This is a genomic window from Paracidobacterium acidisoli, assembly GCF_003428625.2.
GTDB lineage: Bacteria > Acidobacteriota > Terriglobia > Terriglobales > Acidobacteriaceae > Paracidobacterium > Paracidobacterium acidisoli.
In genome coordinates this window covers 287,629-401,764 of record NZ_QVQT02000001.1, presented here as the reverse complement: position 1 = coordinate 401,764, position 114,136 = coordinate 287,629, and the positions used below count along the sequence as shown (strand labels likewise).

Annotated in this window: 103 protein-coding genes and 1 tRNA gene (2 of these 104 running past the window's edge); 46 read left to right on the top strand and 58 right to left on the bottom strand. The window is 58.1% G+C overall.

Annotation, left to right across the window (positions count from 1 at the left end):
* The 3 genes from dcd to D0Y96_RS01735 form a co-directional block, all read left to right on the top strand.
* Window positions 1-312, top strand: the 3' portion of a protein-coding gene (gene dcd / locus D0Y96_RS01745) for a dCTP deaminase (protein WP_117297610.1). Its footprint begins 240 nt before the window's first position; only the last 312 of its 552 coding nucleotides appear in the window; the start codon falls outside the window, past its left edge; its stop codon occupies window positions 310-312.
* A gap of 20 nt (window positions 313-332) precedes the next feature.
* Entirely contained in the window at window positions 333-998 is a 666-nt protein-coding gene (locus tag D0Y96_RS01740) for a response regulator transcription factor (protein ID WP_117297609.1), read from the top strand.
* A 745-nt stretch (window positions 999-1,743) separates the two neighbouring features.
* Window positions 1,744-2,433, top strand: a complete 690-nt coding sequence (locus D0Y96_RS01735; RefSeq protein WP_117297608.1) for a lipid-binding SYLF domain-containing protein — start codon at window positions 1,744-1,746, stop codon at window positions 2,431-2,433.
* A 107-nt stretch (window positions 2,434-2,540) separates the two neighbouring features.
* Here the strand turns inward: D0Y96_RS01735 and D0Y96_RS01730 are convergent, their stop codons facing one another.
* From D0Y96_RS01730 to D0Y96_RS01715, 4 genes are all read right to left on the bottom strand, one after another.
* On the bottom strand, window positions 2,541-4,169 hold the full coding sequence (locus D0Y96_RS01730; RefSeq protein WP_117297607.1) for a multicopper oxidase family protein: 1,629 nt from the start codon (window positions 4,167-4,169) through the stop codon (window positions 2,541-2,543).
* A 108-nt stretch (window positions 4,170-4,277) separates the two neighbouring features.
* Window positions 4,278-5,930 (bottom strand): phospholipase C, encoded by a 1,653-nt coding sequence (locus tag D0Y96_RS01725; RefSeq protein WP_117297606.1) that lies wholly within the window; start codon window positions 5,928-5,930, stop codon window positions 4,278-4,280.
* 708 nt (window positions 5,931-6,638) lie between these two features.
* Window positions 6,639-7,031 carry a nuclear transport factor 2 family protein gene (locus D0Y96_RS01720; protein WP_117297605.1) on the bottom strand — a complete coding sequence of 131 codons (393 nt, stop codon included), beginning with the start codon at window positions 7,029-7,031 and terminating at the stop codon, window positions 6,639-6,641.
* 86 nt (window positions 7,032-7,117) lie between these two features.
* The gene (locus D0Y96_RS01715) at window positions 7,118-7,999 is read right to left on the bottom strand and encodes an MBL fold metallo-hydrolase (RefSeq protein ID WP_158562130.1); all 882 of its coding nucleotides are present in this window, start codon (window positions 7,997-7,999) and stop codon (window positions 7,118-7,120) included.
* A 237-nt stretch (window positions 8,000-8,236) separates the two neighbouring features.
* On the opposite strand from D0Y96_RS01715, the gene D0Y96_RS01710 reads away from it, so the two are divergent.
* The 4 genes from D0Y96_RS01710 (at window position 8,237) to D0Y96_RS01695 (ending at window position 12,308) form a co-directional block, all read left to right on the top strand.
* Entirely contained in the window at window positions 8,237-9,136 is a 900-nt protein-coding gene (locus D0Y96_RS01710; protein ID WP_117297996.1) for a lysophospholipid acyltransferase family protein, read from the top strand.
* 792 nt (window positions 9,137-9,928) lie between these two features.
* The gene (gene lpxD, locus D0Y96_RS01705; RefSeq protein ID WP_117297603.1) at window positions 9,929-11,023 is read left to right on the top strand and encodes a UDP-3-O-(3-hydroxymyristoyl)glucosamine N-acyltransferase; all 1,095 of its coding nucleotides are present in this window, start codon (window positions 9,929-9,931) and stop codon (window positions 11,021-11,023) included.
* A 10-nt stretch (window positions 11,024-11,033) separates the two neighbouring features.
* Window positions 11,034-11,672 (top strand): hypothetical protein, encoded by a 639-nt coding sequence (locus D0Y96_RS01700; protein ID WP_117297602.1) that lies wholly within the window; start codon window positions 11,034-11,036, stop codon window positions 11,670-11,672.
* A gap of 72 nt (window positions 11,673-11,744) precedes the next feature.
* Window positions 11,745-12,308 (top strand): DUF3617 domain-containing protein, encoded by a 564-nt coding sequence (locus D0Y96_RS01695; RefSeq protein ID WP_158562129.1) that lies wholly within the window; start codon window positions 11,745-11,747, stop codon window positions 12,306-12,308.
* Between the two features lie 3 nt (window positions 12,309-12,311).
* On the opposite strand, the gene D0Y96_RS01690 is transcribed toward D0Y96_RS01695, so the two are convergent.
* Together D0Y96_RS01690 and D0Y96_RS01685 are read right to left on the bottom strand one after the other, a co-directional pair.
* Window positions 12,312-12,533 carry an exodeoxyribonuclease VII small subunit gene (locus D0Y96_RS01690; protein ID WP_117297600.1) on the bottom strand — a complete coding sequence of 74 codons (222 nt, stop codon included), beginning with the start codon at window positions 12,531-12,533 and terminating at the stop codon, window positions 12,312-12,314.
* Complete coding sequence (locus D0Y96_RS01685) at window positions 12,520-14,445, bottom strand: bifunctional homocysteine S-methyltransferase/methylenetetrahydrofolate reductase (protein WP_117297599.1); 1,926 nt, start codon at window positions 14,443-14,445, stop codon at window positions 12,520-12,522. The genes D0Y96_RS01690 and D0Y96_RS01685 overlap by 14 nt, the downstream gene beginning before the upstream one ends.
* Window positions 14,446-14,821: 376 nt before the next feature.
* Here D0Y96_RS01685 and D0Y96_RS01680 point away from each other — a divergent pair, with 376 nt between their 5' ends.
* From D0Y96_RS01680 to D0Y96_RS01670, 3 genes are read left to right on the top strand one after another with little or no spacing between them, the layout of a single operon-like run.
* Entirely contained in the window at window positions 14,822-16,144 is a 1,323-nt protein-coding gene (locus D0Y96_RS01680) for a YncE family protein (RefSeq protein ID WP_147324887.1), read from the top strand.
* Between the two features lie 37 nt (window positions 16,145-16,181).
* Complete coding sequence (gene bshB1, locus D0Y96_RS01675) at window positions 16,182-16,940, top strand: bacillithiol biosynthesis deacetylase BshB1 (RefSeq protein WP_117297597.1); 759 nt, start codon at window positions 16,182-16,184, stop codon at window positions 16,938-16,940.
* The gene (locus D0Y96_RS01670) at window positions 16,937-17,695 is read left to right on the top strand and encodes a class I SAM-dependent methyltransferase (RefSeq protein ID WP_117297596.1); all 759 of its coding nucleotides are present in this window, start codon (window positions 16,937-16,939) and stop codon (window positions 17,693-17,695) included. The genes bshB1 and D0Y96_RS01670 overlap by 4 nt, the downstream gene beginning before the upstream one ends.
* A 23-nt stretch (window positions 17,696-17,718) precedes the next feature.
* Here D0Y96_RS01670 and D0Y96_RS01665 read toward each other — a convergent pair whose 3' ends face one another.
* The 4 genes from D0Y96_RS01665 to D0Y96_RS01650 form a co-directional block, all read right to left on the bottom strand.
* A complete protein-coding gene (locus D0Y96_RS01665) occupies window positions 17,719-18,246 on the bottom strand; it encodes a DUF1697 domain-containing protein (protein WP_158562128.1) in 528 nt (175 codons plus the stop codon).
* A 98-nt stretch (window positions 18,247-18,344) separates the two neighbouring features.
* Window positions 18,345-20,135, bottom strand: coding sequence for a single-stranded-DNA-specific exonuclease RecJ (recJ, locus tag D0Y96_RS01660; RefSeq protein ID WP_350448944.1), 1,791 nt, complete (start codon window positions 20,133-20,135; stop codon window positions 18,345-18,347).
* Complete coding sequence (locus D0Y96_RS01655; protein WP_252263375.1) at window positions 20,135-20,620, bottom strand: hypothetical protein; 486 nt, start codon at window positions 20,618-20,620, stop codon at window positions 20,135-20,137. The genes recJ and D0Y96_RS01655 overlap by 1 nt, the downstream gene beginning before the upstream one ends.
* A gap of 122 nt (window positions 20,621-20,742) precedes the next feature.
* Window positions 20,743-21,081, bottom strand: coding sequence for a hypothetical protein (locus D0Y96_RS01650; protein ID WP_158562127.1), 339 nt, complete (start codon window positions 21,079-21,081; stop codon window positions 20,743-20,745).
* A gap of 110 nt (window positions 21,082-21,191) precedes the next feature.
* On the opposite strand from D0Y96_RS01650, the gene D0Y96_RS01645 reads away from it, so the two are divergent.
* The 4 genes from D0Y96_RS01645 to dinB all read left to right on the top strand — a co-directional run bounded on the left by D0Y96_RS01645 (window position 21,192) and on the right by dinB (window position 23,268).
* Window positions 21,192-21,470, top strand: coding sequence for a DUF507 family protein (locus D0Y96_RS01645; RefSeq protein ID WP_117297593.1), 279 nt, complete (start codon window positions 21,192-21,194; stop codon window positions 21,468-21,470).
* Window positions 21,467-21,742 (top strand): DUF507 family protein, encoded by a 276-nt coding sequence (locus tag D0Y96_RS01640; protein ID WP_117297592.1) that lies wholly within the window; start codon window positions 21,467-21,469, stop codon window positions 21,740-21,742. The genes D0Y96_RS01645 and D0Y96_RS01640 overlap by 4 nt, the downstream gene beginning before the upstream one ends.
* 151 nt (window positions 21,743-21,893) lie before the next feature.
* Window positions 21,894-21,970, top strand: a tRNA-Glu gene (locus D0Y96_RS01635).
* Window positions 21,971-22,191: 221 nt separating this feature from the next.
* Window positions 22,192-23,268: a DNA polymerase IV gene (gene dinB / locus D0Y96_RS01630; protein ID WP_117297993.1), complete on the top strand. Its 1,077-nt coding sequence runs from the start codon at window positions 22,192-22,194 to the stop codon at window positions 23,266-23,268.
* Between the two features lie 52 nt (window positions 23,269-23,320).
* On the opposite strand, the gene D0Y96_RS01625 is transcribed toward dinB, so the two are convergent.
* Window positions 23,321-24,571 (bottom strand): nucleoside permease, encoded by a 1,251-nt coding sequence (locus D0Y96_RS01625; protein ID WP_117297591.1) that lies wholly within the window; start codon window positions 24,569-24,571, stop codon window positions 23,321-23,323.
* Between the two features lie 103 nt (window positions 24,572-24,674).
* A complete protein-coding gene (locus D0Y96_RS01620) occupies window positions 24,675-26,873 on the bottom strand; it encodes an outer membrane protein assembly factor BamB family protein (protein ID WP_117297590.1) in 2,199 nt (732 codons plus the stop codon).
* A 249-nt stretch (window positions 26,874-27,122) separates the two neighbouring features.
* Here D0Y96_RS01620 and D0Y96_RS01615 point away from each other — a divergent pair, with 249 nt between their 5' ends.
* Window positions 27,123-27,890, top strand: coding sequence for an SGNH/GDSL hydrolase family protein (locus D0Y96_RS01615; RefSeq protein WP_252263374.1), 768 nt, complete (start codon window positions 27,123-27,125; stop codon window positions 27,888-27,890).
* 21 nt (window positions 27,891-27,911) lie between these two features.
* Here D0Y96_RS01615 and D0Y96_RS01610 read toward each other — a convergent pair whose 3' ends face one another.
* The 4 genes from D0Y96_RS01610 to D0Y96_RS01595 all read right to left on the bottom strand — a co-directional run bounded on the left by D0Y96_RS01610 (window position 27,912) and on the right by D0Y96_RS01595 (window position 33,985).
* The gene (locus D0Y96_RS01610) at window positions 27,912-31,292 is read right to left on the bottom strand and encodes a family 78 glycoside hydrolase catalytic domain (protein ID WP_117297589.1); all 3,381 of its coding nucleotides are present in this window, start codon (window positions 31,290-31,292) and stop codon (window positions 27,912-27,914) included.
* Window positions 31,293-31,572: 280 nt separating this feature from the next.
* Window positions 31,573-32,433, bottom strand: coding sequence for an inositol oxygenase family protein (locus D0Y96_RS01605; RefSeq protein ID WP_117297588.1), 861 nt, complete (start codon window positions 32,431-32,433; stop codon window positions 31,573-31,575).
* A 96-nt stretch (window positions 32,434-32,529) separates the two neighbouring features.
* On the bottom strand, window positions 32,530-33,822 hold the full coding sequence (locus D0Y96_RS01600; protein ID WP_117297587.1) for a GRP family sugar transporter: 1,293 nt from the start codon (window positions 33,820-33,822) through the stop codon (window positions 32,530-32,532).
* Window positions 33,823-33,880: 58 nt separating this feature from the next.
* On the bottom strand, window positions 33,881-33,985 hold the full coding sequence (locus D0Y96_RS01595) for a translocated intimin receptor Tir (RefSeq protein ID WP_199480146.1): 105 nt from the start codon (window positions 33,983-33,985) through the stop codon (window positions 33,881-33,883).
* A 284-nt stretch (window positions 33,986-34,269) separates the two neighbouring features.
* Between D0Y96_RS01595 and D0Y96_RS01590 the strand changes: the two genes are divergently transcribed.
* Window positions 34,270-35,328, top strand: coding sequence for a sensor histidine kinase (locus D0Y96_RS01590; RefSeq protein ID WP_158562126.1), 1,059 nt, complete (start codon window positions 34,270-34,272; stop codon window positions 35,326-35,328).
* On the top strand, window positions 35,294-36,106 hold the full coding sequence (locus D0Y96_RS01585) for a LytR/AlgR family response regulator transcription factor (RefSeq protein ID WP_117297585.1): 813 nt from the start codon (window positions 35,294-35,296) through the stop codon (window positions 36,104-36,106). The genes D0Y96_RS01590 and D0Y96_RS01585 overlap by 35 nt, the downstream gene beginning before the upstream one ends.
* Here D0Y96_RS01585 and D0Y96_RS01580 read toward each other — a convergent pair.
* Window positions 36,097-37,353, bottom strand: a complete 1,257-nt coding sequence (locus D0Y96_RS01580) for an energy transducer TonB (protein ID WP_117297584.1) — start codon at window positions 37,351-37,353, stop codon at window positions 36,097-36,099. The two genes, D0Y96_RS01585 and D0Y96_RS01580, sit on opposite strands and share 10 nt — an antisense overlap.
* Before the next feature lie 261 nt (window positions 37,354-37,614).
* Window positions 37,615-38,871, bottom strand: coding sequence for a DUF1501 domain-containing protein (locus tag D0Y96_RS01575; protein WP_117297583.1), 1,257 nt, complete (start codon window positions 38,869-38,871; stop codon window positions 37,615-37,617).
* 129 nt (window positions 38,872-39,000) lie between these two features.
* Here D0Y96_RS01575 and D0Y96_RS01570 point away from each other — a divergent pair, with 129 nt between their 5' ends.
* Complete coding sequence (locus tag D0Y96_RS01570; protein ID WP_117297582.1) at window positions 39,001-39,858, top strand: NAD(+)/NADH kinase; 858 nt, start codon at window positions 39,001-39,003, stop codon at window positions 39,856-39,858.
* 88 nt (window positions 39,859-39,946) lie between these two features.
* Window positions 39,947-40,978, top strand: coding sequence for an L-threonine 3-dehydrogenase (tdh, locus tag D0Y96_RS01565; protein WP_117297581.1), 1,032 nt, complete (start codon window positions 39,947-39,949; stop codon window positions 40,976-40,978).
* A 45-nt stretch (window positions 40,979-41,023) separates the two neighbouring features.
* Here the strand turns inward: tdh and D0Y96_RS01560 are convergent, their stop codons facing one another.
* From D0Y96_RS01560 to rfbB, 7 genes are all read right to left on the bottom strand, one after another.
* Window positions 41,024-41,443: a cupin domain-containing protein gene (locus D0Y96_RS01560; RefSeq protein WP_117297580.1), complete on the bottom strand. Its 420-nt coding sequence runs from the start codon at window positions 41,441-41,443 to the stop codon at window positions 41,024-41,026.
* A gap of 109 nt (window positions 41,444-41,552) precedes the next feature.
* A complete protein-coding gene (locus tag D0Y96_RS01555; RefSeq protein ID WP_158562125.1) occupies window positions 41,553-43,811 on the bottom strand; it encodes a TonB-dependent receptor in 2,259 nt (752 codons plus the stop codon).
* 616 nt (window positions 43,812-44,427) lie between these two features.
* A complete protein-coding gene (locus tag D0Y96_RS01550) occupies window positions 44,428-45,552 on the bottom strand; it encodes a VWA domain-containing protein (RefSeq protein ID WP_252263373.1) in 1,125 nt (374 codons plus the stop codon).
* 159 nt (window positions 45,553-45,711) lie between these two features.
* Entirely contained in the window at window positions 45,712-46,608 is an 897-nt protein-coding gene (gene rfbD / locus D0Y96_RS01545; RefSeq protein ID WP_117297576.1) for a dTDP-4-dehydrorhamnose reductase, read from the bottom strand.
* Window positions 46,605-47,150: a dTDP-4-dehydrorhamnose 3,5-epimerase gene (gene rfbC, locus D0Y96_RS01540; RefSeq protein WP_117297575.1), complete on the bottom strand. Its 546-nt coding sequence runs from the start codon at window positions 47,148-47,150 to the stop codon at window positions 46,605-46,607. Before rfbC ends, rfbD begins: the two co-directional genes overlap by 4 nt.
* A gap of 38 nt (window positions 47,151-47,188) precedes the next feature.
* On the bottom strand, window positions 47,189-48,079 hold the full coding sequence (gene rfbA / locus D0Y96_RS01535) for a glucose-1-phosphate thymidylyltransferase RfbA (protein WP_117297574.1): 891 nt from the start codon (window positions 48,077-48,079) through the stop codon (window positions 47,189-47,191).
* Window positions 48,076-49,185, bottom strand: a complete 1,110-nt coding sequence (gene rfbB / locus D0Y96_RS01530; RefSeq protein ID WP_117297573.1) for a dTDP-glucose 4,6-dehydratase — start codon at window positions 49,183-49,185, stop codon at window positions 48,076-48,078. Before rfbB ends, rfbA begins: the two co-directional genes overlap by 4 nt.
* A gap of 384 nt (window positions 49,186-49,569) precedes the next feature.
* Here rfbB and D0Y96_RS01525 point away from each other — a divergent pair, with 384 nt between their 5' ends.
* Together D0Y96_RS01525 and D0Y96_RS01520 are read left to right on the top strand one after the other, a co-directional pair.
* Entirely contained in the window at window positions 49,570-50,586 is a 1,017-nt protein-coding gene (locus D0Y96_RS01525) for a galactitol-1-phosphate 5-dehydrogenase (protein WP_252263372.1), read from the top strand.
* A complete protein-coding gene (locus D0Y96_RS01520) occupies window positions 50,583-51,386 on the top strand; it encodes an SDR family NAD(P)-dependent oxidoreductase (protein ID WP_117297571.1) in 804 nt (267 codons plus the stop codon). Before D0Y96_RS01525 ends, D0Y96_RS01520 begins: the two co-directional genes overlap by 4 nt.
* Before the next feature lie 35 nt (window positions 51,387-51,421).
* Here the strand turns inward: D0Y96_RS01520 and D0Y96_RS01515 are convergent, their stop codons facing one another.
* A complete protein-coding gene (locus D0Y96_RS01515; RefSeq protein WP_117297569.1) occupies window positions 51,422-52,675 on the bottom strand; it encodes an MFS transporter in 1,254 nt (417 codons plus the stop codon).
* Between the two features lie 191 nt (window positions 52,676-52,866).
* Here D0Y96_RS01515 and D0Y96_RS01510 point away from each other — a divergent pair, with 191 nt between their 5' ends.
* The gene (locus D0Y96_RS01510; protein WP_350448943.1) at window positions 52,867-53,787 is read left to right on the top strand and encodes a nucleoside hydrolase; all 921 of its coding nucleotides are present in this window, start codon (window positions 52,867-52,869) and stop codon (window positions 53,785-53,787) included.
* A 34-nt stretch (window positions 53,788-53,821) separates the two neighbouring features.
* Here D0Y96_RS01510 and D0Y96_RS01505 read toward each other — a convergent pair whose 3' ends face one another.
* Both D0Y96_RS01505 and D0Y96_RS01500 read right to left on the bottom strand, forming a co-directional pair.
* Complete coding sequence (locus D0Y96_RS01505) at window positions 53,822-54,529, bottom strand: RES family NAD+ phosphorylase (RefSeq protein WP_117297565.1); 708 nt, start codon at window positions 54,527-54,529, stop codon at window positions 53,822-53,824.
* A complete protein-coding gene (locus D0Y96_RS01500) occupies window positions 54,507-54,944 on the bottom strand; it encodes an antitoxin Xre-like helix-turn-helix domain-containing protein (protein WP_117297563.1) in 438 nt (145 codons plus the stop codon). Before D0Y96_RS01500 ends, D0Y96_RS01505 begins: the two co-directional genes overlap by 23 nt.
* 172 nt (window positions 54,945-55,116) lie before the next feature.
* Here D0Y96_RS01500 and D0Y96_RS01495 point away from each other — a divergent pair, with 172 nt between their 5' ends.
* Window positions 55,117-57,573 (top strand): serine/threonine-protein kinase, encoded by a 2,457-nt coding sequence (locus D0Y96_RS01495; protein ID WP_117297561.1) that lies wholly within the window; start codon window positions 55,117-55,119, stop codon window positions 57,571-57,573.
* Window positions 57,574-57,630: 57 nt separating this feature from the next.
* Here the strand turns inward: D0Y96_RS01495 and D0Y96_RS01490 are convergent, their stop codons facing one another.
* The 5 genes from D0Y96_RS01490 to D0Y96_RS01470 form a co-directional block, all read right to left on the bottom strand.
* The gene (locus tag D0Y96_RS01490; protein ID WP_117297559.1) at window positions 57,631-57,864 is read right to left on the bottom strand and encodes an anti-sigma factor family protein; all 234 of its coding nucleotides are present in this window, start codon (window positions 57,862-57,864) and stop codon (window positions 57,631-57,633) included.
* The gene (locus tag D0Y96_RS01485) at window positions 57,861-58,490 is read right to left on the bottom strand and encodes a sigma-70 family RNA polymerase sigma factor (RefSeq protein WP_117297991.1); all 630 of its coding nucleotides are present in this window, start codon (window positions 58,488-58,490) and stop codon (window positions 57,861-57,863) included. The genes D0Y96_RS01490 and D0Y96_RS01485 overlap by 4 nt, the downstream gene beginning before the upstream one ends.
* Window positions 58,491-58,658: 168 nt before the next feature.
* On the bottom strand, window positions 58,659-60,548 hold the full coding sequence (locus tag D0Y96_RS01480; protein ID WP_158562124.1) for a MutS-related protein: 1,890 nt from the start codon (window positions 60,546-60,548) through the stop codon (window positions 58,659-58,661).
* A gap of 59 nt (window positions 60,549-60,607) precedes the next feature.
* Window positions 60,608-61,462 (bottom strand): DUF6798 domain-containing protein, encoded by an 855-nt coding sequence (locus tag D0Y96_RS01475; protein WP_147324886.1) that lies wholly within the window; start codon window positions 61,460-61,462, stop codon window positions 60,608-60,610.
* 661 nt (window positions 61,463-62,123) lie between these two features.
* Complete coding sequence (locus tag D0Y96_RS01470; protein ID WP_117297553.1) at window positions 62,124-63,092, bottom strand: UbiA family prenyltransferase; 969 nt, start codon at window positions 63,090-63,092, stop codon at window positions 62,124-62,126.
* Between the two features lie 451 nt (window positions 63,093-63,543).
* On the opposite strand from D0Y96_RS01470, the gene D0Y96_RS01465 reads away from it, so the two are divergent.
* The 9 genes from D0Y96_RS01465 to uvrB all read left to right on the top strand — a co-directional run bounded on the left by D0Y96_RS01465 (window position 63,544) and on the right by uvrB (window position 75,854).
* Complete coding sequence (locus D0Y96_RS01465; RefSeq protein WP_117297551.1) at window positions 63,544-63,933, top strand: response regulator; 390 nt, start codon at window positions 63,544-63,546, stop codon at window positions 63,931-63,933.
* A 159-nt stretch (window positions 63,934-64,092) separates the two neighbouring features.
* Entirely contained in the window at window positions 64,093-66,171 is a 2,079-nt protein-coding gene (locus D0Y96_RS01460; protein WP_117297549.1) for a heme lyase CcmF/NrfE family subunit, read from the top strand.
* A complete protein-coding gene (locus D0Y96_RS01455; RefSeq protein ID WP_117297547.1) occupies window positions 66,171-66,635 on the top strand; it encodes a cytochrome c-type biogenesis protein in 465 nt (154 codons plus the stop codon). The genes D0Y96_RS01460 and D0Y96_RS01455 overlap by 1 nt, the downstream gene beginning before the upstream one ends.
* A gap of 2 nt (window positions 66,636-66,637) precedes the next feature.
* On the top strand, window positions 66,638-66,946 hold the full coding sequence (locus D0Y96_RS01450) for a hypothetical protein (RefSeq protein ID WP_117297545.1): 309 nt from the start codon (window positions 66,638-66,640) through the stop codon (window positions 66,944-66,946).
* A 45-nt stretch (window positions 66,947-66,991) separates the two neighbouring features.
* Entirely contained in the window at window positions 66,992-68,335 is a 1,344-nt protein-coding gene (locus tag D0Y96_RS01445) for a carboxypeptidase regulatory-like domain-containing protein (protein ID WP_252263371.1), read from the top strand.
* A 379-nt stretch (window positions 68,336-68,714) separates the two neighbouring features.
* On the top strand, window positions 68,715-70,136 hold the full coding sequence (locus tag D0Y96_RS01440) for an MATE family efflux transporter (RefSeq protein ID WP_117297543.1): 1,422 nt from the start codon (window positions 68,715-68,717) through the stop codon (window positions 70,134-70,136).
* Window positions 70,137-70,172: 36 nt separating this feature from the next.
* On the top strand, window positions 70,173-70,871 hold the full coding sequence (locus tag D0Y96_RS01435; protein ID WP_117297541.1) for an HAD family hydrolase: 699 nt from the start codon (window positions 70,173-70,175) through the stop codon (window positions 70,869-70,871).
* Between the two features lie 273 nt (window positions 70,872-71,144).
* The gene (locus D0Y96_RS01430; protein WP_158562123.1) at window positions 71,145-73,691 is read left to right on the top strand and encodes a TonB-dependent receptor; all 2,547 of its coding nucleotides are present in this window, start codon (window positions 71,145-71,147) and stop codon (window positions 73,689-73,691) included.
* Between the two features lie 174 nt (window positions 73,692-73,865).
* Window positions 73,866-75,854 carry an excinuclease ABC subunit UvrB gene (gene uvrB, locus D0Y96_RS01425; RefSeq protein ID WP_117297989.1) on the top strand — a complete coding sequence of 663 codons (1,989 nt, stop codon included), beginning with the start codon at window positions 73,866-73,868 and terminating at the stop codon, window positions 75,852-75,854.
* A gap of 381 nt (window positions 75,855-76,235) precedes the next feature.
* Here the strand turns inward: uvrB and D0Y96_RS01420 are convergent, their stop codons facing one another.
* The 3 genes from D0Y96_RS01420 to arsM all read right to left on the bottom strand — a co-directional run bounded on the left by D0Y96_RS01420 (window position 76,236) and on the right by arsM (window position 78,391).
* Complete coding sequence (locus D0Y96_RS01420) at window positions 76,236-76,781, bottom strand: GNAT family N-acetyltransferase (protein WP_117297537.1); 546 nt, start codon at window positions 76,779-76,781, stop codon at window positions 76,236-76,238.
* A gap of 303 nt (window positions 76,782-77,084) precedes the next feature.
* Entirely contained in the window at window positions 77,085-77,483 is a 399-nt protein-coding gene (locus D0Y96_RS01415) for an arsenate-mycothiol transferase ArsC (protein WP_117297535.1), read from the bottom strand.
* Between the two features lie 14 nt (window positions 77,484-77,497).
* Window positions 77,498-78,391 carry an arsenite methyltransferase gene (arsM, locus tag D0Y96_RS01410; protein ID WP_117297533.1) on the bottom strand — a complete coding sequence of 298 codons (894 nt, stop codon included), beginning with the start codon at window positions 78,389-78,391 and terminating at the stop codon, window positions 77,498-77,500.
* Window positions 78,392-78,466: 75 nt separating this feature from the next.
* Here arsM and D0Y96_RS01405 point away from each other — a divergent pair, with 75 nt between their 5' ends.
* The 3 genes from D0Y96_RS01405 (at window position 78,467) to D0Y96_RS01395 (ending at window position 81,588) form a co-directional block, all read left to right on the top strand.
* Window positions 78,467-78,877: an ArsR/SmtB family transcription factor gene (locus D0Y96_RS01405; protein WP_117297530.1), complete on the top strand. Its 411-nt coding sequence runs from the start codon at window positions 78,467-78,469 to the stop codon at window positions 78,875-78,877.
* Entirely contained in the window at window positions 78,859-79,962 is a 1,104-nt protein-coding gene (gene arsB / locus D0Y96_RS01400) for an ACR3 family arsenite efflux transporter (RefSeq protein ID WP_286676363.1), read from the top strand. Before D0Y96_RS01405 ends, arsB begins: the two co-directional genes overlap by 19 nt.
* A 225-nt stretch (window positions 79,963-80,187) precedes the next feature.
* The gene (locus D0Y96_RS01395) at window positions 80,188-81,588 is read left to right on the top strand and encodes an MBL fold metallo-hydrolase (RefSeq protein ID WP_117297528.1); all 1,401 of its coding nucleotides are present in this window, start codon (window positions 80,188-80,190) and stop codon (window positions 81,586-81,588) included.
* A gap of 117 nt (window positions 81,589-81,705) precedes the next feature.
* Here the strand turns inward: D0Y96_RS01395 and D0Y96_RS01390 are convergent, their stop codons facing one another.
* The 5 genes from D0Y96_RS01390 to D0Y96_RS01370 all read right to left on the bottom strand — a co-directional run bounded on the left by D0Y96_RS01390 (window position 81,706) and on the right by D0Y96_RS01370 (window position 87,412).
* On the bottom strand, window positions 81,706-83,976 hold the full coding sequence (locus tag D0Y96_RS01390) for an outer membrane protein assembly factor BamB family protein (protein WP_199480145.1): 2,271 nt from the start codon (window positions 83,974-83,976) through the stop codon (window positions 81,706-81,708).
* Between the two features lie 406 nt (window positions 83,977-84,382).
* The gene (locus D0Y96_RS01385) at window positions 84,383-85,153 is read right to left on the bottom strand and encodes an SDR family oxidoreductase (protein WP_117297523.1); all 771 of its coding nucleotides are present in this window, start codon (window positions 85,151-85,153) and stop codon (window positions 84,383-84,385) included.
* Between the two features lie 30 nt (window positions 85,154-85,183).
* Window positions 85,184-85,780, bottom strand: coding sequence for a TMEM175 family protein (locus D0Y96_RS01380; RefSeq protein WP_117297520.1), 597 nt, complete (start codon window positions 85,778-85,780; stop codon window positions 85,184-85,186).
* A gap of 26 nt (window positions 85,781-85,806) precedes the next feature.
* Window positions 85,807-86,502: an alpha/beta fold hydrolase gene (locus D0Y96_RS01375; RefSeq protein ID WP_117297517.1), complete on the bottom strand. Its 696-nt coding sequence runs from the start codon at window positions 86,500-86,502 to the stop codon at window positions 85,807-85,809.
* Window positions 86,503-86,563: 61 nt separating this feature from the next.
* A complete protein-coding gene (locus tag D0Y96_RS01370) occupies window positions 86,564-87,412 on the bottom strand; it encodes an alpha/beta fold hydrolase (RefSeq protein WP_117297514.1) in 849 nt (282 codons plus the stop codon).
* Between the two features lie 135 nt (window positions 87,413-87,547).
* On the opposite strand from D0Y96_RS01370, the gene D0Y96_RS01365 reads away from it, so the two are divergent.
* On the top strand, window positions 87,548-88,186 hold the full coding sequence (locus tag D0Y96_RS01365; RefSeq protein WP_117297512.1) for a CGNR zinc finger domain-containing protein: 639 nt from the start codon (window positions 87,548-87,550) through the stop codon (window positions 88,184-88,186).
* 86 nt (window positions 88,187-88,272) lie between these two features.
* Here D0Y96_RS01365 and D0Y96_RS01360 read toward each other — a convergent pair whose 3' ends face one another.
* The 3 genes from D0Y96_RS01360 to D0Y96_RS01350 all read right to left on the bottom strand — a co-directional run bounded on the left by D0Y96_RS01360 (window position 88,273) and on the right by D0Y96_RS01350 (window position 90,095).
* Window positions 88,273-89,076 (bottom strand): DUF899 domain-containing protein, encoded by an 804-nt coding sequence (locus D0Y96_RS01360; protein WP_117297510.1) that lies wholly within the window; start codon window positions 89,074-89,076, stop codon window positions 88,273-88,275.
* A 159-nt stretch (window positions 89,077-89,235) separates the two neighbouring features.
* Complete coding sequence (locus tag D0Y96_RS01355; RefSeq protein ID WP_117297508.1) at window positions 89,236-89,721, bottom strand: SRPBCC family protein; 486 nt, start codon at window positions 89,719-89,721, stop codon at window positions 89,236-89,238.
* Entirely contained in the window at window positions 89,718-90,095 is a 378-nt protein-coding gene (locus D0Y96_RS01350) for an ArsR/SmtB family transcription factor (RefSeq protein ID WP_117297506.1), read from the bottom strand. The genes D0Y96_RS01355 and D0Y96_RS01350 overlap by 4 nt, the downstream gene beginning before the upstream one ends.
* Before the next feature lie 465 nt (window positions 90,096-90,560).
* Here D0Y96_RS01350 and D0Y96_RS01345 point away from each other — a divergent pair, with 465 nt between their 5' ends.
* Window positions 90,561-92,816, top strand: coding sequence for a DUF6600 domain-containing protein (locus D0Y96_RS01345; protein ID WP_117297502.1), 2,256 nt, complete (start codon window positions 90,561-90,563; stop codon window positions 92,814-92,816).
* Between the two features lie 58 nt (window positions 92,817-92,874).
* Here D0Y96_RS01345 and D0Y96_RS01340 read toward each other — a convergent pair whose 3' ends face one another.
* From D0Y96_RS01340 to uvrC, 5 genes are all read right to left on the bottom strand, one after another.
* Window positions 92,875-94,239, bottom strand: coding sequence for an APC family permease (locus D0Y96_RS01340; protein WP_117297500.1), 1,365 nt, complete (start codon window positions 94,237-94,239; stop codon window positions 92,875-92,877).
* Between the two features lie 19 nt (window positions 94,240-94,258).
* On the bottom strand, window positions 94,259-95,875 hold the full coding sequence (locus D0Y96_RS01335; RefSeq protein ID WP_117297498.1) for an ArnT family glycosyltransferase: 1,617 nt from the start codon (window positions 95,873-95,875) through the stop codon (window positions 94,259-94,261).
* Between the two features lie 78 nt (window positions 95,876-95,953).
* Window positions 95,954-96,355 carry a PIN domain-containing protein gene (locus D0Y96_RS01330; protein WP_350448942.1) on the bottom strand — a complete coding sequence of 134 codons (402 nt, stop codon included), beginning with the start codon at window positions 96,353-96,355 and terminating at the stop codon, window positions 95,954-95,956.
* Between the two features lie 23 nt (window positions 96,356-96,378).
* A complete protein-coding gene (locus D0Y96_RS01325) occupies window positions 96,379-96,648 on the bottom strand; it encodes a type II toxin-antitoxin system Phd/YefM family antitoxin (protein ID WP_117297493.1) in 270 nt (89 codons plus the stop codon).
* Window positions 96,649-96,838: 190 nt separating this feature from the next.
* The gene (gene uvrC / locus D0Y96_RS01320; protein ID WP_117297491.1) at window positions 96,839-98,797 is read right to left on the bottom strand and encodes an excinuclease ABC subunit UvrC; all 1,959 of its coding nucleotides are present in this window, start codon (window positions 98,795-98,797) and stop codon (window positions 96,839-96,841) included.
* A 283-nt stretch (window positions 98,798-99,080) separates the two neighbouring features.
* On the opposite strand from uvrC, the gene D0Y96_RS01315 reads away from it, so the two are divergent.
* Window positions 99,081-99,839 (top strand): OmpA family protein, encoded by a 759-nt coding sequence (locus D0Y96_RS01315; RefSeq protein ID WP_117297987.1) that lies wholly within the window; start codon window positions 99,081-99,083, stop codon window positions 99,837-99,839.
* Between the two features lie 116 nt (window positions 99,840-99,955).
* Here D0Y96_RS01315 and pyrE read toward each other — a convergent pair whose 3' ends face one another.
* Both pyrE and D0Y96_RS01305 read right to left on the bottom strand, forming a co-directional pair.
* Window positions 99,956-100,558, bottom strand: a complete 603-nt coding sequence (gene pyrE / locus D0Y96_RS01310) for an orotate phosphoribosyltransferase (RefSeq protein WP_117297488.1) — start codon at window positions 100,556-100,558, stop codon at window positions 99,956-99,958.
* A gap of 158 nt (window positions 100,559-100,716) precedes the next feature.
* Entirely contained in the window at window positions 100,717-100,995 is a 279-nt protein-coding gene (locus D0Y96_RS01305; protein WP_147324885.1) for a hypothetical protein, read from the bottom strand.
* A 259-nt stretch (window positions 100,996-101,254) separates the two neighbouring features.
* Between D0Y96_RS01305 and D0Y96_RS01300 the strand changes: the two genes are divergently transcribed.
* Window positions 101,255-101,755, top strand: coding sequence for a DinB family protein (locus D0Y96_RS01300; RefSeq protein ID WP_117297484.1), 501 nt, complete (start codon window positions 101,255-101,257; stop codon window positions 101,753-101,755).
* 6 nt (window positions 101,756-101,761) lie between these two features.
* Here D0Y96_RS01300 and D0Y96_RS01295 read toward each other — a convergent pair whose 3' ends face one another.
* A complete protein-coding gene (locus D0Y96_RS01295) occupies window positions 101,762-102,685 on the bottom strand; it encodes a CPBP family intramembrane glutamic endopeptidase (RefSeq protein WP_117297481.1) in 924 nt (307 codons plus the stop codon).
* Window positions 102,682-105,612 (bottom strand): excinuclease ABC subunit UvrA, encoded by a 2,931-nt coding sequence (gene uvrA, locus D0Y96_RS01290; RefSeq protein WP_117297479.1) that lies wholly within the window; start codon window positions 105,610-105,612, stop codon window positions 102,682-102,684. Before uvrA ends, D0Y96_RS01295 begins: the two co-directional genes overlap by 4 nt.
* Window positions 105,613-105,863: 251 nt before the next feature.
* On the opposite strand from uvrA, the gene D0Y96_RS01285 reads away from it, so the two are divergent.
* On the top strand, window positions 105,864-106,043 hold the full coding sequence (locus D0Y96_RS01285; RefSeq protein WP_117297477.1) for a hypothetical protein: 180 nt from the start codon (window positions 105,864-105,866) through the stop codon (window positions 106,041-106,043).
* Window positions 106,044-106,181: 138 nt separating this feature from the next.
* Here the strand turns inward: D0Y96_RS01285 and D0Y96_RS01280 are convergent, their stop codons facing one another.
* On the bottom strand, window positions 106,182-106,886 hold the full coding sequence (locus D0Y96_RS01280) for a hypothetical protein (RefSeq protein ID WP_117297475.1): 705 nt from the start codon (window positions 106,884-106,886) through the stop codon (window positions 106,182-106,184).
* A 285-nt stretch (window positions 106,887-107,171) separates the two neighbouring features.
* Between D0Y96_RS01280 and D0Y96_RS01275 the strand changes: the two genes are divergently transcribed.
* The 4 genes from D0Y96_RS01275 to D0Y96_RS01260 all read left to right on the top strand — a co-directional run bounded on the left by D0Y96_RS01275 (window position 107,172) and on the right by D0Y96_RS01260 (window position 110,319).
* Window positions 107,172-108,086 carry a hypothetical protein gene (locus D0Y96_RS01275; RefSeq protein ID WP_117297473.1) on the top strand — a complete coding sequence of 305 codons (915 nt, stop codon included), beginning with the start codon at window positions 107,172-107,174 and terminating at the stop codon, window positions 108,084-108,086.
* An 89-nt stretch (window positions 108,087-108,175) separates the two neighbouring features.
* Window positions 108,176-108,826, top strand: a complete 651-nt coding sequence (locus tag D0Y96_RS01270) for a nitroreductase family protein (protein ID WP_117297471.1) — start codon at window positions 108,176-108,178, stop codon at window positions 108,824-108,826.
* Window positions 108,826-109,257, top strand: coding sequence for an NUDIX hydrolase (locus D0Y96_RS01265; RefSeq protein WP_117297469.1), 432 nt, complete (start codon window positions 108,826-108,828; stop codon window positions 109,255-109,257). The genes D0Y96_RS01270 and D0Y96_RS01265 overlap by 1 nt, the downstream gene beginning before the upstream one ends.
* Before the next feature lie 21 nt (window positions 109,258-109,278).
* Window positions 109,279-110,319 carry an alpha/beta fold hydrolase gene (locus D0Y96_RS01260; RefSeq protein ID WP_117297466.1) on the top strand — a complete coding sequence of 347 codons (1,041 nt, stop codon included), beginning with the start codon at window positions 109,279-109,281 and terminating at the stop codon, window positions 110,317-110,319.
* A gap of 25 nt (window positions 110,320-110,344) precedes the next feature.
* Here D0Y96_RS01260 and D0Y96_RS01255 read toward each other — a convergent pair whose 3' ends face one another.
* Window positions 110,345-110,962: a UbiX family flavin prenyltransferase gene (locus D0Y96_RS01255; RefSeq protein ID WP_117297464.1), complete on the bottom strand. Its 618-nt coding sequence runs from the start codon at window positions 110,960-110,962 to the stop codon at window positions 110,345-110,347.
* A 4-nt stretch (window positions 110,963-110,966) separates the two neighbouring features.
* On the bottom strand, window positions 110,967-112,286 hold the full coding sequence (purB, locus tag D0Y96_RS01250) for an adenylosuccinate lyase (protein ID WP_117297462.1): 1,320 nt from the start codon (window positions 112,284-112,286) through the stop codon (window positions 110,967-110,969).
* Between the two features lie 168 nt (window positions 112,287-112,454).
* On the opposite strand from purB, the gene D0Y96_RS01245 reads away from it, so the two are divergent.
* Both D0Y96_RS01245 and D0Y96_RS01240 read left to right on the top strand, forming a co-directional pair.
* Window positions 112,455-112,715: a putative signal transducing protein gene (locus D0Y96_RS01245; RefSeq protein WP_117297460.1), complete on the top strand. Its 261-nt coding sequence runs from the start codon at window positions 112,455-112,457 to the stop codon at window positions 112,713-112,715.
* Window positions 112,716-112,742: 27 nt separating this feature from the next.
* Window positions 112,743-113,300 carry a MarR family winged helix-turn-helix transcriptional regulator gene (locus tag D0Y96_RS01240; RefSeq protein WP_117297458.1) on the top strand — a complete coding sequence of 186 codons (558 nt, stop codon included), beginning with the start codon at window positions 112,743-112,745 and terminating at the stop codon, window positions 113,298-113,300.
* A 60-nt stretch (window positions 113,301-113,360) separates the two neighbouring features.
* On the opposite strand, the gene D0Y96_RS01235 is transcribed toward D0Y96_RS01240, so the two are convergent.
* Together D0Y96_RS01235 and D0Y96_RS01230 are read right to left on the bottom strand one after the other, a co-directional pair.
* Window positions 113,361-113,630, bottom strand: coding sequence for a glutaredoxin family protein (locus tag D0Y96_RS01235; protein ID WP_117297456.1), 270 nt, complete (start codon window positions 113,628-113,630; stop codon window positions 113,361-113,363).
* Between the two features lie 94 nt (window positions 113,631-113,724).
* Window positions 113,725-114,136: the 3' portion of an energy transducer TonB gene (locus D0Y96_RS01230; protein WP_117297454.1), read on the bottom strand. It continues 302 nt past the right edge of the window; 412 of the gene's 714 nt are visible here — the last part of the coding sequence; its start codon lies off the right edge, out of view; it ends in the stop codon at window positions 113,725-113,727.

Genomic DNA, 114,136 nt, shown 5'->3' with positions numbered 1-114,136 from the left:
CCCAACAGCTTCGCTCTGGCGCGCTCCATCGAGTACTTCCGCATCCCGCGCGACGTGCTGACCATCTGCGTCGGTAAATCCACATATGCTCGCTGCGGCATCATCGTGAACGTCACCCCGTTCGAGCCGGAATGGGAAGGCTTCGTCACCCTCGAGATCTCCAACACCACGCCCCTCCCCGCCCGTGTCTATGCAAATGAAGGACTTTGCCAGATCCTCTTTTTTCAGTCTGACGAAGTCTGTGAAATCAGTTACGCTGACAGGAAGGGTAAATATCAGAAACAGCAGGGGATTGTGCTGCCGAAGCTCTGAGATGTTCCCGGGCAGGGCCCATGCCAGTGAAAAGCGAGAACGAGGAATCGTCGATTCGGATCGGACTTCTGGACTTCGAGCCGATCCGTGTCGCCGGATTTCGATCTATCTTCGACGACGGATCACGGGTCGAGGTCGTAGCCACCGATCTTGACGGAGCCCTGGCCAACGGGACCCTGGATATGGTGCTCTTCGGGCTGCAGGAGCCGCTCGCGTCCTTCGAGCTCCTCGCAAAGATCAAATCCCAGCGTCCGCGCCTCAAGCTCATCGTCATGGGCGACAACCGCGACGACGAGACCATCATCAACGCCATCGCCGCCGGCGCCAAGGGGTATCTCGAAGAGACCGCTTCGCCCGAGCAGGTCATGCAGGCCATCGACGTCGTCGACAGCGGCTCCATCTGGGCGCCCCGCCGCGTCTTGTCCATCTTTGTCGACCGCATGCTCAACTCCTCCTCGCGCCCCGTGCGCAGGCACAACATGCGCTTCACCCTTCGCGAGCGCGAGGTGCTGAATCTGCTCATCGCCGCCCGCTCCAATCGCGAGATCGCTCAGACCCTCGGCATCGAGGAGCGCACCGTCAAGGCCTACATCGCCCGCCTCATGCGCAAAGTGGGCGTCGACAACCGCATCGCCCTCTCCATCCACGCCGCCAGCCGCGAGCTGATCGGCTCCGAAGAAAAATAGAGCGTTCAGTTCATCAGTTTTTCTCCCTTCTGAAGAATCTCCGGATACCAGGACCAGGTGCCGGGTACGGGTGCCCCTTTACGCTCCGAAGAATCGGGGTGCCCCATCTTCGCCGCCCGTTGTTGGCGGCTAAGGTGGGAAGGCCGGGTGCCCCATGTCCGTTTTTTCGGATATTGGGATTGAAAACTCTTTCCCCTGTCGCCCCGACACCCTGCCCTCTGTCATCCCGAGCGCAGTCGAGGGATCTGTGGTTCTCGTCTCGCGTCAGCGAGACCCGGTAGAAGCACCGGGCTTTAGCCCGGTGACAAAAGCGCCCAAACAGCGGGGCTTCAGCCCCGGCCGGAAGATTTCCCAAAACGATCCACCCCAGTCCGCACTCCTGTTCCGGTGGTGCCGGTCTGGTAACTTGCCAGATGGTTACCCTTCGATTACTTTGGGACAGTAGACTTCTGTGACTTGCAGGTAATTTGCAGAAGAGACTAAGAATAGTTTCACGCAGATCTGGGGAACGGGGCTGGTGGCGAAAACAGGCAACTGTCAAACCGCAGCCCCTATTTTTTCGGGTCCCGCCCTTTTCTTTTTTTCCGCCCTCCCTCAACCTCAGCTCAAGACTCTGCATCTATCTGCAGGAGCCTCCCTTGCCGCTCTGCCGTTTAATATCGGTAAGGAGACAGCGGAGGACTGCGCCGCAGCAGTATCATGGCGTCGCCGTGCCGACATCCTTTCGATGGAGAAAGCGAAGACTATGAAGAAGTGGATTGTGATTTTGTGCCTCGCCGGTTTGTCCATTCCCGCCTTTGCGGCGAGTGACAAAGCCAAGCTCGATCAGCGCATGGACAGCGCCCGAGACGTCATCAACGCCATTATGGCCGTGCCCGACAGGGCCATTCCCGACTCCATCCTGCGTCAGGCCACCTGCGTCGGCGTCATCCCCGGTCTCGTCAAAGGCGCGTTCATCGTCGGCGCTGAGTACGGACAGGGCGTCGTAACCTGCCACACGCCCCGTGGCTGGAGCGCTCCGGTCTTCATCCGTCTCGCCGGCGGCTCCTTCGGCTTCCAGATCGGCGGACAGGGAACCGACCTCGTCCTCGTCGCCGTCAACGACAAGGGCTTCCAGGATCTGCTCAAGAGCAAGTTCAAGATTGGCGGCGATGCCTCTGCCTCCGCCGGACCGGTTGGCCGCAACGCCCAGGCCTCCACCAACTGGAAGCTGCAGTCTGAGCTCCTTACCTGGTCGCGCAGCAAGGGTCTCTTCGCCGGCATCGACCTGAACGGAGCCACGGTCAGCGAGAACAGCGACGACACGGCCACGCTCTACGGCGCGCCGCACAGCTTCGAAGAGATCCTTCGCGGCAACGTGCTGCCCCCGGCCTCTTCGCTGCCCTTCCTCCGCACCGTAAGAAAGTACTTCCACGCTGCGAACGCGGCTCAGTAAAAACCGGGTACAAACGAGGACCGGTAAAACGGATACCCTCCCCGCTGAAAAAAGCGGCCTGCTCTGCGGGCCGCTTTTCTTTTGGAGCGTGAATCTCTCTGCCTGCCCTACGCCGGCTCCGGCGCCGCCAGCACTTCGTAGGGACGCATCATCTCGTTGTCTTCATGCTCGAGAATGTGGCAGTGCCACACGTAGCGGCCTGCGTAGCCCTCGAACGGTACCAGAATGCGCGTCACCATGCCGGGATCGGCGCGCACCGTGTCCTTCCATCCCGCCTCGAGCGCCGCCGGAGCCTCCACCGGCCCCATAAAGCGCAGCACGCCCTTCGACTGATAATCGAACGTATCGAAGCGCCGCCTGTCGAGAATGCGGAAGCGCACCAGGTGCAGGTGGATCGGATGCGTATCGTCCGTCAGATTCACCAGCTCCCATATCTCCGACGTGTGCAGCACCGGCTTCTCCGTCACCGGAGCATGCCACGGCGTGTTGTTCAGCAGCATCCCCATCGACCGCTGCACGTCATCCATGCGCTCGTCGAGCGTCAGCCGCCGCGTGCGCGCCGCGTTCGTCTCATCGAGCTGCACCGCCGGCGTGTGCAGCACCGCCGGCACACGGCTCGTGTCGGCCGCGCCCTTCTGCGCCACGCGAAACTGCAGAATGTCGAAGGAGTCGCTCACCATCGTCAGCGTCGCTCCCGCCATCGGCGCAAAATCCACCACAATATCGGCGCGCTCCGCCGGAGCCAGCGGCAGCCGCTTCACCGTCGCCGGAGCCTCCAGCAGCCCCTGGTCGTTGGCGATCACCTGAAACTCCGCATGGTTCGACAGCGAGAACCGGTAGAAGCGCCCGTTCGACCCGTTGAAGATCCGCAGCCGATACCGCCGCGGCTCCACCTCCAGATACGGCAGCAGCTTTCCGTTCACCAGAATCGCATTGCCGAAGACCTCCGGCACCCACGGCCGCTCCGGAAATTCCGACACCGGATACCGCAGCTGTCCCTCCGTATCGAGCAGCCGGTCTGCAACCAGCAGCGGAATATCGTACGCGCCTGACGGAAGCTCGAGCTCGTCCTCGCGCCGGTCGCGGATCAGGAACATCCCCTGCATGCCCGCGTAGATATTCAGCCGGTTAATGCCCATCGTGTGGTCGTGATAAAAAAGCTGCGCCGCGTGCTGCGCGCAGGGATAAAAGCACGTCTGCACCTGCCCCGGCGTCGTCCAGCTTTCGGGATAGCCGTCGCTCTCCGCCGGCGTGCGTCCGCCGTGCAGGTGCACCACGCTCCGCACCTCCGGCGCGCTGCGCTCCGCTCCGTGCAGCGTGTGATCGATCGGCAGAAAGTGCCGCTTCGGCAGCTCGTTCACCCAGTCGACGATCATTCCCTGGCCCGACTGCGTCTCGATCGTCGGCCCCGGAAACGAATCGCCGAAGCTCCACATCCGCGTCGGCTTCAGGTCGCGATGCACCTTCACGCGCACCTCGCGGGCCGCGATCCGGTAGTACGGAATCTTCTCCGCGCGATTTTCCGGATTCGCCCGCAGGCCCTCCGGCCGCGCCACCTTCGGTACCGGCAGCGGATCGACAAACGGCTTCAGCGTCGAAGGATCGAGAGCCGCCGCTTTGGCCGTCGATGCCTGAGCCTGCCCGGAGGCCGAAGCCCGTTCCAGCCCCATGCCGGCCAGGGCCAGTCCGCTGTGTTTCAGAAAAGCGCGTCGCGTGCTGCGCGAAAGAGAGGACATTGCTTCTTATTTTCGCCTGAGATCGTTCTGCGGCCGCAGCCGCCTTAAAAAGACTGCGCCCGCGCTCCTGGAGAGAGCGCAGGCGCATTACAGAGTGCAGCAGGGAACTTAACGGCCTCCGAAGCCTCCGAAGCCGCCATCGCCATGCCCGGAGCCGCCGTTCGTCAGCACCAGACCCGTCGAAGGATCGAGTACATACACGCCGCCGTTATCGCGCCGGTTGAAGTCGAACATGTTGTTCACCGATCCCGCGATCGCGTCGAACGAACCGTTGCCGATCCGCTGGCTCTTCAGCCAGTTGTCTTCGATAAAGCGGATGATCGAGCTCTGATCCGTCAGCGTGTGATCGACGTAGTTCTGCTTCGACCACGGCGAGATCAGCATCAGAGGCAGACGCGGACCATAGCCGCAGCGGCCCTGCGCATGCTGCACGTTGTTCGGACCCGGCAGAGCCGTCTCCGTGCCGTTGCCGCACTGTCCGGGAGCCGTCAGCGCGTCGGCGGCCGTCGTCGACTGGTTCACGATCTGGCCAAGCTGATGATCGTACCAGCCGTCCGAATCGTCATAGTTGATAAACACCGCCGTCGAAGACCACTCCGGCTGCGTCTCGAGGAAGTTGATCACCTGCACCACGAACGCCTGCTCGTCGATCGGGTCCGAGTAGCCGGCATGCGCGTCCTGATAGCCGGGAGCCTTCAGGAAGCTGACCGCCGGGAAGTTCCCCGCCTTGACAGCAGCGAAGAAGTCGCTCGTGTCGTACTGGTGGTTCGCACCGTCGCCCTGCTCGCCGATGCGGCGCACAGAGGAGGGACGCGTGTGCTTCGGGTTCGCCGTCGACGTGTAGTACTGGAACGGCTCGTGGTGAGGAATGTAGTCGGCCTTGTTCGTGTTCGTGATGGCCGAGGTGTGCGAGCGCGAGCAGTTGGTGGTGCCGTTGGGATTCTTCGCCGTCAGGTCGAAGCCGCCCTCGAACCAGCCCCAGCTGATGCCCTTCGCATTGAGCAGATCGCCGATGTTCTGGCCCGTCATCTGCACCACCGCGCCGGTCGTCGTCGAGCAGACGTCGCCGATCGGATCGGCATCGCTGATCAGCGTGTAGCCGCCGCTGCCGTCCTCGATCACGTCGCCCGTGGCGTTCATCTGGTCGCCCACGCCATTTGTCTGGCCGGAGATCAGATTGATCGCGCCCGGCGTCGAAGGACCGAAGTTCGTGTCGTAGGAGTTGTCGTTGATCGCGTAACGCTGCGCATAGTTCCACAGCGCCGTGACCGTGTTGCCGTCGTAGTAGCCCATCACCAGGCCGTTGGTCGCCTGTCCGGTCGGCGGAGGTCCGGGCGTTCCCGTGTACTGCGGGAAGGAGTCCATCAGACCGCCGTGGAAGGCTTCCTGTTCCGGCGTGTAATCGTGGTCCTGGTCGGCCGTCGCGGCCTGCGAGCGGTCCAGGCGGAAGGGATTCGTGGCGCCCGTGCCGTTGCCCGTCTTGTTCAGTGCGTTGGGATTGTTGTACAGCAGCGCGTCGGTATATCCGTTGACGCTCGGCGTGCCGGGAGCGGCAACGAACCGTGGTTCACCCTTCGGATTCAGCGCAGTCGGATAGGTGCCGAAGTAGTGGTCGAACGAGATATTCTCACCGAAAATAACGACGACGTGTTTGATGGGAGTTGCTGTGGGGCTGTCCACCTGGGCACTGGCCAGTGCGGGACCGCCCATCTGGCTGGCAACCAGAATGGCTGCCAGCGATGAAGCGAGAGACCTTTGCATCACTGCTCCTCCGCGCCGGATTGTTTTTCTCCGACCTGAAGTTTGTAACGTTCACCGGCACTCGCTGGGTTACAACGGGATTACGGAACGAACAATATTTCCCGGCTCTTCCATCCGATTACCAACGCACGCCGCTTCTGGTTACGACAGCGAATTCCGAAAGACACAAGCCCGAAAAAAAGCGCATGCAGCAGGCCGGTGCCTCATGTTCGCGCCTTCATACAGGAGCAGAAGTTTTCAGATTTTTTTAAGATTTCCAGTCTGGCCGCGGTGCCCCATCTCCGTGTGTTCGGACATGGGACTGAAAACTCTTTCCCCTGTCATCCCAAATCCCCCCAACATCATCCCGACTTTCCCTGTCATCCCAAATCCCTCCCTTGTCATCCCGAGGGAAGCCGAGGGATCTGCATTTGCTTTTTATGAGGCTGGGTATTCGCAGAATCCGGGTGCCCCATCTTCGCCGCCCGTTGTTGGCGGCTAAGGTGGGAGGGCTGTATCGCATTTCAGCCCCGTCATAAAATCCGGATGCCCATGTCCATCTCTTCAAACATGGAATCGATGCCTTCTTATCTCGCGTCAGCGAGACCCGGTAGAAACCCCCGGCTTTAGCCGGGGGAAAGAGACAAGGAGAAAAGAGGGGTTTCAGCCCCGGCCTTGCCAAAGCACGAAATCGCCCGGGTGCCTGTCCCTCACAAACCGGGCCGCCACTCAGGAGCGATGTGCGAAGGCCGCAGACGGACCCGTCGTATCGGCCTCATCCCCCAGGTGCATGGCTGCGATAAGACCGTTGTTCACCGTGAACACGTGGAGAACTTCGCTGTCCGACAGAACCTCTCCCTGAAGGCTCCTGACCAGCTGGTGTACCCTCACGCGGACCCTGCCGCCGTCTTCCACGCTGATCTCCAGCGGTTCGACACGGGGATCGAACTCGCCCCATTGCCGGGTCCAGTAGGCGCGGATCTCTTCCTTTCCCACAACCCTGCCGCCCTCTGAAGCTCTGGGCCAGCTCACGTCTTCCGTCATCAGCGCCAGTGCACCATCGATATCCCGCCTGTTGAATGCGGAGTACGCCTGCTCAATAAGGCTCCTGTTATCTGCCATTCATCCTCCTCCAACGCCTGCCGTGCACTTCGCTTCCTGTTATCCGCCAGTGCACGCTCAAAGAACGTGCGCACTGCGCCCGCAGGTCAGCGAATTTCGAACATGTCCCCGATCCTGAGCTGGTGATAGCGCTTTTGCAGATCCTGCGAGAGATTCATTTTCAGCTCTTCCGGATAACCGCGAGTCCAGAACGAAATATCCTCCCGCACCTGGTACGTGCCGAAGTGCTGGGGAAAAATGTAGGACGGCTGCAATCTGTTGATGAGAATCATCGAGCGGTCGGTATACATATTGTGAATCGTGGGCGAAACGAACAGGACATCGATGTTCTTCAGGTTCAGGTGCTCTTCGGTGAGCACCGAATCGCCGGGCTCGAGAATTCGCTTGCCCCCGATATTGAACACATAGCCGCAGTTGTGCGCGATATTGTCGACAAAGTCGGGTTCGCGAGTCAGCACCGTGAAATCCTGATTGCCGTGAATCGCATGGATCGGCTCCACGTGAATACCCTTGATGTCGAAGGGGTGCAAAGGCTCGGGAACGATGATCCGCTCCTTCGGAATATTCAGCGAAGCGACCTGCCTGAGACAGCTTTGTGGCAGCACAAACGTGGTCCGGCTTCCCTGCGCAAGCCCCCTGATGGTGGACACATTGCAGTGATCGCCATGCTGGTGCGTCACAAACTCGATGTCCAGTTCACCAGCCAGCTGCTGCGGCGTTAACGGCGGCGGATGGATCTTGGGATAGGATTTGTCACCGGCCTCCAGATCGAGGTCGGTACCGATCAGCAGGTCCCCCGACTTGACCAGCCAGCCTGAATTGCCCATCCACCACACGGCCATTCCCTGATGGTGCCCCTGGATTTCTTTCAGAATCACTTCGCTCGATCGATTCTGCTGCGCCCACAAGGGCATACAGGCAGCGGCAAGGAACAGGACCGACGACAGCGCCTTCGACATAGATCTCATTCTTCTCCTTTGGTCCGTACCGGCGCCGGCTTCTTTTCGATTCTGCATGAAATGGCCGCCGCGAATTGGCTTCAGAACAAAAACTTCACAGCCAACTGAATGTACCGCGGATGGTTGCCGGCCGCATTTCGTGTCGGTATCTGTAAACGCCCATTCCCGGAAGCTCCTGCCTCCGGCGGCATCTGCACTTTCTTTACCCGATCCCCGTCCATTTACACTGGAACTTTGTTCGAACTGATGCGGGAAGCCCTTGAATTTGCCGTTGTCTGGACGCTGGTAAAGCTGCTGGGGGCACTCCCTCGCCCTGTCGCCCGCCGCGCCGGTGCCGCAGTGGGAGCAGCCGCCTGGCGCATTCTTCCCCGTCTGCGCCGCGTCGGCATCCGCAACCTCGAGCTGGCCTTTCCGCAGATGCCCGCCGCCGAGCGCGAACAGGTTCTGCGCCGCCTCTACCGCAATCTCGGCTGGCTCCTCGCCGAGTTCTGCCGGATGCCGCGCTACACCCGCGAAAACACCTCCGGCTTTCTGTGCTGCGAGGGGCTCGACCACTACCTCTCTGCCCGCGACCGGGGCAAAGGCGTCCTCATTGTCACCGGCCACCTCGGCGCGTGGGAGCTCTCCAGCTTCTACCACTCCCTCATGGGCTACCCCATGAGCATGGTCATCCGCCGCCTCGACAACCCCCGCGTCGACGCCCTCGTCAACAGCATCCGCTGCCGCCACGGCAACCGCGTCCTCCACAAAGACGACTTCGCCCGTGGCCTGCTCGCCGCCATGCGCCAGGGCGAGACCGTCGGCATCCTTATGGACACCAACATGACCCCTCCCCAGGGTGTCTTCGTGCCTTTTTTTGATCACATGGCCTGTACCGCCTCCGGCCTCGCCCGCGTCGCCCTCAAAACCGGAGCCGCCGTCCTGCCCGGCTTCATGCTCTGGGAAGAGTCCGGGCAGAAATACGTCCTCCGCTTCGGTCCGGAGATCCCTCTGGTCTCGACCGGCGACAGCGAAAGCGACATCGTGGAAAATACCGCCCGCTTCACCTCTGCCATCGAGCAGGCCATCCGCACATACCCGGACCAGTGGCTCTGGGTCCATCGCCGCTGGAAGACCCGTCCCGAAGGGGAAAAGCCCGTCTACTGATCCCACGGTAGCCACCCGGTATCTGACCTGAGTCCTGTCAAGCATTCATTTCAAACAGACGTCGTAAGCTGCACAAAATAAACATGATTTTTCCTTGCCGGGATTGGCATGGAGTTTCGCGCCGCTCCTTACAATAGAGACGGCGGCAGAAAATCCATACGGCAGGTCATCTGTGAGCAGGCAGACAAAGATCGTGAGTCATCGGACCCTCTGGTCGATGCAGAGAGCGCGTACTCACGCGCCCGATCCTCATCCTTTTAGAATCAGCAGTTTAGCCGGGGATAACCGAGGTAATCCCCTCATAAATCGCTGATTCAGAAGGAGTTGCTGGACATACCCCCCACAATTAATTCCTTCTCTTGTCATCCCGACCGCAGTCTTCGCTTCGCAGAATCCGGGTGCCCCACCTTCGCGAACCGGGGTCCCCAGCGCACGCGGTGTTCGTGCGCTGGGGTGGAGAACCGGGGTCCCCGGCGAACAAAGTTCGCTGGGGCGGGAAGCTAAGGTGGGAAGCGAAAGATGGGAGGCGTCATCGCTTTGTATCAGGGCACGGCTTCAGCCGTGCCGAACCCATCCTCAAAAATCAAAGGGCTTCAGCCCCTGAGCGACGTAGCCACGGAACACATCCCGTCTCGCGCAGCGAGACCCGGTAGAAGCCCCCGGCTTTAGCCGGGGGAATAAGCAAGTCCAAAGGAAAGGGGGCTTCAGCCCCGGTCGGGTATCCATCTGTCCGTACCACCGCCAACTCCACAGACCGTCCCTTCCATCTACACTGAAGAGCGGACAAAACCCATGCGACTCATCCAGCTTGCCGAACTGATCGACGCCCAGCTCACAGCCGCCGGATCACCCCAGGCGTCGGAAGCGGAGATCACCCGCGTCTCCTCCATCGGCACTGCCGGAGCCGGCGCCATCGTCTTCGCCGAAGAGGAAGAGGCCTTCCGTCAGGCCGCAGACTCTCAGGCCGCCGCCGTCATCACCACCGCCCGGCTCGCCGGAGACGCAGCGCCCCCGAGGCCTCTGCTCCTGGTAAAGCATCCGAAGCTGGCCTTCGCTCGCGCGGCCAGGGTGCTGCGCGGCCATGAAGAGCACTCCGGCATCCATCCGGCCGCCTCCGTCGATCCCTCGGCACGGCTCGAGAAGCGTGTCTCCGTCGGCGCAAACGCCGTCATCGCCGCCGATGTCCGCATCGGAGAAGACGTAAGCATCGGCGCTGGCGCCGTCATCGGCCAGGGCGTCGCCATCGGCCGCGGCTGCCGGATCTACCCCCGCGCCGTCCTCTATCCGGGCACGGAGCTGGGCGAGCGCGTCGTCGTCCATGCCGGAGCCGTCCTCGGCTCAGACGGCTTCGGCTACGTCCGCGACGCCGCTACCGGCGAATACCTCCAGTTCCCGCAGCAGGGCCGTCTGGTCGTCGAGGATGATGTCGAGATCGGCGCGAACTCCACCGTCGACCGCGGAGCGCTCGAAGAGACGCGCCTCTCGCGCGGCGTCAAGATCGATAACCTGGTCCACGTCGGCCACAACGTCCGGGTCGGCCGCAACGTCGTCATTGCCGCGCAGACCGGCATCTCCGGATCGAGCGTGATCGAGGACAACGCCGTCGTCGGCGGCCAGGTCGGCATCGGCGATCACGCCGTCGTGGGCGAGCAGGTCATTCTCGGCTCCGGCTCCGGCGTGCTCACTCACAAGAAGGTAAAGGGAGCGGGCGTCGTCTTCTGGGGCCGCCCGGCGCGCCCGCTGCAGCAGTATCTGAAGGAGCTGGCCGCTCTCGGCCGCCTCGCAAAGTCGCGCGCATCCGCCAGGGCCGAGCCGCACAAGGCCGATCCCGCAAAGACCACGCCCAAGAAGCCGTCAAAGCGCGCAGGCAGCAAAAGGGCGGAGTAAGAGGAAGTCTATGGCGGTTGTCGTCGTCGGCGGTCACTCACGCAACATCGGCAAGACCTCGGTCGTCGCCGGCCTCATCGCCCGCCTGCCTGAATTCCACTGGACCGCCTTCAAGATCACGCAGTACGGTCACGGCTTCTGTACCGCCGACGGTGCTCCCTGCGACTGCCAGACCGACGACCACACCATCGCCATCAGTCAGGAGCGCGACCCCTTCACCGGAACCGACAGCGCCCGCTTCCTTGCTGCCGGAGCCGTCCGCTCCCTGTGGGTCAGAACACGCCAGGGCATGCTCGCCGAGGCCATGCCCCGCATCCGCAAAGAGATCGCCGCCTCGGAGAACGTCATCCTCGAATCGAACAGTATCCTGCAGTTTCTGCGCCCCGATCTCTATCTCACCGTGCTCGACCCCGCAACCGCCGACTTCAAGGACTCCGCCCGCCTCTTCCTCGATCGCGCCGGCGCAGTTCTGCTGCGCGATGCGGGCAGGAAACTGACGCCGCAGTGGAAGGGCGTCTCCGCCCGGCTCTTTTCCGGCAAACCGGTCTTCGCCATCGAGCCGCCGGAATACATGACCGCCGCGCTGGCGCACTTTGTCGGAGATCGCCTGCGGCATTTCATCGATTCCCGCACTGCCGGTGTGATATAACCGCTCTCCGGCCGACGTTTTGCGCGCCCCGCTCACGCGTGAAGAGAGCCGAAGGGACAGAACGCCATGAAAATGCACCTCTCAGTCCGGCTGGCGAGCACGCTGGCCGTCGCCGCTGGCTGCCTTGCGGGAGCCTCACTCTATGCACAGACACCGCCGCCCATCCGTATGGGCCTCTGGGAGTCCACCAACACCATCACCATGACCGGCCTGCAGCTGCCCCCGGACGTGATTGAGAAGCTGAAGGCGATGGGCCGTTCCATTCCCGGAAGCACGCCGCAGACCATGACCGCGCAATCCTGCTATACGCCGGAGGAGTGGCAGAAGAGCATGGCCGACGCGCGCCGCCACCGCGATGAGCAGTGCACGCAGAACAATCTCAGCTTTACCAGCAGCAAAATGGTCTTCGATGAGAGCTGCACCACATCACGCGGCGACACCACAACCGGTCACTTCGAGATGTACTTTGACGACGCCGAGCATGCTCACGGCAGCGGCCACTTCACCACCACCGGCGGGCAGGGCTCGCAGGCCGGCCATCCGCTCAATATCGATATGACTGTGAAAGGGCACTTCGTCAGCGCCGATTGCGGCGAAGTGAAGCCCGGTTCGCCGAAGATCATCAATCATCAGTAGGTTTCACGAGACCGGCGGAAAAGGCTCGCGCTTCATCGATCCGTCGCGCTGTTTGATCAGCATTTCGACTTTGCCCTCCGCCTCTTCGAGCTGCCGCCGGCAGTCTCCGGAGAGGCGGGTGCCATCTTCGAAAAGCTGAATGGACTCTTCCAGCGAAAGATCGCCGCGCTCGAGCTGCGCGACGATCTCATCGAGCTTCTTCAGCGATTCCTCAAAGCTGGCCAACGCTGGCTCCTTCGTTCGCCGCCACGGGAACCGGCTTTGCCTTCTGTGCCAGCACCTCGACCAGCACCTCCGCCGCCGCGGAATAGCGTCCGAAGGGCGCGCTGACCTGAACGCCCTGCACCATCGGCTTCGCAGCGGCGATCATCTCCTGAGCGATGCGCACGCCTTCGGCGCGGGCCTGCTCCGGCGACGATGCCTGCTGCATGCGCAGCAGGATGCTGTCGGGAACACTGACGCGCAGATCGTTCTTCATGAATTCGGCGTTGCGCAGGCTGGTGAGCGGCCAGATGCCCGCAACCACCGGTATGCGGAACTCTTCGATGCGCTTCAGGAAGACTTCGAGAATGCGCAGATCGAAGACCGGCTGCGTAATCGCGTATTCGGCGCCCGCTTCCACCTTGTAGGCAAAGCGGCGAATCTCGTTATCGATATCGGGAACACCCGGATTTGCGGCGACGGCAATGCTGAAGCCGGTCGACGCGCCGATCGGATTGCCGCCGATATCGAGCCCGTGGTTCAGGCGGTTAACGATATTCACCAGCCCGATCGCGTCCACGTCGAAGACCGCCGTGGCGTCGGGATAGTTGCCCAGCTTCGGCGGATCGCCGGTAAGGCACAGAATGTTCTTCAGCCCGATCGACGACGCGCCCAGCAGATCGCTCTGAATGCTGAGCACATTTCGGTCGCGGCAGGTGTAGTGCAGCACTGTCTCAATGCCCGCATGCTGCTGAATCTGAATGCACAGGCTCTGCGCGCTCATGCGCGCCGATGCCCGCGGAGAATCCGGAACGTTGATGGCGTGGACGCCGAGGGCGGCCAGCGAGGCAGCACCCTCCAGCTCCTTGCGCGTATCGATGCCGCGCGGAGGCACGATCTCCACCATGCTGACGAAGGTGCCTTCGTAAATCAGACGGCCGATCTTCGAGCGCTCCGCGAGAGGCGGAGGCGGCGTCTCGGTCACGATCGCTTCCTTGACCGTCGTCTGCACGCTGGTCTTCTGCGCCTCCAGAGCCCTTACCGCCGACTTCATGGCGCGAATATGGTTAGGCGTGGTGCCGCAGCAGCCTCCGATAAACTGCACCCCGGCCTTCAGGAACTTGCGCGCAAAACTAGCCATGTACTCCGGCGAGCACAGGTAGATATTGCGGCCATCGACGGCGCGCGGCATGCCGGCATTGGGCATCACGGCCAGAGGCAGGGTCGTGGCCTCTGACATGCGTTCGACAGCGGTCAGCACCGTGGCCGGCCCGACGCTGCAGTTGATACCGATGGCGTCCGGCTCGAGAGCACTCAGGCGGGCGGCGGCCAGCTCGGCCGTCGTGCCGTCCAGGCAGTTCGCCTCCTCATCCACCGTGACCATCACGATTACCGGCAGATCGGGAGCGGTGGCCTTTGCCGCCAGCAGCGCCTGCTCGGCTTCATTCAGTGCAGGCATGGTTTCAATGACCAGCAGATCGACTCCCACGCCGGGTCCGCCCGCCACCAGCCCGCGAATCTGTTCTGTGAACGCCGCCCGCGCCTCTTCGAGGCTGGTTTTACCCAGCGGTTCCAGATGAATACCCAGCGGCCCGATCGCTCCGGCGACGTATGCCGTCCCGGCCTGCTTGTCGGCCAGCTGCTCCACAGCCTGCCGTGCGACGCGGGCTCCGGCCCGGTTGATCGCTTCTACCTGATCCTGAAAACCGTAGCGTTTCAGGCGGAAAGCATTTGCGCCGAAAGTATTGGTTTCAATCACTTCCGCGCCGGCCTGCAGATATTCCTCGTGAATCGAGCGAACCAGTTCCGGTTGTGACAGATTCAGCTCGTCGAAACACTTGTTGATGAAAATGCCGCGGGCGTACAGGCTGGTGCCCATCGCCCCGTCGCAAAGAACGGGACGGCTGCCGAAGACTTCGTGGAGACGATTTGCCATCCTGACACCTTCCATACATTAGACATTAGGCAACAGGCGGCGGGCAGGAGGCAACCTGGAAGAGGACGGCTGCCGCAGAGCGCAGGGAACGGATGAAAACGTACAGGGAACTGTTTGCCGGCCCCGCGGAAAGACATCGTTGACTCTCGATGCCGGGGCTGCCGCCATCTCTCGCTCCTTTGTTATACTTGGGCTTTCCAGGAATGGAACAAACCGTGCGAAGAGTAGAGGTCCAAAGCTTTTGAAGAAAAGAAGTTCTCTGTACCATTGCGTTGTTCTGGGCATTGTTTTCGCGGTTTGTCTCGCACTGGAATCCTGCGGCCAGAACTTCTATTTTGCTGGCCGGACCCTTCCGCCCAGCGGTCTTCTCAATCGCGTGCTGATCACCGAACAGGATGCGAGCGCAATCGGAAGCGGTGCGCTGCCGTTCGTCGATGCTTTTTACGACATCCGGCATGCATATAACGCGACTACTGGCTCATTCTCGATCTCCGGTTACTCAGGCAAGCTTCCGGTCACCATTCAGAACATGCCGGAGCAGCAGACAGGCGGGGTGTATGATGCCGCGGCGGGCAGCTTTACCCTGATCAACTATGCCGGGGAAAAGGTCGCCGGTACTGTAGCCATTCCCGGTGGACTGTCCAGCAGCATTTTCATCAGTCGTGATGAGAATTACGTCTATGCTGCAAACAACAGCACTCATGTAATTTCTGTCGTGGACCGGGTTACGGGCGGCTCTTATGCACTCAACCTGCCCAATGTGAACGGCATCTCGGTCAATCCGGGCGGAACAATTGTGCTGGCATTCCTGGCAAACTCCGACGATATATACAGCGTGGTGCACCTGACGACGGCCCAGCAAACCGCGGCAGCCAATAACCCGCATTACCAGGGCGCCGAGGATTGCGAGCCGCAGAATCTGCCGCAGTTCTGTGTATTCCCGGTCAGCACCGGTACCGCAAAGTTTGATCGCCCGCTCAAGGCGGTGTTTTCTTCCGACGGATCGTCGGCGTATGTCATCGACTGCGGTCCTGAGTGCGGAGGTTCGACTGCCGGGGTAACGGTCATTCCGATCACAGGTTCTGTTTTGAACCAGGGCAGCGAAGGAGCTTCCGGTATCTCGCTGGCGGCAACCAGCTTTACGGCAATTCCCGGAGGCGCCACGAACGGCCTCTTCAGCGGAAATACTCTTTACATCGCAGGTCAGCAGTTTCAGGGCGGCAGTCCGTGCAGTACCACCCCGGGCGCTCCTGGATCAGGTGTTCTGATGGAGGGATGCCTGACGGTCCTGAATACGCCTTCGAACACCATCGGCGGGGTGTATTCCATCAGCGATGGCACGCACAACAAAATGGTCATGGGCGACGAGAGCACGCTGTGGATCGGCGCGGCTCAGTGCCAGGCAGGAGTGCGCTATCAGCAGGTGCAGGCCGGTGTGAGCGGTATTCAGTATGGATGCCTCACCATGTTCAATACCTCGACAAATACTGTGACTGTGGACGCTTATAAAGGCGATGCAACCGGCATTGCCGCCGTGCTGGGCCTGAACAAGATCTACAGTGCCGAGGGCGGTCAGGTATACATCTACAACACATCGTCTATGACGGAGCTCGATAACTCCAACGTGTCAGTGACCGGTACCGCGGTTGACGTAGCCTATATGGACGCCGCCACGGACAGCGACAACACCACTTACTGACGGCAGGAAGCAGAGAGTCAAAGGCACGGCGCTCATCATGAGTTCCGTGCCTTTGACTTTGAAGGAGGCTGAGCTGGGACAGGATTCCATTACCGAAGTTCTTGCCATCGCCGCTCATCGCGATGATGTGGAACAAACCTGCGGTGGCACACTTCTTCGCATGAAATCCATTGGCGTGCGCACCGCCATCCTCGATCTGACGCAGGGAGAGGCTGGCACGCGTGGTTCCGCACAGGATCGTGCCGCGGAAGCCGCCGCCGCCGCCCGCATTCTGGGAGTCGAATGGCGCGAGGCCCTCGACATCCCCGATGGCCGGGTTGAAAATACCTGGGAGAACCGGCTGAAGGTCGTCGGAGTTCTGCGCCACATTCGCCCGCGTGTGGTGATTCTTCCGTACTGGACAGGACGGCATCCCGACCACTACACAAGCTCGGCTCTGGGCTACGAAGCCTGCTTTCTCTCCGGCCTGGCAAAGATCGATACAGGTACGCAGCCGCACCGGCCCTTCAAGATTGTCTATGCCAGTCTTTATGCCGATGTTCGCCCCAGCTTCGTTGTCGACATCACGTCTTTTATCGAAGATCGGCACCGCGCGCTGATGGCATACCAGTCCCAGTATGCGAGCCAGGATGCCGGTCGCGGTCTCTTTGTCCCCGAAGAGGAGATTCGAGAACGTACCTTCGCCGAAGCTCGCCACTATGGTCTGCTCGGCGGAGTGCGTTACGCCGAGCCTTTTGTGCAGAAAGAAATCGGATTGATCGACGACCTCACTCTGCTTCCGGTGCAATCCTTATGACACAGACACAAACATGGAATGCAGCACAGTACGCGCAGACTGGCCGTTTTGTCGCAGACCTCGCCGGCGGAGTTTTTGATCTGCTTGACCCGCAGCCGGGAGAACATATTCTCGACCTTGGCTGCGGCGACGGCGCGCTGACAGAGAAAATCGCGGCTACCGGCGCAAGCGTTGCCGGAGTCGATGCGTCTCCCAGTATGATCGCAGCGGCGCAGGCTCGCGGACTCACCGCGCGAGTGCTGAGCGCGGAATCGCTGGATTATAAAGAAGAGTTTGACGCGGTCTTCTCGAACGCGGCGCTGCACTGGATGCGCGATCAGGATGCCGTTCTGCGCGGGGTGCGTCAGGCGCTGAGGCCTGGAGGGCGTTTCGTCGCCGAGTTCGGCGGTCATGGAAACATTGCTGCTGTTCGCGTCGCACTGCGTGCGGCTTTGGGGCATCAGGAGCTGAATGCCGAAGAGGCCGAGCATAACTACTTTCCAACCGCAGAAAGCTACGCTGCGCGCCTCGAACGGAATGGCTTCCGGGTGGAGAGCATTGGCCTGATTGCCCGGCCGACGCTGCTGCCCGTCAGCGGCATGCGCGGATGGCTCGAAACATTTCGCCGTGGTGTGCTCGATCGGTTGCCGGAGCAGGAGAGGGAAAGGGTTCTCCTCGAGTCCGTTGAACTGCTTCGTCCGGTACTCTGCGATGATCGTGGCCAGTGGACTGCTGATTATGTCCGCCTGCGCTTCAAAGCCATCGCTGCCGGCTGAAACCGGACAGACTCAGCTCGGATTTATGCCTGCATCAATGCCAGCAGCTTATTCACAGTGGCCCAGCTACGAGCCGTGCTGACGGTCTTTAGTTTCGAATCGAACCAGGCATTGGTTAGTTTTGTGCGGGCCATTCCGTTCGGGAGATACAGAAATATCTCCTGGTGAATGACGCGAAATTCATCAGGCGTGGAACGAGCCGCGTCGAGTCCATTCACCGCGTCAGTGCCGGGCTTGTCTGCCAGAAAGTAAACGTGCAGCGTGGCTTCCGCCTTCCCCATTTTGAGGAAGGGATTCGCTCGAAGAGTATCCGCAAGCTGTTCTGATGAGCGGATGACTATGGGGACCTGTATTCCGAACCGGGTCGCGATCCGATCCTGCACGAGCTTTGCGATTTTCTTCAACAAGGTCGAGGGCGCGCTGAAGAGAACATTTCCGCTCTGGATATACGTACTTACGTGGCAACAGCCGATATCCGCGAAAATAGCCGCAAGATCTGCCATCGGCAGTTTATTTTTGCCGCCCACATTAACGCCGCGCAGAAGGGCCACGTGTGTTGGATGTCCTGTCTTTGCGGAGCTCATGGATATTTACCCGTTGGAGAATACTCTATCCCGGCAAACGAGCGACGGGTTGCTTTCCCCTGCCGCTATTCGTCATTGCGCTGCAAATCGACGATTTCCAGCTCGATGCCGCCGTACTCTGGATGCTCATTTTCACGAAGCCGATACGCTACGTGGAGAATCTGCCCTTCAGCCAGTTCCATAGCTCGTATCTGCTCTGCCTGGTTCCAGCCCAGAGCAGAAAAAGTGTTAGCGCGAGGCCCATGGGCCAGCTGCAGCCGGACGTGCTTTTCCTTCATGTACCTTGGAGCGGCGGCAAGGCGGACATTACGGGCAATGAAGACCGGCTCCTCGTTACCGATGCCGAACGGTTCCAGACGCCTTAGCCAGGAAAAGAGAGCGGGAGTAATACGATCGAGTGGAAGCTCTGCATGGCAGGTCAATGGAGAACCCAGATCTTCTTCAGTAAGGTGTTCTGCAGCCCATGCGGTAAGCCGGGATCTGAGTTCGTCGACGCGCTCCGCAGGGAGTGAGAAGCCGACAGCATGGGCATGACCACCAAAGCGCGTGAAAAGATCCTGACAGTTTTCGATGGCCTCAAGCAGATGAAATCCTGCGATTGAGCGTCCGGAACCGTAGGCCGTTCCCTCTTCTCGAGTGATTACAATCGCTGGCTTGCCGGTGCGATCAACGATACGTGAAGCCAGGATGCCGATGATACCGCGGTGCCAGTCCTCACCGTCCATGACGATACACCGGGTGTCGCGAAAAACAGGATCGGCAAGTCGCTGTGTGATCTCGTCGAGTACGGCCGCTTCAGTTTCGCGGCGTTCCCGGTTCAGTTTCTCCAGCTTTGCCGCGAGATCCTTCGCACGCTGCTGATCGCGCGTGGTGAAGAGCTCAACAACATCCGATGCCACGTCCATGCGTCCGGCAGCGTTGATGCGAGGCCCGAGACGAAAGCCGATATCGGTGGAGGTAAGCCGGCGGCGTGCGGGATCGAGCTGAGCTTCCTGCATAAGAGCCCGAAGACCAGCGCTGACAGGGCGGCGCAGTTCTTCGAGTCCCGATGCGACAAAGGTACGATTTTCACCCAGCAGAGGTACCGCATCGGCAACTGTGGCGATAGCCACCATCTTGAGGAACGAGGGCAGAATTTTGGTCCGCACACGTTCGGGGTCCCAGTCCGGGGCAATGTGTGATTCGAGGAGCGCCTGAGACAGTTTGAACGCAACACCGGCGCCACAAAGATGCCTGCACCGATAAGCACAGCCTGCCTGATTGGGATTGAGAACAGCGAGCGCCTTCGGCAGGCCCATCGTTGCTTCCGGCAGATGGTGATCCGTAACAATCAGATCCAGACCAAGCGCCTCCGCGGCTTCGGCAGCTGCAAAGGCGCGGATTCCGGTATCGACGCTGACGACGAGGCAGACACCCTCGCCGGCGGCCGTCTCCAGAATCTCGCGCTGCATGCCATAGCCCTCGCGCAGGCGATGTGGCACATGGAAGCGAACTTCGCCGTGGAGCATCTCAATGGCCGTCTTTAGCAGAACAATTGCTGTCGTGCCATCAACGTCGTAATCGCCGTAAATCAGGATGGGTTCGCGTGCGGCGATGGCTCGTTGCATGCGCTCGACAGCCGTGCGCATGCCAAGCATGGTGAAAGGATCGAGAAGATGGTTTATCTGCGGGTGCAGGAAGCGTTCAGCCTCTGCGGCACTGCGCACGCCGCGCGCTGTCAGCAGTTCGGCCACCAGAAGCGGCAGTCCGGCATCGTGGGCCAGAGCTGACGCCACGCCCGCATCGGCCGAAGAGAGCATCCAGTTTCTTCGCCGTGCGAGCCGGCTGAGAGCGGGCGCGAGTTCAGGCGTGGCCACTACTCTTCTTCTTCATCTCCGTCGTCAAGAACGATGTTGCCGAAATCATTGACCGACTCAAGCAACTGCTGGTAACGCTCATACCAGCCGGTAGCACTTTCGTGAAGAAACATGATGCCCTGATGGGCGAATCCGAGCTGGAGATAGCCGGTTTTCCCGATGTGCGTGACGAGCACCTGCGCTTCATCCACTTCGGGGACCTCTTCATCAGGGAAATGATGCTCCTGAAGCTCCTCGATCAGCAGCTCCACATCGTCCTTTTCAAGCACGACGTCGCTCATGGTAATAAACGGAGCGCCGGCGGTTTTCGCCATTTCCACGAAATCCTTCCAGCTGTCCGGGTTGGTTTCGTCTTCCCAAAGAATGCCTGGCACGTCATCACCGGCGTGACCGGGCAGTCGGCGCATGCCGTGTCCTTCGATAAAGGCCACCATGTCATCTTTGGTCGAATGCAGATTGTCAGGATGAATATTGAGGGGTTCCATTGTCGCAGGTGCCAGTGTATCTGAATCGCGGGGGTGGAAAATGCGTCCCGATCACGATGTTTGACCTCTAACAATAAGAAACCGTAAAAACAGGCCAGTTGAAGCCAGGGAGCCATTGCTTGTCAGCTTTCGAACACCACATTTTTATATGTACCAATACGCGCGAGCCGGGGAGCGCCCGTCCCTCGTGTACTACGGATGGAAAAGGAGAGCTGCAGGCTCGTTTCAAAGATGCGATCCGGGCAGCGGGTCTGTCTGGCCGCGTCCGGGCAAATAAAGCCGGATGTCTCGATCAGTGTGAACATGGACCAACGGTTGTCGTCTACCCGGAAGGAGTCTGGTACGGCGGCGTTCAGCTGCAGGATGTGCAGGAGATTGTGAGTGAGCATCTTGTTGCAGGCCGTCCCGTCCGGAGGCTGATTCTGGCGGATGGGTGTATCAACACTGCCGGTTGCCCGCATAAGATTGCTCCTGGATCAGGGGATTGATCTTCGGAGATGCACATGGCCTGAGCCAGTCAGGAAGATGAAGATTTGCCTCAGTTGATGTGCTATATTTCATAACGAGATACATGATTTTTTCACGCGAGTACGTCGGATATCTGGCGCGCCACACAGTGAAACACCTCATTGAGGCAAAAATGATCCGGGCCGACAAGCCCGGGGCCGTCGAAGAGCGTGTCAACAATGGCCTTTTGGACGAGTTGTCGCTGGAAGACCGGATCAATGAGGAAGTTCGCGTGATCCTGGACGCCTATCAAAATGAAATGCAGCGTACCGGGGCCAGCTATGCCGAGATGTTCAAAAAGGTGAAGATCGAACTGGCGCGCAAATATAAGGCGGTGCTGTGAGAATTTCGCGCGACAAGCTCAACAAACTGGCTCATGTGGTAGCTGATACGCTTGCCGAGACTGAGGAGTGCGATTTTCTTGAAGACCGCAATACCATCCGCCAGGAAGCGCGCAAAATTCTTGAGCACCTGCTGATGGAAGAGTTGAAGATCGATAAGGCCGCCAAGCAGAAAATCGAATCTCAGCGCCGCATTATCCTGGAAGGTAGCCAGGAATGGGACATTCTTTATCGCAAGTATTACAACGAGGAAGTGAAAAAGCTGGGCATCTGAGCTGCCGGCTTTTTTTGATGGCCTCTTCCATGTATCATTCCTGCTTAAAGCCGAGACATTTTGCTGAAAAGATGAGTCAGGCAAGATCTCTCTTTCCAGACACGCTCTGGTATAGTTAAAAAGTTGGTTTCGGACCGTTCTGGTCCCTTACGGCGCCATGGTGTAATTGGTTAACACGTCGCCCTCTCAAGGCGAAGAGTTCGGGTTCGATCCCCGATGGCGCTACCAATATCCATATTAGAGTCAACAGCTTACGATTTACGAGAGACCGATTGGAGTCCATCTGGTCCCGTCGGCAGCATTCGCTTCGCGCATCTTTCTCTTGCGCAAGGGCAGCTCTTTGCCGTACTCCATAGTGGTTATCATTCTCGTGTGGCGATCAGATGCTGCTGCACCTCGAGCGGCAATTCGAGTTCCCTCTGAAGTGCGCGGTAAGCGTGGAAGAATTCATGACCACTCTGTTGGCGATGCCCCGGAAGATCATCCATGTGGACATGGATGCGTTTTATGCATCTGTCGAACAGAGAGACGATGCGTCTCTGCGAGGAAAACCGGTTGTCGTCGCATGGCGAGGAAATCGGTCTGTTGTATGCGCAGCTTCGTATGAAGCACGGCGTTTTGGTGTCCGGTCCGCTATGCCGGCAACACGTGCTGAGCGTTTGTGCCCGGAAGCAATATTTGTTCCTCCGGACTTTTCCCGCTACAGAGCCGTTTCCCGTGCGGTACATGAAATATTCCGGCGCCATACCGATCTGATCGAGCCGTTGTCACTGGATGAAGCCTATCTGGATGTGACAGAGAACAAGACAGGATTATCAACGGCAACGCGTGTTGCCAGGACCATTCGTCAGCAAATCCGTGAAGAGCTTCATCTTGCGGCGTCGGCTGGGGTCGCTCCGAATAAGTTCCTTGCAAAAATTGCGTCGGACTGGCGAAAGCCGGATGGTCTATTCGTAATTCAGCCTCAGGATGTGGCGGCATTTTTACCGTCTCTCGAAGTGGGACGCATTCCCGGTGTTGGGAGAGTCACAGAGCAACGGCTAAAGCAGATAGATGTGAGGACGGTAGCGGATCTGCAGCGGTTTGAGCTGCAGGACCTGCAGGCACAATTCGGGAAGTATGGTTTGCGGCTTTACGAGCTGGCGCGCGGCATTGATCACAATCCGGTTGTTGCCAACAGGCGGACCAGATCGATTTCTGCGGAAGATACATTTGAGCGTGATCTGCCTCTTGCCGAAACAGAGACATTGATTCGACGACTGGCGGAAAAAGTGTGGGCCGGCTCGCAAAAGGACGGACGTGTGGCTCGCACGGTCATTCTGAAGCTGAAGACGAGTAAATTCGCGATCTATACGAGGAGCTGCACTCCTGCAGCTCCACCTGCTTCATGCGAAGAATTAACAACAATTGCGCTGTCTCTGAAGGATCGTTTCGATACCGGTCCCGAGCAACGCTTTCGCCTTGTGGGTGTGGGCCTGAGCAATTTCAGAGATGCAGAGGAGCTGTCATTGCTCTTTAAGGAATAATGCGCCCATGGATCTCTTGTCCCTGCAAAGCTTCATCATGAATATCGGAATGTTAAGCAGGAAGCTCCGGAGAAACGCTTCTTGTTTCTCGCTCATCCACGCGCAATCGCGGTTTCTCGCTGAAAGAAAAGAGAAAAGCGACCAGAACAATAGCTGATGATATCGCGGAAAAGATCCAGATTGACCGCCAGTCGTGAGCAGGTACGCCCGTAGTCGAAGCGAGCGTGTAGTGCTCTACCACGGCACCAGAGAGCCATGAGCCTACAAACATACCCGCGCCGTAAGTAATGAGGGTGATAAGTCCCTGAGCCGCCGCCCGAAAGTGCGTTTCCGCTTCGCGGTCAATATAGATCTGTCCTGTAACAAAGAAGAAGTCATAGCAAATGCCATGGAGAAGAATGCCGATCCACAACATCCACATGCGGTCGCCGAGCCCGCCATAGGCGAAAAGAAAATAACGCACTGTCCATGCAGCCATTCCGGCAACCAGCATGTATTTCACGCCAAGGCGGCGGAAAAACCAGGGAATCAGCAGCATACAGATCAGCTCGGACATTTGCCCGCCTGTCATTTTCCCGGCTGCGTTCACGACACCCTTTTCATTCAGAAAGAGATTGGTAAATGCGTAGTAAAACTGCAGCGGGATGCAGATGAGGAAGGATGCGATGGCAAAGATCGCAATGGACCGATCTCGCAGCAGGTCGATTGCTTCACGCGGAAAGATGCTTCCAATCGTCACGCGCTTCTGTGTCGCAAGCGGCGGCGTGTGCGGCAGCGTAAGGCAATAGAGCGCCATGACCAGCGAAGATACCGCTGCGAGCTGCATGGGATACGCTGTTTTCTCAATGCTGAGACCGCCGATCAGGAGCCCTGCAACGATCCATCCACCAGTACCCAGAACGCGGATTGGCCCAAACTCCAGTTTGGGATCAGTCATCTGACGAAAGGCGAGGGAATTTGTCAGAGCGAGCGTGGGCATAAAGAACAGACAATAGAGAAGCACAAGAACATAGAGCGTGCCGAAATTTGTCTGTCGCGAGGCCGTGTAGAGGGCAACAGCGCCAAGGCCGTGAAGAACGGTCAGTACCCGTTCCGTACTGAACATACGGTCCGCGATGAGTCCGACAAAAAAAGGTGCAACGATAGCGCCGATTGCAGTGGTACCGGCGGCAAGTCCAATCTGCTCACCGTTAAAATGCAATCCGGCAGAAAGCCAGGTGCTGAGCGTTACGTACCACGCGCCCCAGATGAAGTACTCAAGAAACATCATGATGCTGAGGCGAGTTCTGATCTGAAGTGTCATTCATGCACCTTTACTGCCGATATTTAATGTTGATCTTTAGTGGAAATGTAATCCTGCTGTGAGTCTGGTCTGTCAGCCGCTGACACGCGATTCTTTACGTCAATTAATTATCCGTTTCAGGCAGTGCGAATGCGACATAGGCAGCCCCCTGTGGTCCTTTTGTATCTCGCGCTCCACTGGCAGCGATAACAACATATTGCCTGCCGTCGATCATATAGGTAGCAGGGGTGGCATTACCGGAGTAGGGAAGCGTCGCTGACCACAGCAACTCACCGGTTGAGCTGTTAAACGCACGGATCTGGCGATCGAAATTTGTCGCGGCGATCATCACCACACCGCCTGCGGTTACCAGCGGACCGCCATAGTTTTCACTGCCTGTGTTTTTCATGCCCGCGGCCGCAAGCTCCGGATAACTGCCCAGGGGAATCTTCCAAAGATAGTGGCCGGTATTCATGTCGATGGCATTCAGAGTACCCCATGGGGGGCGTACGGCAGGGTAGCCGTCAGGATCGAGGAATTTGCGGTAACCGGTAAAACGGTACTTTGCCTCGCCATTCAGGGGCTCAAGTGTGGACGCCACTTCTTTCGCCTGCTGATGGCCGGAGCTGTCCGATGTCTCTTTTCCACCTGTTCGCAGATAGTTCAGCAATGCAGCTTCGCTTGTACCGTCGATATTCGGAAAGGAAGGCATGCGACCTCGGCCACGATGAAGAATCTCTCCAATTGCCGAATTGGAGAACCGGTCGGTGACACCGGCGAGTGAAGGAAATTCCGGCGGCGAACCCTGCCGGTCAGCTCCGTGGCAAACTGAGCATTGACTCTGGTAAATCGTTTCACCCAGACTGGCGCCGGGCTTATTTTCAGTCAGTCCGCCTGTCCAGGCGATATCGTTCGCGTTGATATAGATCACGCCTGTGTGTGGATCGACACCGGGCCCACCCCATTCCGCGCCTCCATCAAATCCGGGAAACACCACCGTCTGCTTGTCGACCCTGAAAGGCACAAACTGACCATCACTGACGAATGTTCTGAAGTGATCGAGGGCCCAGGCATGGGCTTCCGGTGTGCGCGTGGTCAGCATGTCGGCGGTAAGCCGTTGTCTCGCGTATGGAGCAGGAGCAAGTGGAATCGGCTGAGTGGGTGAGGTCTTTTCACCGGGTACCACTGAGGGGGGAAATGGCCTTTCCTGAATGGAAAAGAGTGGCTTTCCGGTCACGCGGTCGAAGAGGAAAACAAATCCCTGTTTTGAGGTTTGAGCCACTGCATCAATGGATCGGCCGTGGGACCTGACCGTGATAAGCGCAGGTGGAGAAGGGAAGTCGCGATCCCAAATATCATGGTGCACATCCTGAAAATGCCAGATCAGTTTGCCCGTATTGGCATCCAGCGCCAGCAGAGTGTTGGCATAGAGATCGTCACCGATGCGGTCAAACCCATAAAAGTCATTGACCGCAGAGCCGGTGGGAACATACAGGATTCCGCGCTTTTGATCGAGCGTCATGCCTGCCCAGTTATTTGCTGAGCCGCTCGTTTTCCAGGACTGCGGCATCCAGGTGGAATATCCTGGTTCTCCCGGATGAGGAATGGTGTGAAAGGACCATCGCAGAGCGCCGGTATGAACATCGAAAGCCCGAATATCGCCGCGTAAAGCCGGTTCCGTCTCAGGGGCTCGAAAGCCAACGATGATCATATCCTTATAGATCGTGCCCGGAGATGTCATCGCGGCGAAGGTTTTGGTGTAATCGACACCTGGATCAGCCAGACCCTTCCGCAGATCGATTCGTCCTCCCTCGCCAAATTCTGAAATTGGCCGGCCTGTCTGCGGATCGAGCGCGTAAAGATAGCTGACCATTCCTGCGAACAGAATGCTTGTCCTGCCATCTGTCCAGTAACTCAGGCCACGTGCCGGCTGGCGGCTTGGCTGTTCCGGAACAAATTGCCAGAGCTTTTTGCCGTTTACGGCATCGAGAGCAAGAACTGTCTGCGTAGTGGTGTAGGCGTACATCGTCCGGCCAATGATCAGGGGATTCGTCTGTAGTCCGCCCGCTTCTTTCAGGTCGAAGACCCATGCCGGCTTCAGCTTTGCTATATTGCTGCGATTGATCTGAGCGAGCGAGGAGTAATGATCCCCATTCTGATTGCCGTTATATGCCGGCCAGTCCTGTTGTGTGATCGCTCGAGCCTTTGCTGAATTGCGTCCGTATGCAGAAGGTTGCAATATATTGAGGCTTCCCGCGAAAATCACCACGGTGCCGGCAACGGTTACGAGCCGCAGAGCGCTTGTCCTCAGAAATTGATGCATTGTTCTGTAGCCCAAAAGGATACCTGAAGCTGATCCCATTACAAAGAGCAGTCAGGCAGAAGACCAAAATATTGCCGACGCAGTGATGTATGCATGAGAAATTGTAGAGTCTTCGGTAAGCCGGAAACTGCAGCACGGCTGAATCACCACGCTCAAACCAACACGGCCTGATGCAGGAGGTCGTCGTCTATGATGAGTCGTGCTGTATGAGCCGGGCATGTTGAAAACGATCTTTTATGGAGCGTGCAAATGAATCGTATGCTGGTCTGTGCTGTTCTAATCGGCGCCTCGTCTTTACAGGCTCAGAGCGTGCCCGGTACTCAACCGCTGCGTAACACTCCAGCGGCGCCTGATGCAGATGCCTGGCAGCAGATCGCACGTATGGAAGCTCAGCTCCAGGACTGGGCGCAACTTGGCCGGTATCAGACGGAAAATGCCACGCTCCCGCCAGTGCAGCCAAATGAGCAGCGCGTGGTGTTTTATGGTGATTCGATTACCGATGGGTGGGGACGCCGGACAGGGGTCTTTTTCCCCGGCAAGCCTTACATCAATCGCGGTATCAGCGGACAGACGACACCGCAAATGCTGGTACGGTTTCAGCAGGACGTTGTGCACCTGAATCCGGCCGCTGTTGTCATTCTTGCGGGAACAAACGACATTGCAGGCAATACCGGTCCGTCGACACCGCAAATGATCGAGGATAATTTCGCATCCATGGCTGCGATCGCGAAGCAGAACCACATCAGGGTAGTGATCGCATCGATTCTTCCTGCGATCGCCTATCCATGGAAGCCAGGCATACAACCTGCAGAGGAAATTCGTCAGCTTAACAGCTGGCTGAAAGATTTTTGCGATCGGGAAGGTCTTACTTACCTCGATTACTACTCTGCAATGACGGATAAGGACGGAGGTATGCGGCCCGGCCTTTCCGTGGATGGCGTGCATCCAACTGCGGAAGGTTATGCCATCATGTCGCCACTTGCTGAAGCTGCAGTTTCCCAGGCACTACGTAAGTGAACCGACAGACAGAAGCGAACATTAGTTTCCGGAGAGAGGCTGAGGCGGCAAAACCGCTTTGAGCACGTACGAGCCAGCTGGAAACCTGTAGACTTTTTCGCCCTCGGCCATTTCACTCAAATGCACCTTTGGGCTATCATCCAGAGCCGCGCCATCCAGTGTGAATGGACGCATGCCGGCATTATTCTCTGACAAAAGAGCTGTGGTGTTCGGCGGTATCGTGAATTGCCACGTAACGGTTGAATCCTGAATCGACCATGCTGATTTGATTTGTCCATAGGACGAATCGTAAGAGAAGTCAACGCTGCCAATCCGGCGATCGAAATTCGGGTGAAGGTAAATGGTATGAAATCCCGGATCGTCCGGGGTCGCATCCACGCCCGCAGCATAACCGTAGATCCAGTCAGCAACGGCACCATAGGCATAGTGATTGTAGGAATTCATACTGGGGTCATCTCGCATTTTGTCGCCGTTCCAGCGCTCCCACATCGTTGTCGCGCCATGGTCAACGAGATATCCCCAGGATGGATAATCAGTATTGAGCAGCAAGCGGTATGCGATATCTGCATGACCGGAATCGACGAGTACCGACAACAGGTATGGAGTTCCCAGAAATCCTGTTCCCAGCCGCCATCCATTCTCGCGAATCTTCTCAACCAGCTTTTCTGCGGCCGCACGACGAAGCGTGTTTGGCAGAAGATTCATATGCAGCGCCAGCACGTATCCGGTCTGCGTGTCGCCGCCATGGCTCTTTGCATTGGGGTTATTAATCTGTCCAAAAGATGAAGCACTGTTATCCGCGCCAGCGACAAATCCGTCGGAGTGAACAAAGGCCTTATCGAAGGCGTCGCGAATGTGGCCGAAAAGAATTGCGTATTGCTGTTCTTCTTTAGTTTTTCCCAGCGCGTGGGCCATTTCTCGCATCAATGAAACATCGTAGGCCCAGTAGGCCGTGGCGATCAGAGTCTCATCGGTTTTTCCTTCCGGAGACAGCCAATCGCCGAACGATATGCCATATTCCTTTGCCCATAAATAATCAGGGTTAGCCTGGTGGATCGCACTCAGATATTTCTGCATTGCATCCCAGTTCTCTTCGAGAATGCGTCTGTCCCCCCGCTGGAACCAGTCCGTCCACGGTATGATGATGCCTGCTTCGCTCCAGCCAGCGGCAAAACCGGGGCTCGAGCTTGCAGTTCCGGGGGCAATGATTCCATACATTGCAGTGCCGCTTTGCGTGCCTCGCAAATCAGCAGCAAACTTTTTTGAAAACTGTGTCAGATCCATGTTGTACGATGCGGCACGCCAGAAGACCTGAGCATCGGCGGTCCAGCCGAGCCGCTCATCGCGCTGAGGACAATCTGTTGGTAGTCCAACGAAGTTGGATCGCTGCCCCCATAAGATGTTGTTCCATAGCTGGTTAATTATTGGACTGCCGGTGTGCAGACGCGCCGTAAATGGCGCGTCAGTATGAATTACAACTGCTTTCAGCGCATCGATTCCAGGATTTGTTTGCAGGCCAGTGATTTCTGCATAACGAAAGCCGTGGAAGGTAAATCGTGGCTGGTATTCTTCGACTCCTTTTCCGGAAAGAATGTAATGATCGGTCGCTTTTGCTGTACGCAGATTTTCGGTATAGAGCGTGCCGTCAGAATTCAACACCTCGGCAAACCTCATTTTTATATTTGTGCCTGCTGGCCCCTGCACGCGAAGGCGTTCTACTGCCGACATATTCTGACCGGAATCGTAAACGTAGACCCCGGGCGCAGGGTTGGTCAGCTTCTTTGCCGACAATACTTTTTCCATACGAATCGGCTGAAAATATTGCGAGACGATTGCCGGTTCAACGGGCTGAATGACCTCCGCGGGTTTCCAGTTTGCATCGGAGAAAGGTGCTGTACTCCAGCCCGTCTGCTCGCGTCGAGCGTCGTAATTTTCGCCGTCGTAAATTTCTGCTTTTGTAATGGGAGACTCAGCGGCTTTCCAATGCTCATCCGTATTGACCCACTCGACAGATCCATCTGCATACGCGACTCGAAGCTGTGCCCGCAGCGCGTCCGGCGTCGAGCCGTAGTTGTATCCCTGCCGGAACCACTTGAGCGGCGTGGTATACCATCCTGGGGCGAGAAATGCTCCGATCGCATTTTTCCCCGGCTTCAACTCGCTCGTTACATCGAAGACCTGATAGGGAACGCGAATCCGGTAATCTGTCCAGCCTGGTGAGAGAATCTGATCGCCTACCCGATGCCCATTCAGCCATGCCTGGTATGCACCCAGCGCCGTGATATACAACCGCGCTGATACGACAGGTCTGTTCACATCAAAGGTGTCTCGCAACAGTTTCACTGATTCAGTGGGCCACGGATTGCCTGGATCGTTATCATCTTCTCCCGTCGTGTCAGATGGAATGAAGGGAACAGCGGCCTGCCAGCCATCATCGTTGAACTGCGGATTCTGCCACTGCGGAGGAGGATTTAATGCTGCTCTCCACCCTCGTCCGCTCGTGAAGATCACGGTCGAGCCGTCTGTCAGTTCGACATACAGGCACGCGCTCATTGGGGTCTCGCTGCCATTCACCGTCTGCATTCCATTTGGGTTTGCCGCATAAAGAACTGCATCTATGGCAAGCAGATTTTCTCCCTGGTGCAATGCGCTGGTTGCATCCACCTTTGTCCATGTCTTCCAGGGAGTTTGTTTCCACGGTGGCAGAGGGAGCGCCGTCAGGACTTCCTGGCCATTCATCCAGGCCGCAACAGAGTCTTTGCCCGCCACGTATAAATCAGCGCGGCGAGCCGTTTGCTGAAGGTGGAACCGAAAGCGGAACGCATGATGTGTTTCGCCTGGGATTTTGTAGTTTTCCTGTCCGGGATTGGTGATCCACGTTGCACCCGATTTGCGAATACTGCTCTCTTCCTTTTCCTCGAAGCCAATCCACTCCGCTTTCCAGGCGTCCTTCGACATCAGGCCGGTTTCCCACCAGGCCGCAGCACTTACCGGATACAACTTCCCAGCTTTATCCCATACCTTTACGCGCCAGTAGTAGCGAGTCTCAGGCTGCATCGCCGGCCCGGTATAGGGCACATTCACTGAGCTATCGGAGGAGACGCGCCCACTATTCCATACATCCGCCTTATCTGCGATCAGCAATGCAGGGGTCGTGGCCACCTGAATTTCATATGCCGTTTGACGGGCGCCAAAACGACCATCGTGAAGCTGCCATGAAAGCAGGGGATGAGTCGTGTCGATGCCCAGAGGATACGTCAGTGAGTCACATCGCAGATGATCCGGCTTTCCTGCCGCGGCTGCGGTGGCAGGATGCTGTGCGGCACAGGAAACGCTGTAAATCAGAGAAAGAAGAATTGCCGTAAAGATCTTCTGTTCTGATCTTTTTGAAATTGGGCTCATCGCTGACCTTTAAATGATGTTTCGGACCGCCGGAGCCGCAAAGGGATATTGTCTCCAGCGTTCCAAAGCCTACACGCTGCCAGAGCAGATTGAGAACCATTCATCACATAAAGATTACGGATGAAATCTCTACACAAAATTCCAATAGAAGATCAACGAAGTGCCAAACAACAAGGCGAGTAGGAGTCACAGAAAACCACTTGCCAGCCGCGCACAGCGTCTATCCAAAAAGAGAGAGCCATAAGGCTCTCTCCTGTGGAATAACGATTTGTCTTCGATATTACCAGGCAAGTTTCTCGGGGAGGAACTCCGCAAACAGGTCGTCGTAATAGGGCTTCAGCGCCTTCATATCAGGCTTTGCATGGCCTTTGGAATATAGATCATAAGGATTAAATTTATTGACCCATGACAGCATCGCTTTGTCTTTTTCGTTCTCCAGGTACTTGTAGGCGCCATGTCGATGCCATGCGTAAAAGGAATGAAAGCGAAGCATGTAAAGTGCCTCATCCGGCAGGTAGGACTTCATCACTTCTGCAATGTAGCCGTCATGCCCGAACGACATGTGAACATTTTCGAGACCGCAGTTCGGCTCATACAGGCCGTATTTTGTCTGATACCGGGAAATATTCCTGTCCGGATTGTCAGCGAAATATTCCGGGAAAACGATCTGATCGGACCATGCACAGCCAACGGGAAAAGTATCGCCCACGACGCCCCATTGAGGCTCTCCATACAGACATAGACATTTGCCGAGGTCATGAATGAAGCCTGTTAATACCATCCATCGCGGATGGCCATCCCGGCGAATCGATTCGGAGGTCTGCAGCAGATGCTCGATCTGGGTCAGATCCGTATCCGGATCACTGTCGTCTACCAATGTATTGAGGTACTCGGCTGCCTCCCAGATCGTCTTTTCGCCGCGTGTGAGGCCAAAGTATTGGCGCTCTTTGGCGAGTACGTAATCTACCGTCTGATACTGATGATTCAGCCTGTAAAACTCGGCTACACCGGGGGTAGCCTCGGCGTCATACTGGCGAAATTCCGACTCGGTTTTGCCTTCTTTGTAGCGGCCCTCCAGAAAGTCGTCCCAGTCTTCAAGGTTGGAGAGGGGTTGTGCAGATGCTGAACTCGAAGTGGCCATAAGAATCCTCCGCCGGATGCGGCTACGTTACCGCTAACGTTATAGCAAATTCGCAGGTCCGGCGCAAAGAAAACCGCTTACCTTTTTAAGAAGAAACTATGAAAAGCGGGTCGTTTTCCAGAGAGCCCAGCCACAGGCTGCCAGGCAGAGAATCATAGTGGCGACAAGGGCAATGAGCCAGTGGAAGTTCATGGCGAGGGCAGGGACAACTGCATCTTTACCCAGCCAGACAAACAGGCCCACGGCCGCGGTGAGGATGGCGTAATCCCACCACCGGCGTTTTTCGCTGCGATTTCCAAATTCGGAGCCGCAATATTCCGCCAGGACCTGAGAGTAGTTCATGCCGTAGCGATCGCATTCGCGCAGCAGGGCGTCACTTGTTGAGGAGTGCTCTTGCTGGCCGGCTGCTGCAAGACTGATCAAAAGCGCTCCCAGAATCATGATGGCGGAGCCGGCAATGACCATCAGTTTTTGCGTCGCTGGCGCGTGCACCAGTTCGCCGAACACCAGAGCGCCCCATGCGAGTCCCCAGAGCTGATTCGTGTTTGAAAGCGGAATACCGCGTCCAATGCCGAGATATTTCGTTGCAAACTGCTGCAGCAGATCGCCAATCACCCAGACAAAGCCGCCGAGAAAGAGCCAGAAGAGCATCGGCTTCACGTGACTGGAGTGAAAGACAGCAGCATGCGTGCCTCCGTCAAGGGTCAGCACAAGCGCAAACATTGTTCCCAGCTCACCCACGGTAAATGCCGTGACGAACGACAGCGGATTCATGCCGCTCACGTAGGCTTTACGATATGGAACATACATTGTGCCCCATAACAGGCTTGCTCCAGCGGCAGCTATGACGCCATGAATGGCGTGAGGATGCATGGTCGATCCGCCGTGAATGGTGCTGAAGCCAAGTAAGATCGCCGCTGCAATAATGGCTACGGTGCCTGCAACAACCTTAAGAACTGTTCCAGTTCCTGCTCCTTTTAATTCTCCAAAGAGAACTCTTCCCCAGAAAAGACCGATGAGCGAGTTGGCATTCCAGAGGGGGAAGGCCACTGCGAGGCCAACATCGCGGACAGCGAAAACGGTAAGTGTATTGGCAACTGCCCACAACGCTCCAGCCAGAATGGCCCAGACGATCAGATGCTTTTTTCTCATCAGATCGGCAAACACGTACTCTGTGCCTTTCAGCATTGTGGGGAAGGTCCAGCGAGCTGTAAAAACTCCTGCGACCATGCAAAGAGACACAGCAAATGGGGAAAGACCAGAGTTCACCAGCTTCGTCGGCGCTTCTGCCGCGCCGAGCCACACTCCGGCTCCTAAGCCACAGATCACCCCAAGTCCGTGAAGAGCACCCATCTGTCGTGAAGCCAAAATTTCCGCTCTGGTACTCATATTCTTTTTCTCTGACGAAAGTTGTGGATCTGCACTGGAATTGATTTTCTTCGTCTGATTAATGCAGCCGAATGAGAAGGATGATTCCCAGCAGCAGCACGACAAGCGGAATAAGAAAGTGGCTGTCTGTAAGAACAGCTTTCGTCGTTCGAAGGGAGGACATTCCATACCTCATGGAAAATTTACGTTATCGATAAAGTAGCAGCCTCACTCTAAGGAGTGAATCCCGGCATGTCAATGACTGACACATCCTTACGACACCTGAAAGTGATTCTCTGCCACCTCAGGTGTATTCTGGCCAGCAGGTACAGCCGCGAAAAGGAGTCTCAGCCGCTGACACATCCTGGCATACCTGGTAAATCCGACCGTCCCTTTCTTATGACTCCTGCCATCTTTCTGGCGGCATGGCTCATTCTGGGAGCGCTTTTTTCCTTACAGGAGTATGTCATGGCTCGTTCCATGAAATATTCCGTCGGCTTCGGTGCTCTGTTTTTTCCGTGGGAAGGGCATTTCCTTCTCTGGGGCATTATCTGTCAGATCATCTGGTGGAAATTGCGCGGTTCAATCCAGCGTGCTGCATTGCCTCAGATCCTCACGAGATGGGTTGTGGGTGGCGTGCTCATCAGTGTTCTGGAAGAGGCGGTATGGATTGCATGCTTCCCAAAGGTCCCTCTCCATCAGTCTTCGTGGACGTATCTGCATCGACTCCGCTATTACGTTGACTCTGAACTGCTGAATAATCTGGTGATCTTCTGGGTGGTATTTTTTCTCTTTCGGGGAATCGGCTATTACCAGAAGTTGCGGGAACAACAATATTCTGCAATGCGGCTTGAGAGTGAACTTGTTAATGCCCAGTTGCGAGCACTCCGCATGCAGCTCAATCCGCATTTTCTTTTCAATACGATGAACAGCATTTCCAGCCTTATGCGGTCCGACGTGGAGGCAGCCGACATTATGCTGGAACGAATGAGCAGTATGCTGCGTATGACCCTGGACAGAGGAGACGCGCAACTCATTCCTCTGACCGAGGAGATCGAGTTTATCCAGCTTTACCTGTCAATCCAGAAAATGCGCTTCCAGGGAACGGTGCATCATTATGTCGCTATTGACCCCGAGGTGCATGACGCGCTGGTGCCTGCCATGATTCTGCAGCCGGTCGTGGAAAACGCGTATCTTCATGGAGTTGCACGTACCGTCGGAGAAGCCTTTCTTGGGATTGAAGCACAAAATCAGCACGGCCATCTGCGGTTGTGCGTGCGTAATTCAGGGCGAGGGATAGAAGAACCGCCTCTGAACAAGACAAGAGAACGCGTTGGAATCGCCAACGTGAAAAATCGCCTTGAACTGCACTATGGCATCGATGACAATGAACAGCGGTTTACCCTGCAGGCATTCCCGGATGGAGAGGTACAGGCCATTCTGATGCTGCCTCTTCAGTTTCAGCCGCAGGACAACGGAAGTATTGTGAGTTATGAATATGGCAGTCAGGACAGTTATTGCAGATGACGAGCTACTGGCCAGACAAAAGCTGCGTCAGTTACTTGCCGGTGAAGCTGATATCAAAATTGTCGGCGAAGGAGCCACTGCTCTCGGTACCCTTGATCTCGTACGACAGACGAAGCCCGATCTTCTTTTCCTCGATATTCAGATGCCTGACATGGATGGCTTCGAGATTGTTTCTGCAATTGGTGCTGATCCATCTCTTCAGGCACCGCGCATTGTTTTTACAACAGCATATGATCAATACGCTTTGCGCGCCTTCGAGATCAATGCTGTCGATTATCTGCTGAAGCCATTTACACGCGAAAGACTCGCGCATGCGATAGGACGCGTGAGGGATTACATCGCTCGTTTTCGAAGCGACACTGAAGACAGGAAGTTAACTGCAGAAGAAAAGGCATATACATCGCGGATTGTGTTCAAGTCGAAAGGCAGAATTCTTTTCCTCGCGGTTTCTGATATTCGCTGGATCGGCGCCGAAGAAAATTACGTTCGCATCTGCATCGAGCGGGAGAGTCATCTTCTTCGCGAAACGATGGCGCGGTTTGAGACACGGCTCAACCCGGAGTCATTTATTCGTGTTCATCGTTCAGCCATCGTAAATCTCGAGTATGTAAAGGAAATCCGCACCGATCCTCAGCAGGGGGAATCCTTTGTTTTGATGAAAGATGGGCAAAAGGTTCCCGTAAGCCGTGGATACCGCGCACGGATTGCCCGGCTTCTTGCCCGCCAGGGTGCCGGCCCCCGGCCAACTGACCGGCGCACTATCGAAGCTCAGTGTTGATCTGTATTTGCCGGAGAAGGACTGGAAGATGCGGAGCCGTTGCCCGATATGTTCCTGACTTCACCGGAGCCGATTCTGGCTGTACGCTCTGAGTAAATCCTGAAGCTCACGGTGAGGTTAATTACGGAAGTGACCGGCTTGCCCTCGCGGGTAGCTCCTGTAAACGTGGATTTGTGAATCGCATCCACGGCATTCTCATCGAGTCCAAAGCCGATTGGGCGATAAATGGCTACGCCAAGTGGCTTGCCTTCAGGATCGAGAATGATCTTGTAGATCGCTATGCCTGCAATTTCATTTTCCTGCGCATATTCATTGGAAGCGGGCTCCACGGTATGCACAATCTTTGGCCCCTGAACTCCGGGCCCCGGGCGGACAATGGATGCATCGGTCGGTTCGATTGACTTGTGATCCTGCTGCGCCTGATAGAAATATCGCCAGTATTCCGGCATGGCCGCAATCATTTGAGCATCAATCGAGGAAGCGAAAATCCGGTCCAGCGCAGTGCGCATCATCGCCGACGCCTCGTCGTAAGAAGATACTGTCACGTTGCCGGCAGGCTGCTCCGAAACCTTTTGGTCGGTGGTGGCAGATGCTCCCGGAGTGGGAGTGGGCGGTGGCGGTGGCGGTGGCGGTGGCGGTGGCGTATTCGCGGATGCTTCTTTTGCCGCGTCTGCAGCGGCCTCAGCGGAAGAATAAACGCCGGAGATATGTCCGGTTTCCTTTTCCTGTTTTTTCAGGGCAGCTTTTTCTTCAGGGGTTTGTTTAGGAAGAATCACATCAGCGCGATTGATGGATATCTTCAGTACTTTTTTCTTTGACGTCAGCCGGATGCGATCATATGAAGTGGCCTGCTCCGGCCATGGCGATTCACCCAAAAAGTGAATTCCATAGCGAACGCCCTCCAGTTCGAGCGTGTGTTTCGTTAATCTCACCCGTTGAATTTCAACTGCGCACAGGGTGAATGAACCCGTTGGTGAATGGCTCATCAGATCACCGCGCGCATCGAAGTTCAGATCGTCGTCCAGCCACAGCCCGCGGAGAAAAAGCTGTTTCCCCGTCAGTCGCTGCCGAATCTCCTGTTCGGTGATATCTGCCTGGGGTAGTTTATACGATTGCGCTGGTGCGGCCTGTCCCATGGCGCCAGCTATGGCAGAAGGTTCAGCCTGGATATATCGAGGTGTAGCGCCACCTGCAAATGAAAGGATCAGGGCCGTACTCCAGGCCGATTTCAACGACGCATTCTTCATGACGAATACTCTCCGGACTACCGAAGTTCTGGCTCCGCGATTGAGTCAGACGGATGCGTGCTGGTATGCCGGCTGGACAGGGAGCATAATCTGCGATGCAGACAGGTCGAAGTCTGGAAGATAGCATTTTTTCAGAGAAAATGCAGTGAAATCCTGCAGGAGATTCCGCAGACAGAGTGTGTTTACCAGCGTAAATGAAGATTATTCACACTTACGGCGATGGGAAGCAGATCTGGGCGCAGCGAAACTTCCCGAAGCACATCAGGCTTTCAGGATGTTTAGAAAATTCCTGCTGTGCAGAGGAACGCCAGGAAAAACCATTCCGAGATTGTCTGCACCGAGTGTCTTTACGACGGCTTCACCCAATACCCGACGGTAGTCGGTCGTAATCGCAAGGTCGCGCTGCTGATATAGATTTTCAGGCGCGAGGCCGGGCCATTCCCCATATACTTTCCCGCCGCCGACTCTGCCTCCGAGAAGGAACATCACATTGGCATGTCCATGATCGGTGCCACCCGTGCCGTTTTGATGCACTGTGCGTCCGAACTCCGACATGGTGACCAGCGTCAGATCTTCCGCCTGATCCCCCATATCGATCCAGAAGGCGGCCAGTGACTGGCTGAACTCACGCAGACGTCCCGCGAGCTGTCCCTCGCTGCCTCCCTGATTCTGATGCGTATCCCATCCACCAATGTCAGCAAATGCAGCTTCTACCCCCAGATCGGCTTTCAACAGTTGTGCAATCTGCTTCATGCTGTTGCCAAACGCTCCGCCGGGGTAGTTTGCTCCTGCCGCAGGAGTATATTTTTCAGGGTTGGCAGTGCGGAGCATCCGCACTGCCTCGAAGGTCTCGGCACCCGTGCCATGGAGTATTGCGTCGCTTGATTCGTCGTACATGGCGGCAAAGCTCGCAGCGATCGGAGTCGGATTGACTGAAAAGTTCTGAATGTTGTCCAGGGCCACTACAGGTACCGGTCCTTCAAGAGTGCGCGGAATTTGCGGGCTGAAGGCCAGGGCGCGGAACGGCGAATGCCTGCCGCTTTGGCCGGTCCCGGAATGCGCGGCATCTTCCGCGGCCAGCGCGCGATTTAACCATCCGTCTCGAGTGGATTTCACGCCAGGTGTGCCGGACTCCATATAATCCTGTGCGTCAAAGTGTGAGCGAGTGGGATCAGGTGACCCGGCCGCGTGTACAACGGCAAGATGCTTTTGCTCCCAGAGGGTTTTCAGCGGCTGCATTGCCGGATGCAGGCCAAAAAAGCCATCCAGATCGATCACCTGATTTTGTGGAATAGCGATGCTGGATCGGTACTGATAATACGATGGTTCGCGGTATGGCACGACGACGCTTAGCCCATCGGCGGCTCCCCGTTGAAAGATAACGATCAGCTTTTTGCCTTGAGCTCGTGCCGTTGTCGCTTCAGCAAAAACGCTGCGCGTCAGAAAAGAGGGAATAGCGGAGGTTCCAACTACGGCCATCGCTCCGCTTTTCATGAAAAACCGACGGGTAACCGGCATAAAACGGCTCCTGCGCAATCGAACGCGATCGCAGGGTTGAAGTTGCGGAAAATGTCTGATTTTCTGCGAACTCATACAAATTTCGGTAACTGAAAAGCGAAAACCCATCTCCGGGTAAACTGGTTCTTCATGCGACGGATTGCGATTATTTCAAAACCGCAGAAGGAAGAGCTGACCACTCTGCTTCCAGAGCTGGTATTGTGGCTGCGCGCCCGAGGATTCGAGCCCATACTGGACCCCGTGGGCGGCAATTACACCCGTGAGGCCCGCATAGTTCCACGTCCTGAGCTGCCAGCGGAACAGCCGGAACTGGTCATCGTTCTCGGGGGCGACGGAACGCTGCTGGCAGCTTCGCGCGTCTTCGCAAAGACCGGAACCCCGATTCTTAGCGTGAATCTTGGCTCGCTCGGATTTCTTACAGAGGTACGCCTCGAAGATCTGTATTCGCACCTTGAGGGATGGTGTGAGAGCTGTCACACCATCGAGGCTCGCACCATGGTGCATAGTGAATTGTGGCGCGATGGAAGAATGCATGCCGAACACGAAGCTCTGAATGATGTAGTGATTTCCAAAGGGGCCATCGCTCGTATGGGCGATTTCCGCATTACGGTCGATGGCCAGCTTGCTGCGGCCTTTCGAGCCGATGGCGTGATTGTCGCGACACCTACCGGCTCCACCGCCTATTCTCTGGCTGCTGATGGTCCCATCCTGGTGCCGGCTGTCGACGCACTGATCGTTACACCGGTCTGTCCCCACCAGCTGACCCTCAGACCGATTGTGGTTCATGGCGGGACAAATATTGTCGTGAGTGTCGAGAGTATCCCCGATCAAACAGTACTTACCATAGACGGACAGGAAGCCATAGCTCTTCGTCCCGAAGATGAAATTCGCTGCCGCCGTTCGGAGCTTACCGTAAAGCTGGTTCGTCTTGGGCCGCCGGATTTCTTCGGTGTACTGCGGGCAAAGCTGAAGTGGGGTGAACGCTGAGAAGCACACAGAGGGAATGCTTCTGTTCCTGCTCCAATCAAAATCATATTGAATACCCTGGATTCACAGAGGACTGAAGGGAGTCTGGATGCGAGCACTGGTCAAGAGTCGAGCCGAACGCGGTCTTTGGCTGGAAGACATTCCCGTACCGGAAATCGGCATCAATGACGTTCTGATCCGTGTGCGGAAGACAGGTATTTGCGGAACCGATGTGCACATTTATCAGTGGGATGAATGGGCTCAGCAGACTATTCCTGTCCCAATGGCCATCGGTCATGAATTTGTCGGTGAAATTGTGGAGGTTGGCTCCAACGTCAGCGACTTCCATCCCGGTGATCTGGCCAGCGGCGAAGGGCATGTTGTTTGCGGGCGTTGTCGTAACTGTCTCGCTGGCCGCCGCCATCTCTGCGCCCACACGCTGGGGGTGGGCGTCAACCGCCCCGGTGCTTTCGCGGAATACATTGCTCTGCCGATGACGAATATCTGGCGTCATCACTCCGGGATATCAGAAGAAGTCGCTGCTATCTTCGATCCCTTTGGCAACGCCGTGCACACGGCACTGTCCTTCCCGGTTCTGGGTGAGGATGTACTGATCACCGGAGCAGGCCCGATAGGTTTGATGTGTATCCCCATTGTGCGCCACGCGGGCGCGCGCCATGTTGTTATTACCGATCTCAACCCCTTCCGTCTTGATCTCGCCAGGAAGCTGGGCGCGACAGTTGCCATAAATCCCACGGAAGCCGCTGTGGCAGAGGTGCAGAAGCAACTCGGCATGCTGGAAGGTTTCGATGTCGGTCTCGAGATGTCCGGTAGCCGCCTCGCCTTTGTGGAAATGATCGAAAACATGTGCCATGGTGGGAAAATCGCCATGCTCGGCATTCCTGCAAAGCCGATGGAGATTGACTGGCGCAAGGTTATCTTCAACATGCTGACCATAAAGGGAATTTATGGTCGTGAGATGTACGAAACCTGGTACAAAATGTCGGTGCTGGTAGGCGCAGGGGTCGACATCACCCCCGTTATTACGCACAGTTACAACTACAGTGATTTCGAAAAAGGCTTTGAGGCGATGATGAGCGGCAATACAGGCAAGGTCATCCTCGACTGGACTCGTATCTGATCGTTTTTTAAAGAGCGGTGAACGTGACGAGCGTCCATCCACAGATCAGGCTTCTTTGCCGATCGCTACCACAAAGTATTGTGCCGGCTCGTTTCCTGTGTTGCGCACACCATGTACTTCATTGGAATGCACAAAAGCTGCCGAACCTGCATTCAGCTGCGTTGTTTTTCCATTGATGGTGACAGCTACAGTACCCTTAGAAAGCAGAAACAATTCTTCATGCTCGTGATGATGGGGAGGGTGCGGCATACTGCCGGGCGCCAGCGTTGTCTCATGTACTTCCAGATAGCCACCTTCATGCGTGACGCCATTCAGAATCGCGCGGGATATATTCGCACCGCTTTCGTGTACCGGGAGTTCATCAAATGGCTTTGCGAAAGAGCTGAGTGTTTCGCTGTCTGCCCATGCCATTGAGGTAAACAACAGTGGAAGCGCCTGGCACAATACGCGTCGGGATTTCTCCATGTAAATACTCCTCCTTTTGCCTATCCAGCGTACATTACGACGACGACTGTGCACTTCATGCAGTCACGCCAGCGGAAAGAATATTTCTATCCGCTGGCGGAATGATGTATCAGAAATGAAAGCGGTAGCGAACCTCCCCATAAATCTGGCGCGGGTCGTTGTAGTGAAAACCTCCGAAAGTGAGGCTGTTATCAAGCAGGACCCTCGTATTCGCGATATTCAGGGCATTGATCGAAAGGGTTACCTTGTCAGAGAAGGTTTTTCCCATCGCTGCATCTGCAGTAGTGTGTGCAGGGAGATAATCTCCAGAATAGGGTGATGGTGGATCAGTGTATCCATTGGAAAAGCCCGAACCGTAATAGATATTGAACGAGCCATATATGTGATCCGGCAGATTGCCGTCAAGCCCAACATTCAGCGTGTTTCGCTGATCGTGATCAAGCGGCGAATAACCCGGGGGAACTGCACAGGCGGAAGGATCGCCCGGCGAATAACAGATCAGTCCCCCGGAGATGGGACCTCGCTGCTGCGCAATCTGATTGGAATAGGCCAGATGGGCTCGACCATATTTCCATAATTGCGGCGAGCGCAGCGTCAGCTCCCATCCCTGAATCAAAGCACCATCCACGGTAACCGGGATATAAATGCTCGATGCACCGATGTTGCTGTGATCGAGGAAGTTATTGGCCCTTGTCTGAAATGTATCGGCATCGAGCAGCCAGCCGCGAAACGGAATCTGGACGCCGAACTGATGTTCTTCATCCCGCTCTCCCCGCAATGGCTGGAAGCTGGTGTTGTTGTCTTGTGCGAGTTGCAGCAACGGGCCAGAGATCGTTGTCAGCGGAGGAGGCTGATAAAAATGGCCATAAAATCCTCGGAAAACCCAGTGGAGTTTCGGAATCTGCACGGCGGCTCCAATACGCGGATAAATCGCATCTTCAGAGATCGTCCCCTGGAAATGAGTCTGGCGCTCGCCACCTGTCAGTGTCAGCCACGGTGCCGGTTTATAGCTGTCTTCGAGCCATAATTCTTCGATACCGCCATTTACATTGCTGTTCTGGGGAGAGAGTTGTCCCTGAATACTGAACAGGTCGCCCTCATGTTGTTCATAGCTGTACACACCTCCGGAGAGAGCATTTTTTGCAATCGAAGTCGAAATTGCAGCCTGCAGACCAGCATAGTTTCCCGTTTGATCCGCAGTTGTTGCCGTGGGGAAATCATCGGAATGCGGTTCGTACTTCGCACTGTTGTAGTGATAAAAGGGCGAAACCTGCAGCAGTGTTGTCGGGTTGAAAGTGTGAACCCATGTAAATGCAACATAGCCGTCTGTCTCATGTTCGCCATCACGCAGGCCGCTGGATGGATAAAGCTGATTCTGCCAGTCATCCGGATCGGGATCGCGAGGAATCTGGTAGTAATCCGTCCGCAACTGGCTGACCAGCCGCATCTGGTTCGCCGTGTTCACGTTGTAAATGAGAGAGCCAAAGCCGCCATATCCGTTTTCGGCATCATGAACCGGCTGTTCGATGGCCGGCTGAAGGCCGTAATTACTGCGATTGCCGTTTAGACTTGTGAACCATGCAAATTTTTCTGAATGACTGCCGAGGCTGAGCTGATTGTTGGTTTGATAATACGATCCAATTGAAGTTACAAATTCTCCCTCGCGGTTGTATTCAAAGCCGGTACGAGGAACTACATTGAAAATTCCATATGTTCGATCACCCAGGCCTGCGTTATAGCTGCCGCGATCTACTTCCAGCGTGTCGATGTCTCCGGGATCGATCTGCGGTGCGATATTGCTGGCGATATTCGTATTTGGAATGGATACTCCATCGATCAGCCAGCTTAGCTGATGCCCGCCACGCATGTGCAGCATGTCATGCGTCATGTAGGCTCCGGGCACGTAATCCGTTATCATCGCCAGGCTGTTTGTGCGGCCCGCTCCGGGTGTTTCAGCAATATCCATTCGGCTGATCTGTGTTGTTGGGGTTACCGTGTCCGGATTAAGGGCCGGGTGCTCCGCGGTGATCGTGGTGGATTGCGCAACGGTTGCGATCTCAAGTGGAAAGTGCAGAATGAGAGTGGAATCTGAAGTGACAGTAATGGTCTGCTGCAGTGTTGCAAAGCCTTCGCTGGAAACGGTGACAACATAATCTCCCAAAGGAACAGCGGGGATACGAAAAGCACCGTCCTGATTGGTTATGGCAGAAAAGCTGAGATCCGAATGCGCAGCATGAACGGAAACATGCACTCCGGGAACTGGCCGATGATGCGGATCATGCACAATACCCTGGATCTGTCCAAAGACCGACGCTCGGATCATAGGCACACAGATGAGACAAAAGAGCAGCAATGCGAAAAATCGCATAGTTCGCATGAGAGAAGACCACCTCGCATAAACCCTGAGCTATAGAAATGAGAGACAGCGATTCGCAGGCATGGGCCAGCCAAACTCTTCACTCATACACCGTATTACAGCGGCATGAGTTGCTTCAGGCTGATAGCTATGCGGAATGGCTGAACAGAATTTGCTACGAGAGGAATTGCGGAGGGCCACGCTTCTGGCGAGAGCGGCTGAATGAGATACGGAAACCGGCCTCTGCCTGAGCCACGAGGGCTGGTTGGTGCACCAATCCCGCAAAAATGATTTGATCAGACGCTGGTGCAAATGTGCTCTGCCACATGAGCGCCTTTACCTGCGGGGAATATGGGCATCTTTCGCTTATGGATGTGCTTTGTGTGTTCTGCGTCATGTCCATGCCGGACATAGCGCAGTGATGTTTGCCGTTTCTGCGGCAGCAGGCGGGAAGGTCTGCCTCATCAGCTGATGAGGCAAATGCGGGCGCAATCAGCGGATAGCTGAACAGAAGCAGCAACACAATGGTAAGTGCGCGTCGCAAGCACCCATTGTAAGGCAGAATTCAGCCTCATTCAGAGGCTCATCAAAATTTGTTTTGATCACTCCCTGATTTTCAGAGACCGGGTTATTCGGCGGTGTAGTAGCCATCATGTGTCTGAACAATCAGATCCTTCTTCTTTGGAGTAAGAGCAATTCGGTGATAGCCCGAATCACTCGCATCCTTGCCTGGGATATATCCCAGCTGATACTGCCCCCGCAGTTCTTCGGAGATCTTCCCGTAGATTTCGTCTGTCTTACCCTTTTTCCCTTCAAACATATAACCGCCGGTACGGCCGCAAATTTCTTCCAGAATTTTTTTCCCGTCACCGTGGCTGTCAGCAGTGCGGCCCCCACCTGGGTTGCCACCGCCTCCGGGGTAGCCGCCGGGAGATCCTCCGCCAGGATAACCACCTCCACCACCAGGCCACCTTCCACCCATTCCACCGTGGCGGCCCATCCCCGGACCGTTACCATTGTCTCGTGATTCTTCGCCTTTAAAGTAGATTGCATAAATCGCGGTGTTTGCCCTGAGCGCCGCTTCCACTGCTCCGTTCAGCGTTTCTTTGCTGCCTCGATCGATACCATCCGTCAGCACGATAAGTGCCTTGCGTCCCGGCTGCTTTGCTGCTACATCGCTCGATGCAAGATAGATGGCGTCATACAGCGTTGTGCCGCCGCGTCCTCTCCGGTGTTCACCATCTGCTCCGTGATCGCTGTCATCCGGCGAAGCCTGACTCGAGGATGAGCCAAACTGAGGAACTCCAAGCTGGTCGAGAGCCTTCTGCAGTCTGTCTTTTGAAGGAGTGATGTCCTCCAGCAAATCAACTTCATGATCGAACTGGACCAGAAATGCTTTGTCTTTAGGATCGGTCAGCATCTGCGATAAGAAGTGCTGGCTGGCTGTGCGTTCGTCGTCGAGTACGCTGTGCTGGCTCATGCTGGTATCCACCAGCAGACCAAGCGTGAGCGGCAGATTGGTGTCATGCGAAAAGTATTTAATCGTCTGCGGATGATTGTCGTCGGTGAGCGCAAAATCGTCGGCTGTGAGGTTATTGACGATCGCGCCCTTCTTGTCGCGTACGGTAACGGCCATCGTTACGACTCTGACGTCGACCTTCAGTGTGGCTGGTTGTGTCGAGGCCGTAGTGCCGGATGGAGGCGTCTGGGAGGAAGACGCATCGACCGCCTGAGCAGTTGCTGTCGAAGCCATCAGGGCAGGAGCAAAACTGACTGCCAGCACCCAGCAGGTCGTACGGAAAGATATGGTATGGCGAAACAACTTCAGACACATACAGGAAACGTCCTCTGAAAGCGCGTTGGAAGCAGCGCTTATTAGACGAAAAAGTGCCGAGAGATGTTGCGGCTGATCCTAAGCCTGAAGCCGGGACAGCACCTCATCGAGGGCAATCTGCCACGGAGGTAGTTTGACTCCCAGAATGGAATGAAGTTTTTCATTCGACAATACTGAATATCGCGGCCGTATCGCGGGAGTAGGATATTCCTCGCTCTGGATGGCGGCAACACAAGGTTGCCTGCCGTGCAACAGGGCGCCACCTCGCGAAAAAATCTCCCTGGCAAACCCGCACCAGGAAACCTCTCCTTCGCAGGAGAGATGGTAAATACCTGTCCTGCTTTCCGAAGATAAAGGCGCTTCTGAAAGCATTTTGTCTACTGCCGAACGTGTTGCATGGGCAATGGCCAGGGAACTGGTGGGAGCTCCGATCTGATCATCCACTATGCGGAGTTCATCTCTTTCCCGTCCCAGGCGCAGCATGGTCAGCAGGAAATTCTTCCCATGCGGCCCATAGACCCAGCTCGTGCGAAAAATCAGATGTCTGCCATCAACCGCCTGAATGGCGCGCTCGCCCGCCAGCTTGGACGCACCATAGACGTTCAAAGGAGCGGGTGTATCGGTCTCGATCCACGGAGAAGTCTTTGCGCCATTGAAGACATAATCTGTTGAATAATGCACCAGCAGCGCATCCAGACGGGCCGCTTCTTCAGCCAGCACCCCTGGAGCCGTTGCATTGATGGCAGTGGCCAGTTCCTGATCACTTTCTGCCCGGTCAACGGCTGTGTAGGCCGCCGCATTGAGAATGACCTGTGGATGAACTTCACGTATCAGATTGCGGAGGCCTGCCGGACGGCTCAGGTCGGCATGCGAGCGGTCACAAGCGATGACTTTTCCAAAGCCTGCAAAACTGCGCTGAAGCTCTGTTCCCACCTGACCATTCGCACCAAGGAGCAGAACGACAGGTGCTGTCACGGATAAACCTCAGCGTCTTTCAGCAGACATCCCTGCTGATCCTTTGCCGAAATGATCGCCTTGTCAGAGCTGATGGGCCACGAAATATCTATCTCCGGATCGTTCCACTGGACGGTGCGTTCGCCGGAGGGCGAATAATAGTCAGTCACCTTGTACGCAAAGCCTGCTGTTTCCGTCAGGCAGAGAAAGGCATGCCCGAATCCCGGTGGAATCCAGAGCATATTGCCATCCATCTCGGAAAGCTCGACAGCAACATATTTCCCGAAGTTTGCTGAACTGCGCCGCAGATCGACCGCCACATCGACCACCGCGCCGGAGGCAACGCGTACAAGCTTCCCCTGAGGCTGCGTGATCTGATAGTGGATGCCCCGCAGCACGTCCATCGATGAGATCGAGTAATTGTCCTGTACCCACTTTGTCGGCAGGCCAGCTTCTTCGAAAGCACGCTCATTATAGGTCTCCCAGAAAACCCCACGATTGTCGCGAAAGGTCTTCGGTTCAAGCAGCAGAACGCCGGGCAAAGAGGTCTCTGTGATTTTCATCGTACCGTTCCGTTACTGTCGGATTTAATGTGCGGCCGTTACAGGACGTCATCGGAGATATTCGAGTCGGTCAGCAGTCCCAGAAGATACTGACCGTATCCGCTCTTTCGAACCGGCTTGGCAAGCGCTTCTAACTGCTGATCGCCGATATAACCAAGTCGCCAGACAATCTCTTCGGGGCAGGCAATCTTCAATCCCTGGCGGCGCTCGATGGTCTGAATAAAGAGACCGGCATCAAAAAGCGAATCATGCGTACCTGTATCGAGCCAGGCCATGCCCCGTCCCATGATCTCCACGTCCAGCTGGTCGCGCACGAGGTAATGGCGATTCACATCGGTAATTTCAAGCTCCCCGCGAGGAGAAGGCTTCAGTGAAGAAGCAATCGAAACCACGTCATTATCGTAAAAATACAACCCGGTGACCGCATAACGCGATTTCGGAGTCTCCGGCTTTTCTTCCAGGCTGATCGCTTTTCCATTTCTGTCGAATTCCACAACACCGTAACGCTCCGGATCATGGACTGGATAAGCAAATACCGTTGCGCCATGTGTCTTTTGCGCTGCCTGACGGAGCTGCCGCGAGAGTGTCTGCCCGTAGAAGATGTTATCGCCGAGGATCAATGCTGCCGCGTCGTCGCCAATAAAATCCTTACCGATAAGAAATGCCTGAGCCAGTCCATCTGGTGAAGGCTGAACGGCATACGACAGTTCGATCCCCCACTGATTCCCATTGCCGAGCAGATCAGCAAAGCGAGTCGTGTCCTGCGGTGTGGAGATGATCAGAATGTCCTTCAGACCAGCCAGCAGTAATGTGCTCAGCGGGTAATAGATCATCGGTTTGTCGTAGACCGGCAGCAGCTGTTTTGAAACAACGTGCGTCACCGGATAAAGCCGCGTGCCGGAGCCTCCGGCGAGGATGATTCCTTTCACTGGGGTAGCTGCTCCGTCTGCTGGCGCTCAGTGCCTAAACGCTCCGCATAGTTGTGTTCTATCCACTGCTGGTATGCACCACTTCTCACATTATTTACCCAGTCCAGATGATCCAGATACCATGCCACGGTACGACGAATGCCGCTCTCAAATCGTTCCAGCGGATGCCAGCTCAGCTCGTGTGTGATCTTTGTTGCATTAATAGCGTAACGCCGGTCGTGGCCTGGCCGATCAGTCACATACGTGATCAGATTCCTGCGTGGACCAATACCTGCATTGGGTCGCATTTCGTCAAGCAGATCACAGATTGTCGTTACCACGTCGATATTTGCTCGCTCGCTCGATCCACCCACATTGTAGGTTTCACCGGGGCGTCCGCGTTCCAGCACTTCGCGGATGGCAGTGCAGTGATCGCCAACAAATAACCAGTCACGTACGTTTAATCCGTCGCCGTATACCGGAAGCGGCTTTCCCTCCAGTGCATTCAGAATCATCAGCGGGATCAGTTTTTCCGGAAACTGAAATGGTCCGTAATTGTTTGAGCAGTTCGTAGTCAGCACCGGTAAGCCCCACGTATGATGCCAGGCACGCACCAGATGATCCGATGAGGCTTTGGACGCAGCATACGGGCTGTTTGGAGCATAGGCAGTTGTTTCGGAGAATGCCGGATCGTGCTCGTCGAGTGTGCCGTATACCTCGTCAGTGGAAACGTGCAGAAAACGAAATTGTTCGCGTTCATGCCCCGTCAGCCTGTTCCAGTACTCATGTGCCTGGCGAAGCAGGGTGAATGTCCCGAAGACATTGGTTTGAATGAATGTGTCCGGAGAGACAAGAGAACGATCCACGTGGCTCTCCGCCGCAAAGTGAACCAGGGCGCGCGGCTGATATTTCTCCAGAAGAGACTTCACAAGCGGAGCATCGCAGATATCGCCACGAACAAAAATGTGGCGAGTATCGCCCTCCAGCGTCTGCAGATTCGCCGCGTTTCCGGCATATGTAAGCAGATCAAGATTGATGACTGGTGTTCCCCTCTGCTGTATCCAGTCAAGAACGAAATTGGAGCCAATGAAGCCGGCCCCTCCTGTCACAAGAATGGCGTCATTCATATCTGGTCTGTGTGTTCGGTCCCGGTTGTTGGAGTTCTGTCGAAAGACGTTGTCTTTGTGCTGTGCGCAGGTAATAAAACCCTGCGTTCCCATAGTTTGCAGCGTTGCTGCTGTTACGGTAACAGACCGTGCCACGGAATTTTTGAGGAAAGAGCCGAAATGACGTAGAAATATCCTCATCTTATTGAAAATAAAAGCGCGTTGCACAATCGGATCGAGATGTATCCCATATGAGAATTTCGAGGCAAAACAGGGGCCTGCAGCACTGAAGAGCCCATCGCGTCCTTCAACATGCTTCGTCCGGCGCAACGATGTAATCTGGCAGGGACGAGGTGACTGAATCGCATGAAGGCATTGTTGCTGTCGGAATACAAGCAGCTTGAAATGGCAGATCTTCCCGCACCGGTTCCAGGAGAAGACGAGGTACTGATTCGCGTTGCAGCCTGTGGCATCTGCGGCAGCGACGTTCATGGTTACGATGGAGGCTCAGGCCGCCGTATTCCGCCTGTTGTCATGGGCCATGAGGCTTCCGGAGTCATCGCGGCAACCGGGAGCAATGCCGGGAAGTTCCAGCCCGGCGATCGCGTAACCTTTGATTCGACCGTGTATTGCGGGCACTGCGATTACTGCCGCTCCGGAGACATCAATCTGTGCGAATCACGAGAGGTAATCGGGGTATCGTGCGCGGACTTCCGTCGCGCCGGAGCCTTCGCTGAATACGTAGTGGTACCCGAGCGGATCGTTTATCGCCTGCCAGACGGAATGTCTTTTGCAGAAGCCGCCATGCTGGAGGCTGTCTCGGTGGCGCTTCATGCGTTGCGTGTCTCCGATGTGAAGGGGGGCGAAACTGCCCTCGTGATTGGCGCGGGCATGATCGGCCTGCTTACTCTGCAGGCTGCGCGAGCAGCCGGTTGTTCCCAGGTTCTTGTTGCCGATGTCGATGCCTCGCGGCTGAAAATGGCGGAAGCGGCTGGTGCCGATACGACCCTGCTGGCTTCGGGGACGGATCTTCCGGCAGAGATTTTGAAAAGAACTGCCGGCCGAGGTGTCGATCTCGTGCTTGAAGCTGTTGGGCGCGATGAAACCGTCGCAGGAGCCATCGACTGCGTACGCCGGGGTGGGACTGTAACGCTGATCGGCAACATTACACCGGAGGTGCGCCTGCCATTACAGAAGGTTGTTTCACGTCAGATTCGGCTGCAGGGAAGTGCCGCGTCTGCAGGGGAGTATCCACAGGCCATCGAGCTTGTCTCCACCGGAAAGATCAAAGTGCAGCCGCTGATTACCGCTGTGGCCCCACTTGAAGAGGGGCCGCTCTGGTTTTCACGGCTTTATTCGCACGAGCCGAATCTGATGAAAGTCGTGCTGAGTCCACTTCCTGCCGGGGAAGTACATGCATGAGCGGCTCATTATTTGATCTCACCGGACAAGTTGCTGTCGTTACCGGGACAAGTCGTGGACTGGGCCAGTATCTTGCGAGAGCCCTGGCAAGAGCTGGAGCAGACCTGATACTTACCAGTCGCCGAAAAGAAACGCTCGCTCCCTTTGCCGAGGAGATTCGAGATCTGGGACGCCGCGCTGTCGAACTGGAGCTCGACGTGCGCGATGCGGAGAGCATTACCGCCATGGCCGCCCAGGCTGCCGAAAGCTTTGGGCAGGTTCACATTCTGGTCAACAACGCCGGCTGCAATGTTCGGAAACCCGCTGTCGATGTTACCTGGGAAGACTGGAACCTCGTTCTCGATACGAACCTGCGTGGCAGCTTCTTTGTCGCTCAGGCAATGGCGCGCCTTATGATTCCTCATCACTATGGGCGCATTATTAATATCGGTTCGGTCACCAGCGTTTTCGGTTATGCCGGTCTCGGTCCTTACTGTGCCAGCCGCGGAGGTGTACGGCAGCTTACTATGAGCCTTGCCGACGACTGGGGCAGACACGGTATCACTGTGAATTGTCTTGCTCCGGGCTGGTTCCGTACTGCACAAAACAGCGTGCTTTATGAAAACAAGGAATGGGTGGAATACCTTGTGGATCGTATTCCGCTGAAACGCCCCGGAGCGCCTGACGATCTGGATGGTGCGGTTGTCTTTCTTGCGTCAGAAGCAAGCCGTTATATTACGGGCCAGACGCTGTTGATTGACGGAGGCATTTCAACCGGTGCAATGCGTGCGACCATGCGCCCTGCAGATGCAGACGAGTAGTCCGTCATGCCCCATCTGGCTCCAGCGTCCCGTACTCAGAGATTGGCAGGAACCGGTTCGATCTTCCCCATCAGGAACCAGTAACCCATAATTCCAACGATCAGATATGCCGCGGCTACTCCAAAGGCTGCGGCATAAGACTGTCTGTGATACACCAGATAGCCCGTAATGATTGGCGCGGCAATTCCAGAAAGCTGATTTGAGAAATTGAGAATTCCTCCAAGAGTACCCACGCTGCTTCGCGGAGCAATCAGAGTTGTCGCAGCCCATCCTATAGGAGCCGCTGCCGAGAGCCCGCCGATTGAGATACTGATCCAGAAAAGTGCAACTGGCGCGGAATGAGTATGCGCGGCTCCGAGAATTCCCAGCCCCAGCGCAGTCCCGCCAATCAAAATGGCACGCCGTACATAATCCGCGTTCCACCCCCGCTGAATCAGCGAGTCCGCGAGCCAGCCGCCCACCACGATATCGGTTACGGCAGCAAACAGCCAGGGTGCGCCTGTGTAGAGAAAGGAGTGCAGCAGATCGATATGCAGTGACTGTGCCAGATAGCTCGGCAGCCAGGTCAGCAGCAGATAGAAGACATAATTGTATGCACCAAATCCAAGCAGCAGGCCCAGCACTTTTTTCTGCCGCATCAGATACCAGAGGGAAAGCGGCTCGCCACTATCCACCTGCTCCGGTTGATCGGTTTCGGCATCAGCGGGAACGTCCGGATCGCGATAGACGAAATAGAACAGCGCGAAAAAGAACAGGCTTAGCAGTCCTGTAAAGGCAAAGCTCCAGCGCCACCCAAAACGAATCAGGAAAATGCCCAGTAATGGCACACCCAGAGCCGGCGCCAGTTTTGCGGCAGAATCGAAGATTGCTGTTGCCAGGCTCCGCTCTTTCTGCGGAAACCATAAACCGATCGCCTTTGCATTGCCCGGGAAGGACGGGGCCTCGCCCACGCCAAGCAGCAGGCGCGCACCGAAGAAGCCGCTGATGTTTGGCGTGATCGCTGCGCCAAAGGTGGCGATACTCCATATAAATGTGCTGATCCGGCCCACGCGGCGGACGCCAAATGTATCGAGAATGACCCCGATAGGAAGCTGGCAGAGCGCGTATGTCCAGTTATAGGCGGCTGAAAGATAGCCGAAGGTGATATCGGATATGCCGAAGGTGGCATAGAGCGCTTCGTGAGAGACCGAGAGGTTAACGCGGTCGAAATAATTGATAAGAACACCGATTCCCAGCAGGAATGCGATTTTCCATTTATCGCGCAATGCCGCGGTACTCGCCTGATTCATTCCGTTTGTTATCCGGTAATCTGAGATCCCCGTCATTGTAGCTGCCGCGTGTCGCCGCTGTATTTTTGAAAATAGGTCAGAGTACTATTCATGGCATGCGCCGCATCGCCTTTGCCGCACTCTTCTTTTTGCTCATTGCCCCAGGCTCTTCACTGGCCGTGTCTCAGTCGAGTGCAGAGTATTCTGCTTCGGTGCCCGAAAAAATCATCTTCGACACAGATATTGGCGACGACATCGATGATGCCTTTGCACTGGCGCTGCTGCTGCAGAGCCCTGAAGTCAAAATTCTCGGTGTGACCACAGCGTGGGGAGATACGAATCTCCGTGCACGTCTGGTATCCCGCTTTCTTCGCGAAACCGGTCACAGCGATATTCCTGTCTTTTCCGGAACAGAGACGAAAAGCGCAGCGAAATTCAGCCAGGCGCAATGGGCCGGACAATCTCCGGAGCGCCGTTATCCGGATGCTGTCAGCTTTATGCTCGACACGATTCGCAGATATCCCGGCGAGGTCACACTCGTTTCTGTGGCGCCCTTTACCAACGTTGGAGCGCTCATATCGAGGGACGCTTCTACCTTTCGTAAGCTGAAGCGGGTTGTGATCATGGGAGGTTCCGTTTATCGAGGCTACGGAGATACCGGTTACGCTCCTGGCCACGGTCCGGAAGCCGAATACAACATATATTCGGATATCTCATCCTCCAAAAAACTATTCACCGCAGATGTGCCGATCTACATGATGCCGCTCGATTCGACGCAGATCCCACTGGATGAAGTACGTCGCGACGAGCTCTTCAGTCACGGTACAGCGATGACAGACGCGCTCACCCTGCTTTACCACCAGTGGTCTGCGGCTAATCGCACTCCTACCCCAACGCTCTTTGATGCCATGGCTGCTGCTTATGCGATACGCCCCGAGCTCTGTCCCGTAAAGCCCATGCACATAGAGGTCGACGACAAAGGGTTTACTCGTCCTGCGCCAGGTACGCCCAATGCTGAGGTTTGCCTGAATTCAGATGTGCAGCAGTTCTACGATTTTTATATGCCTCGCGTACTGAAGCCCGGCACCCTGTCTATAGAGCAGACACGCAGGGATTCGTCGGCGCATCCCTGATGCCGGGCGATGTCATTTTGCAATCTGTGCATCGTTACAATTTTTCTACTTTTACCGGACCCTGCCAGCCGCGGAGAATCAATCGATATGTCGCGTCCCGGCGCACGTGTGTCACGATTGCCGGCCGAAAGCAGGCGAGACATGTGCCGGCAGCACGCCGAACGCTGGGGTAGATAATTCCCAGTCCGCTCGCATGTAACAACGATGCCGCAAGCGCCTGCGATGCCGTGTAGCTGTCCGGGTCAAGGCATGCGGAAAACTCAGCTGTGCCGCGGAGATCATAAAACTCGCCGTGAAAATCGGCAAGATAGTCGACATATTCTGCCAGGTCTTCCTCAGTCCAGTTCGTTTCACGCAGCCATTGCCTGCGATGGTGGATCACTTCCGCCTGGGAAGTTCTCACTTCATAGCCCGCATACCACGCGCCTCTCTCGGAAGAATTGAAGCGAGACCCTGTAGGGGCAGGATGGCAGAAGGCCGCGTTGACGATGCTTGCCGAGGGAACCCCAAAGATCAGCTCACGCCTGTCAATCCCTGGAACCTTGCCCAGCTCTGCCAGCAATCGATCGTTCGTTGCGTTGTCCAGCTCGAAGATGCCATTCAGCATCGCTGGATCGCTGCTTAGGCGCGCCAGTACGGAGTTTCCGCCGTTGGCGAACTTCGCGGGGATCAGCCGATGTGTCCTGCGGCGGTTGATCGAGTGCAGAGGTGGAAGGGAACTATCGGCCGCCACGTCTGCCATCCAACAGGCGGCGCACATTCAGTATGCCCGGTACCCCGTCCCGGATCAGCATGACCAGTGGTGGTGCACCGCTAAACATCGCGTGACTGTTTGGCCGTATAACCCATTCATCGGCGAGCTTTTGCTGGAAGAGAATATTCAGTGATTTGAAGATGCCAGTCAGCAGAGAAATGCGTGTCAGCTCATCCTGGGTCAGTATGCCTCGCCTGTGTTTTTTCAGGTCATAATAGCGGCCATTTGAAACACCGCCCAGCAGAGCCATGGCGTCGTCATTTCTGAGCTTCCAGATTTCCGCGATGCGGAAAAATGCTTCCAGCGCCGGTGCACTTAATCGTTGTCTCGTTCCTGTGTCTGTCAGATCCGGAACGTTGCCCGGTGACTGGCTGAGATCTGGAATAAGTGCAGGGAAAGCCATGCCATAATCTCCAATATTGGAGATTATTATATACATTTATGAGCTAACGAGAGCAATCCCATGATCGAATCATCAGCAGTTGCCGATATCACTTCATTGATTTTGCCTGCGAGGGCGGCGTGAAACACAGCAACTCCTTCCGGTTGCTCAAAGCCGATAAACTGAAAGGAACATGAAGCAGCGCACGATCGAACATTACGCGCTCGTCCGAAAGCTGGGAGCGGGCGGCAGCGGCGTCGTTTACCTGGCGGATGACACCCTGCTGCAGCGCCCTGTGGTGCTTAAAGTGCTTCGCCGCGGCGCATTGACATCCGAACAGATGCGCTCCACGGTTCTGCGCGAGGCCCGTATGGCTTCCGCAATCGAGCACCCCAATGTCTGCGGCATCTACGAAGTCGGCGAAGAGGGCGAGGAAGCCTTCATCGTAATGCAATATGTGCCCGGTCAATCGCTCGACAAGCTAATCATCAAAGGGCCTGCGAATCTGCAGCTTGCGCTTTCCGTGGGGATTCAGATCTCGGATGGTCTTGCCGCGGCGCACTCCCTTGGCATCTTTCACCGTGACCTGAAGCCTGCCAATGTCATGCTCACGGATGGTGGCCTGATAAAGATCCTGGATTTCGGTCTCGCCCGTCGGCTCAATCCGGAAGAAGCCGATTTCGACCCTGCGAAATCATCACGCCGGACGCCCGGCATGCCGATTGCGACATATACCGCGCGCGGCGGAACCATAGCCTACATGGCTCCGGAGCAATTTGTCACAGGGCAAAGCAGCGTGCAAAGCGATTTGTGGGCACTCGGCGTCATTCTCTACGAGCTTGTCAGTGGGCGCCATCCATTTGCGCGCCCCGATGTCGATGAATTTCAGAGCATCCGCGCTATCCAGTTTGCTGACCCCGCACCCTTGCCGGAAGTGCCGGCAGAAATTCGTTCGGTCATCTTCCGCTGTCTGCAGAAAACACCCACTGAGCGCTATTCCAGCGCTGCCGATGTGCGTGAGGCGCTCAAGACCATCATGAAGGCTCTGCAGATTGAAACCGGCATCATTCCTGGCGATGCCGCTGCAAAGCTGCCGTCTTCGCCGGCCGAGGATGAAAAGCGCGCCACCGGGTTGCTGTCTATGCTTGCCGAGCGCTTTCGCGAATCCTCTGGTGAGCGCGAGAGGCAAAACAGCATATTGGTACTGCCTTTTCAAAATCTGGGAACAACCGATGTCGCGCCGCTCTATGGCTACGCGCTGGCCGACGCTGTAGCTGCGCGCATCGCCCGTAAGTCGTCGCTTGTCGTTCGTCCCACGAGCGCGCTGATGCAGCTGCCCGTAGGACAAATGGATCCACTTGCTATTGGTCACAAGCTCATTGTCGACTGGGTCCTCACGGGCAGTTTTCTGCGCTCAGATCAGGGGTTCGATCTGAACTGGCAGTTGCTTGATGTCGAACGGGAAAGTGTCCGTGGAGGCGCTGCGATCAGCGTCCCTTCCTTCGATCTCATTGCAGTACAGACTGAAATCTGTAATGAAGTATTTGCTTCGCTTCAGGGGCTTGGCCAGCTCGATCAACGACCTGAAAGGAGTGTGGTGCGAGGAGCCCTTCGAACAGAGCCGCTCGCCGAAGATATCTCCGAGGACTATCTTCAGGCCCGCGCCATGCTGTCTTCATTTATGCAGCGTACCGGCAGCCGGGCCGATCTCGATCGTGCTCACGATCTCTTCGAAAAGGTTGCCGAACGTGAGTCGTCGTTTGCAGCCGCATGGAGCGGACTCGGCATGACGGAGCTTCAGTACACTCGACATGGATTTGGTGGCCAGATGCACGTTATCGCAGCGCGGCGAGCCTTCGATCGTGCTCTTGGTCTCGATCCGGGGTCGGTCGAGGCCAATCTGTATCGCGTTTACATGCTGCTTTCACGTGGTGAGAAAGAGAGCGCCCGTCACGGCATTGAAAACTTATTGCAAACCGCCGCAAACGACTGGAATGTTCACATGGTTGCCGGCATAACGCTGCGTTTCGACGGTATGTACGAGCAGGCACTGGAGCAATTCAGCCGCTCCCTTATCCTCAACCCTTCCAACGCACCCATCATTTATAACCATCGTGCCCGCGTTTATCAGTATCAGAACCAGCTGGAGCTTGCCGAGGACGAGCTGCAGAAAGGTCTCACACTCGAATCCCGCCACCCGCTTCTTCGTACCTCTCTTGCTTATCAGCGCATGCGGCAGGGGGAGATGGCGCAGGCTATCGAAATGCTCGAAGGGGTCATTCGCGATGACAGCAGCATGCGTATTGCTGTGCCTACGCTGGCGATGTGCTATGCACAGGCAGGTGACCGCGAGCGCGCAGCGGCCTTCATCGAAGAGGACACCATTGCTGCCGCCGAAGCCGACAGCGAGATGGCGTACCGCCTCGCGACCTACTTTGCAGTAGATGGCGATGAGAGCGAAGCCCTCCACTGGCTGCGCCGCGCCATCTATCTTGGAAATGAAAATTACCCCTGGTTCTCGAAAAATCCTGGCTGGAACCGTCTTCACGGCCACACGGATTTTGAGCGTATTCTCGAGGATCTCAAACGAATCTTCCGCCGAAATCAGAAAACATGGAAGCGTCTGCTGGAGCAGCTGCCCAAAAACTGATGACATCACGAGCAGTCATCCGTTTGGAGTTCCAGAGCCGAATCAGTATCAGCCGGATCAGCACTTTCGGCATTTGGCCAGGATGGCCTTTTGCAGGCGATCGCGCAGCTCACCGGGCAGCTCATAGATCTCATGGCTGCGATAAATCTCAATCGTTTTCCGGGTCGTGTTCAGCGTAATCACACAGTGCTCACATCCCCGAAGATGCTCTTCCAGATCGGCGCGCAAAGGAGCCGCCACGTTATTGTCGAGCAGATCGTCGAGCTGAGCGATAAATTCTGTGCAGGTCACTTCACACCATCCCCATTTTTTTTGCGGAAGTACCGGCTAAGCCGTTCCCGCAACTGCAGACGAGCTCGCAGCAGGCGTGACTTCACTGCCGGCACGCTCAGGCCCAGAGTTTCTGCAGTCTCTTCGGTCGAAAGGCCATCCACATCGCGCAGCACAAATACGACACGAAACCCAGGTGGCAATCCCTGGATTGTCTTGCGCAAAATCTCTGCCATCTCCGATTGGCCATACTGGGCTTCAGGATTCGGGCTCCAGTCAGCCAGATCGCGTGGCATCGAACCTTCGTCGGTCTCTACATCTTCATCAATTGAGACCATCTTCCCGGTGCGCCGCCGCCGCAGCCGCATCAGCGACTCATTGACAGCGATGCGTACCAGCCACGTGTAAAACTTCGAATTTCCCTGAAACTGATCCAGCTTCTCGTATGCTTTGAGAAACGCATCCTGGACCACGTCTTCGGCATCTTCGCGATTCTGCGTGATGTGCTGCGCTATACGGAAAACCTGGCGGTCATACTGCCGCACCAGCTTTTCGAACGCTGCCACATCACCCGCGCGCGCCTGGTTAACCAGCAGGATGTCCGGATGGATCTCCCCGGTGCTCTGCAGCGGCTCTGTCTCAGGCATAGTGGCCAGCATCAGTCAATTGGATGTGATCGCCGTAATGAAGCGTCATTTTTTGTATGGTATATGGCTCAAGGCTTGCAGGGCAAAGCACCGAAGGAAATTCAAAGGAAACAGGAAACCTGTGTTTTTGAGCCGGGGATATGCTGCAGATCATTGCAGCCCAGTTATTTAGCTTTCAATGCCCAGCCCAATGGATCGCATCAGCTGCAGGGCATTGCTTGTCCGTACAATTCCCGGCTTCAGACGGTAATCGAAGTGCAATTCGCCGTTCTCAAGCCGGTCTTCAAAGTGGCAGTTAACGGCATGCATTCCGGGTGCTTCGGGAATCTGGGTGAGAGCCAGATCGTGAGTGCTCACGATGCCGATGGCTCCCTGCCTGATCAGGTGATCCACGACCAGCTTTGTTCCAGCCAGGCGGTCATGTGAATTCGTCCCGGACAGGAGTTCATCCAGCAGAAACAGCACTGGAACCTGTTGTTCCGCCAGGTCCGCAATCAGCTTTACTCTGCGGATCTCCGTATAAAACCGTGAGGTACCACCATTCAGAGAATCGAGAACGCAGATCGAAGCGGCCACAGCGAGTGGCGACAGAACAAGCCGCCGTGCTCTTACCGGAGCACCGCACTGTGCCAGCACTGCATTGATTCCAATACTGCGGATAAAGGTGCTTTTGCCGGCCATATTCGGCCCGCTCAGGATAACCAGCTGCGGTATTGTGCCTGGCTGCCTCGCCGTATCGCCAGAGCCGAGCTTCAGATCATTTGGCACCGCGCCTGATGCGGGCAGTAATGGATGCGCCAGTCCCTCGGCGTCGAAGGCCGCGCTTCCTGCGGTCTCGATCAGCTGCGGGAACACATAATCCGGATGTTCCCATGCAAATCCTGCAAGCGCCGTGAGCGCCTCAGCTTCTCCAGCCGATTCCAGCCATCCTCGAATTGCCGGGCCAAATCTCTTTTGCCAGTCTTCAGCCAGGAAGACGACCTGTGCTATCCAGAATGTAAAGATATCCAGAAACCTGGCATAGGGATTGTGCCGGGATTCCAGCCATTCCACAAGCCGGCTGAGTTTTCGTACCGCTTCGGAAGGTACGGTGTTGTCACGCTTCAGGGCCTCCTGCAACTCCGTCAGCTTCGGGGAGGTAAATGCCTCCCGCTCCAGTAGCTGAAGTACATCGGCCAGCAGCTTCAGGTCCGCTGCAGCCTTCTCGATCTCGTCGGCTGATTCGTCTAATCGGCTATGCAGATGATGAGAATAGCCAAGGTTAAGAATCGACATGAGTACCGGAAATGCTGTCCAGCCCCAAACGCCCCAGCTTACCAGGCTGGCCACCCAGAGAACCGAAAATGCGGTGGTTAAAATGCGGATTGTCCGCGTACGCAGTATCGGCGGATGTTCTCCCCAGGCGGAAAGCTTCTCTGGCTGGACGCCGAGGCGTACCGTCTCACCGAGCGAAAACAATCTTTCCCGAAAATCGGGCTTGTCTTTCAGCTCTGATATAGCTTTCTGCCGCGCGCGGATCTCCCCAACAGGCGCTGCGTCCAGCAGCCATTTGGCCAAAGTGGATTCACCGGCTCTGGTACGTGCGGTACAAAGCAATTCAAAAAGAGAGGCTTTTCCAAACAGGTCCAGGTCGCGGGCATAGGGATGCATTGGATCGAGAAAATTCTCTCCGGATTCTCCGGTTCCCTGCCATGTACCGCTCACCCGAGCCAGCCCGTGCTCATAATACGCAATGGTGCGCGCTCGCGATCGCAAAGAGCGCAGCAGCCTTTCATGAAAAACAGCCAGCACTACAAAGATAGCTACAGGGATCAGGAGCAGTGTCAGCGCGGCTGGCCGACGCATGAATAAAGCTGCCATCAAAATGAAAACGCAGCCTGTCGCCAGTTTTGCAAATCCGAACTGCTTCTCACGTCGCTGGCCTGCATTCTGCTTTGCTCGCAGTACTTCCAGCTTGCGCGAATAGATGTCGGCGGGGCTGTAATCGCCCGGTATTACCGGCTCCACGATTGCTTCATTTTCTGCCGAACGGTCTGGAAGATCTTGTCTGCTGGGCATAAATCGCATGGTCGAACCAGATAATTGCCGTGGAGCAAATGCTTTCTGATGGGTTGTCCTTATTGAGGCAGTTTGCAGACTGAGAGCATCTGGTTGCGATAAGGGCAGTCAAGCCATTCCGGTGGATGCGCAGTTTCCAGGACCACCCAGGTAACGGGCCAGTTTTTCTCCAGCCGTTGAAAATCAGCCAGGGAAAAGTGATTGATCCCGGTTTGCGCCTGGACCTCGCGCTTCCACTCTTCTGCGACTTTAGGAAACATCGCTGCTACACCCGAATCCTTATATTCTCCGGCAAGCACACTGCGTGCGGTAAGGGCGCGAAATCCATGATCGTCCTCCTGCGGAGCTTTCATGTATTCCGGATCGATCGCGAAAACAGCATCTTTCGGAGTATTCTCTTCAATCCAGCGAAATGTCTCCTGCCAGGGGTTAGCCGTACGCACTCCCGGCCATTCAATGTGAGGGCTGAATGGAAATTCCGCTCGCTGGACGCAAAACATCGTAACCGCGAGCAACGCCAGCGGCAACGATACCAGCCATGGCCGGCTGCGAAAGGCATATTCAGCAGCCAGCGCTCCCATGAAAAGAAAGAACAGAATATAGATAAGGTGGAATGACCGCATTGGCTGCAGCCGCGCAAAATACTGCATCTGCGGCGGAAAAGATACCACGGCCGCTGCCACAATCGAAATCACCCCAAACGGGAGTGTGGCGCGGCATATCTGTGCAAACGCAGGCAGAGTGCCTCTAAGTCTGATATGTGAGAACCACCAGAGAAGCATGAGCGGGCCTGCGACGCCCAGCCAGTCAAGCCAGGTCCAGTTCGCAAGAAAGAAATAATCCCGCGAGAGCAGGACTTCACGATAGGGTCCGGTCGCTGGGTGAAAGACAAATCCTGCAGGCAGCAGAAACAAAGCACGCGCGTAATTGCGAAGATTCGCCGCTTTCTGAAATGCAACGAGCCAGGCCAGAAACAGGAAGAACAGGGCATAGGCGCACATCTGAGGATGTATCAGAGCCAGCAGCACCAGCCATATCGCTGTGCGCAGCCCTTCACGCCGCAGTGCATCTCCGATGACGAGAAGCGTCAGCGGTGTCGAAAGAGATCGAGCCGTGAGGTAAGGGTCCATGAGCAGCAGACCCGTATTTGTGGCCGGCAGCGTCAGAAGGACGGTGATCAGCAATAAGCCGCCCAGGTATGCTGCTTCGCTGCTGAAACATATCTTCAGTAAATTCCGGCAGGCGAACAGTGTCAGGAAGACACTTAATTCCTGCCATAAAAAGACGGCTGCATCCACGGGAACATATAAGAAGCGGGAAGTGCCTCCCACGAAGATCGAAAAGAGAGAAAGATGGCTGTGAGAGGTGAAGAATTCGCGGCCAAAGGGATAAAGTGCCGGATCAGCAAAATACCGGACAGCCGGGATATAGATCGCCCCATCTTCGGTTCCGAGATGGTACCCATGGATGAAAAGAGCTGCGACTGTCAGCAGAATAAGCTGAAGCAGCGGGAACCTCAGGACAGACAACAGTGGTTTTACAACAGCAGACGATCGCATTCCGTTCCGCCCAAATCTATTGCAGTACCGATTTGGGGAAGACCTGAGCCAGCCAGGGCATCTTCACGAAAAGAAGAACCACGAGCAGAACAATGCACACGCTCAGCAGCACCAACAGTTTAGGTTCGCGGTAAAGCTTCTCGGGATTCTGCACGGCGCTGTCAGGCTCGAATGCCATGTTGAAGTAAAGCGCCATCAGCAATGCGATGATTGGAAATGAAAAAACCAGTTCCAGACGATAGCGCATGATAAACGCGCCGAAGAACAGCATGGCCGCAGCGGCATAGAACATGACCGAATTCAGCAGTGATTTTTCTGTGTAAATGCGGAATGATTTGCGATACCAGCCCGCCGTCTCGGTTCCTATCTGCCGGTATTCGCTGAAGCGCTTCAGTGCCATGAAATAGGCGCCCAGCATCCAGTATGAGATGAGCAAAGAGATGGGAGGGACGGCGATGGCGACGATATACCACCCGGCACAGAAGCGCAGGGGATTATTGATCGATTCTGAAAGTACATCCAGCCATGGAATGTCTTTTGTTCGTATCGGCGCAATATTGTAAACACAGCCCATAAACCAAAACGCGATCATGCTGAGAGTCAGGCCGGCGGAGAGGGAGTGGGCCAACAGCAATCCAAGAGCACCCAGCAGGAGCCATTGAGCATAACCTGCTGGATAGTAAATCGCGCCACAGGCAGCAGGGCGAGAATGCTTGGACGGATGAAGGCGGTCAAATGGAGCGTCCAGCATCTCATTCAGCACATAATTGCTGCTCGCTATCAGGGTTACCGTCAGAAGCCCCAGAAGAGCATGCCAAAGGAGAATGGGGGAAATCCTGATGGTGCCCAGCGTCAAAGCGACCACGATACCGGGAAGAACGAAAATCTGCTTGACCAAATGATCCAGCCGCATGATAGCCAGATGCGCGCGCACCCGCTTCACGAACGGCAGGGCGCCAGGGTTAACCAGGACCGCCTGATTCATGGCCTTAAGGTTTCTCCGTTAACTGAAAATGCCGGATGAATGCGTTTGGAAGTCAGACGCCCAATGCCATCGCGGCAAGGGCAGGGCGACAGCATAACAGTTCGGAAAAGCCGCTGCATTGCGAAAAAGGGTGTCAGGATACTAAACAAAACAAAGCACTTTCCAGTATCGATTTAAGCATGCAAAGAAGAGGATGATGGGAATTCTACATGCGGCCAGGAGCAAAGCGGTAAGGGGCCGGTAAAAAATCCCATTAACTTCAGACGAATAAAGGCGTTAGCAGGCTGCTTCCGATAAAAATAAATCAAATATCGGGTCTGAAACCGGCCGGAAAAACCCTCGATGTTGATTTTATTTCGCGAAATGGATAAAAGAATGGGGATATATCGGACAACATTTTCCGATTAAGTGTCATCCCTCATTTCAGTACTTTTCGGACTCAATTTTATTCATGAATCTGCTTGCCGACATTCTTCTGGTGGATGACAATGCCGTGCAGGCTATGACGCGCCGGGCTATTCTGAGCCGTTTGGGACGCAAAATTATCGTCGCCGACAGCGCGATGCAGGCTCTTGAGATGCTTGATTTCTCTGAGATGCAGAATTCGCCTGGCCTCGTCATTACGGATCATCTCATGCCTGGGATGGATGGCCCTCAGTTCGTAACGATTCTGCGTGAACGCCTGCCTCAGATCCCCGTCCTCGTCCTGAGCGGATTACCCGACGTGGAAACCCAGTACGATCATCTCGATGTTGTGTTTCGTATGAAGCCTCTGGCTCCCGAACAACTCATTTCTCTGGTCCAGTGTCTTTTAAACGAGCCGATGAGCCGTACGGCCTGAGTTGTTCGCTCCTTCTCTCGCTCAGAGGAGACCGCTCCTGCCTTATTTCCAAAGTCATTGTTGCTGATAAGCGATATTTCTTTCCCTGCCTGAGTAAATAGTAGCGGGAGCCGCATTGCCCCCCTCAGGTGCAGGTGCGACAATATATGCTATTCAGCTATGCCTGCATTCGGCAGTTTTGCGCTGCTGCTTGGTCTTGTACTGAGTGGCTACAGTCTTCTGGCCGGCGCGATCGCGTTACGGCAGCTCTCCACCGGTTCGCGGGGACGCGTCTCTCCTGAACGGCTGGCTGAGACGGCCCGTCGGGCCGGAATCGGCAGCTTTATTGCTGCGTCCTGCGCGGCATTTGCGCTGGTGTGGGCGGCATTTACCAACGATTTTTCAGTTTCCTACATCCTGCACCACTCAAATCGCGCGCTGCCTGGTCCGTATAAGTTTGCGGCCCTGTGGTCGGGGCAGGAAGGCTCACTGCTGCTGTGGGCCTGGCTGCTGTCGGCTTATGGGTTCGTCCTGCGGCTGCGCCATAAAGTGGATGTAACGCTGACGGCCTATGCTTCAGCGATTCTGGCAGGTATTCAGGTCTTTTTCTTCCTGCTGCTCAACTTCGCAGCCACTCCCTTTTCGCTGGTCTCGGGAGCTGTTCCGCAGGACGGCTTTGGACTGAACCCACTGCTGCAGTACCCCGAGATGGTCATCCATCCGCCGATGCTGTACCTGGGTTACGTAGGGTTCAGCGTGCCGTTTGCCTTTGCGCTGGGTGCTCTGATGATGCGGTATCCCGGTGAAAAGTGGATTCACATCACCCGGCGCTGGACTATGGTCACGTGGCTCTTCCTGACCTGCGGCATCTTCCTCGGCGCGCACTGGGCCTATGCGGTTCTGGGCTGGGGCGGATACTGGGGCTGGGATCCGGTTGAAAATGCTTCACTGATGCCCTGGCTGACAGGCACCGCATTTCTGCATTCGGTCATGATGCAGGAAAAGCGGGGCATGATGAAGTCGTGGAATGTATGGCTGATCTTCTCCACGTTCATGCTGTCGATTTTAGGAACGCTTCTGACCCGCTCTGGTCTGGTCAGCTCGGTCCATGCTTTTGCGCAGTCTTCGATCGGAAGCTGGTTCTGGGCTTTTCTGGTTATCGTGCTCGCGGTCTGTACCTTCACCTATATCCTGCACCGCGACCATCTGAAGACCGAAAATAAGCTGGAATCGCTGGTTTCACGCGAATCCAGCTTTCTTTTCAATAATCTGGTGCTGCTGGTTGCCTGCTTCACAGTGCTGTGGGGTACGTTCTTTCCGGTTCTGTCGGAATATGTGCAGGGAAACAAAGTCACGGTCAGCGCTCCCTTTTACAATCGCGTGGCTGTACCCATCGGACTTTTCCTGCTCTTTCTGACCGGCATCGGGCCGCTGCTGGCATGGCGAAGCACATCTTTTCGCAGTATTCGCAGAAACCTGGTCCTTCCATCGATCGCCGCGCTGGTAACGGCCGTGGTTGTGATGTTCTGCGGTGTGCATCCCTGGGAAATCTTCACGACAAACGATCAGGGGTCGTTTTATTCCTGGGTGGCGTTTTCGCTGGCGGCATTTGTTGTTACGGCCGTGGCATCGGAATTTTTGCGGGGCGCTCATGTCATCCAGCGCCACACCGGGCAAAATCTGTTTGCCTCAATGGTGCAGCTCACACGGCGGAATACCCGGAGGTATGGCGGGTATATCGTGCATTTCGGCGTGGTGGTCATCTTTATCGGTCTTGCCGGTCATGCCTTCAATCAGACCCAGGAGCAGGAGCTGGGCTTTAAGCAAAGTTTCCATCTTGGCCCATACCGCATCGAGTGCCTTGACTATTCTCAGGATTCCAATTCGAACTACGACACGGAATTCGCGCTCCTGGATGTGTATCGTGGTGGAAAAAAGATAACCCGGCTTTCGCCGGAGCTGCGCTTCTACACGGCGAGCCAGCAGACTTCCACGATTGTGGCAAACCACTCTACGCCCGCCTGGGATCTGTACGTAATTTATGCGGGTAAAAATCCTGATACAGGCCAGCCAATCATCAAGGCTTTTCTAAATCCACTGGTCATGTGGATATGGATCGGAGTGGTCATTGTCGCGGTGGGTACCGGGATTGCCCTGGTGCCGAACATGTCGGCTGCGCTTGCATCGGCCCGCAATCGGCCTCAGGACGCTTCCGCAAAGGAAAATGAGATGGCCGCCGCCGGAAGAGGTGGCGACTGATGCGCCGATTCAATCAATGGCTATTGCTGCCGATGCTAGTCGCGCTCACGATTTTAACCGCGGGTTTTGCTGACAGCGGCAGGCGTTATGACGATCTTGGGCACGAGATGATGTGTGCCTGCGGCTGTGGACAGGTATTGATTGAATGTAACCACATGGGCTGTCCCGACTCCGGGCCTATGCTTGCGGAGCTGCGTACGGCCATTCAGCGCGGCGACAGCGATAACACCATATTGACGGCATTCCAGAATAAGTATGGCCCTACCATTCTGGCAGCTCCTATGCTGACGAAATTCAATATTGTGGCCTGGGTGATTCCCCCCGCCCTGCTGCTGATCGGTATCGGCGCGACACTTATGCTCGTCCGCAAATGGAAGCTGCGTACTGTACCCATGCCAAATGTGCCTCAGGAACCGGCTTTTCGCACTCTGCGTGACCGGATTCGCCGGGAAACGGAGCTGTAGAAATGAGCCTGATTGCGAGTGGTCTGCTTCTCATCGCCATCTTTGTTTATGTCTTTTATCCTGAGCGCAACGTCGAAGCGCAGCGAGGCAAGACTCGCCTTGAGTATCTTTTTGAGCGCAGAGATGTACTTTACGACAATCTGCGGGATTTGAATTTCGAACACAGTGCCGGCAAATATCCCGAAGAGGACTTCGTTGCACAGCGTGCAGCTCTGGAAAACGAAACCGCTGAAGTACTGGCTGAGATTGATCTGCTGGAATCGCGATGGACCGGCACTACAAATTCGCAGGCTGTCCGCCCATCACGCTGACATGCACCTGTCAAAAAAATAAGCTCTGCTACGGATCGAATATCAATGAAGCCTTCTTCACACTGGAATATCCGGGGCGTAAGCCTCGCTGTGCTGCTCCTGATGATTATGCCGCTGATGGCATTTTCGGCCACGGTAAAAGGTGTGGTCACGAACAGGACCACGAATAAGCCTGACACAGGTGACGATGTCATTCTTCTTTCCCTCAGTCAGGGCATGCAGGAAGCGGCCAGAACAAAGGTGGATGCCACCGGACATTTCTCAATCGATGTGCCTGACAGCAACATGCATCTCATTCGCGTGGATCATCAGCAGGCGCCATATTTTGCCCCTCTGCCTCCGGGTACGAACAATGTGAATGTTGATGTATATGACGCCGCACCCCAGGTGAAAGGAGTTTCCACCGAAGCGGATGTCATGCGCATAGAGACGGATCAGCGCGGACTTCATGTAATTGAAAACTACTTTGTCAAAAACAGCTCGAGCCCGCCACTCACACAGTTCAGCAATCACAGTTATGAACTCTGGCTCCAGCCGGGTGCTCAGATTGAAGGCGCCGCAGCGAAGGGACCGGGAGGCATGCCGGTTGCGTCTTCTCCGATGCCTTTGGCGGAGAAAGGGCATTACGCCTTTGTCTTTCCGATACGGCCGGGAGAAACGCAGTTTCAGCTCAGCTATTACATTCCATACAAGGGCAGCTACAAGTTCGACGCGCACATCGTAACAGCGACTGACAATGTTGCGATTATTCTGCCGAAGAGCATGCAGTTTGATGGTGGCTCCTTCCCATTTCAGAGCATCAATGACGATGTGAATGCGCAGACATTTCTTGCCAGAGGCGTAAAAGCGGGTCAGACCCTGGCCTTCACCGTTTCAGGAACCGGTTCTCAGCCTCGCGAAGAGCAGGGCGCTGAAGGGGCACAGAATGCACAGGCCGCTGCGGGGGAAGGGGGACCGGCACCGTCGTCTTCGGCTGCACAGGATACGCGGCCGGGAGGTGGACTGGGCACGCCGATTGATACTCCCGATCCATTGCAGAAATACAAATGGTGGATTCTGAGCGGACTGGCAATCGTTCTGGTAATTGCCGCGGCATTCTTCCTCCGCGCAAAACCGGAACAGGCAACAGAGGCTGCAGTTCCTCTGCCTTCGCCACTAACTCCTACGCCCGTACCGTCGGGGTTTTATGAGCCGGGACAGGCATCGCCCAACGGTGCACATGCCGTCGCAGGCAGCAGCGCTTTACTTGCAGCGCTGAAAGATGAGCTCTTTATGCTCGAGTCCGAACGGCTTGAAGGGAAGCTCGATAGCTCTGAGTATGCTGAGTTGAAAGCTGCTTTTGAGGTTGTGCTGCGCAGGGCACTCTCGCGTCAGACAACCGAAAAATAAGAAGGCGCAGCGCCTGCTGCGTCTTGCCGCTCGTCGCCGGTATACCTGTTTCCCAGAGCATGTTTTTCAGCTCGCTCCGGATGGCCGTCAATGTTGACGAGGACGATGCAGGCGTTGCGTTTTGAAAACCGCTGAGATACCCGCCGGCCATTGGTTTACAACTCTCACACGAAAATCTCTCTGAATCCGCTTACGTAGTCTGCTGTCACATCGTATGACATGGCGTGTTTTTCCATCGGAAGAAGCATCCTCCCATGATTTATGAGTGACTGAATTGGCTTGCTCAAAGAGATCGCGGCGGCTGTATAAAAGCGAGCGAATGGCTATGAACAATGGCATATCGCGTATTCTGCAAACCCTGTAGACTGCTGAAACCTGTATGTTGCCGCCAGCCCAGGCCGATATTGTTCCCACAAGACCGGGCTTCTGGGCGTCAATTCGTGAAGCTCTGCGCGGTTCTCACCAGGATTACACCTCCGGCAGCCTGAACCGGGCTATCTTGCTGCTTGCCATTCCCATGGTTCTGGAGATGGTGCTGGAGTCCCTGTTCGCCGTGGTGGATATTTTCTGGGTCGGCCGGCTTGGAGCGAATGCCGTAGCGACGGTTGGAATCACCGAGTCTATGCTGGCGCTTGCCATGGCTATCGGCATCGGCCTGGCCATTTCCACAACTGCAATGGTCGCCCGCCGAATTGGAGAAAAAGATCCCGAAGACGCCGCGATCAGCGCCGTGCAGGCGGTTGTTCTCGGCTTGCTCGTTTCGCTGGGAATAGGCATTCCTGCATTTCTGTTTGCGCCCAGTCTGCTGCATCTCATGGGGGCTTCGCCGGAGATTGTTGCGACCGGTTCGGGATATGCACGTATCGCGCTTGGTGGATGCGGTGCGATCATTATGCTTTTTCTCAACAATGCTATCTTCCGCGGTGCAGGCGATGCAGCCGTAGCCATGCACCTGCTGTGGGTCTCGAACATCATCAATCTGATTCTCGATCCCTGTCTCATATTCGGGCTCGGTCCATTCCCGCACCTTGGAGTGACTGGTGCGGCTCTGGCGACCTTTACGGGGCGCAGTATTGGCGTGCTTTATCAGTTTTATCGCCTGCTTCACGGCACAGAACGCATTCGTGTATTCGTACGTCATTTACGCGTTAGCCCAGAGGTCCTGTGGAGACTGCTGCGCATATCTTCCACCGGAATTCTGCAGTTCGCTATCGCGAACGCCAGCTGGATTGGATTGGTGCGCATCGTCTCGCTTTTTGGAGCAGCGGCCGTTGCGGGCTACACGATTTCGATTCGCATCGTAATCTTCTTCATTCTGCCGTCCTGGGGACTGAGCAACGCCGCAGCTACGCTGGTCGGTCAGAATCTTGGCGCTGGAAGACCGGATCGTGCGGAGCAGGCTGTATGGCGCACTGGATTTTATAACATGCTGTTTCTCGGCATCATCGGCATCATATTTTTTATCTTTGCCGATCCCGTTGTGCGCATTTTTGTCAGTGATCCTGAGGTCATTCCTGTAGCTGTGCGCGCCCTGCGTACCTTCAGCTGCGGCAATGTCGGTTTTGCGTACGGCATGGTGATGCTGCAATCTTTCAACGGAGCGGGCGATACCATCACGCCGACCATCGTAAATTTCTTCGGATTCTGGGTACTCGAACTTCCTGCCGCGTGGTGGCTTGCAACGCGAACCAGCCTGCACGCGGAAGGAGCCTTTCTGGCGATTGTGATCGCAGAGTGTGCTGTTGCTGGAGCCAGCGCCATTCTGTTTCGCCGAGGGCGATGGAAGAAACAGATCATCTGAGTTCAGGTTTGCGGTATCGGTCCATAAAATGGAAGCATGCTTTCTATTTTTCAACCGATTCCCGCAGAGGCCATACGCCTGATTGTTTTTGATCTCGACGGCACTCTGATTGATTCCCGAAAGGATCTGTGCAATTCCGTCAATGCCATGCTCAGCGAATTCAGGCGCCAACCGCTTCCGGAAGAGATTATCTCGACATACATCGGGGATGGAGCAGGGATGCTGGTGCGGCGCGCTCTCGGAGATCCTCACGATGAGGCTTTAATCGAGGATGCGCTGACACACTTTCTCGACTATTACCGGGAACACAAACTCGATCACACATACGTGTATGAAGGTGTTTTCGATTCTCTTCAGGCGATGCGCGCGCTGCCGGATGGTTCGTCGCGAAGCATGGCAGTTCTGACTAATAAACCGATTGGCCCGTCCGAGGCAATCTGTTCGGCGCTGGGACTTAGTCCCTATTTTTTCCGCATTTACGGCGGCAACAGTTTCGTGACTAAAAAGCCTGATCCCGAAGGTTTGAACAGATTGATTGCAGAAGCTGGAGTCTCTCCTGGCGAGACGCTGATGATTGGCGACTCCGATGTAGACATTCTCACGGCGCGCCGCTCAGGAACCTGGGCAATTGGTTGCAAATACGGGCTGTCTTCCCATACAGTGGAGACGATACCATCCGATTGCCTGGTTGATTCGCCATCGGAATGGGCAAAGGCCCTCTCATCCGGAAAATAAAAACACATTGGGCAACCAGGATGAGATTGCTCCTTAATAAAAGCGTTTTCAGACGGAGCCGAGAGCACCGTTTTAGTTTTCGTATCCGGGATGCCAGGCTGATGCCACCTAAAGTCTATTTCTTTTCGGGAGCAAATCGCTTTGCCGCGCGTCCTTTCTTTGGTTCTTTTGCTATTGTGTCCTTCGATCGTTACATATGCCGCAACACCAGGCACCTCGATTTCTGTACCATCTGAGATTGGCCTGAATGGCGCTGCGGCAACTTTGCCGGTCGTGACCGGAACTGTTGCCGATGGAACGGGAGCAATCATCCCGGGCGCGCAGGTGAGCCTTCTCGCCTCTGATGGCTCGGTAGCTGCGGCAAATACCACAGACAGCTCCGGCAGTTTTCATCTGCAGCCATCACACACCGGTGACTATACCCTGAGTGTGAGTCTCACTGGTTTTCAGACGTCGACACAAGCCGTGCATGTGGATGGTTCTTCTCCGGTTACGCTCAACATCACGTTGAAGGTTGCTGAGGCCGTGCAGCAGGTAACGGTGAATGCCAGCAACAGCATCGACCTTTCCAGTACGGAGAACAATGGCGATACCAGTGTGATGACGGCCAGTGATCTGAAGGCGCTGCCTGTATTCGATAATGACTACGTTTCAGCCATGAGCGCTTTTCTCGACTCAGGAGATACAGCTACGGCTGGCACTGGAATCATGGTTGATGGAGTCGAGGCAAATCGTGTTACGGTCTCTCCTTCTGCGGTGTTATCGGTCAAAATTAATGAAGATCCTTATTCGGCGCAGTATTACCGGCCAGGCCGCGGACAGATTGAGATCATTACCAAACAGGCAGCAGATTCCTATCATGGCGAGCTTAACTTTCTCTTCCGCGATTCGGCTCTGAATGCGCAACAGGACTTTTCGCCGAGCAAGCCATCTGAGCAGCGTCGTATCTATGAAGGAGATATCACCGGACCGATCCCTCATGCTCCGAAGAGTGCGTTTCTGTTTTCCTTTAATCGCGCTGAAGAAGATCTGGAAGCTGTTGTAAATGCAACGGTCGCGCCTTCGAGCGAGAATCCCGATGGAATATATAACGTCAACGTTCCTGCTCCCACTCGCGATACGGAATTTTCTCTGCGGGTAGGGCATCAGTTTTCTGAGAAGAACAATGCATATGCCATGTATTCCTTCCAGGACGCTACCAACCGGAATGAGGGGGTTGGAAATCAGACATTGCCGGAAGCCGGCTACAACACAGAGTCACGTGAAGACGATCTGGTTTTTCACGACGATTACATCGTTTCAGCCACAACGCTGAACCAGTCTTCCATAGTGCTGGAACGGACCTATTATCCGACCTCCGATGTGCAGGAAGGTCCGCAGATTAAGGTAAACGGAGACTATGCGGGTGGCAGCGCGCAGAGCGATCAGGTGCGGACGGAATACAACCTGCGCATGAATGAGATGGTCACCTGGACCGCCGGGCCACATACTCTCAAGTTCGGGATCAATCTGCCGCACTTCAGCCGTCGCGTGTTTGACGACAACACGAATGAAGATGGCACCTATACGTACAGCCCTACCTACGCGGCAGATGGAACAACGGTACTCACGACCGCGATTCAGAATGAGCAGGCAGGGAATCCATCCGGTTTCTCAGCCGCACAGGGACAAACGCGGTTTGTGTACCACCAGCAGGAGGTCGGCGGTTTCATCCAGGATCAGATCAAGCTGCGGAAATGGCTTTCGATCACTCCGGGATTACGGTACGACTGGCAGAATTTCCTCGGTGATGACGTAAACAACTTCTCACCGCGCTTCTCATTTGCAGTTGTTCTGAATCAGCCCACTCAGCTTGTTTTACGCGGCGGCGGGGGCATCTATTACGACCGGATTGGTTCAGGACCGCTTATCGATCTGGCCCGATATCAGTTTGCCAAACGCCGTCTGGTGCAGGTTTCGTCGAGCCAGGGACCGCTTTGTTACCCCATTTCTGACTGCCTCAGCGTGGATGCTTTGCCGCCCTCGCTTGTGGAGCTTCAGCCAGGAATCAGGACGCCGTATCAGATCCAGTACGGCCTGCTGCTGGAGCGGAAGCTCGGTGAGAAGGCAACGATTTCCATTGGTGGACGCATGAATCGGGGAGTAGGATCTTTTCGCTCTATCGACGTAAATGCTCCTTTGGCTCCCGATTATTCCGTGCGCCCCGATTCTGATTATTCGCAGATTCGTCAGATTCAGTCCGAGGGAACGCAGATGGGATCGGCACTGGACATTAACTATCGCGGTCGTTTCAATAAGCGCTTCACTGGATTTGCCTGGTATACGTGGAGCCACTACGACAACAATACAAGTGGCATCAGCTGGTTTCCTGAAGATCAGCAGAATCCGAACGCGGAGTGGGGACCTGCAGACTGGGATCAGCGCCAGCATTTTGGTCTCTACGGCATGATTAATCCGGAACATCTGCTGAATCTCGGAATTGGTGTTTTCGCAAACACCGGAAAGCCGTGGACGATTCTTACCGGCACGGATGCCTACGGGGACAATCTGTTTAATGCCCGGCCGGCGGATGTGGCCCGCAATTCGGAACGTGGTCCTGGATATGCAGATGTCGATCTTCGCTGGGGATATGATTTCAAGCTTCAGCCGAAGGAACTCGATAAAAGTCCGACATTAGGGTTCTCTGTTTCGTCATTTGACGTGATAAACCACCCGAACGGCTCGTATGTAGACACGACCCAGGGCAGTCCTGATTTTGCCGAGGTCACCAGCGCGTATCCGCCCCGACGCACGCAGCTGGCCATGCGGTTTAACTTCTGAGTGCTGGCCGCACGGGCGGACGCGACTTCGCCGCCGGTCTGTGGCGCGGAATGGTTTGTGCCTGCTCCGCGCCGTCTGGCTGAGCCCGGTTCTGCGTTTACATTTACATTCTGCAGAAGAGATGCGCCGTTCGTTTCCACAACAGAGTCACAGCAGATTCGTTACCATTCTTTTGTGGACTTTCAGCTTGTCAGTGACTATAAGCCGCGAGGGGATCAGGCCCGCGCCATTCCTGAGCTCGTGGAAGGTATCCAGTCCGGCGAGAAGCATCAGGTGTTGCTCGGTGTCACCGGTTCCGGCAAAACATTCACGATGGCCAAAATCATCGAGGAGCTCAACCGGCCGGCGCTGATTCTTGCCCATAACAAGACGCTTGCAGCGCAGCTCTTTCACGAGTTCAAGCAGTTCTTCCCCGGCAATGCGGTCGAGTACTTCGTCTCGTATTACGACTACTACCAGCCGGAGGCGTACATTCCGGCGGGCGACCTTTACATCGAGAAGGAAGCCACCATCAACGAAGAGCTGGACAAGCTGCGTCTTTCGGCGACGCGGTCGCTCTTCGAGCGGCGGGACGCAATCATCGTAGCTTCCGTTTCGTGCATTTACGGACTTGGCTCGCCGGAGGCGTATTACGGCATGCTGCTGCTGCTGGAAAAAGGGCAGCGGGTCCGGCGCGAAGACATTACGCGGAAGCTGGTCGAAATTCTGTACGAGCGGAATGACTCGGATTTCCGGCGCGGGACGTTCCGGGTGCGCGGCGATGTGATTGAGATCTTTCCGACCTACGACGAGAATGCTTACCGGATCGAGCTGTTTGGCGACGAAATCGATTCGCTGTCGCAGATCGATCCGCTCTTCGGCACGGTGAAGCAGAAGTATTCGCGTCTGCCGATTTATCCGAAGAGCCATTACGTGGTGCTGCCGGAGAGAAAGAAGACGGCCATCGATTCGATTCTGGATGAGCTGGGGTGGTGGGAGAAGGAGCTGGAGTCGCAGGGGCGGATGGTGGAAGCGCAGCGGATTCATCAGCGCACGCGCTTCGACCTGGAGATGATCAAGTCGGTTGGCTATTGCCACGGGATCGAGAACTATTCGCGGCATTTCTCCGGGCGTTTGCCGGGCGAGCCGCCGCCGACGCTGCTCGACTACTTTCCGCGGGATTATCTGCTTTTCATCGACGAATCGCACCAGACGGTGCCGCAGCTGCATGGAATGTGGCATGGCGACCGCTCGCGCAAGCAGAATCTGGTGGATTACGGCTTCCGCCTGCCGTCGGCTGTGGATAACCGGCCGCTGAAGTTCGATGAGTTCGAGGCGCGCACGAACCAGATCGTCTATGTTTCGGCGACGCCGGGACCGTATGAGCTGACCAAAGCAGCGGGCGTGGTGGTGGAGCAGATCATCCGGCCGACGGGGCTGATCGATCCGGAGGTCGAGATTCGGCCGGTGCGCGGGCAGATTGACGATCTGCTGGCGGAGATTCGGGACCGCGCGGCGAAGAATGAGCGGGTGCTGGTGACCACGCTGACCAAGCGCATGTCGGAGGACCTGGCCGGCTACTACAGTGAAGTGGGCGTGCGCTGCCGCTATATGCACTCGGAGATCGAGACGCTGGAGCGGGTACGCCTGCTGCGCGATCTGCGCAGGGGCGAGTATGACGTGCTGATCGGGATCAACCTGCTGCGCGAGGGGCTCGATCTGCCGGAGGTTTCGCTGGTGGCGATCCTCGATGCGGATAAAGAGGGCTTTCTGCGCTCCTCCGGATCGCTGATCCAGACGATGGGGCGTGCGGCGCGGCATCTGAGCGGACGGGCGATTCTCTATGCCGACAGGATCACCGATTCGATGCGCCAGGCGATGGATGAGACGGAGCGCCGGCGCGAGGTGCAGCGGGCCTACAACGAAGAACACGGCATCACACCGCAGTCGGTGATCCGGCAGACGGATATGGCGCTGGCGAAGATTCTCAAGGCCGAGTATGGCGACCTGTCGGAAGAGGTGGAACAGTTGCCGGAGTTCCAGTCGCAGGCGGAGCTGGATGTCTATGTGACGAAGCTCGAAGGCGAGATGCGGGAGGCGGCGAAGAAGTTTGAGTTTGAGAAGGCCGCACGGCTGCGCGATTCGATCAAGGACCTGCGGACGAAGGAGTATCTGTTCAGCTGAGGGCGTGGTTTTTGACAACTTTGATTTTGTACCACCCCTGTCCGGCAAGTGCCATGCTTTCAGCGGTTTAGCAGGGGATTACCTCGGTTATACCTGGCTAAGCTGCTGTTTTTAAAGGGATTGACCCTCTCAAAATCCGGCCGTTTTGGATGGTTTTGCCAAAGTTCACGGCCGTGATGGGGCAGAACCACGGGCTTCTGGTATGCCGGCTCCCCCTCTTCTTCCTGAGCCAAAAGAAAAAGCCCGTCCCTTTAAAGGATGGGCTTTTGTTCTCACTCCTTCATTTTAACGAATGGCGCGAAATTGTATGCCAGCGATAATCCTTTTTTTTCAGGCAGGAAATCAGGATGGAAAGAGAGCAGGCAGCACTCTGTCTGCAGGCTACAAAAGGCGCTGCATGATCAGCAGATGCAGCCATTCGCCGAATTTGTACGCTGCGTCCGGCAACTGGCCGACCTGTTGAAAGCCGAGCGTTGTATGCAGAGCGATTGAGGAAGGGTTCACTCCCAGAATGCAGGCCACCATGGAGTGGCACCCCTTTTCGCGGCATTGCCCGATCAGATCCGACAGCAGCAGCCGGCCGACGCCGTGACCAATACAGTCGGGCCGCACGTAAATCGAATCTTCCACCGTGTAGCGGTAACCTTCGCGGGGGCGGAACTGAGAGGCGTAGCAAAAGCCGACGACATAACCCTCCAGCTCGGCGACCAGATAGGGCAGACCGCGATCGAGCACCGCCCGCCATCGGCGAAACATCTCCGGCTCCGCCGGAGCGGTCATCTCAGAGGTCGCCGTACTCGTCGTGACGAATCGGGAGTAGATGGCGGTGATGTAAGGAATATCGGCCGGAGTGGCAGAACGAACCAGGCATTGCGATGCGCCGGAAGCATTTTTTTCGGTAATAACAGCGCCGACGTCAGTTCCCATTTGGCCCTGAATCCGAGACAGGCTCCCTCCGGACTGGAATCCCGGCTCAGCATCGGCTGAACCAGACCATTGCCACGTTTTCAGTACACTCCGGAAGTTATAAAGAAGGGATAAAACTTACAGCCCGGCTCTGGCGAGCGGCTGCCGCGCCATGCTTGAGCATGCTTGCGGACTCATCGACCGGCAGATTTTTGTATGGAATGACTGTGGAGTGTCCGGCGATTCCCGAGCACCTGCGAAAGGCGGGAAACAGGGATTGCATCCGGAATGAGCGCTTTTCCTGACTCTTTCAGGACGAACGCATCAGGACACAGCTTCGTTGTGGATCAGCTCCGCTACGCGGTGCTTCACCTCGTCGCGTATCGCCCGGACTTCCTCTGCGGGCAATCCCTTCGGATCGCGGAGAGGCCAGTCACCGCGGCGCAGACCCGGGACATACGGGCACTTATCCCCGCAGCCCATCGTGATGAGCAGCTGAGCATCCTTCGCCAGGTCCTCGGTGAGCTTGCGGGGCTTCGCGTGGCTGAGGTCGATGCCGATCTCCTGCATTACGGCCTGGACTTCAGGATGGACGCGCTCGCCCGGCTCCGTGCCCGCTGATATGGCCTGCGCTTTCTGTGGGTCTGCGAGCTGGTTGAAGAAGGCGGCGGCCATCTGTGAGCGTCCGGCATTGTGAACGCAGGCGAAGATTACCCTGAGCATGTCGTCTCCTCTGCTTATGCGCAGCAGTCGAGCCCGCAGCAGGAAGCCGCAGACTTCGGTTTGATGGCGTATACCTTTACGCTGGCGGCTGCTGCGTTCACGTCGTACTGATTCAGCAGCTCTGACAGCTCTGCGTGAAGCGTGGCCGTATCCGGAACGGTTGCAGCGGAGCAGCACGCACTCCCATCCATTGCCGGGGAACAACAACCGGACTGGTTCTCCACTTTCGCGTATGCGTTCAGGTCCGCGCCGCTGTCCACGATCTCAACATGCTCGAAGCCGGCAGCGAGCAGCCCGGTGCGGTAGTCGTCGATTCTGATTGCACCGGCGATGCAACCCACGTAGGCGGCCATGCTGCGGGCGATGGCCTCGGGCAGCTCACCTTTAAGGGCGATGTCACTGACGGCGAGGCGGCCGCCGGGTCTGAGGATGCGGGCTATCTCGCGGAAGACGGCGGGCTTGTCGGGCGCGAGGTTCAGGACGCAGTTCGAGATGACGCAGTCGACCGAAGCATCGGGCAGCGGGATGGCGTCGATGGTGGACTGGTAAAACTCCACGTTGGTGTAGCCGCCGGATACCGCGTTCGCCCGCGCCCGCTCGATCATGGCCGGAGTCATGTCGATGCCGATGACGCGGCCCTCCGGCCCTACCTTCTTCGCAGCCAGAAACACGTCCAGGCCACCGCCGGAGCCGAGGTCCACGACAACTTCGCCGGGCCGCAGATGCGCGGTCACAGTGGGATTGCCGCAGGACAGCCCCATATTTGCCTCTGCCGGAATGGAGGTCAGCTCGTCTGCCGAATAGCCGAAGGCTTCGGCCACGGCCTTTACCCCCGCATCGTTGCCGGAAAGGGTGCTCTCGGCGACTGCGCCGTACTTCGATCGGACGGAATCGAGAATCTCAGCCATGATCCACCTCGCAACATATTCGCTCAGGTGAATATATCCATTGCAGTCACATTCGTCAACGCGTATATATTAAGCATGGGTCGAAAAGCTCAGTTCGACATGCAGCAGTTCTTTCAGGCTCTCGGCGATAACACGCGCCTTCGCCTTCTCAATCTGATGGGGGAGCAGGAGGTATGCGTTTGCTACTTCGTCGAGATTCTGGGCGGCCCGCAGCCGAAGATCTCCCGGCATCTCGCGTATCTGCGGAACGCCGGCATCGTCTCAGCCCGGCGCGAGGGCAAGTGGATGCACTACCGCATTGTTATGCCTCCGCATATCGGAGCGGCTCAGATTCTGAGGCAGACGCTTGACTGGCTGAAGGAAGACAGGGCGATGCAGGCGGACCGGGCGCGCCTTACAAGGGCCTGCTGCTCGCCCGCGAAGTATGCGCTCGATGGCGCTCCGCTTCCGGCTGCTGTCACTGAATCATGCTGCGAGGCCTGCTGATGGGAGCCGCAGCGACAACACAGGGGCGCGTGTGTGCTCCGGCACAGCGGAGACGGCTGTCATTCCTCGACCGCTATCTGACGCTCTGGATATTCCTTGCGATGGCGGCAGGCGTGAGCATCGGGCACTTCGTTCCCGGCTCGGCTGCGTTCGTCAATCGCTTTCAACGCGGTACGACGAATATTCCGATTGCCGTCGGTCTGATTGTGATGATGTTCCCGCCACTGGCTAAAGTTCGCTATGAGAAGCTGGGTGAGGTCTTCCGTAATCGTCGGGTACTGGGGCTGTCGCTGGTGCAGAACTGGCTTATCGGCCCGGTGTTGATGTTTGCGCTCGCTGTCGCCTTTCTGCGGAGTGAGCCTGCGTACATGCGCGGACTGATCCTGATCGGCCTTGCACGGTGCATTGCGATGGTGCTGGTGTGGAATGAGCTTGCGGAAGGCGATACGGATTACGTTGCCGGGCTGGTTGCAATCAACAGCGTTTTTCAGCTGCTCTTCTACAGCGTCTATGCGTGGCTGTTCCTTACTGTCCTGCCTGGATGGTTCGGGCTTCAGGGCATGGCCGTCAGGATCGGCATTGGGCAGATTGCGGAGAGTGTTGGGCTGTACCTCGGTGTGCCGTTTGCGGCAGGCTTCCTGACGCGGTATGCACTCATCCGCGCAAAGGGCGAAGAGTGGTACACCACCCGCTTTGTGCAGCGCATCAGCCCCCTTACGCTGGTTGCGCTGCTCTTCACGATTCTGGTGATGTTCTCTCTCAAGGGCGACCTGATCGTGCGGCTGCCTCTGGATGTGGTGAAGATTGCCGCGCCGCTGGTGGTGTACTTTCTCGTGATGTTTCTGGTGAGCTTCTGGATGGGAAAACGGCTCGGGGCGAATTACGCACAATCAGCCACGCTCTCCTTCACCGCCGCCGGAAATAACTTCGAGCTGGCGATAGCAGTCGCGGTCGCAGTGTTCGGGCTGAATTCCGGAGAGGCGTTTGTCGGAGTGGTGGGGCCGCTGATCGAAGTTCCGGCACTCATCGGTCTGGTGAATGCAGCGTTCTTCCTGCGGCGGCGGCTTTTCGTCCAGGCGGACTGATGCGACAGGCCGGGCTTCCCGGTGGTTTGTCCCTGATGATCTCCTGCGCCGGAGATGCTGCTTGCCTCGACGCGCTTCTTTGCGTATCTTCTTCCGCAACTCCACGCATGTGCGCCTCGTTTACGAAGAGGTCAGCGCTGCAGCATGATTTAAATGCATACCGCGGCCGGCTGAAGGCATGTGCTGCGGCATGGAGATAACGGTGCGTTCACGTGGAGGCTTGTCATGATTCTCAAACAGTACTATCTGGGGTGCCTGGCGCATGCCTCCTACCTGCTGGGCGATGAGGCGAGCGCGACGGCGGTGATTGTCGATCCGCAGCGCGATGTGGAACAGTATGTGGCGGACGCGGAGAAGGCGGGTCTGCGGATACGCCACGTGTTTCTGACGCATTTTCACGCCGACTTTGTCGCCGGGCACCTGGAGCTGCGCGACCGGTGCGGTGCAGCGATCTGTCTTGGCCGCCGCGCCGAGGCCGAATATGCCTTTATGCCCATGGGCGATGGAGACAGCCTCGATTTTCCGGGGATGCGGCTCGAGGTGATGGAAACACCGGGGCACACGATCGAGTCGATTTCGATTCTGGTCTTCGATCCGGGGAAGGATCGGGAGAAGCCTTACGCGGTGCTGACGGGCGATACGCTGTTTATCGGCGATGTGGGGCGGCCGGACCTGCGGGCCTCGCTGGGATGGACTGCCAACGACCTGGGCGCTCATCTTTACGATTCGCTGCATGACAAGCTGCTTCCGCTGCCGGATGAGACGCTGGTGTATCCGGCGCATGGAGCCGGCTCGCTCTGCGGCAAGCAGCTCTCCTCCGATACGGTGTCTTCGCTCGGCGATCAGCGGCGTATGAATTATGCCCTGCAGCCGATGGCGAAGGAGGAGTTTATCCGCCTGGTGACGGCCGACCAGCCGGATGCTCCGCAGTACTTTACCTACGACGCCATACTGAACACGCGCGAGCGGGCGACGCTCGAGAGCAACCTCGAAAAAGCGCTGCATCCGATCACGCTCGAAGAGCTGATCGAGCTGGGAGTGACGAATGTACAGGTGCTGGATGTGCGGGATGCGGCCGAATTTGCCAAGGGGCATCTGACGGGGAGCGTCAATATCGGACTGGGCGGTCAATATGCGACATGGGCCGGCACACTGCTGGACCGGGCCACGCCGATCGTCATTATTGCGGAGCCGGGACGGGAGCAGGAGGCGGCCCTGCGCCTGGGGCGCATCGGCTTCGATCACGTCAGAGGGTATCTGGACAGGGGCATGGCGGCGCTGGCGGAGAGGCCGGAGCTGATCCGCCAGACGGAGCGGCACAGCGCCGCGACGATTGCAGAGGAGCTGGAGGGAGCTGCGCCACCGGTTCTGCTGGATGTACGGAATCCGCGGGAGTGGGAGGCCAGGCATATTCCCGGCAGCGTGAATATTCCTCTGAATCATCTGCAGGAGCGCATTGCGGAGATTCCGCGCGGAGATCGCGTTGCGGTTTACTGCGCGGGCGGGTACCGCTCCTCAATTGCGTGCAGCATTCTGCAGCGGCACGGGATCGGCGATCTGATCGAGATGGCGGGCGGACTGGCTGCCTGGGAGGCGGCTAAACTGCCGGCCAATTTGAAGGTCTGATTTTCAGCAGGGACGGTGCAGGGCGGCAATACGGAGAGGCGGAAGATTTTCTGCTTTGCCGGGGATGACGATTGTGTCCGTCATGCCCCGGCGAGGCTGGGTTTGTTCTGCGGGTTATTAGTTTTTACCGGCTTCCGGCAGCGCGAAGGCGACGTATTCCTTCCCGGTCGAAGGGCTGGAGGTACCGCCGGGCGGCATGTAGGCTCCCTGGGGATAGGGCGTGCCTCCACCGCTGACGGCAACCAGAATGTACTCGCGTCCATTCACTTCATAGACTGCGGGAACACCCTGCGATCCGTTCTGCAGGTCCTTGCTGAAGATGATTTTGCCGGTGGCGCTGTTTACGGCGTAAAGCTTCGCGTCATTGCCGGCAAAGAGGAGCAGCCCTCCGGCGGTGACCACAAACCCGCTCTTGGGATAGATGTTCCCCTTCATTTTGTCTCCCGCAGGCGCCTGGGGAACACCGCCATAGGGCGTCTTCCACCTGATTTTGCCGGTGTTCAGATCGTAGGCGGTGATGGTGCTCCACGGCGGAGTGATGACATAGGGCTCGTTTCCGTAACCGGTTTTGTAGCGGGTGGGACCGTCGACATCATCGGGGTAATCGGGCTCGGAAAACGACTTCATCATGGCCTGGGTGGCAGCGGAAGGCGCTGAGCCCGGAGGAGCCAGATCGGGCGACTTGAGAAACGCCAGAAGCTGGTTCATGGATTGTGCCGGCAGTCCGGAGAAGGAGGGCATGCCGCCTCTGCCGTTCGTGATGGTATTGCGGACCGTTTCCAGCCCCAGGGTATTTATGGCCGTATCGATCTCGGGTCCGCGATCGCCCTTCAGCTCGGGGCCATGGCAGACCTGGCAGTTCTGTTCGTAGACGCCGCGTCCCATCTCCTCCTGAGTCGGGAATCCTCCTCTGGAGCGGCGCGCTTCGGTGTGCGAGCGGGTGGGGATCAGATTGCCGGCATTTGCGGTGGTGGATTCACCCTCCGGCACCAGCTTGACAATGGACGGCATATCCTTCGACAGGACGTAGACGGTGCCGTTTGTCGGGTCCGCGCCGGTGCCGAAGAAGAGGGTGCCACCGTTCACGCTGGGAAGGTTAATCGTATCCGCTCCGACGGAAGGCGGCATGTAGAAACCGGTCTTGGCCTTCGAGAGACGCTCCTTCCACCAGGCGACTTCGTCTGGCTTCATGAAGCCCTCGTACATGTCGTTCACCGTCATGCCCTGGCGTCCAAATGGGGGGACGACGGTCGGGAAAGGCTGGGTCTTCGAGGTGACTTCACCGGGGGCGTCGCTGGCCGGAACGGGACGCTCGACGATCGGCCAGAGCGGCTGCCCGGTAACCCGGTTAAAGACATAGAGAAAGCCGTTCTTCGAGGCGAGCGCGACGGCGTCGACCATTTTGCCGTCGTGTTTCACGGTCGCGAGCTGCGGCGCCGCGTCGGGATCGTAGTCCCAGACATCGTGGTGGATGGTCTGGAAGTGCCAGAGCTGCTTACCGGTGCGCGCGTCGAGCGCCAGCAGGCAGTCGGCATAAAGGTTGTCGCCCGGACGGTCGGCGCCGTAGAGCTCGTACTTGGCTGAAGCGATCGGGAAGTAGGCGATGCCGCGCTTCGGATCGACGGTGATTTCGCCCCACACGTCTACGCCGCCCATGTATTTGTAGGCATCTTTGGGCCAGGTGTCATATCCAGGCTCGCCCGGCCGTGGAATCGTATGGAAGACCCAGAGAAGCTTGCCGGTAACGGTGTCGAAGGCGCGAATGTCTCCCGGAGGCGCGAGGTATCCCTCGCCGGTGGCGCTGCCGAGGATCAGGATGTTCTCGAAGATGCGGCCCGGGGTGCGCGAGGAGAGCGGCCTGCCGGTGCGGTCGATGCCGATCTTCAGGTCGAGCTTGCCGTGATCGGCGAAGGAGTCGACGAGCTTGCCGGTCTGCGCGTCGATGGCCTGCTCGAAGCCGCCCGCAGGCACGAAGATACGGCGGTCCTTTCCATCCTTACTCTGCCAGTAGTTTGCGCCGCGCATGCCGGCGATGCCGCCGAAGCGGGAAGGCATGCCGGTGGTGGGTCCAAAGTTGTGAACCCACAGCTCTTTGCCGGTGGTTGCGTCGACTGCCACCAGCGAACCGCTCTTCGCCGCGAAATAAGCGACGTTGTCGACGACCATGGGACTGAATGTATAGCTCAGCTCGTCGCCGGTCTGATAGGTCCAGGCAACCTCGAGCTTATTCACGTTGCCGGTGTTGATCTGCTTCAGGGCCGAGTAGTGCGAGCTGTCGGGCCCGCCCAGGTAATCCTCCCAGGTGGTCCGGGTCTGCTGCGCGAACAAGGTTCCGCCGCAGACGAAAGCGGCCAAAACAGCGGGAACAACCAGGCGGAGCCTGCTCATGAGATTTCCTCGCGCCGCCGTGTCTGCCATGCGGACAGGCGTATCTGGTTCAAAAAAACAATTGTGTCTTTCACGCAGGGCGTAACGCTGTTCGGCATTTGCCTTTCGTGATGTTTCCGGACCTTCCATGCGTCTGTTTTTCCTCTCCGGAGGCCCTGCCGTCACCGTTTTGGGTGGGTATGCCGCATAGCATAATTCACATTACGCAACGAGCAGAGGGCTATTTTGTTTGCAACCGCACTTTATCACGTTTTTTCGGAGTGGAAGAATGCGGAAAGTTCAGGCAGGAAGGATGGACCGCAGACTGAGGGATATGGCTTCGCCTGACCGGTTTTTCGAGGCCGGTCAGGCAGTTTGGGAGGGCAGAGGGTGAGCCGCTTGCCGGCTGCCCGATGCCGAAGCAGGGTCAGATGCCTTTGACCTCGCCACCGTCCATGCGAACCGATGTTCCGGTCATCCATCTGGCGGCCGGAGAGACCATGAAGCCGAGAAGCTCTGCAATCTCTTCGGGCTCTCCATAGCGGCTGATGCCTGCATCTTCCGGAAATTTCTTCGTCGCCTCTTCCACGGTCATGTTGTGAGCGGGGGCCCATTTTTCGAGGAAGGAGCGGCGGCGGCCGGTCATGACGGCTCCGGGGACGATGCTGTTGACCTGGACGCCATCTTTAATGCCCTGTTCGGCGAAGGCCTTTGCGAGAGCGATGATGGCGGCGTTGGTCGCAGCCACGGCGGCGAAGCCTGGCTTGGGATCGAGAGCGGCGCTGCCGGACATAAAGACGACGGAGCCCTTTGCCTGTTTGAGCGCATCCCAGGCGCAGATGGTGAGGCGGCGGGCACCGTGCAGCTTCAGCTCCATGCCCGCGTTCCACTGCTGGTCGGTCATCTCGAAGAGATCGATCTGGGGCACGGCGCCGGCGATGTTGAGAAGCGCATCGATTCGTCCAAAGCGCTCAAGGGTGGATTTGACGACAAGCTCCGATGCCTCGACCTGGCTGAGGTCGGCCGGGATTGAAAGTGCTTCGGCTCCGGCGTTTTTAACGGAGGCCTCGACCTCTTCCAGAGCCTCCGCGTTGCGGGCTACCAGGACGACGGCGGAGAAATCGCGAGCCAGACGAAGAGCGGTGGAGCGTCCAATGCCCTGACTGGCTCCGGTAACAACGGCTACGGAATTTTTCATGATGTTCCTCCTGCAGTGGAAAAGAGGGTATCAGCGCGCCGTCCAGCGGAAGAGATCCGGCACGCGCGGGCTGAGGTAAATGAGCAGGACGCAGCAGATGAGCGCGAGCCCGCTCAGAGGCGACCAGAAGGCGATAGACGTTGCAGCGACGAACATGCCCAGCGCCAGGTAAGAACGCAGTTTCGCGATGTGACGGAGCCGGAGAGAGATATCGTTGCTGCCGGCCTGAGAAAATGCGGTTCGCTCGAAGGCGATGTATGCCACTTCCACGAGGACAAAGACCAGCGCGTAGATGAAGACGGGTGCCGCGGAGAGCCTTGTTGCGGCCATCCATGCGGTAGCGACCGGCACCAGCGAAACCATGAACAAATGGGCGAAGTTCCACCAGATAAGCTGCGGCGTTGCTCTGTGAGCGAACCGCAGCAGGTGATGGTGGTTGACCCAGATGATGGCAATGAAGAAATAGCTGACCGCATAGCTGAGAGCTGTGGGCCACAGCGGAAGAAGCGCGCGCAGGGTTGCCTCGGCGGGCGGCTTAAGGTCAAGCACCATGATCGTGATGATGACGGCGAAGACGGCATCGGAGAACGCCGCCAGCCGTTCAGATGAGGTTTTTCTCTCGGGCATGGCTCCTCCCTTGTCTCGCGCCGGTATCAGGAAAGCGTGGCTTGCGCCGCTTCGAGGATGATGTCCACTACTTTGTCCGGCGCGGTGAGCAGCGGCGTGTGGTCGACGGCATAAGACCTGATCGTGGCCTGCATGCGCTCGGCCATGAAGCGCTGCGTCTGTGGATTGATCATGCGATCGTCTTCCGCGAGTAGATACCACACCGGCGTTGTCTTCCAGGCCGGGGCAGGAGCCGGCTCCTGAATACTTTTTACCGAGATGGGCCGCTGCACGGCTTTGCAGAGGGCGATCTGTTCCGCGGTCGCGTTCTGGGCGAAGGCGTGGTCGAATCCGGAATCGGTCATCCAGATAAAGCCGTCGGCATCAGGAGCAAGCTGCGGGGCGTTCGGGTGAGGGTCGTCGCGATAGAAGACCTGCGCCACCGTCTCGCCTTCGTCGGGCGCCAGAGCGGCGATGTAGACCAGGGCTTTGACGCGCTCGTCGTTCGCGGTGCCGATGACTCCGCCGGCATAGGCGTGACCGGCAACGATGACCGGTCCCTCGGTTCTTGCTATCGTCCGCTTCAGCGCTGCGGCATCGTCGCTGAGAGAGGTAAGGGGAATGGGGGCGGCGGCCACGCTGAAGCCCTGGTTTTGGAGCCGGCGTATGACCGGCTCCCAGCTTGAGCCATCGGCCCACGCTCCGTGGACCACAACAACGGTGGCGTTTTTCAGGCTACTCATGACATGTTTCCTTTCGGGTGGTTCCAGGTGGAAGTATGCAGAGCGGCGGCCGGTGGCCGGTTCAGCGAAGCGATTTCACGATCTGCTGCGCGATGAAGTCGCAGGAATCCTCAAGGGCGAAGTGGCCGGTGTCGAGCAGGTGCAGCTCGGCCTTCGGGATATCGCGCAGGTAAGCCTTTGCGCCTTCGACGGTGAAGAAGGGGTCGTTTTTGCCCCACACGATGAGGGTCTTCGGCTGCCTGCTCCGGAAGAACTCATGCCAGCGGTCGTATTGTGCGAGGTTGAACTGGTAGTTGTGGAGCAGGTTGAGCTGGATGGCATCGTTGCCGGGGCGATCGAGCAGGAACTGATCGAAGGTGTAAGAGTCCGGATTGATGCGGGAGACGTCCTGCACGCCATGCGTGTACTGGAAGATGGTTGTTTCCTTTGTGACCAGCGCACGCACGGGCTTCTCCGTCTCCGCGTTGCGATTTGCCCAGAAGGGCTTCATGGCGTCGAAGCCAGCGCCAATGCCTTCGGCGTAGGCGTTTCCGTTCTGCGCGACGATGCCCTCGATGGCGTCCGGATGATTCGCGGCGATACGAAAGCCAACCGGAGCGCCGTAATCCTGCACGTAGATGCTGAACTTTTTCAGGCCGAGGGCGCCGAAGAGCAGCTCCTCGATATGAGCGGCGAGATTGTCGAAGGTGTACTCGAACTCACTGACATCCGGGGCATCGCTGTAGCCGAAGCCGATGTAGTCCGGTGCGATGACATGAAATGTATCTGCAAGCTGTGGGATCAGATCGCGGAACATGTGCGACGAGCTGGGAAAGCCATGCAGCAGCACGATGGTGGGAGAAGACTTTGAGCCTGCTTCACGGTAGAAGATTTTGTGGCCGCGAACGGTGGCGTGTTGATACGTGATCATGGGTATTCTCCTTTTGGGGATTTTGAGGGCCTGCGCCGCGATTGCTCAGCGACAGGAGTGAGGTTATCTGAACACCGATAAAAATGTCAATGACGGTGTTAAAGTTTTCTTACGATATTTTTATGTGGGGGGAATATGGGCACTGCTTCACAGGAGGCGGGTGAATGGATCGACGGATTTCTGTTTGTCGCGAACAGACCGATCCTGGACTTTCTGAACACGAAGCCGGTGCTGGCAGACGGGCTGACGGAGCTGCTTACCGACAGCCACGCTCTGGAACGATGGCTGATCGCTTCAGGGACGGTGAGCACAGCGAGAATGAAGGCGCTGCTGCGGAGCTGGCGTCACAGCGCAGAGGCGGAGGCGTTTCTGAAGGATCTGCTGATCTTCAGGGAGAGGCTGAGAGAGGCGGTGCTGCGCATGGAGAGCGGAGCCGCTCCGGCAGAGGAGTTTCTTAAAGACGTGAACGCACATCTGGCGCGGTATCCGCTGCATATCGCGCTCCACAGGCGAGAGGGGAAGGTGGTGCGGGAGATGTGGTTCGAGCCGCGGCAGCCGGCCGACTTCTGGGCGCCGATTATGGACGCGACGGCGGATCTGCTTGCGGAGACGGATATGTCGCGGCTTCGCAAGTGCGAATCGTGCGTGGTGCATTTCTTCGACACGAGCAAGAAGGGCTCGCGCCGATGGTGCAGCATGAATATCTGCGGCAACCGGCTCAAGGTCGCAGCCTATCAGCGCAGAAAGCGCGACCGCGATTTGCCGGGGACATGATGCAGCCGGAGCATGAAGGTGGTAAGGCTTCGGCGGGGCCGTACCCGACCGGCTTTGAAGGCCGGTCAGGCGGATGGCGCGGCAGATTACGAGTGGCTTTCGCCGGAGCAGCAGGCGGATTTCTTTGGCGGCTCATACTGGCGGGAGGGATCGAGGAGGTAGCCCTCCGCATATTTGTCGTGATGGCGTACCCAGGACATGCTGAAGGCCAGACCCTCTTCGTCGCGTCCTTTGGGAACGAGGTCGAGCAGGTTGTAAGCGCCGACCAGGATATCGAGTCCTCGCGCATACGTTGAGTAGGTGTGGAAGACGCCGCCTGCAGCATCTTTGGCGAAGACGCTCATGCCGGGAGCTTCCTCGCTGGGGAAGAAGTCGGTGGTGTAGTTGTAACTGACCTTGCCGCGGGAGAGTTCCTCGGGCGTGAAGGAGACGTGGTAGTCGTAGTTGAAGTTGCTGTTGTACGACGAGACCCACGGGAACTTCCATCCCATGCGCTTCCGGAAGGCTTCAATCTCGTCGATGGGCGCGTGCGAGATGACGGCCAGGGTGGTATCGCGGTTGGCGAGGTGGATGGTTGAGCCGTCGAAGTGGTCCGCGATATAGGAGCAGCTTGGGCAGCCCTCCTGCCAGCCGGGGCCGAGCATGAAGTGATAGACGATGAGCTGGCTGCGGCCGCCGAAGAGATCGGCAAGAGTGATTTTGCCGCCGGCTCCGTCGAATTCGTAGCGCTTCTCCACCCTTTCCCAGGGCAGAGCGCGGCGCTGGCGGCTGAGCTCGTCGCGCAGGCGGGTGAACTCCTTCTCTTTGCGCAGAAATTCATTGCGGGCGGAGAGCCATTCGGCATGTGAGACGACATTCGGGCGTGCTGTTGCTACTGCGCTGCCGGCCATGAGGATTCCTCCTTTGACGGGATGGGTGCGGGTGGGTGGTCTGCGGCGCTTTTGGCGCCGAATTTTTTGAGAGCGATGGCCGAGAGTCCACCGGTGGAGGTGAGGCTGCCGGCAATGAGCGCCGCTGTGGCAAGGCATACCGGGCACATGCGATTCACCTCATCCGCGATTGGCTGACTGCGACGCGAGCTGTTGCCCGCTGGCCTCGGCATGTTTACGAACGCGATCGTGCATCAGGGACCAGCCTTTATGCATGCCGGGCCGGTGCTCTTCAGGAACGAAACCGAGGGCGGTGTGGCGGAAGGAGATGAGGGTTCCCCCATCGACTTCGCTCAGGCGGTACTGCACGTTGGAGACGAAGGGAAATGAAGCGAAGAGGGGACCGGCGAATTCGAGCAGCGTGGGGCGTTTGATGGCCTGCACGTTAGCCCAGAAGTGTCCATTGCCGTCGCCGAGGTCGCGGTACCAGCGGCCGCCGGGCCAGGGCTCGATTCTCATATTGAGGGATTTGCCGTCGGGGGTCTCGTTGCCGGGGCCGAGCTGTTCGAGCAGAGCGGCAAAGGTGATGTCGAGGGAGGCCTGGACGTGGATCTCCTGGTTGATGGTGAGGGTGAGGTTTTCGAGGGTCTGTTCGGTGGGAATCATGCTTTCTCCTTGAGATTCGGGTCGGATGTGTGTGGATCTGCTGCGACGCCGCGAGCCATGGCTTCGGCGCGCGCCTTAACGTGATGCAGCTGATGCTGCCAGTAGCGCTCGAAGGTCGCGGTCCACTCGTGGAGGGGGCGAATGGCTTCGGCGTTGGTTCTGTAGAGCTTCTGGCGGCCCTGGCAGCGCATGCGAACGAGGCCGACGTCGCGCAGCACGCGGAGGTGTTTGGAGACGGAGGGCTGTTCGAGGCCGAGGGCTGCGACGATTTCACCGACGGGCCGCTCGACCCCGGCGAGATACGTAAGAATCTCGCGCCGGCGGGGCTCGGCCACGGCGTTGAAGGCGTCCGAGGTGGTGCTTGCTCTTGCCATGACCGGAACAATACATTCCTATATCGGAATATGTCAAGGGAGGATTTTTCGAAAGATATTGAGGGGGATTTTCGGGCAGGGTATTGCGAATTGTCGAGGCCGTGTGGACGTGGCGGGCGAAGGAGGCATCCCAGGGTGCAACCATTTTGGTGCGGGAGCGGGTGGAAACTTCGCGATGCGGGTTCTGAGCGGAAGAGAGAGCAGAGCCGTTCAGCAAAAAGAAAGGATGGTGGGGTATACTCCCTGGCAATCGAGGCCGGAAGACGGGCCTGGCAAAGGCGCATGCGAACCGGATAAGGCGCGGACGCCGCCGGTTTCTCTGAAGATTTTGCCGATCGTTCGCAGGCGGGCAGCGGCTGGGCCGGCTCTGCGGCAACGCGGGAGCGGAGAAGATCTTCCGGTCCTGCCCACTTCCCGCGAGAAGCGGGTTTTCACCAGCAAGGCTTTACAGGGCCCGGAGAACGTATGAAGACCAGCATGACCCCCGCATCCGGTATACGGATCTGCAGGAAGCTGCCGATGTTTGGCGTAATGACCGCGGTGATGGCCGCGGTTCTTTTTTGTGCGGTATCCACCTTTGCGCAGGATGAGGACCCGCCGGGGCGTGTGGCGCGCATCGCCTGGATCGGCGGAAATGTGTCGCTGCAGACGGCGGGCGCGGATGAGTGGAGCGCGGCTCCGCCGAATTATCCGATGACGAGCGGCGACCGCCTGTATGTGGACCAGGGAGGACGCGCGGTGCTGCAGAACGGATCGAACGATCTGCGGCTGGGCGGCGGCAGCGACGTGACGCTGACCAACCTGACCGATGACTACGAGCAGGTTGGCGTGGCGCAGGGCAGCGTGCGGGTGCGCGTGTACGCGCTGGTGCCGGGCGGGACGATCGAGGTGGACACGCCGAACGGCGCGGTGATCATGCAGCAGCCGGGCGATTACCGGATCAATGTGTATCCGGACAATCAGGGATCGGTGGTGCAGGTGAATGCGGGCACGGTGCAGATTGCCGGCCCGAATGTAAACCAGGAGGTGGATCAGGGCGAGGCGGTGCAGCTGTACGGCACGAACGCGATCGAGATCGGCGCCGTGGACATGATGCCTCCCGATGATCTGGACCGCTGGAGCGAAGAGCGCGACCGCCATATCCAGGCTTCGGTCTCGGCGCGGTATGTGAGCCGAGATATTCCGGGCTACGACGATCTGGACGATTACGGATCGTGGACGCCGACACCGGATTACGGGCCGGTGTGGTATCCGCGCAGCGTGGCCGCGGGCTGGCAGCCGTACACGGTGGGCCACTGGGCGTATGTGGCGCCGTGGGGTTATACATGGGTCGACGATGCAGCTTGGGGGTATGCGCCGTTCCATTACGGACGCTGGGTGACGGTAGGTGGACGCTGGGGATGGGTGCCGGGACCGGTGAATGTGCGTCCGGTGTATGCTCCGGCGTTTGTCGCCTTCGTGGGCGGCGGTCCGGGCGTTTCGGTGGGGGTGAGCTTCGGCGGCGGAGGAGGCGTGGCGGCATGGTTCCCGCTGGGCGTGGCCGAGCCGTACGTGCCGTGGTACCGCTGCTCGCCGAACTACGTGCGGACGGTGAACGTGACCAACGTGAACATCACGGTGATTCACAACACGACGATCGTCAACAACTACAACGTCTTCATCAACAACACGCGCAACGTCACGAACGTGAATCAGATTCGCGTAACGAATGTGAACTATGTGAACCGCACGCGCGTGGTGGTGGTGAACCAGAATGCGATGACCTCGGGTGCGCGGGTGCAACAGTCGATGGTGCGGCTGAATACGCAGCAGCAGCAGCAGCTGGCGCGGGCACCGATTGTGATGGCGCGGCCTCCGGTGGCGGCTCCGGCGCGTCCGGCTATGACGCGGCCGGCGGTGAATGTGTCGCGGCCTGTGGCGAGGCCGGTGCTGATGACGCCGCATGGACGCACGGCGGCTACGCCGACCTCGAACCGGCAGCGCTTTACGCCGGCGTCTCTGCCGAAGCCGGCTCCGCCGAGCGCGATCCGTCCGGCGACACGGCCGGTGGCTCCGAATGTACGGCCGGCGGCACCGCGTCCGGGTCAGCCTGCGGCGGGCCAGCCGAATCAACCGGGGAATCCGGCGATGAATCGTCCGGGCCAGCCAGGGAACAATGCGCGGCCTGTGCCGGGAGCGAACAATAACAACAATCATCCGTCGACGCCGGTGATTCAACCGCGGCCGGCGTCTCCGGAGGCGAACCGGCCTGGTGCTCCGGTGAATAACCGGCCAACACCGCCGGCGAATAATCAGCCGCCGGTGAATAACCGTCCGAATGAGAACCGGCCGAACATGCCGGGGAACAATCGTCCCAATACGCCGGGGAACAACAGCCGGCCGGCTCCGAACCAAAATGCTCCGGGAACGCAGCCGGAGAATAACCGGCCGGGAGGGCAGAACTACGTGCGTCCGGTCAGGCCGAAGCCGGCGCCTGCTGTTCCGCAGTCGGGACCGAAGGCGGTAGGGCCGGAGCCGATGCACCCGCGGGTGACGGAGAACAATAACCGTCCGCCGGCACAGCCGCGCCCTGCTGCGCCGAATCGTCCGGCTCCGCAGGCTCGTCCTGAGGCGCAGAACCGTCCTGCGCCGCAGAAGCCGGGAGCGCGTCCCGAGGAGAAGCAGAAGCCGAGAAAAGAACCGCCGCCAAAGCAGGAGGAGCCACCACAGCCGCAGCAGTAAGCTGAACAGCAACAGAAAAGGCTCCGCTTCGGCGGGGCCTTTTTTTATTTGCCTGCGCCTATGCGGAAACGCGCCTGCGGAAGAGAAAAAACAACGGGATGCCGAGCAGGATGATGGCGGTGCCGAGCAGAGAGTTTTTGAAGTTTTCAGCGTACGAATAGACGAGCAGCACGGCGGCGGCGGCGATGAAGAGCGCGGGGACGGCAGGGTATCCGCGGAGCCGCCAGGCGGTGACGGGAGCGGAGCGGCGGCGATAGAGAAAGATGGTGGTGGCGGTGATCATGTAGAAGAGCCACTCGGCGAAGATGGCCAGCTCAAACAACTGCTGGAAGCGGCCGACGGCGAGGAGCAGTCCGGTGGTGAGCAGCGCCTGCACGATGAGCGAGGTCGATGGGCTGCGAAAGCGGGGATGGATGTCGGCCATGCGGCGGAAGAAGAGTCCATCGCGTGCGGCGGCGAAGGGCACGCGCGCGCCGGACATGATGGTTCCGTTGAGCGTGACGAGGATGCTGACGGCCATGGCGATGGAAACGAACGTTGCTCCCCAGGGGCCGGTGACGACCGCGAGCGCGGAGACGGCGGGGCGTGGAGCGGCGGCGATCTGAGCGGCGGGAAGAATGTACTGAATGCCGGCGTTGGTGGCCATGAAGAGGACGCCGACGATGGCGAGTCCGGCGATGAGGGCGATGGGCAGGCTGCGCCGGGGATGCCGGATTTCACCGGCGACCATGGTGAGATCGTTCCAGCCGTCGTAGGCCCAGAGCGCGGCGATGAGCGCGATCATGAATCCGCCGAAGCCGCCGTGAGCCGCGTGGAATGAGGTGCGGAAGTTGGCGAGAGAGCCGGAGCCGGAGGCGAAGCAGAAGCCGGCGATGACGACGATGAGGATGCCTTTGAGCCAGGTGAAGACGAGCTGGAAGTCTCCTGCCTTTTTGATGCCGAGATAGTTGAGGCCGGTGATGAGCCAGGTGATGGCGATGGCGAAGAGCTGCGACCAGGCGACGGCGAAGGGGATGCGGAGCGCGGTCGCATCGAGCCAGGCGAAGGCGTGGAAGATGGCGAGGGTGCGGGCGAGTCCGGTGGTGACGCTGGCGATGGAGGCGGGCTTGGCGACGGCGAACCAGGTCCACATATAGAGGAAGGCGGGCAGATCGCCGTAGACGCCGCGGATGTAGACATATTCGCCGCCCGCGTAAGGAAGCAGAGTGCTGAGCTCGGCGTAGGTCATGGCGCCGAAGAGAGAGAGCAGACCACCGATGATCCAGGCAAGATAGACGAGTGTGGACGAGCCGGTGGCCTGCATCATTTCGTGCGGAACGAGAAAGATGCCGCTGCCGATGATGGTGCCGACCACGATGGCCGTGGCGTGCGAGGTGCCGAGGACGCGGGGAAGAGTGGGCGATGCGTCGGCGGCAGTGCTCAATGCGGAGAGGCTCCGGAGATCAGTAATAGAACCTGAAGTCTTTCCAGTCTGACGCAAGGGTGGCTTTTCTGCCACGGCAAAGAAAGATGGGGCCCTGCTCCCATGGCATGGCGAGCGGGTTGTCGAGACGGCCGGCGACGGCGCAGGAGGCATAGGACTGCTGCAGCGAATCGACGGTGGCGTGGTAAGCGATGATGATCATCTCCTGGCCGGTGTAGCCGTGCGGACCCCAGATCCAGTAGTTCTGATGGCCGCTGATGGCGACGGGGAGTCCGTACTTCGGGCCGTAGAGATTGATGGCGCTGGCTTCGCCATAGTTGCCGGTGAAGATGCCGGTGACGGCGCGCTGATCGGGCGGGAGCGCGTTGTAGATGGCGGCGACCTTTTCGACCATCTCATGCCAGCCGAAGCGGTCGGCATAGAACTGCGGCAGGATGGTCGCGGAGTGGTTCTCCGAGTCTTTGGGCTGGAAGTGCATGATCTTCGACCAGGTGAGGAACTGCTGCGGCGGCAGAACGGGGATGGAAAAGGGGACGGTGAGGAAGAATCCGATGACGAGCAGCAGTGCGTAGAGGCCGATGAGGGCTCTGCGCCACGTTGCCTTCGAGGCCCACGCCACCCACAGGACGGCTCCGGCGGCGAAGTAGAGAGGATAGATGGGCGCAAGGTAGTAGTCCTTGGCGTTGAGCGCCATCATCACGGGCAGGAAGACGAGATAGAGGACGCCGAGGAAGCGGAAGGGGCGCGCAGCCTTTGCGAAGAGCAGCCAGAAGATGCCGCTGAGCCAGAGGAGGATGGTCCAGGGAGTGAGCATCATCATCTGCGCCATAAGGAAATGTAACGGTGACAGTTTCACATCCTTGTCGCTGTGGCGGACGTCGTTGAGCCATTCGAGGGTAGGGAAGTGATAGTGAATCTGCCAGAGCAGGTTGGGCAGAGCAAGCAGAACGATGATGGCGAGCGAGAGAGCGAACCAGCGGCTGCGCAGAATGCGGCGCTGCGGAGTGAGCAGCAGCGCAATGAGCACGGCGACGAGGAAGAAGACGATGTTGTCCTTGTTTTCGAGACCGAGACCGGCACTGATGCCGAGGATGATCCAGCAGTTGCGAAGGATGTGCCGTTTTGCGCGGTCTTCCGGATCGATCTGCACGATGTGAATGAGGGCGAGCGCGCAGGTCATCCAGAAGACGGGCTCGAAGGAGTTCATGGAGAGGAAGCCGTCGATGCCAAGGTAGACGCCGACGACGATGACGCCGAGCATGGCGAGCGATGCAGCGAGGCGGTTTCCACCGAGGGCGCGGACGATGAGGCCGGTGAGGAAGACTTTGGCTGCTCCGGCGAGCGCGGAGAAGAGACGCAGGGACCACATGTGGCCGTAGCCGAAGAGGATCTCGGTGAGGCGCGCCTGGAGCGCGGTGAGCGGCGGCTGATCGACGTATCCAAAGGCGAGATGGCGGCCGCAGATGAGGTAGTACATCTCGTCGCGGAAGATGCCGTAGCCGGCATGCTGCGCGAGGATGTTGCCAACGACCTGAATGGCCAGCTTGAGCAGCGCGAAGGCGGCGCAGAGCAGGAGGAAGTGACGCAGTGGGGCGTTCTTTTGCGGGGGAGCGGTCGAGAGCTGTGAAGTGTGCATGTTGTCCGCCCGGTAAAAATGCCTGCGCTACAGGATGCACTACGCAGAGGATGGCAGGGAAGTTCCTGCGCTGAAGAGTTAGTCCCGCAGGTAGATCTCCACGCGGTCTGTTGTCCATGTGGGAAGACCGCAGCCGAAGAAGTCGAGGTCTTCCGTCCAGATGGCAAGATTCAGAAACAATGCTGTAGCTACGATGGGCCAGTCATCCGGGTCGCGGGAGGCAATGCGGGCGTTGGCGTCGGCGTACAGCGATTGATAAAAATCCTCCTGGACAGGCGTAATCAGCAGGCTGACTTTGTCCAGTGCGAGAAGAGAAAGATGCCGATCCCGGCTTTGCCGTTCTGCAATCACCGGAATACGTTTTCGAGCTTCCTCGATACAGAATTCGGGGCAGCAGAACACCGCCTTATCGCTGGTTTCCAGAATGCGGCGAACTCTTCTTCCAAATACGGCACGGATCAGAATATTGGCATCGATCACCAGCCCCTTTTCTGTTTCTGTGCTCATTTGCGGCTTGCCGCACGCAGTTCATTGAACTCCCGGACGATGTCTTCTTCTGTTACTCCGGCATTTTCCATCTCTTTGTAGAGCTTCTCTGCAATTGCATCGAGCTCCGCCCGCTCTTCCGCTGTGCGTTTGCGCCGCACAGGCATGAAGAGACCGATCGTATCGCCATGGCGGGTAATAGCTATGGGGCCGCCCGCCCGAAGCAGGTAGCTGGAGAGATTTTCACGGAACTCGCGGACGCCGACCTGCTGTGTTCGAGAGGTCATTTGCGTACTCCTGTGTACACAATTTTCGACTTATTTGAAAGAAATTGCAAGGAAGTGGTGGACGGTCCGTCTGCAATGGAGAGAAAACAAACCATTCCGCAGCGGCTAAAGCCGCGCTCCATTTGAATCTCTTACGGCACGGCTGAAGCCGTGCCCTGATACAGAACCATTCAAACTGACCCACCGCCGTTTACGCGCCGTTGTCGAGGATGGGCAGGGGATTTTCGGCTGCAGCGGCATCGGCGTGGAAGTGCGCGTGGATGGTCTCCGCGGTTTTGCGGGAGACGACGGCGGTCAGCGCTTCAAGGCCGGCGTTCTGCACGCTGCGCAGGCTGCCGAAGTGTTCGAGCAGGCGCTGGCGGGTGCGCGCGCCGACGCCGGGGATGGTGAGCAGCTCGGAGTCGCGGTCGCGCATCTCGCGGCGCTTGCGGTGATAGGTGATGGCGAAGCGGTGCGACTCGTCGCGAATGCGCTGGATGAGGTGCAGGACCGGTGAGCGGCGATCGAGGACGATGGGATCGTTCTCCTGACCGTAGAGGTAGATGATCTCTTCGCGCTTGGCGATGGAGGCGAGCGGCTGCGTGGTGAGGCCCAGCTCTTCGAGCGCGGCAGCGGCGGCGTGGAGCTGGCCGAGGCCGCCGTCGATGAGGATGAGGCTGGGGGCCTCTTTCGGCTCCTTTTCCTGTTTGCCGTTGTCTTCCTGTTTGCCGTTGCCCGCGGCGTTCGAGCCTTCGAGAATGCGGCGATAGCGGCGGGAGACGACCTCGCGCATGGAAGCGAAGTCGTCGACGCCCTCGACGGTTTTGATTTTGAATTTGCGGTAAGCCGATTTCTTCATCGCGCCGTCTTCCCAGACGACCATGGAGGCGACGGTCTCGGCGCCCTGAATGTGCGAGATGTCAAAGCACTCGATGCGGCGCGGCGGATCTTCGAGCATGAAGATGTCCTGCAGGGCCTCCTGAATGGCCTTTTGCGAAGGCTGCAGGACGCGGAAGCGCTGATCGTAGCTCTGCTTCGCGTTTTGCCCGGCGAGATCGACGAGCGAGCGCTTTTCGCCGCGCTGCGGAGCGGCGAGTTCGACGCGATGGCCGGTGCGCTCGGCGAGCAGGGCCGAAAGAGTCTCGCGGTCGGCGAAGTCGACGGGGACGAAGATGCTTTTGGGAACGTAGTGCTGATCGATGTAAAGCTGCTTGAGCAGCGCGGAGAAGAAGGCGGACGAATCGAAGGGCTGCGAGGCTCCGGAGGCGAGCGCGGAGGCTTCTTCCTCGCCGGATTCGAGGACGAACTCGGGCAGGTCTTCCCAGAAGAACTCGCGGCGGTCGACGATTTTGCCGCCTCGCATGTGGAAGAGGTTTACGGCGATCATGCCGTTTTCGTAGTGATAGCCGTAGACGTCGGCGTCGTCGTTTTCGGTGGAGGCGATGCGCTGCTTTTCGCTGAGCTGGCTGATGGTGATGAGCAGATCGCGGTATTTTGCGGCCAGCTCGAACTGCTCGTTTTCGGCGGCGGCCTGCATGCGCTGCTCGATGGATTTGCTCAGCTCGGTGCCTCGGCCTTCGAGGAACATCTGCGTGTCGCGGACGGCTTCGCGGTAGGCCTCGGGCGTGGTGAGGCCTTCGACGCAGGGGCCGAGGCAGCGATGGATGTAGTACTGCAGGCAGGGGCGGGGATGGTAGCGGGAGAGATCGACCTTGCAGCTGGGGATGAGGAAGCTGCGGTGGATGAGATCGGCGATGCGCCAGGCGAGGTTTCCGGGAAAGTAAGGGCCGTAGTAAGCGCTGCCGTCTTTGCGCAGGCGGCGGGTGACGAAGACCCTGGGATAGCGGTCGGCGAGGGTGAGCCTGACGTAGGGGTAGGTCTTGTCGTCGCGCAGCAGGATATTGAAGCGCGGCTTGCGCTGCTTGATGAGGTTGTTTTCGAGGGCGAGGGCCTCGTGCTCGTTGTCGACGAGGATGTAGTCGACGTCGATGGCCTCGCGCATGAGCGAGCCGGTCTTGGCGTTGGCCTGGGAGGCTTCGAGCAGATAGGAGCGGACGCGGGAGCGAAGGTTTTTCGCCTTGCCGACGTAGATGACCTCGCCGCCGGCGTTTTTGTAGAGATACACGCCGGGCCGCGTTGGCAGGGTTCGAATCTTCTCGTGTAAATCCATTGCGGCTCTTTACCAGTTTAGCCGTTTCTTCGCCGGTAACTGTGGAGGGTGCGATGGAGAGGATCGCGTAAAAAATACTCGATTTGGGGGCGGCGAGCGTCGTGCTGCAATCCTCCGTTTACGCGCAAGTAACGTAATTCAATGAATTTGCAGTGAACCGCGGCGTTTGGCAGGGGGCTTGCACCTGCAGGAGGTGTACGGGGAGATGAGGCGTGCAGGCTGCGGCGAGCTCTCCAGCAGAAAGAACCAAATACAGAGATACGGAGTATCCCGAATGACTCGAATGGCAAGAACAGGATTGCAGGCTGTATCGGCGCTTGGGGCATTTTCGCTGCTGCTGGCCAGCGGCTGCACGACCAAGAACTATGTTCGCAGCCAGACGGCGCCCATTATTCAGCAAACCAACGAACTGGACGACGCGACAGCGACGAACAACCGCAATATCCACGATGTGGATCAGCGCGCCCAGGCCGGTATCCAGCAGGCGCAGGGCGCAGCCAACCAGGCGCAGCAGTCGGCGCAGAGCGCCAACCAGTCCGCAAGCCAGGCGCAGCAGTCGGCACAGGAAGCGGTGAACCGCGCCGATTCACTGGCCAGCGTGATTTCAAACCTGGACAGCTACAAGTCAGTCGCGGATGCTTCGGTGAATTTCGGCTTCGACAAGGCCGATCTGACCAAAACGGACAAGGCGCAGCTCGACGAGTTTGCCTCACAGATGACCAACACGAAGAGCTACATCCTCGAAGTGACGGGCGGAACAGATTCCACGGGATCGAAGGAATACAACTACGATCTGAGCCAGCGCCGCGCGCAGGCGGTGGTGCAGTATCTGGCGGCGAAGTACAACGTGCCGGCGCACAAGTTCTATCTGATCGGCATCGGCAAGGATCAGGAAGTGGCTTCGAACAGCACGGCAGCGGGCCGGAAGAAGAACCGCCGCGTCACCATTCAGCTTCTGAGCAACGATCAGAGCGCGACGCCGGCGCCTGCGCAGACCGGCAGTATTGCGGGCAGCGGCAACGGCAGCAGCGCGTCGGAGTAACGCCTACCCCCAAACCCTCAACCCCCAGACCAACCTGCAGGTGAAAGCCTGCACTATCGGAGGACGCAGCAAACACTGCGTCCTCTTTTTATTTTTGTGGGGAAGCGCGGGGCGGCTCAGAGAGCGAGATGGCGGACGTGCTCGGCGCGCACGTCGGCCGAGGTGAAGAGGCTGAGAAAGGGAGCATCGCCGCAGGCCTTTTCGAGAGCGGCGCGTCCTTTGGCTTCTTCGCGCTCGACGAGGCAGATGGCGGCGATGACGTTCATGCCGGCTTCGCGGGCGGCTTCGATGGCGTTGATGGTGGAGGCGCCGGTGGTGCAGACATCGTCGACGATGAGCACGGGCGCATCCTTTTCCAGAAAGCCTTCGATGCGGCGGCCGGTGCCGTGGGTCTTTTCGGCTTTGCGGACGAGGAAGCCGTGTATGAGCGGTGCGGCCGCGTGCTGCTGCGCCTGCCAGGCGCTGGCGATGGAGACGGCGGAGACGACCGGATCGGCGCCGAGGGTGAGGCCGCCGACGGCGGCGGGCTTCAGGTGATGCTCATGCAGCAGGTCGAGGATGGCGAGGCCGGTGAGGCGTCCGCCTTCGGCGTGCAGCGTGGTGGTGCGGCAGTCGATGTAGTAGTCGCTCTTTGCTCCGGAGGAGAGTGTGAAGTCGCCGAGGCGGAAGGAGATGCGAGCGAGGAGATGAAGCAGAGCGGCGCGATGAGTGGTGGTCATGAAGCTGGCTGAGTCCTGTGATTTCTGCAAAGACGGTGCAAGTGCAATTTTCGCACGCGGGAGCGATTGGGATTGGCTGAGATGAAGGCAGAGAGCCCATGTCCGAAGATCCGGACATGGGGCGCCCTGTCAGCATGACTGCAGAGAAGCGTGAATAATCAGACGGCGGCTGCGGCGGAATCGTCCTTATGACGGCTTTCCCTCTGCGGGCCTTCGGGGCAGGGGCCGTTGAGCACCCAGGCGACGGTGGCGGCAACCTGCACGGCTCCGACGAGACGGGTGAGGGCGGGGCGGTCATCGAGATACTTCATGAGGCTGTTCCACTCGGGCGGGCCCATCTTCCAGACGCTTGTGTCACGGTGCGGGCAAAGCATCGCCATGACACCGTCTCCGATGAGCAGCATTGCAGCCATGTCTTTCCAGCGCATGGAATTCACGGATTACCTCCGATAGCAAACTTCAGAATTATCTCCGACAACTTCGAAGACAGGATAGCTCCCGAAAAAAGGGTTGTGGACCCGTTTGAGATGTGAAAAGACAAACCATTCCTCAGCGGCTGAAGCCGTGCCCTTCCCAAAATCATTCAAAGTGACCCACGGCCGAAAAAGCACCTGCAGGTTCTGAGCGCGGGAAGCACCGCTGCAGTTGCCTGACGCGGCAAAGCGGGGGTAACAGCCGTGGTATGCTGCCGCTCATATGGACTTCCTCGAAGTTTTCGTCAAAGAGTTTGACCGTGAGATGGGCGCGACGCGCAGGATGCTGGAGCGGGTTCCGGAAGAGCAGTGGGGATGGAGGCCGCATGAGCGGTCGATGATGCTGGGCAGGCTGGCGTCGCATGTGTCGGATCTTCCGAACCGCGCGGTGCAGGTGGTGGAGCTGGAGACGCTGGTGCGGCAGCCGGGGTTTGCGCCCTATCAGGCGGCGACCAAGACCGAGATGCTGGAGAAGTTCGAGAGCAGCGCCGCGAGGGCGCAGGAGCTGATTCCGGGCCTGACGGAAGAGCAGCTGAAGGCGGAGTGGTCGATCCGGCTGGGCGAGCGCGTGATGATGGCGATGCCGCGGGGGATGGCGCTGCGCACCATCGTGATGGATCATCTGATTCATCATCGCGGGCAGCTGAGCGTGTATCTGCGTCTGCTGGATGTGCCGGTGCCGGGCGTCTATGGGCCGTCGGCGGATGACCAGCCTCTCGGATGAGAGAGGCTACATCGTCAGCTTTTCAAGATGGCGGAAGCCGCCGGTTTCGACGAGGATGCCGGCGAAGAGGGTGAAGTTGTAGGCGGCGTGGACGACGGAGCTGGCGGCGACGGAGCTCATAGCGAGACGCACGACGCAAAGCACGATGCTGACGGCGCCGATGAGCGCCAGCGGTCCCCAGGAGTCGGATACCTGCGGCGCATGCAGCAGAGCGAAGGGGATTGATGTCAGCACGATGGAGGCGGGGATGCCGAGCCACTTTACGGTGGAGTCGCCGATATCGTCGCGGCGTGCCAGCCAGCGGAAGACATTGACCAGCGCGGGCAGCAGAAAGCCGCGGAAGGCGAGCTCCTCGATGGGCGGAGCGATGAAGATGCCGAAGATGAGCATCATCCATGCGCCGAGGGGCGTCTTGATCATCTCGGCCATGATGGGCGGATTTTTCGGCATAGGCAGATAGTTGCCGAGCAGCGAGATGCCGAAGCCGACGCCAAGACCGAGAGCGATGAGCCAGAAGAAGCGGCGTCCGGCGATTTCGCTGTTCCAGTGAATGCCTTCGACAAAAGAGCGGTGCCAGAGAAGTGAGAAGACCGGCGCGGCGAAGAGGATGAGCATGCCGTAGATGATGGCCTGCGTGGGCATGCTGTAGCGCACGTCGCTCTGCATGAGCAGAAAGATGGAACGCAGGCTGGCGGAGCGTCCGGCGGGATGCAGGACCAGACGCAGCAGGAAGGCGCTGAGGACTTCTCCACCGACAAAAGCAGGAACGGCGAGCAGGAAGAAGAAGATCGCGTGGCCGATGTTCGGAATGAGCGGCGGCGGTGCGGGGACGGGAATTTCTCTGTACTGCGGCGGCTCGTAATCGGGCAAAGACAGAGGAGCGGGCTGATGCAGGAGCTCCGGCTGCCCGGAGAGATCGTCTTCGTTCATTGCGCCCGCTCTTTCTTCGTGGCTTTGCGCCGCTTTCCGGTTCCGTTTCCGGAGGCTGCGGCTTCTTTTCTGACGGATGCGGGGTCGCTTCCGTTTACAGGCGGGGCGGCGATGACGGCTCCTGCAGATCCGTTCGATTGATCCGGTCCGCCGGGCGAGGCGGCGTAGTAGCGGCGCAGGAAGTCTCCGGTATGCGACTGCGTGACGGCGGCGATCTGCTCGGGCGGGCCTTCGGCGACGATCTGGCCGCCGTCTTCGCCGCCTTCGGGGCCGAGGTCGATGATCCAGTCGGCGTTGCGGACGACGTCGAGGTTGTGCTCGATGATGATGATGGTGTTGCCGAGATCGGTGAGGCGGTGCAGCACCGCGAGCAGCTTGTGCACATCGTCGAAGTGCAGGCCGGTGGTGGGCTCGTCGAGCAGATAGAGGGTGCGTCCGGTCTGGCGCTTGGAGAGCTCGCGGGCGAGCTTCATGCGCTGGGCTTCGCCGCCGGAGAGCGTGGTGGCGGCCTGGCCGAGGTGAATGTAGCCGAGGCCGACATCGACGAGGGTTTCGAGCTTTTGCCGCACGGTGGGAATGTCGGTGAGGACGGGCAGCGCGTCTTCGATGGCGAGGTCGAGCACGTCGGCGATGGAGTAGCCGTTGAATTTGACGGCGAGCGTCTCCTGATTGTAACGGCGGCCGTTACAGACTTCGCACTCGACGTAGACGTCGGGCAGGAAGTTCATCTCGATGCGGCGCTGGCCCTCGCCCTGGCAGGCTTCGCAGCGTCCTCCGGCGACGTTGAAGGAGAAGCGGCCGGGCTTGTAGCCGCGCTCGCGCGACTCGGGCAGCATGGCGAAGAGATCGCGGATGGCGGAGAAGACGCCGGTGTAGGTCGCGGGATTGGAGCGCGGGGTGCGGCCGATGGGAGACTGGTCGATGCGGATGGCCTTGTCGAGGTGTTCGAAGCCGGTGATGCGGGTGTGTTCGCCGGGTTCTTCGCGCGAGCCGTAGAGCTGCTTTGCGAGGGCGCGGTAAAGGATGTCGTTGACCAGCGTGCTTTTGCCGGAGCCGGAGACGCCGGTGACGACAGTCATGACGCCGACGGGGAAGCGCGCTGTGAGGTTGCGCAGGTTGTGGCTGCGTGCGCCTTCGACGGTGATCCATTTGCCGGTGAGCGGGCGCGGAGCGAGGCGGTGCAGCGTGGATTTTTCTCCGGCGAGGTAGCGGCCGGTGAGCGACTGCGGAGCGCGCATGATGTCGGCGGGCGTGCCTTCGGCGACGACGTGGCCGCCGAGCTTGCCGGCTCCGGGGCCGAGATCGAGGACGTAGTCGGCGTGACGGATGGTGTCCTCGTCATGCTCGACGACGAGGACGGTGTTGCCGAGATTGCGCAGCGATTCGAGCGCGGTGATGAGGCGTTGGTTGTCGCGCTGGTGCAGGCCGATGGAGGGCTCGTCGAGGACGTAGAGGACGCCGCGAAGGCGTGAGCCGATCTGCGTGGCGAGGCGGATGCGCTGGCCTTCTCCGCCGGAGAGCGTGGCGGCGTTGCGACTGAGCGAGAGATAGCCGAGGCCGACGGCGTTGAGGAATTCGAGGCGCTCGACGATCTCGCGGCGCAGACGCTCGGCGATGAGGGCCTCGCGCGCGCTGAAGGAGAGCTGGAGGGCGGCGGTGAGCGCACGCTGCAGCGGCAGAGCGGTGAAGCCGGCGATGGACAGGCCGCCGATTTTGACGGCGAGTGATTCGGGCCGCAGGCGCTGCCCTTTGCAGGCGGGGCAGACGGAGGCGGACATGTACTCCATCATGGCCTCGCGCCAGGATTCGTGCTTCGACTCTTCGAGCGAGTCGCGCAGATACGCGAGGATGCCGTGGAAGCCGGTGCGCGGCGCTTCGGATTTGGGAGGGCCGTAGAGCAGGAGGTCCTGCTGCTTTTGCGGGAGCTGCTCGAAGGGCGTCTTCAGATTGATTTTGTACTTCTGCGCGGCGAGGTGGATGAGGCGCAGAAGATACTGCGAGCCGGAGCCGGGGCCGAGCGCGCCGTCGAGCAGAGGCTTCGACCAGTCTTTGATGATCTTTGCGGGATCGAAGTCGTAGATGCTGCCGAGGCCGTGGCACTCGGGGCAGGCTCCATAGGTGCTGTTGAAGGAGAAGCTGCGCGGCTCGAGCTTCGGCACGTCGAGGCCGCAGTCGGGGCAGGCCATGGACGAAGAGTAGAGCTGCTCGTCGTTCTGCGTGGCGACGAGCACGAGGCCGCTGGCCATCTGCAGCGCCTTCTCGACGGAGGAGGCCAGCGCCTTTTCGATGCCTGGCTTGAGCACGGCGCGATAGACGGCGGCTTCGATGGTGTGGTTCTTCCGCCTTTCGAGCTCGATGGGCTCGGAGAGATCGCGCAGGACGCCGTCGACGCGGGCTTTGAAGCCCTGCTGCTCGATCTTGTCGAGGAGTTCCTTAAACTCGCCCTTGCGTCCGCGCACGATGGGCGCGTAGATGGTGACGCGCTCGCCGGGTGCGAGGGCGAGGATGCGCTCGACGATCTGCTCGGCGCTCTGGCGCGAGATCTGGCGGCCGCAGTTTGGGCAGTGCGGAATGCCGATGGAGGCATAGAGCAGGCGGAGATAGTCGTAGATCTCGGTGATGGTGCCGACGGTGGAGCGGGGGCTGCGGCTGGTGGTCTTCTGCTCGATGGAGATGGCGGGGCTGAGGCCTTCGATGGAATCGACGTCGGGGCGCTCGATCTGATCTAAAAACTGCCGCGCGTAGGCCGATAACGTCTCCACGTAACGACGCTGGCCTTCGGCGTAGATGGTGTCGAAGGCGAGCGAGGATTTTCCGGAGCCGGAGAGGCCGGTGACGACGGTAAGCGTGTTGCGGGGAATCTGCACGCTGATGTCGCGCAGATTATGCTCGCGTGCGCCCCGCACCGTGATGTGTGTAATAGCCATGTTACGTTTGTGCGAAAAAACCAGAAAATCCAGAAGGCAGATTCGGATTCCGGTTTTGAATCGGGAAGTACTGGTTAGAATTGGGACACAGAACCCCTTTAGGTATCTTATTTGGCAACAGAAACAAGGGTCAACGCATGTGTATCTCTGCGAGAATGCATCTGAAGAGTTTGCAGGCTTAAATTTCTGCAGACACAGAGATCCAGGGTAAGAAGACAGCCGGGCAGGGCCAGGCGGAAACGAATTCAGGAATGCAGGACGCAATCAATTTACTGATGCTGGTATGCGCAGGTCTCGCCGCGCTCGCGCTGGGGGTGCTGATGGCCTATGCCATGTGCCGCGCTGCCTTCGCCGCGCTTCGCATGCACGCTCGCTCGGTGGCCGCGGAAGCACCGGCCAAGACACAGATCGTTCACACCTCTCAGGCCTGAGCCTGTTTCTCTCGCTTCAGAGCCGCCTTCGGCGAGGGAATTTCGTTTTTTAAGCTATTTTCATATTTTGAGCCCGCTCCTCAGGCGAGGGCGGACGCGTCTTCGCTGCAGGGAGTGTGCTGATGCAGGCGTATGCGCTTACTGCTGCTGAGGCGGTTGCTGCGGCTCCTGCTGCTCATCCTGCTGGCGCTGCTGACGCATGCGCTGCAACTGCTGCAGCATCTGCTGCGGCGTGCGCACCTCGGGCTGGTCGGGCGACTGCATGGGCGGCGGCGGCTCGGGAGTGGGTGCGTCGTCTTCGGCCTCGTCCTGTGCAGGACGAGGCTGAGGAGCACCGGCGGCCGGCGTGGAGGCATTGCGGGGCGTGAGGAAGAGCTGACGGGGCGCGCCGCCTGAGGTGGCGCCGACCATCATGACGTTGTATCCGGAGTCTTCAAGCAGCGCGGAGAGCACGTCGCTGGTCTTTGCCGGGCCATAGCTGCCGAAGACGCGCTGGTCTTTGCCGAGTCCGTCGACGGTCATGCCGGTCGAGGAGGAGACGTCGTGCAGGATCTGGACGAGGCTGGAGTTATCGGCCTGGACGGAAAGATCTCCCGAGGTCAGGTGAACCTGGGCGGGCTGAGCGGGCTTGTCTGAAAGCGAGGGAGCATGGCCAGGCGCGGCGGCCGGTGCCGGAACGGGCTGGGACGACGCTGGCGATCCCTGAGACGATGAGGGCGCTGCCGACGGCGCGGGAGGCTGGCCGGGACGGATCTGCTGCGAAGGGCCGGGCTGCTGCTGCCTGTAAAACTGCGGCGGCACAGCGACGCGGCGGCCGTTGGGCAGGGTTCCGGGGGGCTGCATGACCTGGGCTGCGCAAAAAGGCGCTGTTGCCAGAAGAAGAACTGCCGTTGAGAGGCACGTTGCGGAATGGAAGCTCTTCAGCATGGAGGAGACGGGCGGGCATTACCCGGGACGTGTATCGCCCTCTGTGTACTAGACTAGCAGTGATTCAGATTCGCTCAGGAATATCTTTGCCGAAGGTAGAATTTGCGTTGCATGATGCCAGGCTGCCGTTCCGCCATCCGCTGCGTTAGCGGGCTGATATTGCTGCTTTTAATCTCCGCCCCGGCGTGGGCGGTGTCGTGCGTGACGGAATCGCAGATGACCGATGTGCAGCGCGGGGCGCTGGCGCAGGCGGCGCGGCGGATTGCCGCCGATATGCAGGCGGGCAACGCGGCGGCGGTGCGGGCGGTCACGATCGCTCCGGTGGCGTCGCAGTTTGACGGGATTGCCGCGACGATCCAGACGGTTCATCCGGAGATCGAGCACGCGTTGGTAACAGTGAATGCGCTTTATCTGCTGAATGCCACGGATCTGAGGTCGACCGAGGATACGCAGTTTTTCTGCGCGCTGCCGGGTTCGCAGATGACGGTCACTTTTTCGATTCCGCAGCTTCCTCCTGGAAATTATGGATTCGTTCTGGTGCACGCGACGGGCGTGGACCAGCCGCAGCAGCTTTCGATGGTGCTCGAAAATGATCCGGCCGGCAGCAGCTCCTGGAAGCTGGCCGGCTTTTTTGTGCGTCCGCTGCTGGCCGCGGGGCATGACGGCCTGTGGTACTGGCGGGCGGCGCGCGATTACGCGAAGAAGAAGCAGAACTGGAATGCCTGGTTCTATTACCAGACGGCGACGCCGCTGCTGGCTCCGGTGGATTTTCTCTCCAGCCCCAACCTCGACAAGCTGCGCCGCGAGGCTCAGGCGGTGCATCCGGAGGAGCTGCCGGGGCAGGACCCGATGGAGCTGAAGGCCGGAGGGCAGAGTTTCAGCATCACAAACATCACTACGGACGGATCGCTGGGCGGTCTGGATCTGGTGATCACCTACAAGGCGGCAGGCGCGACCGATCCCGTGGCGGCGCGCGCCCAGGTGGTGATGGTTATGAAGGCCATGCTGGAGCAGCACCCCGAGCTGCGCCAGGCTTTTCACGGATTGTGGGTGTATGCCGCGGTGGACGGGCAGCACCCCTTTGCACTGGAACTGCCTATGGATCAGATCTCCTGACCTGCCCCGGTCAGGCTCTGCACAATTCAACCAGCTTTGGACGATGTATCCGAAGCACGAAAGACCAGGACAGTGAGGGATATTTCCTGATGGCCAATCTCGTTGAAAAGACACTTACCCAGGCAATTGAACAGCGGCGCGCGACACCGAGCTTCGATGGTGTTCCGGTTCCGGCGACGGACCTGAAGAAGATTCTGGAGGCGGGGCTGCATGCTCCGAGCGGCTACAACATGCAGCCGTGGCGCTTTGTTGTGGTGAGCACGCCGGAGCAGCGGCGGCGCCTGCGGGGGGCGAGCTTTAACCAGGCCAAGATCGAAGAGGCTCCGATGGTGATTGTGGCCTGCGGGGATGCGGACGGATGGCGCAGCGGCGATCTGGAAGAGATGCTGCGGCTGGGCCGCGAGGGCGGCATGACGGAGAATTACGCGGAGCAGGCGGCGATGACGATTCCGGAGTATCTGGGGAATCATCCAAACCTGCCGGCATGGCTGAACAAGCAGGTGATGCTGGCCTTTACCACCATGATGCTGATGGCCGAGGTGCTGGGCTACGATACGGCTCCGATGGAGGGCTTTGAGGCGGACAAGGTGGCCGAGGTGCTGAAGCTGCCGCTGAGTTATCAGGTCGTCGCGCTGCTGGCGATCGGGCACCTGAAGGGGCAGGAGAAGTTCAACGGCGGCCGGTTCAGCATGGCCCGCACGGTTTTCGACGGCGAATACGGCAAGCCGCTCCGGTTCTGATGCGCCGCGAGTATCCGGACCGCCCGGTGGCCGGAGTGGGCGCGGTGATCGTGCAGGATGGCCGGGTGCTGGTGATCGAGCGCGGACAGGAGCCGCTGAAGGGCGAGTGGTCGCTGCCGGGAGGCGCGCTGGAGCTGGGCGAGACGCTCGAAGAGGGGATTCGCCGCGAGGTTCTGGAAGAGACCGGCCTCGAGGTTGAGCTGCTGGCCGTGGTCGAGGTGTTCGACCGGATCTCGACCGACGCGAAGGGCCAGGTTCGCTATCACTACGTTCTGGTAGATTTTCTGTGCCGCGTCACGGGCGGGTTGCTGGCCTGCGCCACCGATGCCGCGGATGCGCGATGGGCCGGGCCGGATGACCTGGACGGGATCGCACCCTTTACGGTGGAGGTGATCCGGAAGGGGATGAAGATGGCGGAGACGATCGGGTGAGCTTCTGAAGGGCGCGGATGCATGAAGAGACCGGAGCAGGAAAAAATCGTTACGATGCCCGCGCGAACGCGGGAGCGGCTCTCCTTTCACACCTTTCCGTGGCGGTTCTTCCGGCGCGCACTTGTGATCTTTGCGGTGTGCACGGCGGCGCTGCTGGTGTACGTGTGGCAGCGGCCGGTGGAAGTGCTGTTTCGCATGACCGCGATCGGACTGCGGCTTAAAGGGATTCACAGCGAGTATGTCGCGATCGACGGGCGCCGCATTCACTACTACACGGGCGGGGCTTACACCGGTGGATCGGGTACGCTGGTGGTTCTGGTGCACGGGCTGGGCGGACGCTCAGAGGACTGGGCCAATCTGATGCCGCAGCTGATGCGCGATCACCGGCGTGTGTATGCGCCGGATCTGCTGGGCTACGGGCAGTCGGAGAAGCCGGGCGATGCGACGTATTCGGTTCCGGAAGAGGCGCACCTGATCGAGGCGTTCATGGATGCGCAGCATCTGGATCAGGTGGACCTGGCCGGCTGGTCGATGGGCGGATGGATTGCCATGCGGGTGGCGCTCGACCGGCCGCAGCGCATTCGCAGGCTGATGCTGTATGACAGCGCGGGCGTGCGGTTCAACCTGAGCTTCGATCCGGGGTTGTTTGTGCCGCGCACGGCGCAGGAGCTGACGGAGCTGAATGCGCTGCTGAATCCCGGGCCGGTTCCTTCGATTCCCGGCTTCATCGAGCGCGATGTGCTGCGCCTGTCGCGCAAAGACGGATGGGTGATACGCCGCAGCCTGGATGCGATGCTGACACAGAAGGATCTGATGGACGGAAAGCTGGGCGTGCTGAAGATGCCGGTGCTGATCGCATGGGGCAGGCAGGACCACCTGATTCCGCCGGCTGCCGGAGAGGCGATTCACGGGGAGATTCCGCAGTCGGTGCTGGAGATCTTCGACGGCTGCGGCCATCTTGCGCCGCGGCAGTGCGCTGCGCGCATAGGACCGAAGACGGTGGAGTTTCTCGATGCGGACCCGCCGCTGTCGAGCCGGACGGAAGAGATTCCGGCGCACTGAAGAGCTGCTTTATTCCTCAGGCTTTTTATTCTTCAGGCTTCCAGACGAAGGCATCGTCCTGCGGCAGGCCGATGTGCGCGAGGACGCGGCAGACGAACTGGCGGGCCATCTCCGCTGCATCGGCGGGCCGGTTGTAGAAGGCGGGGATGACGGGAAAGATGGTGGCTCCGGCGTCGGCGGCGAGGCCCATGTTGCGGATGTGAATTTTGTTGAAGGGCGTTTCGCGGACACAGAGCAGAAGCGGGCGGCGCTCCTTGAGGCAGACGTCGGCGGCGCGCTCGATGAGGTTCCGGGCGAGGCCGTTGGCGATGCCGGCGAGCGTGCCCATGCTGCAGGGCAGAACGATCATGCCGTCGGAGGGATAGCTGCCGCTGGCGATGCCCGCGCCGATGTCGCTCTCGGTATGCTGGCGGATTTTTTCAGAGGCATGGCCAAGGAGCTTTTCGGCAAGACCGTTGCGGCCGCTGAGCTGCATCTCTTCGGCGAGCACACGCAGCGCATTGTCGGAGGGAATGAAGTGGATGCGCCCGACGCGCTCGTCGGCGTCGAGGCGCTGCAGCAGCGCCTGCCCGAAGACCGCGCCGCTGGCGCCGGTGAGGGCGACGGTGAGGTTGCGGCGGCGGATCGGGACAGTCTGAGTCATAGCATTACGCGCCGTATGTGCGCGGCTCGCCTCCGCCAAGAACGCGATCGAAGATGGCGTCGACGTTGCCGAGCTGGCGGTGGAGATCGAAGGTACGCGCCAGTTTTTCTGGGCTCAGGCGGCCGGTAATCTCGGTGTCGGCGGCGACGAGGTCGCGGAAGACGAGATCGTTCTGCCAGGCGTTCATGGCATGGCTCTGCACGAGGCGGTACGCGTCTTCGCGCAGCATACCGGATTCGGCGAGATCGAGCAGAAGCTGGCCGGAGAAGATGAGTCCGCCGGTGCTTTCGAGGTTCTTCTTCATACGCGCCGGATAGACGAGCAGGCGGGCGATGAGGTCGGTGGTCTTTGCCAGCAGATAGTCGGTGAGGATGGTCGAGTCGGGGAAGATGACGCGCTCGACGGAGGAGTGCGAGATATCGCGCTCGTGCCACAGCGCGACGTTCTCGAAGGCCGCCTGCGCGTTGGAGCGGACGACACGCGAGAGTCCGCTGATCTGCTCGCTGATGATGGGGTTTTTCTTGTGCGGCATGGCCGAGGAGCCCTTCTGCTTCTCGGAGAAGTACTCGGCGGCTTCACGGACTTCGGTGCGCTGCAGGTGGCGAATCTCGGTGGCGAATCGGTCGAGCGTTGCGGTGACGACGGCGAGCGTGGCGATGTAGTGCGCGTGATGATCGCGCTGGATGACCTGGGTGGCGATGGGCGCCGGTTTCAGACCGAGCTTCGCGCAGATGCGCTCTTCATGCTCGGGCTTCAGGTGGCCGAAGGTGCCGACGGCGCCGGAGAGCTTGCCGATGCGGATCTGCTCGGCGGCGGCGTCGAAGCGCACGATGTTGCGCTGCACCTCGTCGTACCAGTTGAGCAGCTTGAGGCCGAAGGTGGTGGGCTCGGCATGAATGCCGTGGGTGCGGCCAATGGTGGGGGTGTGTTTGAACTCGAGCGCGCGCTCCTTCAGGACCGAGGCGAGCTTCAGCAGGTCTTCGCGAAGGATGGCGGAGGCGGCTTTGATCTGCAGCGCCTGCGCGGTATCGACGACATCGTTCGAGGTGAGGCCGTAGTGCAGCCAGCGCGATTCGGGGCCGATTTTTTCGGCGACGGCCGTAGTGAAAGCGATGACGTCGTGCTTCACTTCGGCTTCGATCTCCTGGATGCGGGCAACATCGAAGGCTCCGCGCTCGCGAATGGCGTTTACGGCTTCGACGGGGACGATGCCGTCTTCAGCGAGGGTTTTGCTGGCGGCGATCTCCACCGCGAGCCACATTTTGTATTTGTTCTCTTCTGTCCAGATGGAGCCCATCTGCGGCCGTGTATAACGCGCGATCAAAGCGTCGAATCCTCCCTGAAGTCCCGGAAAAGAGTCCGGGGAACACATCAATTCTATCGTCTGTGCATCGTATTCAGTGCGCGGAGAAAAATCCGGCGCAGGCCGGAGCAGCGGTTTCCGGCGCGTTGTGGACGCATACAATCAAATGGGCGTGGGAAAGGAAGATTTATGTCAGATGTGGTGACGATTGCCAGCTTCACGGAATCTCTGGAGGCGGAGATGGCGAAGCTTCGCCTGGAGTCGGCGGGGATTGAGGTATTTCTTTCCGGAGAGAACGCCCGTTTTATGGAGCCGGGGCTGGGTCCGCTGCAGCTGCAGGTGAATGCGGACGATGAGGAGGATGCCCGCGCGATTCTGGCCGATGTGGGCGCGCCGGGCGCGGCCGAGGCGGCGGAGCGCGCGCAGGCAGGAGAGCCTGATATATCGTAAGGCGATAGATCGTGCTACGATAGAAGGATGATCCAGTCCAACGGCCGGCCATCTCCGGCCACCTCTGCGGTTCCGCGGCGGGCCGCGACGTCGAACGGGAACGGCTCGCATGCGGCGCACTCCAGGCCGGGGCTGACCCGCGCTCAGATTCAGCGGCTGGCCGAGTTCCGTTTTCAGATGCGCCGTTTTCTGAGCTTCAGCAGCATTGCGGCCGAGGGCGCGGGCCTTCGGGCGCAGCAGTATCAGCTGCTGCAGTGCGTCTGCGGCATGCCGGACGAACTGGACCCAACCATTGCGAACGTGGCCGCGCGCATGCTGCTGAAGCACAACAGCGCCGTGGAGCTGGTGGACCGCACCATCGACCAGGGGCTGCTGCGCCGGAGTCCCGATCCGACGGATCATCGCCGCATTCTTCTGCGCATTACGGCGCAGGGCGAGAGCCTGCTGGATTCGCTGGCGAACCACCATATCCGGGAGCTGGAAGAGACGGGACCGGAGCTGCTGCGGGCGCTGCGGCGGCTGCTGCTGACGAAGATGGAGCCCGCGGCGGAAGAAGCTCCGGCAAAGGCGCGCGCGCGAAAGTAAGCCACACCGGGATACGTCACAGAAACAGTTACGGAATTTTTAAGGGGCGGGCGGGAGAGATCAGTGCCGGGAACGCTGCAGGGCGACTCCGAAGCGCTCGCTCATCTCCTGGTAGAGAAAGCCGCGTCCGGGGCGGTAGGGCTGCACCCACTCGCCATCGATGACAAACTGCGGAATCGCGCGCTTGCCGACGTGCGCCATCACTTCCTGCGCGGCGCCGGGCGTCTCCTCGATGTCGATCTCGGTGTAGGGGATGTTGTGGGTTTCAAGGAAACGCTTGGCCTCACGGCAATCGCGGCACCATTCGGCGGAATAGACAAGAACATGCATCCCATTCATGGTATAGCAGCCGCATCGCAACATGCCTGTAAATAAAGGGCGGCGGGTCTGAACGGATGTTGCAGCGCAGACCCGCGCCGGACGATCAGTTACCCAGCGTAAAGACAACCTGGACAGAGGTTTCGACCTCGACGGGCTCGCCGTTCAGACGGTAAGGCGCGTAGCGGGCCCTGGAAACGGCGTCGAGGGCGGCCTGGCGCAGCAGCGGCGGACCGCTGACGACATGGAGATTTTCGATGGCTCCGCTCTTTGAGATGGTGGCGGCGAGGATGACCGTCCCCTGCGCCCGCGCGGCCAGCGCGATGGCGGGATAGACGGGGCGGATGGGAGCGAGGAGTTGTCCGGCGGCGACTCCGGAGGAGATGTGGATGGGACCGTGAGGCTGCGGCGCGACGACATGGGGCGGCGCTGCTGCCGGTGCTCCGGTGCCGAAGAGGCTGCTGAGGGGACTGGTGGTGTGGCTCGCTTCATCGAGCCCGATGCTGCCGGGCAGGGAA

Coding starts and splice junctions, on each gene's coding strand:
- D0Y96_RS01420 (WP_117297537.1), bottom strand. CDS start 76,781: ATGGGAACTGACGTCGGCGCTGTTATTACCGAAAAAAATGCTTCCGGC.
- D0Y96_RS01365 (WP_117297512.1), top strand. CDS start 87,548: ATGGGCACTGCTTCACAGGAGGCGGGTGAATGGATCGACGGATTTCTG.
- D0Y96_RS01480 (WP_158562124.1), bottom strand. CDS start 60,548: ATGCCCAGCAGACAAGATCTTCCAGACCGTTCGGCAGAAAATGAAGCA.
- D0Y96_RS01440 (WP_117297543.1), top strand. CDS start 68,715: ATGTTGCCGCCAGCCCAGGCCGATATTGTTCCCACAAGACCGGGCTTC.
- D0Y96_RS01360 (WP_117297510.1), bottom strand. CDS start 89,076: ATGGCCGGCAGCGCAGTAGCAACAGCACGCCCGAATGTCGTCTCACAT.
- D0Y96_RS01335 (WP_117297498.1), bottom strand. CDS start 95,875: ATGCACACTTCACAGCTCTCGACCGCTCCCCCGCAAAAGAACGCCCCA.
- D0Y96_RS01485 (WP_117297991.1), bottom strand. CDS start 58,490: ATGCCTGAGACAGAGCCGCTGCAGAGCACCGGGGAGATCCATCCGGAC.
- D0Y96_RS01695 (WP_158562129.1), top strand. CDS start 11,745: ATGCACCTCTCAGTCCGGCTGGCGAGCACGCTGGCCGTCGCCGCTGGC.
- D0Y96_RS01235 (WP_117297456.1), bottom strand. CDS start 113,630: ATGCATGTTCTTGTCTATTCCGCCGAATGGTGCCGCGATTGCCGTGAG.
- D0Y96_RS01500 (WP_117297563.1), bottom strand. CDS start 54,944: ATGGCTTTCCCTGCACTTATTCCAGATCTCAGCCAGTCACCGGGCAAC.
- D0Y96_RS01655 (WP_252263375.1), bottom strand. CDS start 20,620: ATGGAACCCCTCAATATTCATCCTGACAATCTGCATTCGACCAAAGAT.
- D0Y96_RS01445 (WP_252263371.1), top strand. CDS start 66,992: ATGAAGCCTTCTTCACACTGGAATATCCGGGGCGTAAGCCTCGCTGTG.
- D0Y96_RS01740 (WP_117297609.1), top strand. CDS start 333: ATGCCAGTGAAAAGCGAGAACGAGGAATCGTCGATTCGGATCGGACTT.
- D0Y96_RS01405 (WP_117297530.1), top strand. CDS start 78,467: ATGGGTCGAAAAGCTCAGTTCGACATGCAGCAGTTCTTTCAGGCTCTC.
- D0Y96_RS01265 (WP_117297469.1), top strand. CDS start 108,826: ATGCGCCGCGAGTATCCGGACCGCCCGGTGGCCGGAGTGGGCGCGGTG.
- D0Y96_RS01715 (WP_158562130.1), bottom strand. CDS start 7,999: ATGAGATCTATGTCGAAGGCGCTGTCGTCGGTCCTGTTCCTTGCCGCT.
- D0Y96_RS01515 (WP_117297569.1), bottom strand. CDS start 52,675: ATGAATCAGGCGAGTACCGCGGCATTGCGCGATAAATGGAAAATCGCA.
- D0Y96_RS01460 (WP_117297549.1), top strand. CDS start 64,093: ATGCCTGCATTCGGCAGTTTTGCGCTGCTGCTTGGTCTTGTACTGAGT.
- D0Y96_RS01295 (WP_117297481.1), bottom strand. CDS start 102,685: ATGAACGAAGACGATCTCTCCGGGCAGCCGGAGCTCCTGCATCAGCCC.
- D0Y96_RS01615 (WP_252263374.1), top strand. CDS start 27,123: ATGAATCGTATGCTGGTCTGTGCTGTTCTAATCGGCGCCTCGTCTTTA.
- D0Y96_RS01325 (WP_117297493.1), bottom strand. CDS start 96,648: ATGACCTCTCGAACACAGCAGGTCGGCGTCCGCGAGTTCCGTGAAAAT.
- D0Y96_RS01450 (WP_117297545.1), top strand. CDS start 66,638: ATGAGCCTGATTGCGAGTGGTCTGCTTCTCATCGCCATCTTTGTTTAT.
- D0Y96_RS01700 (WP_117297602.1), top strand. CDS start 11,034: ATGGCGGTTGTCGTCGTCGGCGGTCACTCACGCAACATCGGCAAGACC.
- D0Y96_RS01260 (WP_117297466.1), top strand. CDS start 109,279: ATGAAGAGACCGGAGCAGGAAAAAATCGTTACGATGCCCGCGCGAACG.
- D0Y96_RS01350 (WP_117297506.1), bottom strand. CDS start 90,095: ATGGCAAGAGCAAGCACCACCTCGGACGCCTTCAACGCCGTGGCCGAG.
- D0Y96_RS01470 (WP_117297553.1), bottom strand. CDS start 63,092: ATGAATCAGGCGGTCCTGGTTAACCCTGGCGCCCTGCCGTTCGTGAAG.
- D0Y96_RS01375 (WP_117297517.1), bottom strand. CDS start 86,502: ATGAGTAGCCTGAAAAACGCCACCGTTGTTGTGGTCCACGGAGCGTGG.
- D0Y96_RS01315 (WP_117297987.1), top strand. CDS start 99,081: ATGGCAAGAACAGGATTGCAGGCTGTATCGGCGCTTGGGGCATTTTCG.
- D0Y96_RS01435 (WP_117297541.1), top strand. CDS start 70,173: ATGCTTTCTATTTTTCAACCGATTCCCGCAGAGGCCATACGCCTGATT.
- D0Y96_RS01255 (WP_117297464.1), bottom strand. CDS start 110,962: ATGACTCAGACTGTCCCGATCCGCCGCCGCAACCTCACCGTCGCCCTC.
- D0Y96_RS01735 (WP_117297608.1), top strand. CDS start 1,744: ATGAAGAAGTGGATTGTGATTTTGTGCCTCGCCGGTTTGTCCATTCCC.
- D0Y96_RS01610 (WP_117297589.1), bottom strand. CDS start 31,292: ATGAGCCCAATTTCAAAAAGATCAGAACAGAAGATCTTTACGGCAATT.
- D0Y96_RS01720 (WP_117297605.1), bottom strand. CDS start 7,031: ATGGCAGATAACAGGAGCCTTATTGAGCAGGCGTACTCCGCATTCAAC.
- D0Y96_RS01590 (WP_158562126.1), top strand. CDS start 34,270: ATGGCTCGTTCCATGAAATATTCCGTCGGCTTCGGTGCTCTGTTTTTT.
- D0Y96_RS01685 (WP_117297599.1), bottom strand. CDS start 14,445: ATGGCAAATCGTCTCCACGAAGTCTTCGGCAGCCGTCCCGTTCTTTGC.
- D0Y96_RS01595 (WP_199480146.1), bottom strand. CDS start 33,985: ATGTCCTCCCTTCGAACGACGAAAGCTGTTCTTACAGACAGCCACTTT.
- D0Y96_RS01710 (WP_117297996.1), top strand. CDS start 8,237: ATGCGGGAAGCCCTTGAATTTGCCGTTGTCTGGACGCTGGTAAAGCTG.
- D0Y96_RS01645 (WP_117297593.1), top strand. CDS start 21,192: ATGATTTTTTCACGCGAGTACGTCGGATATCTGGCGCGCCACACAGTG.
- D0Y96_RS01730 (WP_117297607.1), bottom strand. CDS start 4,169: ATGTCCTCTCTTTCGCGCAGCACGCGACGCGCTTTTCTGAAACACAGC.
- D0Y96_RS01605 (WP_117297588.1), bottom strand. CDS start 32,433: ATGGCCACTTCGAGTTCAGCATCTGCACAACCCCTCTCCAACCTTGAA.
- D0Y96_RS01390 (WP_199480145.1), bottom strand. CDS start 83,976: ATGAGCAGGCTCCGCCTGGTTGTTCCCGCTGTTTTGGCCGCTTTCGTC.
- uvrC (WP_117297491.1), bottom strand. CDS start 98,797: ATGGATTTACACGAGAAGATTCGAACCCTGCCAACGCGGCCCGGCGTG.
- rfbB (WP_117297573.1), bottom strand. CDS start 49,185: ATGAATGACGCCATTCTTGTGACAGGAGGGGCCGGCTTCATTGGCTCC.
- D0Y96_RS01355 (WP_117297508.1), bottom strand. CDS start 89,721: ATGATTCCCACCGAACAGACCCTCGAAAACCTCACCCTCACCATCAAC.
- D0Y96_RS01270 (WP_117297471.1), top strand. CDS start 108,176: ATGGCCAATCTCGTTGAAAAGACACTTACCCAGGCAATTGAACAGCGG.
- D0Y96_RS01525 (WP_252263372.1), top strand. CDS start 49,570: ATGGCAGATCTTCCCGCACCGGTTCCAGGAGAAGACGAGGTACTGATT.
- tdh (WP_117297581.1), top strand. CDS start 39,947: ATGCGAGCACTGGTCAAGAGTCGAGCCGAACGCGGTCTTTGGCTGGAA.
- D0Y96_RS01670 (WP_117297596.1), top strand. CDS start 16,937: ATGACACAGACACAAACATGGAATGCAGCACAGTACGCGCAGACTGGC.
- arsB (WP_286676363.1), top strand. CDS start 78,859: ATGCTGCGAGGCCTGCTGATGGGAGCCGCAGCGACAACACAGGGGCGC.
- bshB1 (WP_117297597.1), top strand. CDS start 16,182: ATGAGTTCCGTGCCTTTGACTTTGAAGGAGGCTGAGCTGGGACAGGAT.
- D0Y96_RS01285 (WP_117297477.1), top strand. CDS start 105,864: ATGCAGGACGCAATCAATTTACTGATGCTGGTATGCGCAGGTCTCGCC.
- rfbC (WP_117297575.1), bottom strand. CDS start 47,150: ATGAAAATCACAGAGACCTCTTTGCCCGGCGTTCTGCTGCTTGAACCG.
- uvrA (WP_117297479.1), bottom strand. CDS start 105,612: ATGGCTATTACACACATCACGGTGCGGGGCGCACGCGAGCATAATCTG.
- D0Y96_RS01520 (WP_117297571.1), top strand. CDS start 50,583: ATGAGCGGCTCATTATTTGATCTCACCGGACAAGTTGCTGTCGTTACC.
- D0Y96_RS01555 (WP_158562125.1), bottom strand. CDS start 43,811: ATGCGATTTTTCGCATTGCTGCTCTTTTGTCTCATCTGTGTGCCTATG.
- D0Y96_RS01570 (WP_117297582.1), top strand. CDS start 39,001: ATGCGACGGATTGCGATTATTTCAAAACCGCAGAAGGAAGAGCTGACC.
- D0Y96_RS01725 (WP_117297606.1), bottom strand. CDS start 5,930: ATGCAAAGGTCTCTCGCTTCATCGCTGGCAGCCATTCTGGTTGCCAGC.
- D0Y96_RS01495 (WP_117297561.1), top strand. CDS start 55,117: ATGAAGCAGCGCACGATCGAACATTACGCGCTCGTCCGAAAGCTGGGA.
- D0Y96_RS01560 (WP_117297580.1), bottom strand. CDS start 41,443: ATGGAGAAATCCCGACGCGTATTGTGCCAGGCGCTTCCACTGTTGTTT.
- D0Y96_RS01505 (WP_117297565.1), bottom strand. CDS start 54,529: ATGGCAGACGTGGCGGCCGATAGTTCCCTTCCACCTCTGCACTCGATC.
- D0Y96_RS01580 (WP_117297584.1), bottom strand. CDS start 37,353: ATGAAGAATGCGTCGTTGAAATCGGCCTGGAGTACGGCCCTGATCCTT.
- D0Y96_RS01300 (WP_117297484.1), top strand. CDS start 101,255: ATGGACTTCCTCGAAGTTTTCGTCAAAGAGTTTGACCGTGAGATGGGC.
- D0Y96_RS01280 (WP_117297475.1), bottom strand. CDS start 106,886: ATGCAGCCCCCCGGAACCCTGCCCAACGGCCGCCGCGTCGCTGTGCCG.
- D0Y96_RS01585 (WP_117297585.1), top strand. CDS start 35,294: ATGAATATGGCAGTCAGGACAGTTATTGCAGATGACGAGCTACTGGCC.
- lpxD (WP_117297603.1), top strand. CDS start 9,929: ATGCGACTCATCCAGCTTGCCGAACTGATCGACGCCCAGCTCACAGCC.
- D0Y96_RS01550 (WP_252263373.1), bottom strand. CDS start 45,552: ATGGCTTCGACAGCAACTGCTCAGGCGGTCGATGCGTCTTCCTCCCAG.
- D0Y96_RS01380 (WP_117297520.1), bottom strand. CDS start 85,780: ATGCCCGAGAGAAAAACCTCATCTGAACGGCTGGCGGCGTTCTCCGAT.
- D0Y96_RS01415 (WP_117297535.1), bottom strand. CDS start 77,483: ATGCTCAGGGTAATCTTCGCCTGCGTTCACAATGCCGGACGCTCACAG.
- D0Y96_RS01465 (WP_117297551.1), top strand. CDS start 63,544: ATGAATCTGCTTGCCGACATTCTTCTGGTGGATGACAATGCCGTGCAG.
- pyrE (WP_117297488.1), bottom strand. CDS start 100,558: ATGACCACCACTCATCGCGCCGCTCTGCTTCATCTCCTCGCTCGCATC.
- dinB (WP_117297993.1), top strand. CDS start 22,192: ATGACCACTCTGTTGGCGATGCCCCGGAAGATCATCCATGTGGACATG.
- D0Y96_RS01395 (WP_117297528.1), top strand. CDS start 80,188: ATGATTCTCAAACAGTACTATCTGGGGTGCCTGGCGCATGCCTCCTAC.
- D0Y96_RS01345 (WP_117297502.1), top strand. CDS start 90,561: ATGAAGACCAGCATGACCCCCGCATCCGGTATACGGATCTGCAGGAAG.
- D0Y96_RS01245 (WP_117297460.1), top strand. CDS start 112,455: ATGTCAGATGTGGTGACGATTGCCAGCTTCACGGAATCTCTGGAGGCG.
- D0Y96_RS01455 (WP_117297547.1), top strand. CDS start 66,171: ATGCGCCGATTCAATCAATGGCTATTGCTGCCGATGCTAGTCGCGCTC.
- D0Y96_RS01385 (WP_117297523.1), bottom strand. CDS start 85,153: ATGAAAAATTCCGTAGCCGTTGTTACCGGAGCCAGTCAGGGCATTGGA.
- D0Y96_RS01600 (WP_117297587.1), bottom strand. CDS start 33,822: ATGAGTACCAGAGCGGAAATTTTGGCTTCACGACAGATGGGTGCTCTT.
- D0Y96_RS01650 (WP_158562127.1), bottom strand. CDS start 21,081: ATGCGGGCAACCGGCAGTGTTGATACACCCATCCGCCAGAATCAGCCT.
- arsM (WP_117297533.1), bottom strand. CDS start 78,391: ATGGCTGAGATTCTCGATTCCGTCCGATCGAAGTACGGCGCAGTCGCC.
- D0Y96_RS01575 (WP_117297583.1), bottom strand. CDS start 38,871: ATGCCGGTTACCCGTCGGTTTTTCATGAAAAGCGGAGCGATGGCCGTA.
- D0Y96_RS01370 (WP_117297514.1), bottom strand. CDS start 87,412: ATGATCACGTATCAACACGCCACCGTTCGCGGCCACAAAATCTTCTAC.
- D0Y96_RS01240 (WP_117297458.1), top strand. CDS start 112,743: ATGATCCAGTCCAACGGCCGGCCATCTCCGGCCACCTCTGCGGTTCCG.
- D0Y96_RS01625 (WP_117297591.1), bottom strand. CDS start 24,571: ATGACACTTCAGATCAGAACTCGCCTCAGCATCATGATGTTTCTTGAG.
- D0Y96_RS01620 (WP_117297590.1), bottom strand. CDS start 26,873: ATGCATCAATTTCTGAGGACAAGCGCTCTGCGGCTCGTAACCGTTGCC.